This window comes from Agrobacterium sp. CMT1 (assembly GCF_037203725.1).
Classification (GTDB): domain Bacteria; phylum Pseudomonadota; class Alphaproteobacteria; order Rhizobiales; family Rhizobiaceae; genus Agrobacterium; species Agrobacterium pusense.
Genome location: NZ_JBBCAR010000007.1, coordinates 915770 through 1021426, shown reverse-complemented (window position 1 = coordinate 1021426; position 105657 = coordinate 915770). Strand labels below are relative to the sequence as shown.

At 58.5% G+C, this 105657-nt stretch carries 92 protein-coding genes and 3 pseudogenes; 39 read left to right on the top strand and 56 right to left on the bottom strand.

Annotation, left to right across the window (positions count from 1 at the left end; all coding sequences use genetic code 11):
• Positions 1–1653: 1653 nt before the first annotated feature.
• Complete coding sequence (locus WA845_RS13270) at positions 1654–2109, top strand: pyridoxamine 5'-phosphate oxidase family protein (protein ID WP_337322370.1); 456 nt, start codon at positions 1654–1656, stop codon at positions 2107–2109.
• A 287-nt stretch (positions 2110–2396) separates the two neighbouring features.
• On the opposite strand, the gene WA845_RS13265 is transcribed toward WA845_RS13270, so the two are convergent.
• The 4 genes from WA845_RS13265 to WA845_RS13250 all read right to left on the bottom strand — a co-directional run bounded on the left by WA845_RS13265 (position 2397) and on the right by WA845_RS13250 (position 6331).
• On the bottom strand, positions 2397–3248 hold the full coding sequence (locus WA845_RS13265) for an MFS transporter (RefSeq protein WP_337322369.1): 852 nt from the start codon (positions 3246–3248) through the stop codon (positions 2397–2399).
• Positions 3249–3251: 3 nt separating this feature from the next.
• Positions 3252–3455: a hypothetical protein gene (locus tag WA845_RS13260; RefSeq protein ID WP_337322368.1), complete on the bottom strand. Its 204-nt coding sequence runs from the start codon at positions 3453–3455 to the stop codon at positions 3252–3254.
• 35 nt (positions 3456–3490) lie between these two features.
• On the bottom strand, positions 3491–5374 hold the full coding sequence (locus WA845_RS13255) for an ATP-binding cassette domain-containing protein (RefSeq protein ID WP_112554314.1): 1884 nt from the start codon (positions 5372–5374) through the stop codon (positions 3491–3493).
• 363 nt (positions 5375–5737) lie between these two features.
• The gene (locus WA845_RS13250; protein ID WP_112554312.1) at positions 5738–6331 is read right to left on the bottom strand and encodes a nitroreductase family protein; all 594 of its coding nucleotides are present in this window, start codon (positions 6329–6331) and stop codon (positions 5738–5740) included.
• Between the two features lie 402 nt (positions 6332–6733).
• Between WA845_RS13250 and WA845_RS13245 the strand changes: the two genes are divergently transcribed.
• On the top strand, positions 6734–7633 hold the full coding sequence (locus WA845_RS13245; protein ID WP_112554310.1) for a LysR substrate-binding domain-containing protein: 900 nt from the start codon (positions 6734–6736) through the stop codon (positions 7631–7633).
• Positions 7634–7831: 198 nt separating this feature from the next.
• Here WA845_RS13245 and WA845_RS13240 read toward each other — a convergent pair whose 3' ends face one another.
• The 5 genes from WA845_RS13240 to WA845_RS13220 form a co-directional block, all read right to left on the bottom strand.
• The gene (locus WA845_RS13240) at positions 7832–8392 is read right to left on the bottom strand and encodes a hypothetical protein (RefSeq protein WP_337322367.1); all 561 of its coding nucleotides are present in this window, start codon (positions 8390–8392) and stop codon (positions 7832–7834) included.
• Positions 8393–8594: 202 nt separating this feature from the next.
• Complete coding sequence (locus tag WA845_RS13235) at positions 8595–10049, bottom strand: aldehyde dehydrogenase family protein (RefSeq protein ID WP_112554306.1); 1455 nt, start codon at positions 10047–10049, stop codon at positions 8595–8597.
• Positions 10050–10174: 125 nt separating this feature from the next.
• Complete coding sequence (locus WA845_RS13230; RefSeq protein WP_337322366.1) at positions 10175–11254, bottom strand: MBL fold metallo-hydrolase; 1080 nt, start codon at positions 11252–11254, stop codon at positions 10175–10177.
• Positions 11255–11297: 43 nt separating this feature from the next.
• Positions 11298–12416 carry an alcohol dehydrogenase catalytic domain-containing protein gene (locus WA845_RS13225; protein ID WP_112554302.1) on the bottom strand — a complete coding sequence of 373 codons (1119 nt, stop codon included), beginning with the start codon at positions 12414–12416 and terminating at the stop codon, positions 11298–11300.
• A 261-nt stretch (positions 12417–12677) separates the two neighbouring features.
• Positions 12678–13403, bottom strand: a complete 726-nt coding sequence (locus tag WA845_RS13220) for a pirin family protein (protein ID WP_337322365.1) — start codon at positions 13401–13403, stop codon at positions 12678–12680.
• A 334-nt stretch (positions 13404–13737) separates the two neighbouring features.
• On the opposite strand from WA845_RS13220, the gene WA845_RS13215 reads away from it, so the two are divergent.
• The 4 genes from WA845_RS13215 (at position 13738) to WA845_RS13200 (ending at position 18793) form a co-directional block, all read left to right on the top strand.
• Complete coding sequence (locus WA845_RS13215; RefSeq protein WP_162719164.1) at positions 13738–15417, top strand: MFS transporter; 1680 nt, start codon at positions 13738–13740, stop codon at positions 15415–15417.
• A gap of 123 nt (positions 15418–15540) precedes the next feature.
• Positions 15541–16641 carry a Gfo/Idh/MocA family protein gene (locus WA845_RS13210; protein WP_337322364.1) on the top strand — a complete coding sequence of 367 codons (1101 nt, stop codon included), beginning with the start codon at positions 15541–15543 and terminating at the stop codon, positions 16639–16641.
• 127 nt (positions 16642–16768) lie between these two features.
• On the top strand, positions 16769–17785 hold the full coding sequence (locus WA845_RS13205; protein ID WP_112554369.1) for an aldo/keto reductase: 1017 nt from the start codon (positions 16769–16771) through the stop codon (positions 17783–17785).
• Positions 17786–17815: 30 nt separating this feature from the next.
• Positions 17816–18793, top strand: a complete 978-nt coding sequence (locus tag WA845_RS13200; protein WP_112554296.1) for a LysR substrate-binding domain-containing protein — start codon at positions 17816–17818, stop codon at positions 18791–18793.
• A 50-nt stretch (positions 18794–18843) separates the two neighbouring features.
• On the opposite strand, the gene WA845_RS13195 is transcribed toward WA845_RS13200, so the two are convergent.
• The 8 genes from WA845_RS13195 to WA845_RS13160 form a co-directional block, all read right to left on the bottom strand.
• A complete protein-coding gene (locus WA845_RS13195; RefSeq protein ID WP_376784464.1) occupies positions 18844–19563 on the bottom strand; it encodes a L,D-transpeptidase in 720 nt (239 codons plus the stop codon).
• 127 nt (positions 19564–19690) lie between these two features.
• The gene (locus WA845_RS13190) at positions 19691–20608 is read right to left on the bottom strand and encodes a LysR family transcriptional regulator (RefSeq protein WP_337322363.1); all 918 of its coding nucleotides are present in this window, start codon (positions 20606–20608) and stop codon (positions 19691–19693) included.
• A gap of 161 nt (positions 20609–20769) precedes the next feature.
• On the bottom strand, positions 20770–21519 hold the full coding sequence (locus WA845_RS13185) for a MerR family DNA-binding transcriptional regulator (protein WP_112416860.1): 750 nt from the start codon (positions 21517–21519) through the stop codon (positions 20770–20772).
• A gap of 12 nt (positions 21520–21531) precedes the next feature.
• A complete protein-coding gene (locus tag WA845_RS13180) occupies positions 21532–23430 on the bottom strand; it encodes a S9 family peptidase (protein WP_112554367.1) in 1899 nt (632 codons plus the stop codon).
• A gap of 889 nt (positions 23431–24319) precedes the next feature.
• Positions 24320–25432, bottom strand: coding sequence for a Gfo/Idh/MocA family oxidoreductase (locus WA845_RS13175; protein WP_112554290.1), 1113 nt, complete (start codon positions 25430–25432; stop codon positions 24320–24322).
• A gap of 98 nt (positions 25433–25530) precedes the next feature.
• Complete coding sequence (locus tag WA845_RS13170; RefSeq protein ID WP_112554288.1) at positions 25531–26253, bottom strand: alpha/beta fold hydrolase; 723 nt, start codon at positions 26251–26253, stop codon at positions 25531–25533.
• A gap of 114 nt (positions 26254–26367) precedes the next feature.
• Positions 26368–26700 (bottom strand): antibiotic biosynthesis monooxygenase family protein, encoded by a 333-nt coding sequence (locus WA845_RS13165; protein ID WP_112554286.1) that lies wholly within the window; start codon positions 26698–26700, stop codon positions 26368–26370.
• Positions 26697–27683: a zinc-dependent alcohol dehydrogenase family protein gene (locus WA845_RS13160; RefSeq protein ID WP_269842506.1), complete on the bottom strand. Its 987-nt coding sequence runs from the start codon at positions 27681–27683 to the stop codon at positions 26697–26699. The genes WA845_RS13165 and WA845_RS13160 overlap by 4 nt, the downstream gene beginning before the upstream one ends.
• A gap of 196 nt (positions 27684–27879) precedes the next feature.
• Between WA845_RS13160 and WA845_RS13155 the strand changes: the two genes are divergently transcribed.
• Complete coding sequence (locus tag WA845_RS13155; protein WP_107327358.1) at positions 27880–28806, top strand: LysR family transcriptional regulator; 927 nt, start codon at positions 27880–27882, stop codon at positions 28804–28806.
• Positions 28807–29073: 267 nt separating this feature from the next.
• Here the strand turns inward: WA845_RS13155 and WA845_RS13150 are convergent, their stop codons facing one another.
• Together WA845_RS13150 and WA845_RS13145 are read right to left on the bottom strand one after the other, a co-directional pair.
• The gene (locus WA845_RS13150) at positions 29074–29838 is read right to left on the bottom strand and encodes an SDR family oxidoreductase (RefSeq protein WP_112554282.1); all 765 of its coding nucleotides are present in this window, start codon (positions 29836–29838) and stop codon (positions 29074–29076) included.
• 166 nt (positions 29839–30004) lie between these two features.
• A complete protein-coding gene (locus WA845_RS13145; RefSeq protein ID WP_112554280.1) occupies positions 30005–30934 on the bottom strand; it encodes a LysR substrate-binding domain-containing protein in 930 nt (309 codons plus the stop codon).
• 182 nt (positions 30935–31116) lie between these two features.
• Between WA845_RS13145 and WA845_RS13140 the strand changes: the two are divergent.
• The 3 genes and pseudogenes from WA845_RS13140 to WA845_RS13130 all read left to right on the top strand — a co-directional run.
• Positions 31117–31722: pseudogene (locus WA845_RS13140) on the top strand (NADPH-dependent F420 reductase); the annotation flags it as partial.
• Between the two features lie 65 nt (positions 31723–31787).
• The gene (locus WA845_RS13135; RefSeq protein WP_162719162.1) at positions 31788–32741 is read left to right on the top strand and encodes a zinc-binding dehydrogenase; all 954 of its coding nucleotides are present in this window, start codon (positions 31788–31790) and stop codon (positions 32739–32741) included.
• A 97-nt stretch (positions 32742–32838) separates the two neighbouring features.
• Positions 32839–33576, top strand: coding sequence for a glucose 1-dehydrogenase (locus WA845_RS13130; protein WP_112554278.1), 738 nt, complete (start codon positions 32839–32841; stop codon positions 33574–33576).
• Positions 33577–33831: 255 nt separating this feature from the next.
• Here WA845_RS13130 and WA845_RS13125 read toward each other — a convergent pair whose 3' ends face one another.
• The 12 genes from WA845_RS13125 to WA845_RS13070 all read right to left on the bottom strand — a co-directional run bounded on the left by WA845_RS13125 (position 33832) and on the right by WA845_RS13070 (position 49823).
• Complete coding sequence (locus tag WA845_RS13125; protein ID WP_112554276.1) at positions 33832–35781, bottom strand: MacB family efflux pump subunit; 1950 nt, start codon at positions 35779–35781, stop codon at positions 33832–33834.
• Between the two features lie 8 nt (positions 35782–35789).
• On the bottom strand, positions 35790–36983 hold the full coding sequence (locus WA845_RS13120) for an efflux RND transporter periplasmic adaptor subunit (protein WP_112554275.1): 1194 nt from the start codon (positions 36981–36983) through the stop codon (positions 35790–35792).
• Positions 36984–37230: 247 nt separating this feature from the next.
• The gene (locus WA845_RS13115; RefSeq protein ID WP_112554273.1) at positions 37231–38580 is read right to left on the bottom strand and encodes an ATP-binding protein; all 1350 of its coding nucleotides are present in this window, start codon (positions 38578–38580) and stop codon (positions 37231–37233) included.
• Between the two features lies 1 nt (position 38581).
• The gene (locus WA845_RS13110; protein ID WP_044459318.1) at positions 38582–39256 is read right to left on the bottom strand and encodes a response regulator; all 675 of its coding nucleotides are present in this window, start codon (positions 39254–39256) and stop codon (positions 38582–38584) included.
• A 206-nt stretch (positions 39257–39462) separates the two neighbouring features.
• Positions 39463–39747: a YMGG-like glycine zipper-containing protein gene (locus WA845_RS13105; RefSeq protein WP_112416896.1), complete on the bottom strand. Its 285-nt coding sequence runs from the start codon at positions 39745–39747 to the stop codon at positions 39463–39465.
• Positions 39748–40097: 350 nt separating this feature from the next.
• Entirely contained in the window at positions 40098–40949 is an 852-nt protein-coding gene (locus WA845_RS13100; protein WP_112416870.1) for a 2-hydroxy-3-oxopropionate reductase, read from the bottom strand.
• A 3-nt stretch (positions 40950–40952) separates the two neighbouring features.
• Positions 40953–41738 (bottom strand): 2-oxo-tetronate isomerase, encoded by a 786-nt coding sequence (gene otnI / locus WA845_RS13095; RefSeq protein ID WP_064263905.1) that lies wholly within the window; start codon positions 41736–41738, stop codon positions 40953–40955.
• Positions 41739–41749: 11 nt separating this feature from the next.
• Positions 41750–43462 carry a dipeptide ABC transporter ATP-binding protein gene (locus WA845_RS13090; RefSeq protein ID WP_112554271.1) on the bottom strand — a complete coding sequence of 571 codons (1713 nt, stop codon included), beginning with the start codon at positions 43460–43462 and terminating at the stop codon, positions 41750–41752.
• Positions 43463–43473: 11 nt separating this feature from the next.
• Positions 43474–44649, bottom strand: a complete 1176-nt coding sequence (locus tag WA845_RS13085) for an ABC transporter permease subunit (RefSeq protein ID WP_112554269.1) — start codon at positions 44647–44649, stop codon at positions 43474–43476.
• Positions 44650–44660: 11 nt separating this feature from the next.
• Positions 44661–45647 carry an ABC transporter permease subunit gene (locus WA845_RS13080; protein ID WP_112554267.1) on the bottom strand — a complete coding sequence of 329 codons (987 nt, stop codon included), beginning with the start codon at positions 45645–45647 and terminating at the stop codon, positions 44661–44663.
• Between the two features lie 28 nt (positions 45648–45675).
• Complete coding sequence (locus tag WA845_RS13075; protein WP_107341146.1) at positions 45676–47790, bottom strand: family 10 glycosylhydrolase; 2115 nt, start codon at positions 47788–47790, stop codon at positions 45676–45678.
• Positions 47791–47894: 104 nt separating this feature from the next.
• On the bottom strand, positions 47895–49823 hold the full coding sequence (locus WA845_RS13070) for an ABC transporter substrate-binding protein (RefSeq protein ID WP_112554265.1): 1929 nt from the start codon (positions 49821–49823) through the stop codon (positions 47895–47897).
• 195 nt (positions 49824–50018) lie between these two features.
• Between WA845_RS13070 and WA845_RS13065 the strand changes: the two genes are divergently transcribed.
• Positions 50019–51032: a LacI family DNA-binding transcriptional regulator gene (locus WA845_RS13065; RefSeq protein ID WP_107341144.1), complete on the top strand. Its 1014-nt coding sequence runs from the start codon at positions 50019–50021 to the stop codon at positions 51030–51032.
• Between the two features lie 94 nt (positions 51033–51126).
• Here the strand turns inward: WA845_RS13065 and WA845_RS13060 are convergent, their stop codons facing one another.
• From WA845_RS13060 to WA845_RS13035, 6 genes are read right to left on the bottom strand one after another with little or no spacing between them, the layout of a single operon-like run.
• Positions 51127–51801: a flavin reductase family protein gene (locus WA845_RS13060; RefSeq protein ID WP_162702270.1), complete on the bottom strand. Its 675-nt coding sequence runs from the start codon at positions 51799–51801 to the stop codon at positions 51127–51129.
• A gap of 1 nt (position 51802) precedes the next feature.
• Positions 51803–53227 carry a Xaa-Pro peptidase family protein gene (locus tag WA845_RS13055; protein WP_112554263.1) on the bottom strand — a complete coding sequence of 475 codons (1425 nt, stop codon included), beginning with the start codon at positions 53225–53227 and terminating at the stop codon, positions 51803–51805.
• A 31-nt stretch (positions 53228–53258) separates the two neighbouring features.
• Positions 53259–54080 carry an ABC transporter permease gene (locus WA845_RS13050; protein WP_337322362.1) on the bottom strand — a complete coding sequence of 274 codons (822 nt, stop codon included), beginning with the start codon at positions 54078–54080 and terminating at the stop codon, positions 53259–53261.
• Positions 54073–54900 (bottom strand): ABC transporter permease subunit, encoded by an 828-nt coding sequence (locus WA845_RS13045; RefSeq protein ID WP_112554261.1) that lies wholly within the window; start codon positions 54898–54900, stop codon positions 54073–54075. The genes WA845_RS13050 and WA845_RS13045 overlap by 8 nt, the downstream gene beginning before the upstream one ends.
• Positions 54901–54909: 9 nt before the next feature.
• A complete protein-coding gene (locus WA845_RS13040) occupies positions 54910–55950 on the bottom strand; it encodes an extracellular solute-binding protein (protein ID WP_112554363.1) in 1041 nt (346 codons plus the stop codon).
• Positions 55951–55969: 19 nt separating this feature from the next.
• The gene (locus WA845_RS13035) at positions 55970–57085 is read right to left on the bottom strand and encodes an ABC transporter ATP-binding protein (protein WP_376784461.1); all 1116 of its coding nucleotides are present in this window, start codon (positions 57083–57085) and stop codon (positions 55970–55972) included.
• 632 nt (positions 57086–57717) lie between these two features.
• Between WA845_RS13035 and WA845_RS13030 the strand changes: the two genes are divergently transcribed.
• The 4 genes from WA845_RS13030 (at position 57718) to WA845_RS13015 (ending at position 61648) form a co-directional block, all read left to right on the top strand.
• Positions 57718–58653 (top strand): ABC transporter substrate-binding protein, encoded by a 936-nt coding sequence (locus WA845_RS13030; RefSeq protein ID WP_107341139.1) that lies wholly within the window; start codon positions 57718–57720, stop codon positions 58651–58653.
• Between the two features lie 3 nt (positions 58654–58656).
• Positions 58657–59511, top strand: coding sequence for an ABC transporter permease subunit (locus WA845_RS13025; RefSeq protein ID WP_112554257.1), 855 nt, complete (start codon positions 58657–58659; stop codon positions 59509–59511).
• 102 nt (positions 59512–59613) lie between these two features.
• Positions 59614–60744 carry a sugar phosphate isomerase/epimerase family protein gene (locus tag WA845_RS13020; RefSeq protein ID WP_112554255.1) on the top strand — a complete coding sequence of 377 codons (1131 nt, stop codon included), beginning with the start codon at positions 59614–59616 and terminating at the stop codon, positions 60742–60744.
• 154 nt (positions 60745–60898) lie between these two features.
• Entirely contained in the window at positions 60899–61648 is a 750-nt protein-coding gene (locus tag WA845_RS13015) for a GntR family transcriptional regulator (protein WP_112416898.1), read from the top strand.
• 71 nt (positions 61649–61719) lie between these two features.
• Here WA845_RS13015 and WA845_RS13010 read toward each other — a convergent pair.
• A pseudogene (locus WA845_RS13010) lies at positions 61720–62027 on the bottom strand (DUF4172 domain-containing protein); the annotation flags it as partial.
• Positions 62028–62174: 147 nt separating this feature from the next.
• Complete coding sequence (locus WA845_RS13005; protein WP_112554253.1) at positions 62175–63284, bottom strand: histidinol-phosphate transaminase; 1110 nt, start codon at positions 63282–63284, stop codon at positions 62175–62177.
• Positions 63285–63409: 125 nt separating this feature from the next.
• Here WA845_RS13005 and WA845_RS13000 point away from each other — a divergent pair, with 125 nt between their 5' ends.
• From WA845_RS13000 to WA845_RS12955, 10 genes are all read left to right on the top strand, one after another.
• On the top strand, positions 63410–64177 hold the full coding sequence (locus tag WA845_RS13000; protein ID WP_112554251.1) for a glucose 1-dehydrogenase: 768 nt from the start codon (positions 63410–63412) through the stop codon (positions 64175–64177).
• 282 nt (positions 64178–64459) lie between these two features.
• On the top strand, positions 64460–65590 hold the full coding sequence (locus WA845_RS12995; protein WP_112554249.1) for an ATP-binding cassette domain-containing protein: 1131 nt from the start codon (positions 64460–64462) through the stop codon (positions 65588–65590).
• Positions 65591–65623: 33 nt separating this feature from the next.
• Positions 65624–66739 (top strand): ABC transporter substrate-binding protein, encoded by a 1116-nt coding sequence (locus WA845_RS12990; protein WP_063947077.1) that lies wholly within the window; start codon positions 65624–65626, stop codon positions 66737–66739.
• A 125-nt stretch (positions 66740–66864) separates the two neighbouring features.
• Entirely contained in the window at positions 66865–67809 is a 945-nt protein-coding gene (locus WA845_RS12985; RefSeq protein ID WP_112554247.1) for an ABC transporter permease, read from the top strand.
• Positions 67806–68606, top strand: a complete 801-nt coding sequence (locus WA845_RS12980) for an ABC transporter permease (RefSeq protein ID WP_100911121.1) — start codon at positions 67806–67808, stop codon at positions 68604–68606. The genes WA845_RS12985 and WA845_RS12980 overlap by 4 nt, the downstream gene beginning before the upstream one ends.
• A 37-nt stretch (positions 68607–68643) precedes the next feature.
• Positions 68644–69972: a histidinol dehydrogenase gene (gene hisD, locus WA845_RS12975; RefSeq protein WP_107327328.1), complete on the top strand. Its 1329-nt coding sequence runs from the start codon at positions 68644–68646 to the stop codon at positions 69970–69972.
• Between the two features lie 3 nt (positions 69973–69975).
• The gene (locus WA845_RS12970) at positions 69976–70989 is read left to right on the top strand and encodes an alcohol dehydrogenase catalytic domain-containing protein (protein ID WP_112554245.1); all 1014 of its coding nucleotides are present in this window, start codon (positions 69976–69978) and stop codon (positions 70987–70989) included.
• Positions 70990–71047: 58 nt separating this feature from the next.
• Positions 71048–71779: a histidine utilization repressor gene (gene hutC / locus WA845_RS12965; RefSeq protein ID WP_112554243.1), complete on the top strand. Its 732-nt coding sequence runs from the start codon at positions 71048–71050 to the stop codon at positions 71777–71779.
• Between the two features lie 22 nt (positions 71780–71801).
• Positions 71802–73094, top strand: a complete 1293-nt coding sequence (locus tag WA845_RS12960) for a hypothetical protein (protein ID WP_112554241.1) — start codon at positions 71802–71804, stop codon at positions 73092–73094.
• Position 73095: 1 nt separating this feature from the next.
• On the top strand, positions 73096–74262 hold the full coding sequence (locus tag WA845_RS12955) for an alpha-hydroxy-acid oxidizing protein (RefSeq protein WP_112554239.1): 1167 nt from the start codon (positions 73096–73098) through the stop codon (positions 74260–74262).
• 181 nt (positions 74263–74443) lie between these two features.
• Here the strand turns inward: WA845_RS12955 and WA845_RS12950 are convergent, their stop codons facing one another.
• Positions 74444–75400: a LysR family transcriptional regulator gene (locus WA845_RS12950; RefSeq protein WP_198647594.1), complete on the bottom strand. Its 957-nt coding sequence runs from the start codon at positions 75398–75400 to the stop codon at positions 74444–74446.
• A gap of 159 nt (positions 75401–75559) precedes the next feature.
• On the opposite strand from WA845_RS12950, the gene WA845_RS12945 reads away from it, so the two are divergent.
• Together WA845_RS12945 and WA845_RS12940 are read left to right on the top strand one after the other, a co-directional pair.
• Positions 75560–76417: an SDR family oxidoreductase gene (locus WA845_RS12945; protein WP_112554238.1), complete on the top strand. Its 858-nt coding sequence runs from the start codon at positions 75560–75562 to the stop codon at positions 76415–76417.
• Between the two features lie 110 nt (positions 76418–76527).
• Entirely contained in the window at positions 76528–76899 is a 372-nt protein-coding gene (locus WA845_RS12940) for a DUF1330 domain-containing protein (RefSeq protein WP_100911129.1), read from the top strand.
• A 216-nt stretch (positions 76900–77115) separates the two neighbouring features.
• Here the strand turns inward: WA845_RS12940 and WA845_RS12935 are convergent.
• The 6 genes and pseudogenes from WA845_RS12935 to WA845_RS12910 form a co-directional block, all read right to left on the bottom strand.
• Positions 77116–77670 (bottom strand): annotated as a pseudogene (locus tag WA845_RS12935) (ATP-binding protein); the annotation flags it as partial.
• A 24-nt stretch (positions 77671–77694) separates the two neighbouring features.
• Positions 77695–78609 carry an SMP-30/gluconolactonase/LRE family protein gene (locus WA845_RS12930; RefSeq protein ID WP_112554236.1) on the bottom strand — a complete coding sequence of 305 codons (915 nt, stop codon included), beginning with the start codon at positions 78607–78609 and terminating at the stop codon, positions 77695–77697.
• 56 nt (positions 78610–78665) lie between these two features.
• On the bottom strand, positions 78666–79700 hold the full coding sequence (locus tag WA845_RS12925) for an ABC transporter substrate-binding protein (protein WP_112554234.1): 1035 nt from the start codon (positions 79698–79700) through the stop codon (positions 78666–78668).
• Positions 79701–79725: 25 nt separating this feature from the next.
• Positions 79726–80568 (bottom strand): ABC transporter permease subunit, encoded by an 843-nt coding sequence (locus tag WA845_RS12920; protein WP_100911132.1) that lies wholly within the window; start codon positions 80566–80568, stop codon positions 79726–79728.
• Positions 80555–81343, bottom strand: a complete 789-nt coding sequence (locus WA845_RS12915; RefSeq protein ID WP_107339681.1) for an ABC transporter ATP-binding protein — start codon at positions 81341–81343, stop codon at positions 80555–80557. The genes WA845_RS12920 and WA845_RS12915 overlap by 14 nt, the downstream gene beginning before the upstream one ends.
• A 117-nt stretch (positions 81344–81460) precedes the next feature.
• Positions 81461–82705 carry a CaiB/BaiF CoA transferase family protein gene (locus tag WA845_RS12910; RefSeq protein WP_337322360.1) on the bottom strand — a complete coding sequence of 415 codons (1245 nt, stop codon included), beginning with the start codon at positions 82703–82705 and terminating at the stop codon, positions 81461–81463.
• 327 nt (positions 82706–83032) lie between these two features.
• Between WA845_RS12910 and WA845_RS12905 the strand changes: the two genes are divergently transcribed.
• The 4 genes from WA845_RS12905 to WA845_RS12890 all read left to right on the top strand — a co-directional run bounded on the left by WA845_RS12905 (position 83033) and on the right by WA845_RS12890 (position 86609).
• The gene (locus WA845_RS12905) at positions 83033–83965 is read left to right on the top strand and encodes a hydroxymethylglutaryl-CoA lyase (RefSeq protein WP_100911134.1); all 933 of its coding nucleotides are present in this window, start codon (positions 83033–83035) and stop codon (positions 83963–83965) included.
• Positions 83966–84061: 96 nt separating this feature from the next.
• Positions 84062–85366, top strand: coding sequence for a citrate:proton symporter (locus WA845_RS12900; RefSeq protein ID WP_112554230.1), 1305 nt, complete (start codon positions 84062–84064; stop codon positions 85364–85366).
• Positions 85363–85767, top strand: a complete 405-nt coding sequence (locus WA845_RS12895) for a hotdog domain-containing protein (RefSeq protein ID WP_112554228.1) — start codon at positions 85363–85365, stop codon at positions 85765–85767. The genes WA845_RS12900 and WA845_RS12895 overlap by 4 nt, the downstream gene beginning before the upstream one ends.
• A 122-nt stretch (positions 85768–85889) precedes the next feature.
• On the top strand, positions 85890–86609 hold the full coding sequence (locus WA845_RS12890) for an IclR family transcriptional regulator (protein WP_162719159.1): 720 nt from the start codon (positions 85890–85892) through the stop codon (positions 86607–86609).
• A 361-nt stretch (positions 86610–86970) separates the two neighbouring features.
• Here WA845_RS12890 and WA845_RS12885 read toward each other — a convergent pair whose 3' ends face one another.
• The 3 genes from WA845_RS12885 to WA845_RS12875 form a co-directional block, all read right to left on the bottom strand.
• The gene (locus WA845_RS12885; RefSeq protein WP_112554226.1) at positions 86971–87429 is read right to left on the bottom strand and encodes a LysR substrate-binding domain-containing protein; all 459 of its coding nucleotides are present in this window, start codon (positions 87427–87429) and stop codon (positions 86971–86973) included.
• Between the two features lie 432 nt (positions 87430–87861).
• The gene (locus WA845_RS12880) at positions 87862–88779 is read right to left on the bottom strand and encodes an SRPBCC domain-containing protein (protein ID WP_112554224.1); all 918 of its coding nucleotides are present in this window, start codon (positions 88777–88779) and stop codon (positions 87862–87864) included.
• Positions 88776–89117, bottom strand: coding sequence for a metalloregulator ArsR/SmtB family transcription factor (locus WA845_RS12875; protein WP_162719158.1), 342 nt, complete (start codon positions 89115–89117; stop codon positions 88776–88778). Before WA845_RS12875 ends, WA845_RS12880 begins: the two co-directional genes overlap by 4 nt.
• A gap of 186 nt (positions 89118–89303) precedes the next feature.
• On the opposite strand from WA845_RS12875, the gene WA845_RS12870 reads away from it, so the two are divergent.
• The 7 genes from WA845_RS12870 (at position 89304) to WA845_RS12840 (ending at position 94529) form a co-directional block, all read left to right on the top strand.
• On the top strand, positions 89304–89522 hold the full coding sequence (locus WA845_RS12870; protein WP_004444840.1) for a hypothetical protein: 219 nt from the start codon (positions 89304–89306) through the stop codon (positions 89520–89522).
• Between the two features lie 46 nt (positions 89523–89568).
• Positions 89569–89973, top strand: a complete 405-nt coding sequence (locus WA845_RS12865; protein ID WP_004444843.1) for a hypothetical protein — start codon at positions 89569–89571, stop codon at positions 89971–89973.
• A gap of 224 nt (positions 89974–90197) precedes the next feature.
• Positions 90198–92201 carry a hypothetical protein gene (locus WA845_RS12860; RefSeq protein WP_077987614.1) on the top strand — a complete coding sequence of 668 codons (2004 nt, stop codon included), beginning with the start codon at positions 90198–90200 and terminating at the stop codon, positions 92199–92201.
• Positions 92202–92381: 180 nt separating this feature from the next.
• Complete coding sequence (locus tag WA845_RS12855) at positions 92382–92870, top strand: cupin (protein ID WP_112554218.1); 489 nt, start codon at positions 92382–92384, stop codon at positions 92868–92870.
• A gap of 180 nt (positions 92871–93050) precedes the next feature.
• Positions 93051–93488, top strand: coding sequence for a curlin (locus WA845_RS12850; protein WP_006700628.1), 438 nt, complete (start codon positions 93051–93053; stop codon positions 93486–93488).
• A 60-nt stretch (positions 93489–93548) separates the two neighbouring features.
• Complete coding sequence (csgH, locus tag WA845_RS12845; protein WP_112554216.1) at positions 93549–93947, top strand: curli-like amyloid fiber formation chaperone CsgH; 399 nt, start codon at positions 93549–93551, stop codon at positions 93945–93947.
• Between the two features lie 168 nt (positions 93948–94115).
• Positions 94116–94529, top strand: coding sequence for a curlin (locus tag WA845_RS12840; protein ID WP_337322359.1), 414 nt, complete (start codon positions 94116–94118; stop codon positions 94527–94529).
• Positions 94530–94575: 46 nt separating this feature from the next.
• Here WA845_RS12840 and WA845_RS12835 read toward each other — a convergent pair whose 3' ends face one another.
• On the bottom strand, positions 94576–95562 hold the full coding sequence (locus WA845_RS12835; RefSeq protein WP_112554212.1) for a hypothetical protein: 987 nt from the start codon (positions 95560–95562) through the stop codon (positions 94576–94578).
• 245 nt (positions 95563–95807) lie between these two features.
• Between WA845_RS12835 and WA845_RS12830 the strand changes: the two genes are divergently transcribed.
• Positions 95808–96140, top strand: a complete 333-nt coding sequence (locus WA845_RS12830; RefSeq protein WP_037092676.1) for a tetratricopeptide repeat protein — start codon at positions 95808–95810, stop codon at positions 96138–96140.
• A 172-nt stretch (positions 96141–96312) separates the two neighbouring features.
• On the opposite strand, the gene catB is transcribed toward WA845_RS12830, so the two are convergent.
• The 6 genes from catB to ampC all read right to left on the bottom strand — a co-directional run bounded on the left by catB (position 96313) and on the right by ampC (position 105602).
• Positions 96313–96948 (bottom strand): type B chloramphenicol O-acetyltransferase, encoded by a 636-nt coding sequence (gene catB / locus WA845_RS12825; protein WP_037092615.1) that lies wholly within the window; start codon positions 96946–96948, stop codon positions 96313–96315.
• A 202-nt stretch (positions 96949–97150) separates the two neighbouring features.
• Entirely contained in the window at positions 97151–97333 is a 183-nt protein-coding gene (locus tag WA845_RS12820) for a hypothetical protein (RefSeq protein WP_112554211.1), read from the bottom strand.
• Between the two features lie 201 nt (positions 97334–97534).
• Entirely contained in the window at positions 97535–99478 is a 1944-nt protein-coding gene (locus WA845_RS12815; protein WP_112554210.1) for a methyl-accepting chemotaxis protein, read from the bottom strand.
• Between the two features lie 408 nt (positions 99479–99886).
• Positions 99887–102676: a bifunctional aconitate hydratase 2/2-methylisocitrate dehydratase gene (locus tag WA845_RS12810; RefSeq protein ID WP_112554208.1), complete on the bottom strand. Its 2790-nt coding sequence runs from the start codon at positions 102674–102676 to the stop codon at positions 99887–99889.
• Between the two features lie 201 nt (positions 102677–102877).
• Positions 102878–104200 carry a solute carrier family 23 protein gene (locus WA845_RS12805; protein WP_337322358.1) on the bottom strand — a complete coding sequence of 441 codons (1323 nt, stop codon included), beginning with the start codon at positions 104198–104200 and terminating at the stop codon, positions 102878–102880.
• 244 nt (positions 104201–104444) lie between these two features.
• Entirely contained in the window at positions 104445–105602 is a 1158-nt protein-coding gene (gene ampC, locus WA845_RS12800) for a class C beta-lactamase (RefSeq protein WP_112554205.1), read from the bottom strand.
• Positions 105603–105657: the final 55 nt, after the last annotated feature.

The window sequence follows — 105657 nt, the reverse complement described above, 5'->3', positions numbered from 1 at the left end:
TCTCCTTTCATATCAGCAAATTCAACATAAAATTCATATATTTGCGCGTAATTGGCCCGCAATCCGCAAATCGCAGGTCCATAAAATCAGTTCTGCTCGCAGATTCTCATCCGCTTTCAGTCAAAAATATACAATCCACCAGCGCATATTTTTTATATGTTTTGCGTTGGTTATTATGTAAATATATGTTTATGAAAGTCGCCCAGATCGCAACTGGCCTGCCCTCTTGCTGTCGGCCATCGACTCAAAGCTTCCCTTCTGGTTGCGTAAATATTGCTTCTTGAGCTTCCGATTTCGAAGCTTTGCCCTGGCATAAAGAGATCGTGCCAGCCTCCTCCTCATCAGGGCAGTATCTGCACGAGTTGCAAGGACGTACATTTCATAGAGAACCATTTGAACACACCTTTCCTATCACGCGACGCAGCTGCGACCGTGTTGTGAACTTCATCTCTTTTCCATCAGCCTTTCAGCTCGATGGGCATTGCAATGGGGCACTGAAAATTGCCGCCTGTGGAAAATAAAGACACTTATCAGTGCCCCGCTTCAGCGGTTTATGCCTGCCAGAGCTTATCCTTCAGCCAATGCGTTTCGGAGAAATAGAAAGGCCCACCACAAACCAAATTCCATCTCTCCTCCGGTCACTGCCAGACGGTAATCTCTGTCAGCACCCGAAATATGAGAGTGACGCCTTTCTCTCACAACCGGCGCTGGCTCCGTTTCAAAACCGGAACGTCTTCCGGCTCTTCACACAACAAGGGCAGTATAAGTGAGGCACACGGGGCGGGGATGAACGGGAACAAAAAATCGTTGGTGTGAGGTATTTTCCCGTTCCGAATGAGATATCCTTCAATGAAGAACTCTTAGGAAATTACTCAAAAATCGCCAATAATCGGTCTATAAATGAAATTATCCCCCTGCTACGGCTTGATGGAAACCAGAGAGAAAATCGCCAACAAAAATGATGCGTTATCCCTCTACGCGGCTACTCGCTCGGACTCCCGCTTTATGAGGGGGCAGCCAGAATTATGGTCGGGACTTCCTCGTTAAAGCACGAGGCGCGTCATTCTAGGTCGGACAATAATTGAGACGATACGTTCTGGTCCTTATCCGTTCGCAGAATATAACTTGCAAGATGACTGGGTTCGCACCTGTTCGAGTATCGAGTGTTTTATGGCAAGGGCTATAGGCGTATTGTCGGTTTCGACACGAACGGCCCTCGCTGAGGCCTTTGACAGGGCAACCAGCGCCATGCGCTCAGGTGATCCCTCAGAGCCCGTGGCAGTCTTCACCTTCTCTTCGCCTGCACAGTTTCTCCATCATCACCCACAAACGTGATCATCACGGCTGCCTCCCCCACGGGTCACCCGCTATATGACAAGACTTTCCTTTTAACAGGCGTCTGTCTGGCGCTCATTATATAAACCTGCCGCTAACGATCGCCTTCGCGCTTCAAAAATTATCAGCCTGGCCGAAATTTTCGCCAGTGAACAATGCTTCGCTCACGGTCGAGATATGGAAGCCTTGGCTTCCCGAAGGCGAGCAGTGCCTCGCGAACAGCCCGTATTTCTCACGTATCACGGTCATGCGCTGCGACCGGCGGAACCTCAGACCTCAAAAATGGTTGAATTCGTGATGTAAGAAAAGGATTGACCAATGAAGATAAGCGAGCTCTCCAGAAAACTCAGCAAGATCGACTTCTGCATGTTCAACACACACGATCCCGCCGGGCAGATCAATAGTCGACCAATGAGCAACAACGGCGATGTGGAATATGATGGTGACTCATGGTTCTTCTCCTATGAAGACACGAAGAAAGTCCAGGAGATAGTCAAAGACTCGTCGGTTACACTGACTTTCACTGCTCCACCCGGTATTCTTGGCAAACCGGGAATATTTGTTTCTGTCAACGGTCAGGCGAGCCTGATCAGAGAGAGGCCCGAGTTCGACGCCCATTGGACTAGTGGACTGGACAGGTGGTTTCCGCAGGGCGCCGACACACCACGTATAGTTCTGATCAAGGTGTCGGCACGCACGATCGAGTTCTGGGATGGCGAGGAGAATGGAAAAATCGAACTGGCAAGCGATGCCGCCATGAAAGGTGCGGTATGAGTGACGCAGCTTGTCGAGCTCGACCCGGGATCTGGCAACTGAACGTCCTCAGTTGGGTTAGAGCCTGTCTACGACTAATCTAACCTGTCTCCCAACTTTCTGGGCATCCAGATCCGGGATCGAGGAGCTTTCCCGACCCTGCCGGGTCCACGCGCCGTGATGCATCGGCGTCACATCCTGGTGCCAACTTTGTGGCCAAAAGCCCACCTTCAGGGTCTTCCATTGACGCCCGTCAGCCGACCCGGCAACCTCACACAATGACCGCGACGAACAGTTTCATTGCCGAACTAGTCCGCGCCGCCAACAGGCTCGATCACCTCGACAGCTGGCAGAAGCGTCGTATGCTCAAACGGGCCGTCACGACAATACGCGACATGCGCGAAACAATCGGTATTCCATCCGGCCCCGGCCGCGACAGTCTCCTCAACATCCACACCGTCGCCCTTTCTGTCAAACTCGGATGGCGCAGCGATGAGGAAGTGCGAAACGCCCTGCTGCAGGCAGCCGGCATGATCAGGGACCTGCATGTCGTCCTCGACAGCAAAACCGAAATCAGCCTTGTCAAACCTGCCGGTTGAAAGCGTTGCAGCTCCCCTGACCGGCGGCACCAGAGCCGAAACCGCCCCTGAAACCGGTGAGGACTCACAAATGCCGAGACTGGCGCATCCAACCACACCGTCGAGGAAGGCAGTGATGGGCCAGAAGACGCTACCCGCCAGACCCGTTACCAGCATCAGTGTAGCGATAAGGCTCCGCGCCCTATCCCCTGCGTAATCCGCGATATAGGCATAGGCTGACGTCGTCATAAACATCGCGCCTGCAATCCCAATCAACACCCAAGCGGCCCAAAATACCCAAAGGTCCGGAGACAGCGCCAGCAGACAAAGCCCCGCCGCGATCATCCCGGCTCCGGTAGCCATAACAGAACGCGGAACAAGTCTGCGAAACGCACGGCCTGTCCAAGGGGCCGTGAACCCCATAGCGACGAACATCACGGAGGTTCCGACAAAAATCATCGGCAGCGAGGTTCGGAATTCTCCCGCGACCGTCGTCGCGATCACCGGCAAAACGCTCACCACGCCCCAGCCGGTGATCTGGGTCAGCGCCAGGAGGAATAACACAAAGAGGTGACGTTGCATCATTCACTGGTAGCGTATGATCTGGTAACGGAGCTTCTCCGGGTATGTCCACGCGGTCACCAGAAAATCATGGACGCTGACCTTTTGTCCGCCGATATCGATCATGGCCTCCCGGTCAGTCTCGGCATACTGCAGCGCCTCAATACATTCGCAGGCGTCGATTGCTGCATTCAGCATGCCTCTGACCGACTTCCAATCGGTTTTCATCGTAACCTCTTTACAAATAACGAAGCTCTCCGCTCTCAGCTTCGGTCCACCACCGCCTCCGACGTCACCCCCTCATCTTCGGGAATGAAGCCACCAATCTGGCGTTTCCAGAGCCGCGCAAACACTCCATCCTGCTCGACCAGTTCCTCGGGCCTTCCCTCTTCGACAATCCGGCCGTGATCCAGCACTATGATGCGATCCATCCGGGCAATGGTCGACAGGCGATGGGCGATGGCAATGACCGTTTTGCCCTCCATCACAAGATTGAGCTTGTCCTGAATGGCGGCCTCGGACTCGCTATCAAGGGCGGAGGTGGCTTCATCGAGGATCAGGATCGGCGCGTTTTTCAACAACACGCGCGCAATGGCGACCCGCTGGCGCTGCCCGCCGGAAAGCTTGATGCCTCGGTCTCCAACGAAGGCCTGATACCCTTTTCGTCCTTCGCTGTCGGCAAGATCGCCAATGAAGCCCTCCGCCTTCGCCACTTTAGCCACCTTCTCCACCTCCGCCTGCGTTGCCTCTGGGCGCCCGTAGCGGATGTTGTCGCCTACCGACCGGTGCAGCAGGGCCACGTCCTGGGCAATCACCCCGATATTGCGGCGCAGGCTCATCTGCGTGACCTCGCGAATATCCTGCCCGTCGATGCGAATGGCGCCCTCCTGAATGTCATAGAAACGCAGGAGCAGATTGACCAGCGTCGTTTTTCCCGCACCTGATAGCCCCACAAGGCCGACTTTCTCCCCGGCGCGCACGGTCAGCGACAGATCATCTATCACCGGTCTGCCTGACTTGTAAGCAAAGCGGATATGGTCGAACTCGATGTTCCCATGCGAAACGCTCAGTTCCGCCGCGTCGGATCTGTCCGTAATCGTCGGCGGCGTCGTCATGACAGGCATGGCATCCTTGATCGTACCGATCGCCTGGAATATCTGCTGGCCCATCTGCAGGAAGGTGAATGTGTGCCCGGACAACCGCTGCAATATATAAACCGCGCCGACGAATTCTCCGACCGTGATGAAGCCTTTCACCAGACCGGAAAGCCCCACCGACAGGATCGCCAGCCACAACGCCATGTTGAGCGCAACCACCGCCAGCTCGGATGCGCGATAGACACGCTGTTCCCGATGCTGCGTCTGCACGGCTTTCATCAGTATGCGGCGGATTGCGCCTGCCTCGCTGTCCTCGGCGGCAAATTGCTTGATCATCTGCATATTGCTGTAGAGATCGGTGATCGCCCCCGAGACAAGGCTCTTTTGTTTCGCCGAGCGCCGTGACCGTTCTGAGAAGACCGGGGCAAGTTCGACGGCGAGAACTACATTGAGCACGATCCAGATGAACACCGGCAGCGCCAGCTGCCAGGACAAGGCGGCAAGGAGCGCAAGAGAGCCGATCATTTGCAACAGGAAACGCGGTCCGATCTGAAACGCGTTGATAATCTGCTGCTGAACGGCTGACGAGACCTGCGAAAGACGCGAGGCGACCTGCCCCGCATAAAGCTCATGGAAAAATGCCAGATCCTGCTGCTCCACGGCCTTGTGGCCCTGCCACTGGATGGCCGCAGGCATCGCAATGCCAAGCGTGTGTGAGGTGAGTGTGTTAAGAAGAAACGACGCTATGGGCATCGCGGGGAAAATCAACAGCCCAAGCAAGGTCAACAGCGGCCATTCCTTGCGCAGAAAAGCTTCTGCTCCCTGCGCCGTCACACCATCGACGATGACGGACAGCCCCCAGATGATCGAAAGATTGATGGCTTCCACCGCCATGGAACACAGGGCGAGAGCAATCAGGACGCCACGAAACATCTCAATGAAATGCAACAGCACCGCGACGGCGCCTTTCGACGGCAGCGGTCGGAAGGGAATGTCGAGCGGCCGTATCAGCGTCTCGAAGGGGCGGAAAATCGTATCTGAAATCGACATGGGCCTCTCGGATCGCGGTTTGGCATCGACGGGGAGGAATCAGCTACGCGTCCGGCATGGAACCATGCATGGCGTTCAATCTCAATTAGCGGCTTTGTTTTTTAGGATTGGAGCTCGTGGTTTGGGCTCGGTGTAATAACTGTTGGCCCAGTGAAAAAACTTTGTACAGCCGCGTTTCGTGACAACGCGCGGACCGGATGTCACGCTGGCAAATGCATCCGATGCCCGACAGTCCGATGGACCATGAGACACACCTCCGCCGATCCCTAGCTCTTGATGGCATTTGAACCTTGAAACTGCGGTCCAATTTGTCTAAGCATCTAAATACATCAAATAATCAGGCATCGCCCTTCTTCGGCAGGTCTAGCGAAAGAAGCTTCGAAAGCGGTCACCATCGGCGATAGTCGTCTTTGCTGGAAAAGGTGCCTCGTTGGAGCCGAACGGCATTTGCGCGCGTAACCGCCATGTCTCCGGTATGTCCCAATGCCTTTTGATCTTTGCGTCAACCAGCGGGTTATAATGCTGAAGACTGGCTCCAATTCCCACGCCGGCAAGCGCGATCCAGACCGAAAGTTGCGCCATCCCGGAGGCTTGCTCGGACCAATCTGGAAAGTGATCAGCGTACAAAGGCCACTGATCCTGTAATATCCTGACCACATTTCGGTCCTCGAAGAAAAGAACTGCGCCTGCTCCAGCAGCGAAGCTGTCGATTTTTCTGAAGGCGTGCATCCTAGGCTCTCCTTCAACGATATGACTCAACTCCGATTTCACGATGTTCCAGAGTTTCTGATTTTCATCGCGGTGCAGGATCACAACGCGCGAACTTTGCGAATTAAAGGCTGAGGGTGACAGGCGAACCGCCTCGCGAATAATTGCATCAATCTCTTTGTCAGAGAACGCGATGTTTTTGCCCAGAAAATACTGTGTCCGACGTTTTGCAAGAAGTTGCACCGTCATACTGCGGCTATCGGGATTATGCGTTGGGAGGTTCAATTTTCTCTCCTGGCTTTTCTATCAATTCAATCATGCGACCCCGATCGTGGGAAAAATAGGCTGCCAAAGCGAAACCCATTGTTGCGGAAAAAAGAACGATGCCAGCACCCTATGCAGCGTTATGCGATCCGCCAAGGTGAGGTCGATGCGGCAACGCTCCAATGAGCCGCTGCAGCCATACTGCTCGGTTTCCAGGGCGACGGCGGACGCCGAATTTTACCAAGTACAAACTTGCCCGTTTCGTTTATTCAGCTCGACCTGCAGGGGTCGCTGTAGGACGTCAGTGTGAGCACCGAACGTGGAGACTTGACAATTTCGCGCACCCGATGTTGCAGTAGCCGCACTTACCTGAGGGGGGAGTTGCTAATGTCGGAACCTGAGTCTGTCGAGATCTTGGACTTGATCTCCTTCATTCGGGTGGTCGAAACTGGGAGTATCGCTGGTGCGGCTAGCCGTTTGGGTATCGCTAAATCGATCGTCAGCCGCCGGGTCAGTCGGTTGGAGAATTTTCTAGGCGCAACGCTCCTCACACGTTCCCAAAAGGGAACAACCCTTACAGACGTCGGCCGCGAGTACCATGTAAGAGCAGCATCTGGGTTGGCCGAACTGGAATCAGCGCAGGAGATGGTCGTAAGGTCGACGACCGAAGCATCTGGTCAGGTTAGAGTTTCGGTTCCCGTCGCTTTCGGAGAGTTCTGTCTCGCTCCGCTGCTGGCAGAGTTTGCCCTCCTCCACCCAAGGATCCATTTCGATGTCCGCTTTGAAGACCGTCAGCCGGATCTTGTCGCAGAGGCGTATGATTTGGCCGTACGGATCGGAAGCATACCCGATTCCGCGCTGATCACGAGAAAACTTGCAAAGGTACGTTGGGCTGTCGTCGCCAGTCCTTCCTATCTGGAAGCCAGAGGGCGCCCCTCAAAGCCCGCTGAACTGGCTGCGCACAACGCCATACTCTACTCCTTCGATACGGTCAGCTGGCGTTTTCAAGGTCCGGATGGATGGGAACAAGTCCGCGTGAACTCACAATTCCGCACAGACAACGGTCAAATGATGCTTGCCGCGGCGCGCGGCGGACTTGGTATCGTGGTACTGCCCCTCTTCATGGTTCAAGAGTCGCTTGCCAGAGGTGAGCTCGAAGTCGTCGTCCCAGGCTATAGTCACGCGGGAGCAGATTTGCATATATTGATGCCACCAGCGCGCGCAGGCATCGCTCGAGTGCGCGCGCTGGTGAACTTCATGTATGAGAAATTCGAACGTGAGGTGTAATGACTGCCGCTCGTCGAGCTCAATAACCGCCGCCGGGAGTTCAAGACACGGCACCTTTAAGACCGGCTACTCTAAGTCTCAGAAACCCAAGGTGCCGTAATCCTAACGTCCATTGAAGATCACGACCGGCAAGGAGAACCGCAGGACCAGGCGCTCTTGACCGGATAGCGGGCGGTGGCTCCGTATTGCCGATGGCTTTCAAGTGGCCGTGCCAATAAGGCGGGCGAGCGAAACCTTAGCCAAATCGCGGAATTCCTGCCCGACTTGCGAAAGTGGATCGGTGACGCTGACACGCGGCTTGACGGAGGCCGCTATACGATCGCGCAGATCGGGGTCGGAAATGCTGGCATGTTCGACCAGTGCGCGGATAACAGTGTCGGTTGCGAACTTCTGAGCGCTTAGCGCAAGGGCAGATTTCTCGCGTCTCTCTATTTCGAGCTCCGCATGGCTCTCTGGCTTTCGGCGTCTCGACCGAATTCCGCGTTCTTTTTCCCAATAGCGGGCCGTGCCGCGCCCCAAATAGAGTATTTCCCAGGCGTGGTCGGGATCACCACCCTTGGCCGTGTCCGCATTCGCACCACACACGTGCAAAAACAGCTGACGCATGGCGGCATCCGCGAAGTAGGCTTGGGCGGTGGTTGGTGGTCCAAGTGGCTGAAATGCAGCCTCCGATTCCTTTGCCGCCTGGATGATGGCTGCATGTATCGCATCCATCATAGTTCTTTCCGCCTGCATCAAAGTGTCGACCTTGTCTTGCAAATCATTATCCTCTCGGAAGTTGCTGTATTCAATCAGAGGAGATGCCGACCAATTTTGTCAGATGTCTGCATCGGTCAGCCAAACTGGATTGGTAACATTAAGTGGAGATTACGCCGGAAGACCGAATGCGAATTTCAATTGAAGCTCCAGCAATCGATGCGCTGGCTTAAAGGAAACACACCTTCTGACCAACTGGCTCCTTTTATCGCAACAAACCCGGCTTAAGAGCGATGTGCTTGTACTCGATAAAGTCCTCGATTGCGGCAACGCCGTTCAGCCTCCCGAGACCGGATTGCTTGAAGCCACCCTCCTCCGTCCCGTCATACACCTTGGCCCAGTCGTTGACGAACACGGTTCCGGCTTCGAGCGCCTGTGCGACCCGTAACGAGCGGTCAAGGTCCCGTGTCCAGACCGAGGCGGACAGGCCAAAGTCGTTATCGTTTGCAAGCACGACGGCTTCCCGCTCATCTGAGAACCGCTGGATGGTTATCACAGGACCGAATGTTTCCTGCTGTACGACCGGCAGGCCGTTGTCGGAAACCTCCAGCATCGAAGGGCGAAAAAAAGCACCTTTCGCCAAAGGGCCTTGTGTCACGGGACCTCCTCGAACGACCGCAGTTGCACCCGCTGACAGTGCATTTTTCACCACGTTATCGACGCGGGCGACGTTCTGCTTATCGATTAGCGGCCCCATATCGCTTGCCGGATCGGATGCCGGCCCGACTTTGACGGCACGCAGCCGTTCGGCGAGGCCGTCGCGGACCCGTTCGTAGATCGAATTCTGTACGAGCAGCCGCGAGCCCGTCATACAGAACTGGCCGGCAAAGATGGTCAGTGCCTTTTCGAGAACCGGTAGCGTGGCGTCGATATCAGCGTCGTCAAATACGATCATCGGAGCCTTGCCACCGAGTTCCAACCCGAACCGCTTCATTCTCTTCGCACCGACGGCACCGATGGTACGGCCGGTTTGCGTGCTTCCCGTGAAGCTGATTGTCGGCACATCGGGGCTTTCAACCAGACGCGCTGCGCCCTCCGAGCCGCTTTCGATGAACATGTTCAAGATACCGCCCGGCAGGTCGTTCGCTTCCGCGAGGATCTCGGCAAGGACGCTGGCGATCTGCGCTGCCTGGCCGGGCATCTTAACGACGACCGCGCAGCCGGCAGCAAGTGCTGGAGCGAAGGAGCGGACCGCAAGAATGACAGGAGAATTCCAGGGAACGATAATCCCCGCTACTCCCATCGGCTGGCGCAGAATCACGGAGAGGCTGCCGGGCTTGGGCAATGTCGCTCGCCCTGCCTCCGTACGAGCCATAGCAGCCCAGTATCGAAGCTTGCTCGGACTACCATCGATCTCCAGCGCCGCCTCGCCGAGCAGTTTGCCGTTTTCAAGCGAGAGGATGTCGATCAGGCGCTCGCGATTTCGCTCGACTGCCGATGCCATCTGATCGAGCACCCTTGCACGAAGCTCAGCATCGTCGCGCCAGGCGGTTTCGCGGAATGCGCGTTTTGCGGCTTCGATGGCAGAGTGCGCGGCCGCTCCGCCATCGTCCGGATAATCTCCGATCGTCTCATATGTCGCTGGATCGATGGAGCGGCCGCGTTTGGAAGACGAGACAAAGGTGCCGTCGATCCAGTTATTTGCGGAAATCGTGGTCATTGACTTGTCTTTCTGACGTTGCAAGGGTGCGCGAGATCTGGCCCGCCCTTTGAGTGGCGACCTCCGCATATATCGGGGCAGGCCTTGCCCGCCCGATTCCGGGTTGGGGTGGCGGACGAACCCGGTCAGGTCAGGAACGGTGGCGGATTTTCGCCCCGCAAACGGTAATTCGGCCGGGGCCTTTCCAAGCGGATAGATTCCAGCACGGTATAGGCGTGGTACTTCGTCTGGGTCGTCACGCCGGCAAGCCGCTCGGACCAGAGCTGGCCATTGCTGCTCTTCTTTTCCAGGACGTATTTCGTGGCGAAATTGGCCATAGAATTGATCCAGTTCTCGGTGCCGGAAAACACCTGGTCGCAGCCGGCGCCCTCCAGGATGCTCACGAGCGCATCCGACCGGCTGAATCGATCCACGGCCGCCTGCGCTCCGTCGAGGACGTCCTGGAAATATTCGATTGAAGCCGCGACCGTTTCCGGCGTCCCGTATTTCATGTGATGGCCGGCGACGAGGAAATCGAAGTCATATTCCATCAGTTGCTTCTGGGCTTCGTACCAGCCAGTGATATTTTGCGATGCGTCGCAATGCATGAAGGTGGCGCTGCCGGGACTGACGATGTCGATGACGGTCAGCACCTTTTGCGCTGGCGCATAGATGAAGATATTGCCGGGGCAGTGGTTCTCGCCCTTGTAGGAGAGTTCCAACGTCACCCCGCCGACGACAAGCAGATGATCCTTGTGGAATGTCAGGGTTGGCACCGGTCGGTTTGGATCGGGGAACCGCTCCAGCAATTCCCTGGTGATGTCGTGCGCGACGATCTCGACATCCGGCCCGAAAACCGAAGCGGCACCGATGTGATCGGTGTGCCAATGGCTGTAGATCACGTGCGTTACCGGCTTGTCCGTAACGTCTTCGATCGCGGCCAGCATGTTTTCACCGATCGTCGGCGGTGCGTCGATAGCGACGACACCATCGCTGGTCACGACGAAGGCCGCGTCATAGCCGCCGCTGGTGACCCAATAGAAACCGCCACGAAGCTCCTCGACATGGTAGCCGAGCCTCTGGAAGCGGTCGGAGGAGAAATACTCAGGATAATATCCCGGCGGATCAGCCGGGTGCTCCCCGGCCTCCGGAAAGCCGTAATGGTCGATCCCGAAAAAGTTGGGCTCGTCGGTTGCTCTGATCAGCTTCTGGTGTCGGTCGCACATTTACTCAATCCTCAATGTTCGCAATATCGAAAGAAGTGGGTGGTTAAGCGGCTTGCGGGGGAAAGCGCAGGACAGCCTTGATCACGCGCCCCGCCGCGACATCGTCAAACGCCCCGTTGATGTCGGCGAAGTCGTAGAAAGTGAGCAGCCTGTCGAAGGGGAAACGGCCGCTTCGATAAAGACCGACCAGTTCCGGAATCATCAGGCCGGAAATTGCATCGCCCTGGATAATCCCGATGAGGCTTTGCCCTACCGTGAGCCGGGAGGCATCGACGACCGCGCCCGAATGGTCATTGAAGGCGACGAAACCGAACTGCCCCATCGGAGCAAGAGCGCCTATGCCGGCATCGAGGTTCTCCTTCCGACCGCTCGTGTCGAGAACGTATTCGACGCCGCGAGAGGTGATATCCCTGATCGCTGCGGCAACATCGGTTTGTTCACGCGGGTTGACGCAATGCGTCGCGCCGAGGTCGGAAGCGAGTTTCAGCCGTTCGGTACTGACATCGACGGCGATAACGACAGCCGCATCGGCAATCTTTGCAGCCATGACCGCCGCCAGGCCGACTGCCCCTACACCGAAGATGGCGATAGATGCGCCTACCGGCACGTTGAGCGCCTTCAAGACAGAGCCGGCGCCGGTCTGAAAGCCGCAACCGAGCGGGCCAAGCAGTTCAAGCGGCACGTCGTCCGGGACCTTGACGGTATTGCGCTGGTGAGCGAGCGCATATGTGGAGAATGAGGACTGACCGAAGAAGTGCGCATTGAGCCTGTTCCCGTCGGACGCTGCAACGCCGATCGTTCCATCGAGCCTGGCGCCGGCGAAATTCGTTTCCCAGACGTGGTCGCAGTAGGCCGCATGGGAAGACATGCAGGGCTTGCAGTGGCCGCAGGAGTGATAGGAAAGAACGACATGATCGCCGGGCTTGAGATGCGATACGGTCGATCCGACGCGTTCAACGATGCCGGCGCCTTCGTGGCCGAGGATCGCGGGGAGCGGCGTCGGCATGAGCTGTTGCCTGACATGCGCATCGGTTGCACAGATGCCCGTAGCAACCATGCGGATGAGCACTTCGTCGGGGCGCGGCGCCTCAAGCTTCACTTCACGGAGGATGAAGGGGCCGTTTTTTTCTTCCAGTACGGCTGCGGTGGCGGATTGGGTCATCTGTTCCTCCATGGGCTGATTGTGGATGCCGGGGCGAGTGATCCCGCTCACGGACCAGGGGCGATCCATGTTCGGAAGGCTTGATGAAATCCGCTTGAGTTTCGAACGAGTGGTGGTGAAGCGGCTTGTGTTCTCAGCCCGTTTGCGGGTCTGCTGTTCGCAAACATATCCGTGCTGTCGAACGGCTAAAGACAGCAATGGCGGAACGTCGGGTTGCTGATAACGAAACCCCTTGTGGTTTCGTGGCGGCTGGAAGCGAGATCAGGCAGGTCGCATCGTGCCGGCATTCGGGAATTTGCCTTGGCGGTATGCGGCATAGTAGCCGGCAAGCTCCTCTTCGGAGCCTGCGATAAATGGGCCTTGTGCTGCGACATGGATTTTTTGCGGTTGGCCTGCATACAAAAGCACGCGCGCGCCATCTTCACCCGCTTTCAGCCTTATGGCGCTTTCACCGTCAGTTGCCACCGGATTGGTCCAACCGACCTTATCCGTCGTTAGCGTCGTCGCTCCGGTGCCTGCTTCGATTTCGCCCGCGATGACCACCACAAAGCCATTATAGGATGACGGCAAAACCTGCTCAAACTCGGCTCCCGCCTCAAGCCGAATGTCGACCAGGGTTACGGGCACGGCATTCTTCGTCGACGCGACGATCCCTGCCGAGCGGCCGCTGTAAACGGTCGCCACGAAGCCATCGCCGCGGTGTCCCGGCATTTTATCGCGCCTCAGGATCTGCACCCTTGGCGCCATATTGCGGTCCTGCTCGGGAAGAACCAGCCATAGCTGAAACAGACGCATTCCTGTCGAGACCTGGGCATCTTCCGAATGGACGATGCCGCTTCCGGCGGTCATCCACTCCACATCGCCCTCAATTAGACGCCCACCGGTATCTGCCATCGTGCCGTCAAGCATGAACGTAACAGTCTCCAGGCCGGCATGTGGGTGGGCCTCGCCGAATTGCCCCTCCCCGGTCACATGGTCGTCCGCCATCAAGAAGAACGGATCAGTTGCGGAAAAATCTCCTGGCGCGACGACGAGGGCCGCCTTGTGCCGCTCGCCTGCGAAACCGGGCCCGAGAGGCGGTGTCGTCGTAATCCTGCTGATGGACCTGTGAAGCATCTTTGCCTCCTGAAGTTAAGGGCGCCCATCCGCTCTATTGCGAATGAAGGGCGCCTCGAATGATGTCGCTGATTTTGAGCGAATGACTGCTCGCAGCAAGTCGCGATAGTTCGAACCTTATGTTGCCAAACCAGCAACGCCGCAGGCCATCGAAGTTGGGTTAGACTGCGGGGGATTGATGCGGTCAATCGAACAAGAGAGCACGATGATGAGACTGACGCGACGAGTTGGCAGCTTTTTCCGTGAGGAAACATGGGACTTTCCCGAGCATGAAAGACCAGTCGTCGCTGGGTCGCCGGCGACGCCTGAGCATGCCCTGACGCTGCGGACCGCCTATGCCCTCGTTGCAATTCTGGTCGGCCTGACAGGCGGGCTTGGCAACGCGCTGGTCATGGTCAACATCACGGAACTACAGGCAGGCTTGGCGTTGAGCTCCGTTCAAGCGGCCTGGCTGCCAATGGCCTATGCCATGACCAATATTTCCGCCAATATGCTGCTGATCAAGCTCCGGCAGCAATATGGCCTGCGTGTATTCACGCAGCTTGCCCTTGGCCTGTATGCCCTCCTCTCCCTTACCCATCTGTTGACCGCAGATCACTGGCTCACACTTGCCATCCGGGCTGCAAGCGGCTTTGTTGCGGCGGCGTTAACGCCGTTGTCCTTGTTCTACGTGATGCAGGCCCTTCCAGACCGTTGGCGCATCCGGGGCCTCATACTTGGCCTTGGTATCTCGCAATGCGCGTTCCCGCTCGCAAGCGTCGTCTCGCCATGGCTGTCTGTCAGCGCGCATTGGCAGTCGATATTTCTGTTCGAAGCCGGGCTTGCATTTCTCTCCTTCGCCGCCGTCGGTGCATTTCGGCTGCCACCCGCCGAGCGAGAGCGAGCATTCGAACCTTTGGATTTCCTCACCTTTCTGCTCTTGGGTGGTAGCCTCGCTATGATTGCAGCAGTGTTGGGGCTCGGACGACTGGAAGGATGGTTCGAGGCGCCTTGGATAATCTGGTTTCTGTCGCTTGCGCTTCCAGTGATCATCACCGCGCTAATACTCGAGAACGACCGGACCACACCTCTCCTCAACCTGCGTTGGCTTGGGAGCGGTGATATTGTCCGCTTTGGTTTTGCAATTCTCATGGCCAGGATCGTCCTTGCCGAACAGAATGTTGCAACCGGATTTTTAACGGCGCTGGGAGGCAGCGACGAACACCTCAGAGCACTTTCGATCGTCACCTTTGTCGGCGCTGTTGCGGGCGTGATCGTGAGCGCAATAACGGCAAATGTCGAAAAACTGGCGATCCCCATGACGCTGGCGGTCACCGCGATAGCTGCTGCGACACTTGCCGACAGCTCCGCCACGAGCCTTGACCATCTGCCCTGGTTTTACCTGTCCCAAGCGGTGATCTCATTCGCCGCCATGTTTTTTCTTGGGCCCGCGCTGGTGTTAGGCATCACGAGCGCGCTGCAGAAAGGCAGCCGAGAACTCTTGAGTTTCACCGTCCTTTTTGGGGCAGTCAATTCGATGGGCGCTCTCACCGGCCAGGCCCTGTTCGGCGCCTGTATCGACGGCATCGCGATTGCTTCGCAAAATTGGGTCCTTGCCCAACAAAACGCCTTGCGCCTGGCGGCGGTGTTGGCTTTCTTAACCGCGGCCTATCTGGCTGTGCTCCTCGCAATTCGCATTCGCCATAAGCTGGCGGAAATTCGCCGTGATAAACACATGTCCACTAACGGTGCTGCCCATATCGATCCGGTTGGTCCGACCAAGCGGCAGTCAGGAATGCCTTGGCACCCGCCGACGCTTTCGTTTCAGGCGCGAGTGGTCTTGAGCGCTATTGCGACAACCGGGGCAACACTTCTTTTGGTCGCAGTGTGGCCGCAGGAGCGGTAGGCGATATCCACCGCGTGGATGTTCGCTCATACTATTTATCGATTTCATCGCAGTGCCGAGGGTCGATTACATCTTGCCCAGGACGCCGGGGAGCGTTCGGTAACGTGACCTGGAGCATTACAGATGTCGGATAAGAAATTTCGTGTGGGTATTATTGGAGCAGACACTCACGCAAGTTGGGCGGGCGCATCGCATGTGCCAGCCCTGGCGTCACAACCTCACCTGACGCTGGCGGCAGTCGCGACCCGACGCGAGGAAAGCGCCAAGGCGGCGGCCGAAGCATTCGGAGCAGAACTCTGGTTTGCCGATCCCTATGCGATGATAAGAGATGAGAGCATTGAGGTCATCACGGTCGCCGTGAAAGTGCCGGCACACAAGGAGCTCGTGATGGCCGCCCTGCAGGCGGGCAAATCGGTCTATTGCGAAGCGCCTCTGGGCGCAACGCTGTCGGAAACAAACGAGATGGCTGCGGCAGTGGGGTCTTTGCATACCGCGATCGGCCTGCAAGGCCGGCATAATCCTGCCGTCCGGCGTGCGGCCGAACTGGTCGCTTCAGGAAAGCTCGGGCGCTTGATGTCCGCGCGTGTCGGCGCGACCACATTCGGCTACGGTCCGCAATCTCCAAGCATGTATGACTATTTCAACAAGGCCGCTTCCGGCGCCAGCTTCATGACGATTACGGCAGGCCACGTGCTGGACGTCATCGAGGCAGTGCTCGGGAACATCACCGAGGTTGATGCGCGCACGGAGTTGCTCTGGCCGGAGATCGAGATCGTCGATACAGGTGATACTTCGAAGCGAGAGGTTCCGGATCATCTCGATCTGATCGCAAAGACGGCAAGTGGTGCGCCTGTATCCGTGCAGATTCTGGCCGGCGTCCATGCAGAAAACGCGAGTTTCGTTTTTGAGATCCGTGGCTCGCAGGGCTCGCTTATGCTCACCGGCAATCACCTGGCAGGCGTACAGGTCGGAGACATTTCAATTTCGTCAAGCCTGGAATTTGCTGCGCCCGACAGGCCGGTCTCCAATGGTGTCGGCCCAACAGCCGCCGATTTCTGGGCAGGAGCCGCTATCAATGTCGGGGAGGTTTATGCGTCCCTGGGGCGGGATCTGACGAATGGTACATACACCACTCCAGGTTTCGACCATGCGCGCCATAACAGCCGTTTGATCGCAGCCGTCGAGCTTGCGGCAAGAACTGGCGAACGGCAACACCTTGTTTGACGTGTCGCAGAATGGCTCGGCGTTCGCACAGGATGTCGAGCCGGCCGTTAGCGCGTCAATTGGGAATACGCTCAACAAAAGCCATCGCCGCCGCCCAATCTCGGAAATCAAAAAGAAGGACGACATCATGCAAATGCGCAAGCTGGGTGAAAGCGGGTTGTTCGTGTCGGAGTTGTGCTTCGGCGCCATGACATTCGGGGGAACCGACGGGCTATGGGGAAAAGTGGGGAGACTCGACCAGGAGGATGCCGATGCACTGGTCAAGGCCGCTCTCGTCGCCGGCATAAACCTGTTCGATACAGCAAATGTCTATGCGCGCGGACGTAGCGAAGAAATACTGGGACGCTCGCTGAGGAACCTTGGCGTGTCGCGCAGAGATGTCGTGATCGCCACCAAAGTCGCCTCCGCCATGGGTGAGGGACCGAACCATCGCGGCGCTTCGCGTGGTCATATAATCTCCGAATGCCAGGCAAGCCTCGGCCGGCTGGGTGTGGACTACATTGATCTATACCAGATTCACGCCTTCGATTCCGCGACGCCGATAGAGGAAACGCTGGAGGCGCTCGACACGCTCGTCCGGGCCGGCGATGTTCGCTACATCGGCCTTTCGAACTGGGCCGCGTGGCAGGTCATGAAGGCGATCGGGATAACACGCGCCAGAGCTCTCGCGCCCGTTACATCAATGCAGGCATATTATACGCTTGTCGGGCGCGATCTGGAACGGGAGATTGGCCCGCTGCTCTCATCTGAACGTGTTGGCCTCATGGTGTGGAGTCCACTTGCCGGCGGCTATCTCACCGGAAAGTACTCCGCCGGTGGTAACGCAGCAGGCGGCCGACAGACGGAATTGGATTTTCCACCCATCGATCGCATCCGGGGGGAGCCCCTGATCGCGATCCTTAAAGCCGTCGCGGAGAAACACGGCGCTAGCCCGGCTCAGATCGCGATCGCCTGGTTGCTGAAGCAAAGCATCGTCTCGACCGTCATCGTCGGTGCCAAGCGCGTCGAGCAATTGCAGGAAAACATTCGGTCCGCATCGATTGCGCTGGACGATACCGACTTGGCGAAGCTCGATGAGGTCAGTCGTCTGCCTGTCGAGTATCCGGGTTGGTTGCTGAATGACGGAAACGGACATTCGCGCTGACGCGGAAAAGATGCTTGAGATCGATGAAGGATGAGTTTAATTATCCATTCCATGAATTTACACGGTATCGATCTCAATCTTCTCGTTGCCTTTGATGCCCTCAATTCCGAGCGCAATGTGACACGCGCCGGAAGCCGTATTGGCCGGACCCAGCCGGCCATGAGCGCGGCTTTGTCGAGATTGCGGTTTCTGCTGCGGGACGAATTATTCGTTCGCGGGCCGAACGGACTTCAACCTACACCGCGAGCGGTAGAACTTGCCGAACCGATCTCACTTGCTCTGCGGGACATCCAGCGGACATTGCAATTCACGCAGGGTTTTGATCCCGGCAAATCGACCGTATCTTTTTCCATTGCCGTTTCGGCACATGCAGGTTCAGTCATATTGCCGCGCCTCCTGTCGCTGCTTGAGGAAAAAGCCCCCGGAATTGATATCAAGGTCAGGGATTATAGCAGCCGTGATGACGCGGTTTCCCTGCTCGACAGCGGCGGCGTTGATCTGACGGTCGGCATTCCCCCCACGCCCACGAGCCGGATCCTCAGTGCCCGGCTTTTCCAGGAGCGGTTCGTTTGTATCCTTAGGAAGGATCATCCAATCCTCGGCCGCCCTTTCGATCGCGAGACTTTTCTATCTCTGAGGCATATTCTGGTGGCACCCGATAATGAGGGACTGGATGTCGCCGATGCCGCACTGGCTTCGAAGAATTTCAGGAGGCGGGCGGCCGTGACTATTCCCCATATGCACGCCGCGCCGGCATTGGTTGCATCGTCGGATATGGTCGCGACCGTCATCGAAAGCGTGGTTGCTCATTCAGGCTTTGCGGAGCGTCTTGCAGTCTTCGATTTCCCGCTCCCCCTAAACCCTGTCCCATTCGTGCTGTCCTGGCATCGTCGCAATGACGGGCACCCGGCCCAGCAATGGCTGAGAAACGGTATGCTCGCGGCGTTTCCCCACGTGTGGCTCTCTTCAGAAAATATCTGCAGCGATCTTGCCCCGCAGTATTACTAGGCGGCCATCGTATCGCGGCAAGCAGCGAACGCGTCACGCTCAGTTTGCTATCACACGGCCATCGGCGTCTGATGCACGACGATTGGCGCGTGGAACGGAACGCGGTCGTAAAGGTCAACGATGTCCTGGTTCATAAGGCGGACGCAGCCGGATGAAACAGCTTTGCCGATGGATTGCCATTCGGGATTGCCGTGGAGACGATACAGCGTATCTTTTCCGTTCTGGAAAATATAAAGAGCGCGAGCGCCGAGCGGGTTATGCAGTCCAGGATCCATCCCTCCGTTTGCTACAGAGTATTTTTCCAGTTCGGGTTGCCTCGCAATCATCTCGCTTGGCGGCTTCCATCTTGGCCAATGCTGACGCCAGTGGATATATCCGTTCCCTTCCCATGAAAATCCGTCGCGCCCGATGCCAACGCCATATCGTAACGCAGTTCCGCCGTTTTCCACCAGATAGAGAAATCGCCTTGGCGTATCGACGACAACAGTTCCCGGCGCCTCCCCGGTCGGGTCAGCAACGCGCTGCCTGAGATATTCCGGGTTCATTCGCTCAAAAGGAACTGCAGGAACGACATGTCCCCCGTCCTCAAATGCAGCGTAACGGGAAGCGAGATCCGGGTCGACCGGTGAAGGCTGCGGAGTGGCAATGGGCTGGGGCGAGCCCGACGCCGATCTTTCTTGGACTGTTGTGCATCCGCCGAGTATGACCGGCGCGGCTAAAGAGCCGACTATGAACGTACGACGGGATATGAAACTGTTTCGGTTCTGCATCATGGAAGGCGACTTTCGGGTTGCGGCTGGCACACGTGCTTGCATCGTACGGTATCCTCCAACAGAGGGAATATTCCATATCTGCATGAGTGATAGCCGTCATAACCGTTGGCTATGCCATGCGCCGCTACCGCTGCACCGGGGAGATCCCGTCAATGTTCCTGAGCCGCGGCATAACAAAGTCCGTAAATGCCCGGACGACCGGTCGCATGAACTTTGTGGACGGATAGGCGAGAAATGCTTCGGTAGATCGCAGCCAATATTCGGGAAGCACCCTTACAAGCTCGCCGCTGGCCAACAAGTGCAATACGAGGTTCTTCTGCACAAGTCCCACACCCCGTCCTCGTAAAAGTGCTGCAATCATGACATGCGCATTGTTCGTTATGAGCAATGGCCTGACGGTGACGTCTTCGGCGCGCGCATCAGGTCCCAACAGGGAAATAGCATTGCGCTGGGCAAGCATCTTCGGAGTGCCAATAACCTCAAGCTCTGAAAGTCGTCCCGTGTCGTCAATCTGCCCCACCTGTTGCAGGTAGAGAGGGGAAGCGACGAGAAATCGCTCCACCCATCCGATGCGGCGTGCGATGACGTCCTGATCCTCGATTTTCCCGTAGTGAACTGACAAATCGAAATTATCATAGACCAAGTCGACTGTGCGCTCGTCGAGAGCCAGTTCGACGGAAATCCCGCAATACTTTTCCTGAAATTCCCCGACTATCCGTTCGAGATGACCAACACCAATGCAGGATGGGGCGTGAATTTTTAGATTGCCTTCGATTTCACCTGTGTTGATGCGAACGCCCTCCAGCGCCGCGTCGATCGATGCGATCGCAACACGGCTGGCCTCGTATAATTCGAGCCCATGCGCCGTCGGGCGAACGATTTTCGACGAGCGCTCCAGAAGCCTGGCTTGAACGTGCCGTTCGAGGTTCGAAATATGCTTCGTGACCGCCGGCTGCGTTACCCCCAGGTCCCGTGCCGCAGCAGTAATCGACCCCTTCTCGACGGTGCGGATGAAGGCTTTTAAAGCAACGTTGATATCCATGATATTGCTCTTGATTATGATTGACCCCAGCCATAACCAGATGTTTGGAATATGGCTTGATGATGTCTGGACGCGGGACAGGGGCGCATTTCAACGTCATGGATCCGGTTGCCGCCCGCGACCGGTCAATCATCTCACGACTATCAGCGCAAACCGCGCAATCACCGCTTGGATTTCAGCCCGCTGTTGATTTCCCTCAGTAATTGTTTCTGCTGATCGTTCGTATTCTCCAGGGCATGAAGCCAAAGCAGCGTTGCCGCCTGGCGCTTCCTGCCGCCGCTCAGCGCGTTGTCGAAGTCTCTCATCCATGATCCAAGATGGGCGATGTAATCTTCGGCAAGAGCTGAAATCTCGACGTCGTCACTATCTGGCCCCAACGCGTCGAAACGATCCCCCAGCTCTCGCACGGTAGCACCATATTCGAGATCCGCGAGTTGATCATAGAGCCGGGCCAGTTCTGCGCGCTGCCCTTCATCCAAAAGGTGTGACAGGAGTACGGATTGTTCCCGACCAGCCCGCACCGCTTTAGGGTCTCGCCCGACCTCCAGCGGCATCAGAGAGGCAGCAAATTCCGGCGCCATGTCGGGCGGTCCTTTGCCGTCACGCAGGGCTGTGACAGTCCGGCGTTGACGCTCCAGAAGTTCGATCTGCCGCGTGAGCCCCTCAAGAAGGGCGTCCAAACTGTCCTCGCTCATTTCGGCACGACCGTCGAGAAAGGCTGGGATTTGCGAGAGCGAGAAACCGAGCGCTGTCAATTGACCGATACGCAGCAGTCGGATCAAATGCGGCACGCTGTAAGCGCGATACCCATTGTTCTGTCTTGGCGGCTCCGGCAAAAGTCCGATCTGGTGGTAGTGCCGCAGCGTGCGGATGCTTACACCCGCCAGTCCTGCAATCTCCTTACTGCGCATGCGCCGCCCTCATTACTCGCCCCTCAAATGCCGTGCAAGAAAGCGCTCGATCCTCCGATAAAGCTCAATATTGCTATCCTCGTTGATGAACCAGTGTCCTTCGCGCTCATTGAGAAGATAGTCGACCTCCACACCATTCGCACGCACCCTTTCCACCACCAGATCCGCCTGTGCCTTTGCAACGCGCACGTCGTTCGCGCCGTGAACCACCAAAAGCGGTTTGGAAATGCAATCAAGCCGGCTGACCGGCGAGCGTGCAAGCATGTCCCGGTTCTGCGTCTCAATATCAGGATCGCCCATGTAAGAAAGGTAGGTGTTGATCAGCGCAGGTCGTACGAACGGGACGGCCCCATCCACCAGCATCCGGAGATCGGACATGCCGGAGTAGGAAATGGTTGCGGCGAAGCGCTCCGGCGTGAAGCTGGCGCCCACCAGCGCGGCGTAACCGCCATAGGAGCACCCGTAGATCGCTACCCGTGCCGGGTCGGCAATACCCTGCCCGATTAGCCAGTCGAGCCCGTCGATCAGGTCGTCATGCATGCGCCCGGAGAACTCCCCTATAGCTGCTTGCATGAACGCCTTGCCATAGCCGGTCGAGCCGCGAAAATTCACCTGCAGCACGGCATAGCCGCGGTTGGCGAGGAACTGCACTTCCGGATCATAGATGCAGGCGTCGCGATACCAGGGCCCGCCATGGACCAGAAGTACGGTCGGCAGCGCACGCGGCTCATCCTTGGCAGCGAACCAGACGGGCAGCGTGACATGGCACGGCAACGTCAATCCGTCGCGCGACAGCACATCGACGGGTCGCACGCTCGCCAGCCGCTCGGCGTTGAGCGCTGAGAATCGCTCGCCAAGCACATACGCTTCACCGCTCTCATGTTCGTAAAACCATGTCGTGCCGGGATGCCGGTCATTCCAAAATTCCGCCACCCATTGTCGCCCATCGGCATCGCAGGAAATGTACCCTATTTCCCCCTCTGACAGCCGCTGTAGGCTGTCTAGCACGGCGGCAAAATGCGCGTTCAGAGGCCGTATCAGCTGTCTTTTGCCAAGATAACGCAGTCCCAGCAGCTCGCCTGTCACAGGATTGGTTATCAGGCACGAGGGAAAGCGCGGATCGGCCTCTGGCCGCGGCGTATCGAGGCTGAAATCGGGCTGGCTGTCGACGACCCTGTGCGTGCCCGTCGCAAGGTCAATGGCAGCAAGATAGGTGTGGTCGCTGCCCGCGTTGCAGCCAACCAAGATGCTCTTTCCATCCGCCGCCACCATCAGCGGCATCGGGCCGATTGGCTGGTCGCGTCCGCTCAGCTTCGCCAACGTGGTGAAAGCACCGTTCTCGTACCGAGCCAGTTCGTGGTCACCCCCGTCGTTGATGATGAAGGCATGCAGTGCGTTCGGCGTGATGATCCAGCGTACGAACCGACCGGGACTAATGGCAGCGACCCTGGTTTCAGCGCTTTCGATATCGACCTCGTACAGGTCGATCAAACCCGGACTTCTGAGGTTCATCTGCACGAAAGCCTTGCCTGGAAACGCGGCGGACAAGTCCAGTCCCATTACCCGCACACCGGAATAGGGCGTCAAGTTGACAGTCCTAGCCTTCCCGCCCACCGTCTCTGCCCCGTCCACCTCCACACGATGAAGGTGCCAGTTCTCGTCGCCCTGGGTGTCTTGGACGAAGAGGATGTAGCGAGCATCACGCGTCCAACTGAAGCCGTCGATATTGCGCATGTCATCGCTAGTCAGTCGCCGCCCCGCGCCTTGTCCGACTGGCCGCACCCAGATATTCAACCGCCCATGCCAGGGCGCCAGATAGGCCACCAGCCGGCCATCGGGCGAAATCTGAGCCCGCGAAAATTCTGGCATTCCAAAAAGCGTTTCAATCGGGATGAGATCAGGTGCAGTCATGTCGAACCTCGCATCGCCGACGGCGCCATCGCGGGCCGCCAGACCCAAACAATATCGACACACTGCCTGAACTATGACGTCGCGTCGGGGTCAACCGTGAAAGCCAGCTTGGTGCGGAATCACGTAATTTCTGCGTAACTGTGAGATTCCATATGGGTCTGGCGGGATCGCGCTTCGCTCTCGCAATTGACTGACTTGCCTAAAAAAAAAGGTACACCAAATGAGCAAAGCCTCCCAAGATCACATCGTCATTCGACGCCTGTCTGCCGGAACAATGTTCGCAGGCCTCCTTATCCTGACCGGTTGCCAGACACCGGAACAGGAACGCTACGCCGATCTCGACACCTGCTCTGGAATGGGCGCACGATACGGATCATCGTCACATACCGCATGCATGCTCCAGCAACAGCAGCGTCGCGACGACGCGCAACTGCGGGCCCTTGAGTCGGCAAGGCTAAGCCAAATCATGGCAGAAGATGCACGCCGGCAGCATGAGCGCATGAGAAGAGAGCGACGACGGGACTAGTTCCGAGTTCGGTGTGAGGCTCGAGCGGAGACGTTTGCGCCCAGCCTCTCACCAATGATGCGCCCCTTTACGCAAACCGGATCTCGTCAAAGCCACTATATCGGAAAACGGTGGCTCAACTGGTTCTGATCTTCGTATTCGATAAAGGTCCGCGACGTGTTGAAGCCGCTTTCCAACACCGGACACACGCTGGGACCCGACCACACCACTGTACCGAAGTCGGACTTCGTTTGCATTGCCGGGCGCCCACCCGCCGACCTGGAGCGTGATACGAAAGCACGCCGGTGCTTACGCGGTTGCTCGGCTTTTGGGTTGCACGCGCAAAGATGAGCCACAGCACATGCTGGAACCCTTCCTGGGTTTTTAGGGGTTGAGATGCTGGCGATGACCCGTCAGATTGGCCTGTGTGATCGCCTCAAGCACCCGGTGACGATCGAGCGCGACCGCGAAGTCTGGCGCATCTGCGGTTCCGTCGCGAAGGTCGGCGGCGAGCTGGGCATAGAGCCGCGCGACACCCGCCGCAGGCGCTTCGAGTTGCAGGTCGGGAGCCGCATATCGTGTTGGAATCTGTAGCTGCTGGGCAGGCTCGCTGCCGCGGCGCAAAGTGATGGTCATATCACCGAAGTGGATGTAGCCCGATGCCGTCTCCACGCGCAGACTGCCTTCCGTGCCCTGGATCTCCCACACCAAGCAGGCGGACTGTCCGGCGCTGTAGTGTAGAGAAGTGACGATCCCACCTTCGAGAGCGCCGGCGACGATGATCTCGTCCGGCGCATCCTTCGGGAGGGACGAGCCATCCGAAAGGCGGACGCCGTCGCCGCGCTGATTGGCAACGATGGCGGACAGGCTCTTGAATCCGCCGAGCACGTGGGCCAATGGTTGGAGCGCGTGGCCGAGCATGATGCTTTGAAGCGTCGCGCCATTTGCTGCGCGAGCCATGTACTCGAATGGCGGGTCGTATCGGCCGACCCACATGTCATCGTTCAGATGCGCTCGGATGCTCGTGCTGAGCGGCATGCCGATCACGCCCTGACGGACGAGGTCATGAAGGTAGCGGATCGGCGGGTGCAGGCCGCCCTGCAGGCCAATAACCGTACGCAGCCGCCGTTTGCGGGCAAGCCCCTCTATCGCTCCGGCTTCCGATAGATTTCGCGCGAGCGGCCATTCGCAATAGACCATCTTGCCCGCGGCGAGCGCGTCGGAAACGATCTGCTGGTGATCCGAAACCTTGACCGCAACTACCACCAGGTCGACCTCGGGCCGAACGACCAGTGCCTGATGTGTGTCAAAGGCGAGATCGGCGCCCAGTCGGCTAGCGGTCGCGTTCGCACTCTCCATACGCGTCGTGCTGACGGCGCGAATCTGGAATGCATCGAGCGCCCGCAGTGCCGGGACGTGCGCAACTCCGCCCCAGCCTCGATCGGCACTGGCGCCGACGATGCCGACGCCGATCCGGGTGTTTGGTGAATTGGTCATGTAGGCGTGCTCCTGTCTGGTGCAGCCCGGGCAATGCTAGCCTTGCTGCGTCACATGGTTTCGTTTCCCGACAAATGATTGGGCGCAAGCGTGAGGAGTTAAGCGTGTCTCCAATGGGCCTCGAGTTCGCGCGCGACATCGGCCGGACGCTCTATCATCGGCCAATGCGAGGCGCGCAGCTTAACGACGGCGCGTGCGTGCGCGGCGTTGCCGAGCTCGTCGGCGAAGCGGTGCGGCAGAAACGGATCGTCCATGCCCCAGATCACGAGTGCTGGCGCCGTTATCCTGCGTAGATCCGGCTTCCACTCCTCCCCGACCTCGATTGCGGAACGGTAAAGTGCGAGAATGCTTGCCCGCATGGTGGTATCGAGATGCCGAACCGATTCATCCGCCGCATCTTTCGGCATCTGCGCCTCGACGAGTTTCGCCGCAAATTCCTCGAGGTCGAGATCCTTCATCCATTGCTCGCCTTCACCTGGCGTCTGCCAGATCTTGGCGAGATAGTGCCACGGATATTCCGGATCGATCGGCCCACTGATGCCGGTCCAAGTCCGCACCAGATCCGGCCGGATCGACGTCAGACGGCCTGTCAGCAGGCAGCCCCAGTCATGACCGACCAGATCTACGGGTTCGCCGAACTCATCGATCCGGTTGGTAAGCCAGTCGAGATATTCTTCCTTTGTTGACCTGAAATCCGACGGCAACGGATGACCGAAGCCGGGAAGATCGATCGTGACGATGTCACTGCGTTCAAGATGAGAGCGAACGGTGTCCCAGATCCGGTGGGTGTCGGGTACGCCGTGGACGAGAACTGCAGGCATGTCGCGATCTCCTTGCTGGTTGTTGCCAGGAGAATAGGGACATGGTGGCATCGCGGAAGTCGGCGTCAGAGAAACCCGGCGTTGCTATTGGCGCAACCCTTGCCGTTGTGCGCTCTAAGCCGCGCCGCTTTTCCCAGGAAGATAGTCACGCGAGCCGCTGTTGTCGTCCTCGAGATGATAGACCGTCGGTTCCCCCGAGAAGTATTCCTGTATGGCTCCCATGAACTGCTCATGGTCTTCGCTCGCGTCGAAACCCGGAGTATGATCGTCAAGCGACCGCCATCGCACGATCAGATTGAATACCTCCGGCGTTTCGATCCCCTGGGCGAGGACATGACCGCGGTAACCCCGCGCACGTGTGAGCAAAGGAACAACACCTCCGAACGCTTGCCTGAACTCGCTGATCTTGTCCTTTTGGACAGGCAGCACAGCGATCTCGTAAATCATGATTGCACCTTTGTGTCGGCTTGCGGATCAATGGCAATCGCGATCTTGCCGCGCAAACCGTTGTTTGGTTTCTCGAGCAGCGCATGGGCAAGCGGAAGGTCGGCGAGCGAATAGACGGCGCCAACATGCGGCCTCAGCTGACCGCGTTCCACCAGAGTGCTCAGCTCGTTGAGCTTGCCTTGGTTCTGCCTCGTGAAGACGAAGTGGTAGCTCGCGTTCCTGCCCCATGCCTCAATGAGATTTTGAGGCTGTGCGATGTCCACGATCGAGACGACGCGGCCGAGTTGTGCAAGCGCCTTCGGGCTGTGGGACAATGTTTCGCCGCCGAGGGTGTCAAACACGACGTCTACTCCGCGGCCTTCGGTCTCCCGCATGATGGCGGCGACATAATCCTCTTTCCTGTAATCAATGACGACGTCCGCTCCCACATTTCGCGCAAACTCGAAGTTTTCTTCGCGAACGGTCGTAAAGACCTTTGCTCCGATGGCTTTCGCAACCTGGATAGCGACGTGCCCAACCCCTCCAGCGCCGCCATGGATCAATATGCTTTCACCCACCCTCAGGGCAGCACGCGAGACAAGCGCTTCCCAGGCGGTTCCGCCAACCAGGCTAAGGCTCGCAGCCTCAAGATGGGTCAGCGAGCTGGGTTTGCGCCCGATGATGTTTTCGTTCACAACGTGGTATTCGGCATAACTGCCTGGCCCGTCGAAGATCTGCGGCGTGTACCAGACCTCGTCCCCTGCAGCGAACATTGTTACGCCCGGACCGGTCGCTTCGATAACGCCCGATACGTCATGACCGGTAATTGCAGGCAACGGCACCAGGTCGCGATAGTCGCCTCGCCGAACCTGGTAGTCGAGGGGATTGATCGATGTGGCATGGACCCGCACCAAAACCTGCCCCGCCTTAGGAACTGGCTTTGGAATTTCGACGAGCTCAAAGGCTTCTGGACCGCCGAAGGATTTGAGTGACATCGCTTTCATTTCAGGCTCCTCTTCTATCGAAGGTAATGATTCTTGTCGCCGGCGTCGGCATGGGACGGAAAACCTGCTCCGCCGTCGCAGCATTGCGGCCTCGAAGCGTCGACGCCGTTTCGATGTTCTATGTGATTTATCGCGATTGCTTTCGGTAGTGGCCCAGATTAAGGATCACCTTCAAGAAAATTTTGAAAGTCGGCGAATGGACGTGGACGAATTAAATCTCTTCGTGCGGATTGCTCAACTTCGCAGCATCAGTGCCGCAGCTCGCGACTTGGGTCTGACGCCCGCTGGCGCTAGCGCCAAACTGTTGGTTCTCGAGCGAAAACTTAATGCAAGGCTCGTCCATCGCACTACACGGCAAGCAACTTTGACTGAAGACGGTCTGGCGTTCCTGCCGCATGCGGAACATATTGTCGTCGCTGCGGAGGCCGCCCGAGCGGCACTTGGGCGAGAGCAAGCAGCGCCTCGCGGCACATTGCGAATAGCGGCCCCTGCCTCGTTCGCGCGAATGCATATTGTGCCGGGCCTGGCTGAATTTTGCAGGCAATATCCCGGTTTGGCACTTGATTTGCGCATTTCGGACAGCATCGTTGATCTGGTCGAAGGTGCTTTCGATGTGGCGGTTCGTTATACCGAGCTCAGCGACTCATCCTTTGTCGCGCGGCGGCTTGCTCCCGACAATCGGGTGCTGGTCGCGTCACCCGAATATCTCGAAAAACGCGGCCGGCCGAGCACGCCCGACGACCTCGCGGAACATACCTGCCTCGTCGTCGGCACGCTCGATCTCTGGACATTTCGGGGGAACGGTTCGATGGTGATCGAACGACGTGTTACTCCGGGTCTCCGCATCAATGACGGCACTGCAGTGCGCGATGCCGCTTCTGCCGGGCTGGGCATCGCGCTGATGGCCACGTGGTGCGCGTCGGAAGAGCTACAGTCCGGCGCGCTGGTTCCGGTCCTTCCGGAGTACCCGCTGGTCTCAACCCAGACGCTTTGGGCCTTGTATCCAAGCTCTCGCGAACTGGCACCGAAAGTGAGAGTGTTCATCGACTGGCTTGTAAATCGCTTCGGCAATCAACCCTACTGGGATAAAGGACTGGAAAACATCCTCGATCACCGTCGATGATGCGTGTTTATTGTCCGGCTCCGATACGCGCGAACACGGGTTCATATGAAACGGTTCGGTTTTGCGCTTGAACGGCGGCTGGGCGCGCATTCCAGATCGAGATCGCAACGGTGAAACCACCAAAGGCGACCCTTGTTTTTGATCGTGCCAAGCCGCTGCGGCGTCTTGCAACCGCGTCGTTCAAGCCGGCCTTGAGCCGTTGATTATTGGTGAGGCGTCGAATTCGCTGCGCTTGGCGCAGCAATTTTGCATTTCGCCCCGGCATTTTCAGGACGTGAAGCCACCATCGGCCCGGATGTCGGCACCTGTTACAAACGAGGCTTCCGGACTTGCAAGAAATGCGACCACGTCCGCAATTTCCTTGGGCTTTCCATAGCGGCCCACCGCGATACGCGAGATCTGCATAGCGGCAAACTCGCCATCAACAGGGTTCATGTCAGTGTCGGTTGGGCCTGGATGCACCGTGTTGACTGTGATGCCGCGTGGCCCGAGGTCATGAGCCAAACTCCGGTTGAAACCGGCGACGGCCCCTTTTGTGAGGCCGTATGCTGACAGCCCGGGCACCCCGGCATATTTCGTGATCGAACTGCCGATCTGTATGATCCGGCCGCCATCCTTCATATGGCGCACGGCCTCCTGCGTGGCAACGAAAACGCCGGTTACGTTGACAGCGAGCATTGCCTGATAGTCATCGAAGGCGATGTCGTCGATGGGACCGGCAAGGGCAATACCGGCATTGTTCACCAAAATGTCGAGGCCGCCGAACTTATCGACCGTCGCGGCAACGGCGGCGCGTATCGCGTCCGGATCAGCGGCATCAGCGGCAATAGCCAGCGCGCGCGCGCCCGTTTTTTCTATGGCGACAGCAACTTCCTCAGCCTTCGCAGGTGATCCACGATAGGTGAAGGCAACCTGAGCGCCATCCGCTGCGAGACGCTGTGCGATCGATGCGCCGATAGATCGCGATCCACCGGTGACAAGTGCGATCTTCCCGTTCAGTGGAAGATATCGAGACGAGGCTAATTCAGTCATTTTTTCACTCCTTTTGCGTGTCCGTGGAGTGATATATTTGCCCATCCCTGTCCTAGAATATTAGCATCATATCGGTTGTATCATCTTCAAGCATGTGTTGAATATGGGATATTCGACGCAGTCAAACGACCACGGCTTCAAAGGAAGCTAACAAGGCGTTTGGACATCAGCCTAGACTGCCTGCAAGCCGGGCACTGAGGCGCTCACGACGGAAATACTCAGTATAGAAGTCGATGAAAGCGCGTGTTTTTAGCGGTTGGAGCGCGCGGCCGGAGTAGTAGAGCGAGATAGATCCGGCATCGGCATACCACTTCGGAAGGACACGTTCGAGCGCGCCACTTTCCATATGTGGCAGCACGTCGGGTACAGCCAACAATGCAATGCCCAGCCCCGCGATCGCCGCCTGCACCATGGGAGCGGCGTCGCTCATCACAATCGTCTCGTTGAGGAGCGCGCGCTCTTCGCGTCCTTGAGCGTCCCGCATCATCCATTGCCTGATCCGGCCCGAATTCGAGGACCGCATCAAGATTCCGGCATGATCGGCCAGATCGGCGGGGCTGGCCGGCCGGCGACGTGCAGCAAAATAGCTGGGCGATGCCACCGCGATAACGTGCACGGGTGCGAGCGTCGTGGAAACGATGCCAGGATTGAGTTCGAAACCACCGCCGATCGCGGCGTCGAAACCCTCAGCGATAAGATCGACCTTACGGCTGTCGAAATGCCAGTCAGGTCGGACGCCCGGATAACGGGCCAGAAAGTCGGGCAATGCGGGGAGAACGTATCCCATCGCGAATGACAAACTCATGCTGAGCTTCAAAACACCGACGGGCTCGCCTTTCGTTTGTGATGCCCCGTCGATTGCCCCCTGAAGGTGGTTCAGGCTGTCGCCGATGCTTGTCAGAAACGACTCCCCCGCCTCGGTCAGGGTCAACTTCCGCGTTGAGCGATGAAAGAGCCGTATACCGAGGTTGCGTTCCAGCATTGCAACATTCCGGCTGACTGCCGCCGGCGTGATCGAGAGACGCCGTGCAGCCTCAGAAAAGCTGCTCGCTTCTGCGCTTCGAACGAACGCTTCGAGGTTTGCCAGTGTCTCCATTAAACGTAACCTTCAAGCATTGATTGAAACTAAAACAATCCATCTATGACTTATGCTGGGTGTATTTGCCAGCCATATTCCAATCAACAGCAAAAGCGAATTTCTGCAACGCCACCGGCATCAGGCCCAGGATGTAGCGGGAAAACCGACCGTCGCAGACAGAATTCTCACGAACCGTAAAGGAGTGGGTGATGACCATTGGAATTATCGGAGCCGGAAATATCGGGAGCGCATTTGCCACTGCGCTCGGCAGGGCAGGAATCGAAGCCGTGATCGCAAACAGCCGAGGACCGGAAAGCCTCACGGCGCTTGTTTCAAAACTTGGAAGCACGATCCGGGCTGGAAGCGCCCAAGAGGCCGCGGCGCAAGCCATCGTTCTCGTGGCAGTCCCCTGGTCAAAGATACCTGGCGCGCTCGCCGGTTTGAACTTTGACGACAGGATCGTAATCGACGCCAACAACTCCATCGAAGCGCCGCTTTACAGGCCTGCGGACCTTGGCGGCCGCACCTCTACGGATATTTTCACCGCCCTTGTGCCAGGCGCGCTCGTCGTCAAGGCGTTCAACCATCTGACGCCAACCCAACTGACGGGCGACCCCCACTCGGAAGGAGGCAGGCGCGTCCTGTTTTACTCGGGCGACGATATGAGGGCGAAGGCTGAGGTCTCTGCCATCATTGATCGCATCGGCTTTTTCGGGATCGATCTCGGCGGGCTTGCAGTCGGCAGCCAGCTGCTTCAGTTCCCAGGTGGTCCCCTGCCCGCTCTCAATCTCGTCAAGTTCGATTGAATCGCTACGCTCGTTCCTTCTGCAATCGGAACGCCGCGCGCCATCTGGAATACGGAGACAAGATCATGACAGAATTCATTCAAATACAGTCGGCCGGCGGACCGTCGGTCTTGCAAGTCATCGAGAAAGAACTGCGCGCGCCTCGTGCCGGCGAGGTCAGACTCATTCAAGATGCGATCGGCCTCAACTTCGTTGATACGATGGTACGAAAAGGTCAGTATCCGATGGCGTTGCCAGCGGTCCCCGGTTTTGAAGCGGCCGGGACGATCACCGAGGTCGGATCCGGCGTTGAGGGGCTGTCGGTCGGCGATCGGGTCGCTTACTTCTTTTTGGAAGGCGCGTATGCCACCGAGAGGATCATTCCGGCACGGCCGCTCATTCGCCTGCCCGCCGATATCTCGAACGAGAACGCGGCGACCTTTTTGGCAAAGGGCGCGACGGCATGGATGGGGATGCGTGGTCTCCACAATCTCAAATCCACCGACACAGTGCTGGTACTTGGGGCATCGGGGAGCGTGGGTGCTATCCTGTCTCGCTGGGCGAAGTCGCTGGGTGCTACAGTGATTGGCGTCGCAGGATCGCCGGATAAGCTCGACAAGGTCGCGGCCGGTGCTACTCATGCCTTCCACGCTGGCGAGCCAGATATCGCCGCCAAGATCCGTGCGATCGCACCTGACGGTGTCGACGTCGTTTATGATTTTGTCGGCCGGGCGACCTTTGCTCTGGGCGCGTCGAGTGTACGTGACGGTGGCGTGATTGCCGCGATTGGAGCCGCGACGGGTCAGCCAGCGCCGGCCCCAGATCTTGTGCGTCGGGGGGTAGCTGTCCGCAGTGGTGGGACCCCTCAATATGTCCGGGGACGAGCAGTTGAGACCGCAACTTCCGAGCTATGGGATGCGCTGCGCTCAGGCATTTTCGATGATCTCGAAACCATCCGCTATCCGTTTGACGAGATAGCCCGCGCGCATGACGACATGGACAACCGGCGCTTGAGCGGTCTGCCGGTCCTGATCGCGTAATCCCAAAAATAATTGTGCGGTGGCAGGCCGCACGGACGCCCGCCGCAAGGCGGCCGGGCGAGACATTTCCTCTGTCGATAACGAAAGGAATAAATCGATGAGTGAACTAGCAGGTAAACGTGCGCTTGTGACTGGTGCGTCCCGCGGCATTGGAGCCGCGATCGCAATCGCACTGGCCGAAAAAGGTGCTGATGTAGCGATCACATACGAACGCGCCACTGATCGGGCAGCGCAAGTTGTGGCAACGATCGAAGGCAAAGGGCGCAAGGCGTTGGCTATCCAGGCTGACAGCATGGACCCAGAGGCGGTTAAGCGGTCGGTCGATCAAGCGGCGCAAGCCTTGGGCGGCCTCGACATCTTGGTGAACAATGCGGCTATCGCGATCTACAAGGATGTGGCGGATTTCACCGTTGCCGAGATCGATGCTCTTTTCGCTGTCAACGCTCGCTCCCCGATCCTGGCATCGCAAGCCGCGATGCCTTATCTTGGCAAAGGTGGCCGGATCGTCACAATCGGCTCCGCAGGCGCGGAACGCATTGTCGGACCATCGACGGTTTATTCAATGACCAAATCGGCACTTCAATCGTTTACCCGCGGTCTGGCGCGAGAACTTGGTCCACGTGACATCACTGTCAACCTCATTCAGCCGGGATCAACCAACACGGACATGAACCCGGCCGAGGGCGAGTTCGGAGATTTTCAGCGCGCCCTGATACCGCTCGGCCGGTACGGCGAGCCGGAAGATGTCGCGGCTGCCGTAGCGTTCCTCGCATCTGGCGCGGCCCGACAAATCACCGGAACCATCCTGACCGTTGATGGCGGCACGTTGACCTGAACACACTCCCGCGGGTCCACGATTTAAACATGAAGAGAGTGGGAGCTAACTGGATACTCCCACCTAGTAGCTCTCCTTTCTCATTTCACTTTGCAGCAGCATAGCGTGGTCGAACGGAGTGCAGATCGCATGTCTTCAAGCGCGGATTGGCACTTCGCGCTGAGGATCGAGTCAGAGCGGCGGACCCAATTGGAATTCCAAACGGCAATGGCCACTGCTATTCGTCACGGCGCCATCACGCATGCTTTCCAGCCATCATTCGCGTGCCAAGGCTTCTATTGGGTCCAGCTTTGCCGCGTTGCGGGCGGGAAGGAAGCCGAAGACAATTCCGATCAGGGTGGAGCAGGCGAAGGCCACAAGGATGGAGCCAGAAGAGAAGATCATTTTGAAGTCGGGGCTCAGCAAATTAAAAAGAGCGCTGATCCCAAGGGCGAGCATCACTCCCATGAAGCCGCCGACAAGGCAGACCATGACGGCCTCGATCAGAAACTGGGAGAGGATATCGCTGCGGCGCGCGCCAACGGCCACGCGAACGCCGATCTCCTTGGTGCGTTCGGTCACGGACACCAGCATGATATTCATCACGCCGATGCCGCCGACAATCAGCGAGATCACGGCGACTGACGAAATCAGCAATGTCAGGGTTTGCGTGGTGGTCTCGATAGTCTCGCGAATGGTCGCTGAGTTGGTAAGGAAGAAGTCTTTCGTGCCATGCCGACGCTCGATAAGGCGCGAAACTGCGGCCTCGACATTGCCCGGGTCGACATCGTCTCTGATACGGACCGTTATGCCGTCGACGTTCGGCCGACCCAGCATGCGACCCATAACGGTTGTGTAAGGCGCATAAACGGTCAACGTATCAACCGCCGGGCCGAAGGAGTTTTCCCGTTTCGTCACGCCTATGACCCTCGCCGGCATTGTGCCCAGAAGGATGACTTGCCCCACCGGGTTTACCCCGTCTGGAAACAGGTCTCGCGCGGCGTTTGCATCGATCACCACATTCTGGCTGTAGGCGATAACATCCTGGGCGTCGAACAGTTGTCCATGCGACACCTCAAGACCCCGTACACGAAAGAAGTCCGCGCCAACTCCGGTGACTGACGCATTGACGGCCACGGCGGCGCGCTTGACAGTTACGCTTGTCGTGACGGTTGGTGTCACGCTGTCGACGTAGGGCTGGTTCATCAGCGCTTCTGCATCGGCGGGAACCAGGGTCCGTATCCTGCCCGCTTCCAGGTCGCCGAAGCCTTTACCGGCCCGCACCTCGATCGTGTTGGTGCCAAGCGAACTGATACTACTCAGGATTTGTTGCTGCGAACCGGCTCCCAGAGCCGAGATTGCCGCTACCGAGGCGATACCGATGATGATACCGAGCATGGTCAGAAGCGAGCGCATTTTGTGCGCCCATATTGCCGCGCCCGCCATACGAAAGGCCTCAGTCATCCGGTCAATTGCGCCGCGCCAGCCAGCGCCCGGCGCGTGCTCGCGGATGGGACGGGCCATCGCCGCGGATTTGGGTATATTGCGCTCGTCGGAAATGATGACGCCGTCGCTGATCTCTACAACCCGATCCGCATGTTCGGCGATCTTCTTGTCGTGAGTGACGAGAATGATGGTGTGCCCCTCGGCGTGAAGCTCGCGCAGGATCTTCATGACTTCGGCGCCACTGTTCGTATCCAGCGCTCCGGTCGGTTCGTCGGCCAGAATTATCTCGCCGCCATTCATCAGCGCGCGGGCGATCGACACCCGCTGCTGCTGGCCGCCCGAAAGCTTGCCCGGAATATTGCCCGTCCGCTCGGCGAGCCCCAGCCGGGTCAACAAGGAGATCGCTCGCTTGTGCCGGTCGGATCGGCTGCGTCCGGCATAGATGGCCGGCACCTCGACGTTGCTGGCCGCGCTGAGATCGCCAAGCAGATGATAGCGCTGGAAGATGAAACCAAAACGCTCACGGCGTAGCGCGGCCAGTTCGTCCACCGACATCTTCGAGGTCTCGCGCCCTTCGATCCAGTAGCTGCCGTCCGTCGGACGATCGAGGCAGCCAAGGATGTTCATCAGCGTCGACTTGCCGGAGCCAGAAGCACCGATGATGGCCATCATCTCGCCGGCCTCGATGTCGAGGTCAACGTCTTTCAGCACCCGCACCATCTCGTCGCCTGCGGGGAAAGCGCGGGATACCCCACGTACGCGGATCAGTGGTTCCGTCATAGCGCGCCCTACCGCTTCGCTGCGGCCAGTTGCGCCTGGCCATCCGTGCGTTCGTCCGTGGATGCTCCCAGGACAATGGTCTCGCCTGCCTGAAGACCGCCAAGAATCTGGATGTCCGCACCGTTATCGATGCCGACCTGGACCTGCCGGATCTGGACCTCGCCCATCGCGTCCAGTATCCGCACGCGCGCCGTATCACCTGCCCGGGGTGCCCCTTCCACTGCGCTGAGCGGAACCAGCACGGCGCCGCTGACGCGGCTCAAGACGATGGACACCTGCGCCGTCATGGACGGCCGCAGGACCCCGTCCGCATTCGCCACATCGATCAGCCCGGTGTAATAGACCGCGCCATTGGTTGAGTTAATCCGGCTAGCAGCGGCGTTGCTCTCGTTGGCGATGGAAGCCGGGGCCGGTTCCACCTGTCGCAACTCCCCATCGAACCGGCGCTTCGGATCGCCAAGAATGCTGAACCAGACCGGCAGGCCTCGTCGCACACGCACGACGTCAGCCTCGGAAATGTCCGCGCGGACCGTCATTGTGTCCAATCGCGCGATCATGACGATGGTGGGCGCAGTCTGCAGGGCATTCACGGTTTGACCCTCGTCAGTGACGATCGCGACCACAGTGCCCGCGATTGGAGCAGTGATACGCGTATAGTCCAGCTCTATACCCGCAGACTCCAGCGCGACCTGCGCTTGGGCGACCTGAGCGTCCAGCGATTGAACCTCAGCCCGCGCGCTGTCTCGCGTCGCAACCGCGGCGTCATACTGGGCGCGCGGCGTGGAACCACCTGCCAGCAGGTCACGCTCACGCTCGAAATCCTTCTCGGCTTTCACCAGACCGGCGCGGCGCGCGGCGTGAACGGCGCGGATGTTGGCCAAAGCGGCCTCGCGGTCCCGCAAGGTGTTGCGCCGGGTCTGGGAATCGATCTCGGCAACCAATTGGCCCGCCTCGACGATGTCACCGATCTTGACAGCAAGATGCTCAATGCGTCCCGACGCCTGGGCGCCGACACGCACCAGCTCGAGCGGTTCGAGAACCCCGGTCGCCAGCACCACCTCTTCAATGTCACCCGTTCGCGCCTGCGCCGTTACCAGTTCAGGCTTCGCCGGCGAACGCAGAAACAGAAGCCAGACGCCCAGCAAACCGACAAGGGTTACCGCCGACAGGATGAGACGCTTGCGGGTGATGTTTCGTGTCATTTAGTCGTGGCCCGTGCTATGAAATTTGCGGGCTTTCTCTGTCACGAGAGTTACCTGAAAATTACGGGGAGCCGTCGTCGCGGCTGCTCCGTTTGGCATGCGCCGTAAAATCAACCGATCGGCAAAGCATGTTTGCAGTGTGGGTGGCGAGCCAGAGATTGCCCGCCACATATCAGGCGATCGCGGCCGTGCCCAGCCAACGCCGACGGATACGGATGCCCTGACCCCTTAGCGCAGGCACCGGCCGCTACCGACGCTGGAAAATGCGCTTCTCGCGCCAGCGCACGGCAAATGTGCTGCCCTTGCCTGGAGCGGACGAAAGCTCAACGTAACCGCCGTGACGGGTCACGATCTCATTGACCATGCTGAGACCGAGGCCCGCGCCTGAGCCGTGAGGGCTGACCCGGTAAAACGGTTCGAATATGCGCGATTGCTTATCGCTGGAAATTCCGCAACCCTGATCGGCGACCATCACGCTACCGTCAGCCTCAATGCTCACTGATATCTGTCCTCTGCCGCCTCCGTACTGGACTGCATTACGGACCAGATTGACGAATGCACGCTCCAAAGCTTCGGCATCACCCGGAACGAACAGATCTTCCGCATCGCTGTCGAACGAAATCTCGTAGCCTTCAGAGATCGCCAGGGGAGCAAGATCGGCAACCACCTTCGACACAACGCTGTTGAGATCGACAGGTGCGTTCTGCTGGGGCTTCTGTCGGTACTTCTCGGTGTCGAGAAGCTGGTTCGCGATCGCTGTCAGTCGCTTGATGGCCGTCTGCAGGTGGGTCTTGTCAGAACTTGGTGAAAGCGTATCAATCCTCACCTGCAGGACAGCGATCGGCGTTCGAAGTTCATGCGCCGCGTTGACGAAGAAGCGCTCCGTCGCCTCGAAGCCGCTATCGAGACGACGCAGCGCCCTGTTGATGTCGCGCACCAGGCGAAGCACTTCATTGGGCAGACCCCGCTCTTCCACCAGGGCGCCACGTGTGTCGAGATCGATCCTGTCGAGACGCGTGGTCAGGTCGCTGAAGGATCGCAAAGCCCAGCGTGTGACAAACGGAGCGCCAATGAGCGAAATGGCGACGAGGATCAGCGCCGGAATACCGATGGCAAGGTTCCCCAGCAGCACGGTCACACCATATTGAGACATCGGGACACCGCCAGCAAAGATCGTCGCCTCACCGGCCTGGGTGTCGAAACGCTCCATGCGGCCCACACTCAACGGATCATCTAGATCGCCATGAAGTTCGACACTTCTGAACGTCCGCAAGAATGGCATGTTATCGGCAATTTTCCCGGGAGGCACGCCATGTGCCAGAACGATATCTTTGCCCAGGTCTGCCACGAACCAAAGGTTAGGCGAGTCTTCCATAATCTCTTTAAGTTCAGCCGTTGGCATCAGACTTGCTCGGCCATTCGGCTCGAGACGGACTGAATCTGCGATTTCCTGAGACAGCCAGATGGACGTAATTGCCACATCGGGCTTGAGGCCGGAAAGGAGATAGAAAACCAAGCTGAGCGAGGCGATGACCGCACAGAGCTGCAGGACAATAAAACCGAAAGTGAAACGCCAGCGAAGGGAGGTGCTGGTCATCCTATTGCTGCTCATGAAGATAATAGCCTATGCCTCGAATGTTTTTGATAACGATGTTGGCCTCCGCTTCGCCAAGCTTTCTGCGCAGCCGCGACATGTTGGATTCCAGTGAGTTCGACTGGATCTCATCATCAAAGGAATAGACCTGCCCCTCAAGGGACGAGCGCAACACGGTCCGACCACGGTTTCTCAGAAGCGTCTCGATGATCAGCAGTTCCCTGCGGGTGAGCGCAAGGCGGACGCCATTGACATGTACATCGCATGACACACGATTGTAGGTAACGTTTCCGGCAGCCAGGAGGGACGATCCCGTTGTCGGAGCCCTCCTCAGCACAGCGCTCATTCTCGCGACCAGTTCAGCGATTTCGAAGGGCTTTGGTAAATAATCATCAGCGCCGTCATTCAGCCCGGATATACGCTCGTCGGTGGACCTCAGAGCGGAGATGATGATCGATCGCGTGTTTGAACCTGCGCCACGCAAATCCGCAAGAAAGGTACTGCCATCACCATCAGGCAGTTGCCGGTCGATAAGGACGATATCGTAGTCCGCCATGGCGATTGCTTCCCGCGCCGTTGCCAGATCGCCAACGGCATCAAGAACAATGCCATGCTGCGAGAGGGCCACCCTCAAGGCATCCGTCATTTCTGGATCGTCTTCGATAAGTAGAAGTTTCATAGTCGCCTACTCATTCAAGTCGCACTGTCGTTTCCGATAATCCTTACAGCAAAACGACCGCCCGTGATCGAGATAAGCTCAACGTTCGTGACGTCCTGACCGTCAGATTTCCCGATGTCATAGAAGTGGTGTGGCTGCGGAGGGTGAAGAGCCGGAGTTTTTCGATATCACTCTCGCCTTTGACGTGCGGCAGCCGGCTGCAATCTCTAGCGGCAGCGACCGTAATAATCCCGGTATCTGCAGCTATAGTCGCGGTGATCCCGTCGTTCCCAACGGTCCCGGCGGTTCCTGTCGTTCCGTTCGCTGATGTTGCCTATCACAGCGCCACCTGCGCCGCCTGCGGCGGCTCCCACTGCGGCGCCTTCCCAAGTACCGCTTGCCAACCCACCGATGATAGCACCGCTCGCCGCACCGATGCCGGCGCCCTTCTCCGTCTGGCTGCAGGCGGTCAGTGCCACGCAAACAAGTACGCCCGAAATGATCTTTTTCATGCCTGTCCTTTCGTTCATCGCCACGGCGGCCGTCCATCGACCGCTAAGGCAGAGACGTATGGCCGCCGAAAATTACGGGGAAGTTACGCAAGACCGGCGCCAACGACACCTGTCGAAAGAGCAAATTCCTGTAGGACGCGCGTCTTGGCGATCACCCATTCTCAAGTGACCGCCGCCCATTCATAGGCCCCGGACTATCCGTGTTCTTCACTGCGTTTCAGGACGGAGAGCCGAAATGACCACAGGCAGTCCCTCGCCAACGTTCTTGCGGCCTGACCTAGGGGCTAATCTACTGATTTTGCGCGCTTTACCCTGGATTGCCGACCGTCAATCAGGAGGTCTCGTTTGAACTACAAGGCTTTGATCAACGCCGAATGGTCTTTGTCGCCCAGACCTCTTTCCAGCGCGCCATTCATCAACTGATGAACAATCGCAGTGTTGGGCAGCATAAGCTCGAGCAGACGCGCCGACTCAAGCGCGAGCGATATGTCCTTGTGATGCAAACGTATGCGAAAGCCGGGCTCGAATGTTTCGTTGATCATCCTTTCGCCGTGAACCTCCAGCACGCGGGACGCGGCAAAGCCACCCATCAAGGCCTTGCGCACGATCGAGGGGTCCGCTCCGGCTTTTTTCGAAAAGCGAAGGGCTTCCGAAACGGCCTGAATATTCAGGGCGACAACAATCTGATTGGCGACCTTAGCAACCTGACCGTTTCCAACGTCACCGATCAGGGTGATGTTCTTGCCCATCTTTTCAAACAGGGGTCTTGCGCGCTCGAAAATATCCGGTTTTCCGCCGACCATGATGGTCAGCGACGCCGCTTTGGCGCCAACTTCACCGCCCGACACCGGCGCGTCGAGATAATCGCATCCCAGCGCCTCAATACGGGCGGCAAAATCCTTCGTCGCAATCGGTGAAATCGAACTCATGTCGATGACGAGCTTTCCCGCATCGAGGCCGTGCGCGACGCCATCGTCACCGAACAAAACCGCTTCCACATCGGGCGTGTCCGGCAGCATCAAAATCACGATCTCGGCGCTGCGCGCCACTTCTGCACCTGAACCGCATGCCCTCGCACCACTTTTCAGGAGGGAGTTCGACACGGGTTTGACCCTGTGAAGATAAAGCTCATGTCCGGCATCGATCAGATGCTGCGCCATCGGGCGGCCCATGACCCCCAGTCCGATAAATCCTATTTTCATGGCTCAATCCTCCCGTTGATATGCTTTCAACCAGTCAAGACCTGCGCTGGTGGTCGACGCCGGTCGATATTCGCAGCCGACCCATCCGTCGTAGCCAAGTTCATCCAGACGCCTAAAGATGAAATCGTGGTTGATCTCGCCCGTCCCCGGCTCATGACGTCCGGGATTATCAGCGATCTGAACGTGGCCGATTTTGTCCTGCAGGCGCTCGAAGGTCGCGACGAGATCGCCCTGCATGATTTGCATGTGGTAGAAATCATATTGGATCAGCAGGTTGGAATGCCCGACACGGTCCATGATCCGCTCGGCCTGATCGGTGTTGGTGAGGAAATATCCGGGTATGTCGCGAGTGTTGATGGGCTCGAAGACAAGGGCAATTCCGGAATCCGCCAGACGTTGCGCAGCGTGACCGAGATTGCCGACAAGCGTGTCTTCCAGAACTTGCGGATCGACACCGGGCGGTTGAATACCGGCCAGACAATTGATCTTTCGGCATCCCAGAACTTTTGCATAGCGGATCGCCGTTTCAACGGACGTCTCAAATTCGGAGACCCTGTCCGGCAGGCTGGCGATGCCGCGCTCCCCTGCGGCCCAGTTGCCGGGCGGCAGGTTGAACAGAGCCTGTGTGAGATTGCACCTCCTGAGCTCCGCTGCAATCGTCTCTGCCGCCTCCTCGTAGGGGCTGACATATTCGACTGCCGCAAAACCATCGGCAGCGGCAGCGGCGAACCGTTCCATGAACGGATGTTCGGTATAAAGCATGGACAGATTGGCAGCGAATTTCGGCATCGGCAATGACCTCAAACTTGGTCTGCGCGCAGGCGGTGCAGCATGCGCTTGTTGCGGGGGTCGGGGTTGGGAACAGAAGAGATCAGTCGCTTGGTATAGGGGTGCGAGGGCGTTCTGCAGATTGTTTCCGCATCTCCGATCTCGACAATCTTGCCTTTGTGCATGACGGCAACGCGATCGCAGAAATAGCGCACGACCGAGATATCGTGCGAAATGAAGATAAAGCTGAGATTGAGCTGCTTTTGAATATCGAGCAACAGGTCGAGGATCTGGCTTCGTATCGAGACGTCGAGAGCCGAAGTCGCCTCATCGGCGACGATGACCTTCGGGTTGACGGCGATCGCCCTTGCAATCCCGATCCGCTGGCGTTGGCCACCGGAAAAGGCATGTGGGTATCTTTCCATCGCCAAGGGATCGAGCCCGACCTTCTGCAAAAGTTCGCCAACGCGGGTCTCCACCGCTTTGCCGGACATGCCACCGGCGATGACCAGAGGATCTCCGATGATCTGCTTCACCGTCATACGGGGGTTGAGCGACGCAAATGGGTCCTGAAAGATAAGACGCACATCCTGGTGATAGCGGCGCAAATCCACTTTGTTTAGCGTGGTGACGTCCATCGGAGCCGCATCCGGGCATCCGCGATACGCAATTCTGCCGGAACTCGGCTCAACGATCCGCAGTATCATTCGTCCTAGTGTGGTTTTGCCTGATCCGCTTTCGCCGACAATGCCGAGATTTTCTCCGGCAAATAGGTCAAGACTAGCATCGTCCACCGCCACCAGCCCGCGCCCACCGCCATACGAAAACAGTCCGGACGGCGCGCCGTAGACTTTGGAAAGATTGCGCACTGACAGGATCGGAGCGACGTTGGCCGTCAGCGACGCCGGCAGCGTGCGCGTGGCTGCGCCGCTCTCGAGCTTGACCGTCGCTTCCAGAAGTTGCCGTGTGTAGGGATGCTGACTGGCGTGGAAAATCTCGTCCACCGGCCCTTTTTCGACGATCTTGCCAAAGCGCATGACGGCGACCTCGTCCGCTACTTCGGCAACGATGCCCATGTCGTGGGTGATGAGGAGCATCGCCATGCCGCGCTCCACCTGCAGCCGCTTGATGAGATCGAGGATTTCGGCCTGCGTCGTCACATCCAGCGCCGTCGTCGGCTCATCGGCGATCAGAACTTCCGGGTCGCAGGCCAGCGCCATGGCAATCATCGCTCGCTGGCGCATTCCGCCGGAAAACTCGAAGGTGTATCTGTCGGCCATCACTTCCGGCTGCGGTATCTCCACCTGGCGCAGCAGTTCGATACATCGCTCCCGAGCCTGTCTCTTCGACACGCGGCGATGCAAACGCACGGCTTCGATGATCTGTGAGCCGATGGTGTGGACCGGCGACAGCGAACTCATTGGTTCCTGAAAAATCAGGCCGATCCGTCCACCGCGAATGGCCAGAACCTCGCGACTGCTTGCGGCAAATTTCGCGATATCGACTGGTCCCTTGGGTCCATCGAGAACGATCTGGCCGCCTGTCATCTGTCCGGGCTTGTCGATGATCCGCATCAGGGCGCGGGCGGTCACTGATTTGCCTGAACCGCTTTCCCCTACCAGCGCAAGCGTCTTTCCGCGTTCAAGGTTGAAACTGACATTGCGAACGGCATGGAGCACATGGGTTCTGAGATGGAAATCGATGGACAGGTCTTTGACCGCCAGCAAGGTTTCGTGCTTCGTCATCTCACTTCCTTTCAGCTATCGTAAGGGTCGGCTGCATCGCGCAGGCCATCGCCAAAGAAATTGAAAGACAGAACCGCCAGGACCACCGCAAGGCTCGGCCAGATCAGCAACCATGGCGCCGTGGCAACTGTCCGCACGTTCTGGGCATCCTGCAACAGCACGCCCCAGCTGACGACCGGTGGTTTCAGACCGACCCCGAGAAACGACAGCGAGGTTTCAGCGACGATCATGGTCGGAATGGCAAGTGTCACCACCGCCAGAATGTGGCTGGTAAGTGATGGAAGGATGTGGCGGAATATGATCCGCCTTTCCCCTGCACCGTCCAGCCGGGCAGCCGTCACGAAGTCATCGCCGCGCAGCGCGAAGAATCGTCCCCGCACCTCGCGTGCCAAACCCGTCCAGCTCAGAAGGGAAACAATCAGGGTTACGACAAAATAAACCGAAAGCGGTGACCAGCTTAGGGGAATGGCAGCGGCCAGCCCCAACCAGAGCGGAATGGTCGGCATGGCGCTCACAATCTCGATGATACGCTGGATGAGGGTATCGACCCAGCCGCCGTAGTAACCAGAAACCGCACCCATCACGACGCCGAGCGTCAGCGAAATGGCAACGCCGACAAGGCCGATGGACATGGAGACGCGGGTTCCATAGATGAGGCGGCTCATGAGGTCTCGTCCGAGCCGGTCCGAACCCAACAGATACATCGGATCGCGGGCGTCAAGCGGCCCAACCAGATGTGTTTCCATCGGGATGATGCCCCACAGCTTGTAAGGCGCCCCTTTGACGAAGAATCCGATAGGAATGATTTTCGTGTCGTCAACTACGAAGCTGCGGCGGAGAGCTTTCGGCTCGATCTCGATCTTGTAGCCCTTCACGTGTGGCAGAAAGCGGGAACCGCCATCGGCAGCCGGCGCAACTAAAGCGATGCTTTGCGGCGGCGCAAAGGTGTATTGCGGGCGCGACGTGTTCGGCAGGCCCGGTGCCAGGAACTCGGCAAAGGCACCGATGAAATAGAGCAAAAGAATGATGCCCGCAGCAAATGCTGCGACCTTGTGGCGGAAGAAGCGCTGGCGAATGAGCGTCCATTGCCCTGCCGCCTCGAGGCTAACTGCCTTGCGCCCGGACTTCAGAGGGCTGATGGCGGGGCCGGTTTCCAGCGCGATGGTGGGGTTCTGGTTGATCGACATGGCCACCCCTCTCAATTGAACCGGATGCGGGGGTCGAGCACCGCCAGCAATATGTCTGAAATCAGCATGCCCACCAGTGTCAGCACGCCCATTAAGAGAATGAAACTTCCGGCCAGATACATGTCCTGACCGACCAGCGCTCGCAGCAGAAGCGGTCCCGCCGTTGGAAGGTTCAGCACGATGGCGGTGATGGTGACGCCGGAAACAAGATCCGGCAGCACCCAGCCGATCGAGCTGACGAACGGGTTGAGCGCAATGCGGACGGGATACTTAACAATGACCTTGCGCTCCGGCAAACCCTTGGCACGCGCCGTGATGACATAAGGCTTGCTCAATTCATCCGACAGATTTGCCCGCAGAATTCTGATCATGGCGGCAGTGCCTGACATGGCGATGACGATCACAGGTATCCACATATGGCTGAGCATGTCGTTGAATTTTGCGATGCTCCACGGCGCATCGACGAAAGCGGGAGAAAATATGCCGCCAACGCTTTGTCCCAAAAACCGGTAGCTCGCATACATCAAGGTCAGCGCCATGATGAAATTCGGAACGGCCAGCCCGATAAAGCCAAGAAGCGTAAAGGCGTGGTCGCCGAAGGAATGGCGTCTGACCGCGGAATAGATCCCAATCGGGAGGGATATTGCCCAAACCAGTAAAAGACTCGCCAGCGAGATCAACAGCGTCGATCCCATCCGGTCCCAGATCAGGGTCGAGACCGGCTGGTTCCACTCGAAGGAGTATCCGAAATCGCCCCGGGTCAATATTCCGCTGATCCACACGAAATACTGGACATAGACAGGTTGATCGAGACCGTATTGCGCGCGCAGGCGCGCAATCGTCGCCTCGTCCAGATTTTGCCCGCCATCGGCCATGGTGGAGAGAAGCGAGGTCAGATAATCGCCTGGTGGCAATTGAATGATCATGAATGCGATCAAGGACATGCCGAACAGGGTCGGTATCATGTAAAGAACGCGCTTTACCACATATGTCAGCATGGGTTCCTCCCGCTACACGCTATCCGGCTTATGAATGCCAGGTCAGATGAACCGTCTCGAGGTCCCGGATGGAGGGCACGGTGATTTCTGCACGGTTGCCAACGATCTTGCAGGACGCGGCCTCGCTTTTCACAAGCAGTTTCACCGTGGCAGACGAGCGACCTTTTGGCAGCTCGATCGATAATGTCTGCTCACCGATAGGGTAGACCTCCCGCAAAGGACCTTTCATCATCATCGGGTTGGTAAGGTTGACGAGGAAGATTGCCATCGAGGCCTCGTTTTCGTAAACGGCGATGTCTATGATACCCTTCCCTTCGACCGTCACACGATGGTCTTGGCCAAGAGCCCAGTTCACGGCGTTCGAGATCAGCCTACCATGATCGGGTGCAAGCACTTTCCAGAAGACCTCGCCAATGTTCCATGGGATGTAGACCACACGACCTCCATGGCCGGTCTCACGCGCAATCACCGCAGCGCCGTTCGGGGCTTCGCGTGGGTAGACTTCCTCCATGGGCAGATCCGGAAAATCAGGGACGTAGAGGAAAGGCGTTTCAACGTCCGGATTGGCATCGACGGCAATCAGGTGTGTACCGCCGATAATGCGAGCGGCGCCCTCGTAGCCCTCGTTCACAGGGTGCGGATCGGACAGTGCAACATAGGTGTTCTTGACCGGGCCACGTGGCGTCGATTCCAGCGAGGCACCGAAGACATTTGATAGTCCGAAATTACCGCGCCGCTCGCCGACTTCATTACAGAGCGAGGTTTCATGCGCGGCAACGATCGACCCACCGCGCCGTACATACTGTTCGATGGCCGCGCATTGTCCGTCCGACAGATAGGTGGCATTGGCCAGAATAATGAGCTTGAAGCGATCAAGCGCATCCGGGGTCATGACCTGATCGGATAAAAATTCAAACGGAATGCGCGCTTCCACCAGCGCATGATAAAAGCCGAGATCATTATGTTCGGCGATATGACGTTGCTCCGGTGCCCAGTGCCGCAACGTCGTGGATGGATCAATGATCGCGATTTCGGCAGTTGGCTGCATGCCCTCCAGATATGGCTCAATGTCCGCATGAAGATTAAAGGCTTCTGCAACGGGCTGCACCCAGCGATTGTCAGGAACGCAGGCATTGAATTTGGTGAACCATGGGAAAAGGCCCTGCGCAATGCCGTCGTGAATCCAGAGCTTGATTTCCTCACCGCTCTGGACGGAATCCTTCCATCGGTACTCTTCCTCTGGTCCGATGGAGGTGATGAGGCCAACGGGTCTGTCCCGGAACGTTCCACGAATGCGTTTGCCGTTCCGTCCAGCAGACCAGCCAACCTCCACACCTTGTCGCGCCTGGTGGTCCACGAACAGGATCGGGCAATGTTTCTGTATGAGCGAAAGGTCGAATTCCATCAGTGACGAACCGCTCATATTTGGAATGAAGCTGGCATGGGGACGGATGGATTTGACCGTCTCGTCCCAATAGACCACGAGCTCGGTAAGTATGCGTCTGCGCCACGCCGCCCACGCCTGCCATGCCGGATCCGTCGCATCCGGTCTCATCGGCAAATCAAAACCAGTTTCCTGCCTGAATCGTATGCGATTGTCGTCGCTGTAGGACACGCCATGGCCCTGCCAGCGGTTGGCGAACACGGCATCGACGTCATATTTGGTTACGACTTCGCGAATGACGTCGGTTGTGAAGTCGCGGTTATAACTTCCCAGCGCATCGGTGACGTAGATACCGGGAAATGCCCAGTGCTCACGCGGACTTCCGTCCTGATTGATGGCCACCCATTCGGGATGGGCCAGTGCTGCATCCTCGTGGATCGCATGTGGGTCGACGCGCGCCATGACGTGCATTCCCAACTTGCGCGCGCCTTCCACGATCGTGCCAAACGGATCGGTATCGCCAATGAAGCTGGACACGTAATGCAGGGGGATTTCGCTTGGGTAATAGGCGATATAGCCGCCAGCAGAAAGGCAGACTGCATTCGACTTGGTGCGCTTGAAGACGTCGATCCAGAACTCGGGATCATATTTCGCCGGATCGTCTTCTGCAAAGGTCAATTGGGTCCAGCGAGTGGCGGATTTAAACCAATCCGGAGAACGAACGGCAGCTCCGGAAATAGCGTTTGGTCGATGCAACATGTGTTCTCCAATGACAATATTATGCCGTCACGCCTTTTGCGGGCGACTGAAAAGGTTCGATGTTTCCATCCGGGGTCAGTTGATGCCGGAATGGAACGTTGGGATCAGGCCTTGAAAAAGGTTTCGGGGTTGGCGGGCCCGGGTGTGGGATATCCCCACGAATTCGGCATGGATTTGGGAACGTTCTGCATGTTGTTCTTCACCACGCCGTAACTGTCGCTGGGCAGGCAAACGCCGAAGACGTAAAACTGGTCGGCCGCGATCTCCAGTATTTCGGCCATCAGCTTGCGCTGCACATCCGGGTCCGGCGAGCCCAGCACTCGGTCATAGCGTGACAATGCGTCCTTGACCGGCTGAGGCGGCTCGACCGCACCCTTGGAAGCAGGATCGCGGTACCACAATTGCCAGCCCTTGGCGTAGAGCGCCTCGGTCGTGTTGGGAATGAAATAGCGCGGATCGAGAATAGCCGCGATGCCGCCATTGCCGCCGAAGCGGTGTGCAGTGGCGTCATACTCGATGCCCTGACGCACGCGCACCTCCCAAAGCGAACGGTCCATGCTTCGCATCTGCACGTCCACACCCACCGCGTGAAACATCGGCAGCGCCAGCTGGAAAATGTCAAGGAATGTGGTTCGAGCCTGGTCGATCTCGAATATGACCGTCACACGCTTGCCGTTTTCATCCTGCCGGAAACCCTCACCATCCTTGGTAGGAAGGATCTTGTCGAGCAGCGCGTTGGCGGCGTCGGGGTCGTATTGGGTGAATTGCGTAGCCAGACGTTCGTTATAAAGAGGATCCTCCGCCCGCACGGCCGGTTGGGAGATCGTTCCCTGTCCGATGAAAACTGTATCGATAATCGCCTGCCGGTCCAGCGCCATCGACAGCGCAGCCCTGAAATCCCTGTTACCGTAAAGCTTGCGTTTGGCTTCGTCAGGATGATTGAGATTAAGCTGGAAAACCATCTCGTTGGTTTCGGTCGACGTCAGCGTATATAAGCCAAATTGGCCCTGGTCCTGGGAGTCGTAAAGCACTGCCCGGTTTGCCGGCGTCGCGATATACTGGTCCATCAGATCGATTTCGCCCTGCATCGCCTTCAACAACAACACCTGTGCGTCTGCGACCATCTGGTAGACGATGCGATCAATGTAGGGCAGTTGATTTCCCTCGGTATCGACCTTCCAGTAAAACGGGTTGCGCTCGGCGATCGCACGGTCGGTGCTCTGTCCTGGCGCAACCGCCATCTTCCAGGCGTGGATTACGGGACGTTGGGAGTTCTGGAAGAACTCGTTGTCCACGACGAGGCCCGCTTCGCGCTGAAACAATTGAATCCAGCCAGACGCGCCCTTGGCCTTGGCTTCCTGTTCAGCATTTGGGTTGTACTTGATGTGGAATTGCTTGAGGTAGTGTTTCGGCGCACGGGTGGTCTGATCGTCGTTCGCCCATGCCAGCCGCAGAGGGAAAAGACCGTTGGGCGCGGCGAAAATCACCTTGAACGTTACATCGTCCAACGCCTCGAAGCGGGCCTTTTTTCCGCCCGCACGCAGATGGTTCTGGCCGATGTCGTTAAGGCCCTCGTAATTGAAGATGTCTTCGTACCAGAACATGATGTCCTCGGTAGTGAACGGCTGACCGTCAGACCACTTCATGCCCTTGCGCAATCTGAAGGTGAACTCCGTGGCGTCGGCATTGCTTTCGTAGTGCTCTGCGACATTCGGCACCACACCCGACCAGTCGGGCTTATATCGCAACAGCGGCTCGTAAGCCTGATATCGAAACAACATCGACAGGGACCCACCACCGACGATCGCGCTGTTCCAGTCACCACCATGGGTTCCGACGCGGTCAAGCGGCGTGATGACAAGCGGATTGAGCGGCAGGCGGTCCACAACGGCGGGCAGCTTACCCTCCCCGACCAAGGCGTCCAGCATGGCGGGGTCTTTAACGGTCGTGGTCTGCGCGAACGCTGGCAAAGCGGGTAGTATGACGGCAGCGGTGCTCGCAGCGAGAAACGCGCGGCGATTTAATCCTTGCATTTGTTTTCCTCCTCCAGTCACGCATCGCGGAATTATCTCTCCTCCTCAGGATCGATCCCGCGATTTTTCGGACGGCTGCGGTGCAAAAAAATAGCTTGCATCCCCGAATTTGTTTAGCTTGTATTATGTAATTTGTTAGGTAAAGCGTTATGTTTAATTTATTTCGGCACGAACTCCACGGCGGGAGGATGCGTTATGCGCAAAGTGACATTGCAGGACATCGCCAATCACACCGGCCTGTCAAAATTTGCGGTCTCATGTTCACTTTCAGGAAAAGCAGGAGTCAGTGAGGCGACGCGCAAGCGCGTCGAGGACGCTGCCGCGATGATGGGCTACCAGCGCCCGAAGCCCGCCGACGAGCAACGCGAGATTACTCTGATCTTTCACGATCAGGTCGATAGCGTGAGCTACGAGTTGCGGACGATGCTGCAGGACGGCATGCAGAAGGAGGCGCATCGACTAGGTCAAGCCGTACGGTTGCAGTGGACGCATGACGCCGACAGGGTCGAGGCGATGGTGAAAGATAGCGCAGGTATCATTCTTGTTGGGCCGCACGAAAAAAAGACGCTGGACATTGTCAAAGCGTCGGGCTTGCCTTCGGTTCGACTGGGGTGGGTGCTTCCACTTGAACAGGCCGATCATGTCGGCGGCACGGACCACGAAGCAGGGATAGCGGTCGGCGATTATTTGTTTGGACTCGGGCATCGCGACATCGCTTTCGTGCAGGGGCAGGAAGGCTATCGCGGTCGTATGGAGCGATATCACGGTCTGCGCGAAAGTTTAGAGCAACATGCCGATGCGCGACTGCATGTCCTGCGCTTTGACGAAGATGGAGGCTTTATCCCTGCACTGCAAACTCTTCAAACTGCCGGAATTGCACCAACAGCCCTGTTCTGCGCTCACGATGGGTTGGCGCTCACCGCTGTTTCCGAACTTTTAGCACGTGGCTACCGCATACCAGACGACATGTCCGTTGTCGGATTTGGTGATTTTTCCGCTGCGACCCAAATATCTCCTCCCCTGACGACCATCAGAGTACAAGGCGGGGAGATGGGCGCTACAGCGATGCGGCTATTGTTGGAACGCATTGAGACAAGAGGCCAGCCGGTCGTCGCAAAACGCATTCTTATCGCCTCGACCTTTATCGAGCGACGCTCATCGGGGCCTGCCCCTAGACATTCGAAATGGTTGACTCCCTTCGAGCGATGAAAACAACCCGCTCTTAATTGGAATCGAACCGACGACGGATCAGGCTCTGAGCGATGCAGCTACCAACCGAAAAAGGCGCTGATGATCGAAGATTTTACTCAGCCGCGTCAGTTCCAGAGAGCCTTCGACTCTCCCATTCCTGGGGCGTCAACGTCTTGACGTCGAACTGGTCGCGGGTGCGGGTATAGGTGTGGCCACCCATGCGGCCAACGGCGTCCATCATCTGCTGGTCGATATGCAAGTTGGATGCGTTGACGGCATCGCTGCGCACGAAGACGCCGACGACCTCGCCGAGGATGATCTCGCGGGCAGGCCCCACTTGCAACGTCGTGTGACGACGGCACTCAAGTGCTGCGGGTGCCGCGAGAATGCGTGGGCTAGACACCATCTCACCCGGTACGGTTTCGAGCCCCGCCTCCTCCATCTCGTTGATGCCTGGACCGAATTTGATGGCGCAGATCTCCATCTGGTCCACGAGTGCGTTGTCACAGATATGCACCGTAAATTCACCCGTTTCGCGAATGTTGCGGGCAGTGTCCTTGAAGCGCATGTCTGCGTAATTTTCGACGCCGATCGCAACGATTGCCGGATCATGGGTCAGAACATTGAAGAAGCTGAACGGCCCGGCATTGTGGCGACCGTCTCTGTCTGCGGTTGTTACAAGTGCGATCGGGCGGGGAATGACCGTGCCGATCAGGATCTTGTAGCGTTCGCGCTCTGTGAGCTTGGCGAAATCGAAATGGCTGTGAGCAACGGTCGTATCGGTCATCTCAGGCCTCGGCAGCAATGCGGTGGGTTTCAAGCGGAGTGTGGCGCGACAGGTTTTCAAACCCGTCTTTGGTCACGACATACATGTCACCGACATTGCAGCCGGCGGATAGCGGTTCGAGCCACTGGGTGTGGAGCACAAAGACCATGCCCTCTTCCATCCGATCGTAATTATGGGAGGAGATGTTGAAACTGTTCTGCCCGCCGGCCATGCCGACTGAATGACCGAGGTTGGGGTTATGCGGGCCGTGTGTCGCTGGATAGACATGCATGAGTGAGCGGCCTTGCGCCTCCCAGTCGATATTCTTGACATATTGGCGCGGAATGAGCCTTGCGCCGCCATCATCCATTGGCGCCCAGTTGTAGGGCATGGTGCGGGCTTCCGGCGACGCCAGCATGCCGCGCTCGATCATGGGCTCGAAGGCCGCATTGTTGACATCGCGCATCAAGGCACCCGGCCGGATCAGCATTTCCGCGCGCTTGACACCTTCGGTACAGGCGGCGAGCACCTCTTCCTGGCGCCTGGTGATCTCGCCGATTGCGATCATCCTTGCAGTCTGCGCAGTGTAGCCTCGGTAGGTCACGTTGGAGACATAGAGATTGATCAGGTCTCCCGATCGTACGACGTGCCCGTAAGGCTTGCCGCAATGGGTGCCAAACTCGTTGATGCCGATCTGGTAACCGTCACCGGTTTCGCCACCGAAGGAGAGTTGTGCCTGGGTGAAGGCAGCATAGATCTCGTGGTCGGTCACGCCGGGTTTTGCCACGTGATAGGCCGCCTGCGTGGCGATGCTGACCAGTTGGGCGGCGGCCCGAAACATCTCGATTTCGCGCGGCGAGCGGACCTTTTGCATGCGGTCGAGAATGGCATTGTCGGCAACGAACTTCACGCCTGGCATCAATGCGTCGAGACCTGCCCAGAAAATCAGCGAGGTGCGGTCGCCAATACGGCCGATCTGCGCTTTCGACAGTCCCATTCCTGCCAGCAGTTCGGCACATTTTTCTGCGGTCTTGATGACGCTGTCGCCCGGACGATCTGAATATTCCCGCCCGATGGGGCCAATCTGCCAGATATCCTCGACCAGCACCGGCTCGCCTCCCGGCGGCAGGAGCACGGACTGGGTAAAGAAGGACAAAAGCACCATTGGCTTGTCGACATCCGTCGGAATGATTAGCACGCCTTCCCGCATCCAGTCGCAGATATAGCGCAGATAGTGGTTCGACGTGTGAAACCAGCCCACACCGCCAGTATGAACAATCAGGGCGTCATGTCCGGCCTCCACTGCCTGGCGGCGGATACGCCGCAGACGATCCTCGAATTCCTCGACCGGGAGGGGCAAGGGCGCTGCGAAATCGAAATCCGGCTGAAAGTCGGCGAGCAGCGAGCCGATGCGATAGGCTCCTGTTCTGGTGGCGGTCATGTTCATGGGCTATTCCTTCCAATATTGTTCTTGTTCGTCAGGCCTGTCGCGTAGGCGCCAGCACCCGCCTTGCCACCAGCATCACCACCAGCGTCAGGCTGATCAGCAGGCCCGACATGGCGGCAACGCGCACATCGAGCGATTCCTCAATCAGTGCAAACATCCTGAGCGGCAGCACTGTCGTCTGCGCGTCGGCCAGGAAGAGCGAGACGGAAACATTGTCGAGCGACTGGATGAAGACGAGGAATGCGCCAGCGAGAATGCCGGGTGTCAGCAAGGGCAGGATCACGCGCCTCAGTGTGGTGAACCACGTAGCCCCCATTACCGTCGAAGCTTCTGCCAGCGAAGGATTGATACCCTGCGCGACGACCGAAGCGGCGCGGTACATCAAAGGCCCAAAGACCACCACATGGCCGGCGACAGTCAGCCAGAGCGAAGGCTGCAAGCCAACGAAATTGGCGACGATCAGCGCAGCCAGACCATAAACGAGGCTCGGCAAGACCAGCGGGGCGAGGAGCAACGGCTCGATTGTGTTGACCGACCGACGGTGCAGCCGGGCCATGCCGATCGTGGCGGGCACCGCAAAGAGCAGCGAGCCAAGAACGGCAAGGCCTGCGATCTTCAGCGAGTTGCCGGCGGCAATATGTTCGGTCCCGGAGCGGATAGGATCGAGCAACGCCTCATACCAGCGCAGCGAAAAACCCTCCGGTGGGTATTTGAGCGTCTGTCCTGAAGTAAACGACATGGTGATCGCGATGACGATCGGGGCCACGAGATAGATCAGGCTCAGGCCGCCGAAGCCGAAGACGAATACCTTGTAGAGGATGGCGGGGACCGGGTTTTCGGATTTTCTACGCATGGCCGACGAGCCTCCGGTGACGGGAAATCATGGTCATGGCGACGAGCAGGATGCCGGTTGACATGAGGAGCACGACGGCGATCGCAGACGCCATCGGCCAGTCGAACAGCGTGCCGACCTCGCGGTAGATCAATTGCGGCACATAGACGTTGCGCGCGCCGCCGATCACCGCCTGGGTGACGAAGGAAGCACTGGTGCTGGCAAAGACGAGAATCCAACCGGCCAGAAGTCCAGGCAGCATCATCGGCAACAGGACCGTGACAAGAATGCGCCATGGCCCGGCGCCCGAAACCTGCGCAGCTTCGGTATAGGTGACGGGAATGCTTGACAAAATCGCCACCAGCGGAAGGATGATCAGCGGCAGGTCGATCTGGCACATGGCCATCACAAGCCCAAGTTCCGTCGACATCAGCGTGAAGGGACGGTCAGTCAGCCCAAGCGCCACGAATGGTTCGCTGATCGGGCCCTGCCGTCCGAGAATCACGATCCAGGCAAAGGTGCGAACCACGTTGCTGGTCAACATAGGGATCAGCGTCAGGAAAATGATAATCTGACGCGTGGTCTTGCCGCTGTGCCAGTAGAACAGCGCGATCGGCACACCGAGCAGCGTCGTGGTGACGATGGTCTGCACCCCGAGCTTGGCGGTGTTGACGAGTACGCGATAATTGAACGCATCGCCGAGAAAGCGCGCATAATTGTGCAGGGACAGGCCGTCGGGTCCAATAAAGCTGAACCCGACAAGGACGGCGAGCGGCGTCGCGAAGAACGCCAGCGACAGCAGAAGCATCGGGATAACGTAGGGGAAGCCGCTCGCTTTCATGGTGCTACCTCAACCAGCCACGAGGGCGTCGAACTGGCGGATCCATTCCGGCCGGTTCTTGTTGATGGCAGCCCAGTCCGGATAGACGAGAGAGGCAAGCTGTTCGCGCTTCACATAAGCCTCGATGCCAGGTGTCAGTTCCACTTCCTTGTTCGTCGGGAACATTTCCTGTGGCGGCATCTTCAGCTTGTCTTGGGCGGCCTTCGAAATCGCTGCGTCCATATACGCGTAGGCAGCGTCGACGTTTTTGGCGCCCTTGGTCAGATGAATGTTGACAGGGGCTGCAGGCGAGCCCGTCTCCGGCTGGACGAATTCGGCCTTCAGCCCCATAGCCTTCAGCTTGGCGACGTTGCCGGTCGAGCACATGAAGACTGCAATCTCGCCCTGCTGGAACAGCGTCATCTGGTGGTTCGTGCTGGCCACCACGCCCTTGATCTGTTCCGGGTGTTCCTTGAACAGCTTGAAGACAGCATCCATGTCGGCGGGGCCTGAACCAAAAATCTTGGCGATCTCGGTATAGGCCATGACGCCTGTATTGGAGGCAAAGCCTGTCCACGAGACCAGGCCCTTATAGACCGGGTTTTCAAAAAGATCGCGGTAGCCCTTCGGCGCGGGTACGAGATCGGGATTATAGGCAATGCCGTTGACCTCTACCGTGACGGTCGGGCCATATTCGCCCTGGAAGGCCGGATCGAGCATTCCCCAGTTTTTCAGCTTCGAAGGGTCGATCTTCTCGATGAGGTCGTTCTCGATCGCGATGGCCATCTGACCCGGCGACATGAGAAGCGTGTCGTAGGGCGGGTTGCCGGGGCTTGCCATCACCTTGGCCAGCTGGTCCTGCGCCATTGCCGGGGCGACGGTCAGATCGAAGCCGGCCTCCTTCACGAGGGGCGTCAGCACGGTGCGATAGCCATCCTCCCAATTGCCTGGAAAGGTCGCGGCAACGGCCGTGCCGCCAGCCGCACGGGCGGCGACCGGAAGGGTTCCTGCCACAGCCGCACCGGCGGCAAGCAGTCCGAAACGGCGTCTTGTGATGTTGAAGTCTTGCATCTGTTCACCTCTGTTGTTGTCATTCACGGAATGCTTCCGGTTCGCTCGGAAAGGCGTGACACCTCATGGTGTCTATCTCGGCAAAGAGCTGTGCTCCCGGCTCGGGAATGAAGGTCGAAGGTCCGCGGACCTCCGAGGAACGAAGGTTTGTCCCGTCTTCGAGAAGGAGATCATGGACAAGGGTGGGCCCAAGCGGGACGGATACCGTCAGTCGCGCCGGCAGGGCCGATGCGCTCGAGGTCGCAGACAGACGTACGTCTTCGGGACGGAAAGTGACCGTCACCTTCGAGCCTGTGGTGAAATTCAGGCGGCGGGGGAGAACGAGAGCCTTGCCATTGGCAAGCGTGACCAGGGTTGCCTCGGCATCCAGGCGATCCACCGTTCCATACAGTACATTGGCCTGGCCGATAAACGTATTGACGAACAGCGTTTTCGGCCGGTCATAAACGGCCATCGGGGTGTCGATCTGCTCGACATTGCCCTTGTTCATCAGCACGAGACGACCTGCCAGACTTTGCGCCTCCTCCTGGTCATGCGTGACGATCAGTGTGGTGATGCCCAGCGTCTTCTGCAGATGGAGAAGCTCGACCTGCAGGTCGAAACGGAGCGCCCGGTCCAAGGCACCGAAGGGTTCGTCGAGAAGCAGAAGCGAAGGTCGTCCGGCAATGGCACGGGCCACCGCCACGCGTTGCTGCTGACCACCGGAGAGCTCACGCGGTAGCCGATGACCAAACCCTTTCAACCGTACGAGCGAAAGCATCTCCTCGACCCGTTCACGCCGCTCGGAGCGCCCAACCTTCTGGCATGCCAACGGATAGGCAATGTTCTCGGCGACCGTCAGGTGTGGAAACAGCGCATAGTTCTGGAAAACCATGCCTATACCGCGCGCACGGGCCGAAACATTGGCAAGGTCTTCTCCACCGAGCTGGATCACGCCGCTTTTCGGCTGGATCAGCCCCGCGATGGCCCGCAACACCGTGGATTTGCCGCAGCCGCTCGGTCCGAGGAGTGCGACAATCTCACCAGCGTTCATCTCGAAAGAGATGTCGCTGATCGCGTTCTGTCCACCGTAGCTGTGGGTCAGGCCACGAACGCTGAGCTGCCTGCCTTCTGATGCATTCGAGGCCTGCGACATGAATGTCCCCTTGGTTTGCGCCTGAACAGACGAGGACGTGGCTCTCGTATTCATCAGGCGGAGATGTGGTTGATCGGCAATTTTGAGCTCGCGCTGGTCCATGGGAAAGGAATTGCAAGCTGCGTGCCAACTACGCTTCCAACACCGAACGGAGGGCAGCAATCACATGAATATATGTACTTATTTTTGTTTTAAGTTATTTCGCAACTTCATAATCATGAAAAATCGTAAAATATCTGGAACTCATTAATTGTGCAGCCTTGATAGATGACGGTGATTTGTTGGGCAGAGCTTTGGCTCATGAGCTCTTGAATCGTATCAGTATCGGAGCTTTTTCGACGACCAAGGCACCGTATCCGTTCTTAAAAATCTTAAGATTATAAATATTTTTCAATAGGTTAAATGTTGTTACTGTAAACGAATGATCCGACAACGCCATGCGGGCTATTTTTTCATCACATACTTTCGAATATTCATGCGCAACTTAGTTCGTAGATTAAGTTGATTCTACGGCGTACAAAATAAATCAATAAAAACATATATATAAAAACCATCACCCCGAACTGGCATGCTGATTGCATCACCCAATCTTGAAAATTCACGACAATAGAAATGTGAAGAAGGGGTTCCGCATGCATAGTTTCAAGAAGACCGTCACAGCCGCCCTGGCAGGCATCGCCTTTGCTCTCCTCTCCTCAACCACGCAGGCCGCAGAAGGCACGCCCGTGAAGATGGTGCCTGAGGAGGATGTGGGGAAGCTTCCGGGCATCGCCTTTAATCAGCAACTGTCAGACCGTCTGCCTTCTGAGATCAAGGAAAAGAAGGTGCTGAAGGTTGCGACGGATCTGACGCCGCCAATCAGCTTCCAGGACGAGGCTGGCAAGCTGATTGGTATCGATGCCGATCTAGCGGCGGCGCTAGGCGTCATTCTCGGCATTGATGTGCAGATGACCAATGTCGGCGCGGGCGCAGCCATCGTTCCCGCCGTGCTCTCCAAGCGGTTCGACATCACGCTTTCCGGTATCAACGACGATGTGGAACTGGAAAAGCAGGTCGATGTCATCGACTACATGTATGACGCAACAACCATCATGACGGTCAGGGGCAATCCGCTCGGCATCAAGAACATGGAAGACCTCTGCGGCAAGAAGGTCGCCGTGCCGGTCGGGACCTTCCAGAACAGGCTGGTCGTTGCCGCCTCGGCAAAATGCAAGACCGCGCCCATCGAGATCATGTCCATCCCGAAAATGCCTGACGTCCTGCAGGCCGTGCGAACGGGCCGCGCCGATGCGACCGTCAACGGTTACGCAACGAGCGTCTACACCACCGAGAAGCAGACCGGCAAAGGCGTCGGCCTGCAAGCCTTGCCCGATGTCCGCCTCGCCGTCGGTTATCTTGGCATGCTGGTCTCGAAGGACAATCCACAGCTCCGGGATGCCGTGATCGCCTCGCTCCAACACATGGTCGACAGCGGCGCCTATCGGGCCATCATGGAGAAATGGAGTCTTGGCCCGCTTGCCGTGAAGACCGTCAAGTTCAACGATGCTGCCTCCATGCCGGTGGAATGAGCCATGGCACTCTTTGCTCAACCGATCAGCATGACCATCGTGCCTCCAGTCCGCAGGCCGATACTCTGGAGGCAGGTCGCAACCGGTAGCATTGCGATCCTTGTGCTGGCCCTCATGGTCCTGGCTATCGGGCGCAATCAAAGCGTCCAGTGGAGCGAGATCCCGCGCTACATGATTGACCCCGTCATTCTTGGCGGCGTCGTCCTGACGCTCGAACTGACAGCCGGCGCCATGGTCGCCGGCATCGTCATCGGTTGCCTCGTTGCCATCATGGCGACGAGCCAGAACATCGTTCTCAAGGCGATCGCCGTCGCCTTTGTCTGGTGGTTCCGCGGCGTACCGCTGATCGTCCAGATCTTCTTCTGGTTCAACATCGCGCTCTTCGTCCCCGAGATCGGATTCGGGTCCTGGTCGGTTTCGGTAAACGACATCGTCACACCCGCCTTGGCCGGCTTCCTGGCGCTTGGTCTGCACGAGGCGGCAAACATGAGCGAGATCATTCGGAGTGGCCTGAATGCCGTGGATCGTGGACAGCGCGAAGCCGCATCGTCTCTGGGCCTCAGACCATTGCAGACTCTGCGAACGGTGGTCCTCCCTCAGGCAATGAGGCTGATCATGCCGCCGACCGGAAACCAGGCGATCGGCATGCTGAAGGCAAGTGCCATCGTTTCCGTCATCGGCATGCAGGATTTGTTGACACAGGCGCAGGCCATCTACGCCCGCAACTTCCTCGTCATCGAACTCCTGTGCGTTGCCTCGCTTTGGTATCTCGGGATCACCACGATCGCCTCCATCGGCCAGCACTATCTGGAACGGAAGCTTGCACCAAAAGGCCGCTCGAACAGCGGCAAAAATTGAGCTTCGGGGCGCCAGCGCGCAGTCAATGACGCCAGAAAATCAACCAACCAAGGGATCGCCACTGCAGCGCATCCCATCAGGAAACATCAAGGAGAGACCATTATGAGACTGGGTATCGATAGCCAGAAGCTTCCCGAGTTCGTGAAACGCGGATCGCTCGCAAGCCTTGACCTTGTCAAGGAGCTTGGCCTTGCGGGCCTGTTCTTCCCGACAGTTCTCGACATGAGCCCGACGCTCGACAAGGGAGTCCTTCGCGACATCCGCGAGAAAGCCGATGAACTGGGGCTCTACCTCGAAAGTGGCGTCGGCAAGATCAATCCCTATTGCAGTGCCGAGGCTCCGGAGTTCCGTGCGATCGGCGATGGCGACGTCATTCTGGGCTTTACCCGCATGATCGAGGCAAGCGCCTCCATCGGCTGCCGCGAACTATGGATCTCGCCGGGCAATTTCAAATCGGAGTATCGTGGCAGGCTGGCAAACGACCGCTTTCGCACCGACGTCACCTGGAACGAGCAGTTGCTGGCCATCGAGAAGGTCCTGCTGAAACTTGCTCCCGTAGCGCGCGCCAATGGTGTCCATCTCAATATGGAAACCCATGACGAGATTACGTCCTTCGAAATCCTCAGGCTGATCGAAAAGGTCGGTGAGGATTGCATGGGCGTTGTCTTCGACACGGCCAACGGCCTGCAGCGCGGGGAACATCCGGTTTACGCCACAAGACGCGTCGCGCCATACGTTCGCCAGACCCATATCAAAGACGCCTATGTGGGCCGCGCTCCGGGCGGCCTCGATTTCCAGACCCGTCCCGTCGGTCACGGGATCGTGGATTTTGCCGCGATCGTTCCAATCCTGGCCGCGGCGAACCCGGATCTTAATCTCTCATTGGAAGTTGCCGCCACGGTCGAAGACAAGCCGCGCAAGGCCAATCCACGTCAGTGCATCGAGATTGACGACCCTGCGTGGCGCGCTGCGCACCCGGACCTCGATGCCGAAGAGCTCGACGCCTATCTCTCGCTCATCAGCGCTTTTGAAAAGCGTGTTGCTGCTGGCGAGATCCCGGATTGGGAGACCTATGAGGCGATCAACTACGGCTACCCGTCCTATGCAAAGCAGGCCTATGGCTTCGACGCGGCCATCGTCTTCATTCGCAATTCGGCCAGGCATATCGAGACCATCTGCGCCGATAATGGCATCGATCTTTCCCCATCCGTGGCAAAACGGCAGGCAGCCTGATTTCGAACCACGCGATGACGGTAGAGATCTCTGCCGTCATCGTGCAAGACCCAAGATCAAGTGGATTTCCAGCGCGTATCAATGTACGCAACAATATGTGTATGGATGTAATCAGATCGAGCGACCGACCGCTCGAATGCATGCGGAGCAGGACATGAAGAAGACCCGTCGGCAGACCCCGCGATCTGCCCCCAAGGCGCCGAGCACCGCCGAAGCGGCAGAAAATGCCAATGACGACGTCTCCGAGCGCATTCGCACGACGCTTGCCACTGCCATCGGCGAAGGCGCTCTGAAACCCGGCACAAAGATCCTCGAAGATGCCATTGCCGACCATTTCGGCGTCAGCCGCACCGTGGTTCGTGGCGCGCTCGGCGTGCTGGAAAGCGATCATCTGCTGGAACGCAAGCGCAACCGCGGCACTTTCGTCGCAGAACCGGGCATCGAAGAAGCCAAGGCTCTATTCGAGGCACGCCGCAAGATCGAACACGCGATCCTCGACCTTGTGATGGCCCGCGCCACCAGCGAACAACTCGATGCACTGGAAAAACTGACCGATGAGGAAGAGCATATTCACCATCACGGCGACGAAAAGTCGAAGACGGTGCTTTCCGGGAAATTCCATATCGTCCTGGCGGAGCTTGGCGGAAATGCCGTCATGACCGAAATGCTCTCCAAGATCGTCGCGCGCCTGTCCCTCGTCATGGCGCTCTATGAAGAAGACAAGAAGGACGACTGCGGTGCCGACCACCACCGCATGATCGTCACTGCGCTGAAGGCGAAAGACCTGGCGAAGGCACAGCAGTTGATGGACCATCACCTCGCCGATATCGAGGGGCGGGTAAGGCTGACCGAAGGCCAAGGCGATCGCCATACCTTCCTGGCGGTGCTGGAGAGCTTTTCCTGACCAGCTTTTGCTTTTTAGCGGAATCGAACAATCATTATCACATTGGTGGAGTTCATTAGACTAGCAGCAATTTATTTCTGCAATGACAGCCAGTACCGGGTATGTCGACGTTCACCCGTACGCGTCAGTGCACAGGTCTTAACGAGCTGCTGAAGGTCACGTGTTGCTGTAGCGCGGGATGTGTCTGTGATCGAAATGTAGTTTTCGGCACTTAGCCCCCCCCCTTGAAGCCTGCCGTACCTTCCTTGAAGATGCGGGCGACTACTTTTTCCTGTCGCTCGTTCAACTGACCTCGAAAACGATCATAGAACTTTGCTTTCTGAATGAAGAAATCTACCCGCTCAAGCGTCGCCCGCTGAGCGTCGAGGATCGTTTCTGAACAGGGCCTATTGCGCCCGCTAGGCGGATGTTGGCCTGGCGGCGCTAAGAACGGTCGAAAAGAGGTCACATGGTAGCAGCCGAAAGGCGTCGTCGAGAGGACTACTTGCTCAACAAACTAAGATCGACGGCCTACGAAGTACCAAGCTTAACCTACCATGATTTGGTTGAAGGCACGGAGGAAGTGATCATTCTCCTCGCGAGAGCCGATGCTGACACGAATGAAGGTGTCGAAGCCCATTTGTTTCCATGGTTTCACGATGACACCAAGGCGGAGCAGATTTTCCGCCGCATGCACAGCGCTGACCCCGACATCGATGAAGAGGAAATTGCATTTCGACGGCGCCATCCGGTAACCCAACGATTTGATTTCGCCTGCGATACGCGCACGCTCCACAAGAGCCAGTTCGACGGATTTCCGCAGATGCGCATCATCGTTGAGAGCGGCAACGGCCGAAGCCTGAGCAATGGCGTTGGTGTTGAAGGGCGTTCGGGCGCGGTTGAGAAAATTGCAGAGCTCGCCGCTACTGACGACGCCATAACCGATGCGTAGACCCGCAAGGCCGAAGGCTTTGGAGAACGTTCGTAGGACTACCCAGTTCACCTTGGCATCCCGCAGCATATCGGCGGCCGAGGGATAGTCCTCGCCCGCCGCATATTCTGCATAGGCCTCGTCAACGACGACCATTGTATCCTTGTCGAGCGCAGCGATTACCTTTTCGAGTTCAGCAGGCGTCAGCCATGAACCCACGGGGTTCATCGGGTTCGAGAAAATCAGCATGCGCGGCTTGCGCGCAATAGCCACCAGCAACGCATCGATATCGATCGTTAAATCTGACTTCACAGTCACACGTTCGATCACACCGCCCATCAGCGTGGTGTAGTCTTCATGCAGCGGGAAAGAAGGATAGAGCGTAGCAACCGTATCGCCCTGACGAACAACGGAGCGGCAGATAACGGCAATGAGGTCTTCCGAGCCATTGCCAAGGATTACCTGACTGTCATCCACGCCAAACCGGGCGGCAAGCTGGCTGCACAAGGCCCGCCCCTGCGGATCGGGATAGAGACGTGCCAGTTCGCCGATATCGGGAAAAAGGTGACGCAGCGCAGGTGATGGCCCGAGCGGGTTCTCGTTGGAGCCCAGCTTCGCGATGGCGGCAACGTCGTATTTTGCCCGCACTTCTTCAATCGTCAGACCTGCATTGTAAGGGGCAATCGCGCGGATTTCGTCGCGGATGGGGCTTGAAGGCTTTTCCATTTTGCAGTCTCCATGAGATGCGGATGGGCCAGTGATAAACCGGCAAATCTTATCCGTAAATATGTATAGACATTTTATGATGAAAATGATGTCATCGACAAGCTGAATAAATAAAGGGTGCCGCCATGACACAGCCGAATTTCGACCTCTCCGGCCGCCGCGCGCTCGTGACCGGCGCAAGTCGCGGCATCGGCCAGGCCATTGCGGTCGCCCTCGCGCAGGCGGGCGCCGATATTGCCATCACGGCGCGCACGATCGAGGCGCTCTCGGAAACGCATTCACGCATCGTTAATCTGGGCCGACGCTGCGTGGCGCTCACCCAGGACGTTCGCGACGTCGAGGCATGCGCTCGCGTGACGAAGGAAGCTGCCGACAAACTTGGTGGTCTCGACATCCTCATCAACAACGCTGGCTTCGAAAACGTCCGCGCTTCGTTCGATGTTGACGAAGCACTCTGGGAGTCGATCCTGTCGACAAACCTGAAGGGCGCATTCTTCTGCGCGCAGGCAGCCGGCCGCATCATGGCCGAAACAGGCGGGGGCGTGATCGTCAACCTCTGCTCGCTGACATCTTATGTCGGCATCCCAACGGCCGCCCCTTACGGCGCCTCGAAGTCCGGCCTGCTCGGCATAACCCATGCCCTTGCGAGTGAATGGGCGGCGCATGACATCCGGGTAAACGCCATTGCCCCGGGATATTTTCGCACAGCTATGACGGAGGTTTTCTATGAAAATGACGACTGGCAGTCGCGGATGCTGGAGAAGATCCCGCAACGGCGCTTCGGCAAGGAGAGTGACATTGGCGGCGTTGCCGTTTTCCTCTGCAGCGACGCGGCCGCCTATATTACAGGCCACTGCATTCCGGTGGACGGCGGCTATCTGGCCTCGATCTGACGTCGATAAACAAACGAATGCCAAATAGTACCGAATAGAGGTCTTCGACGCTTGTCATTCGACGCGATGAGAAACAAAGTCGCAGAGTTGACCGCTAAACATTTTCGCATCTGCACAAATATTGCGCAACAAAATTTCAGGCGAAAAATTACGCAAATTCGGTTGACGCTAGTTGTACGTATATGTATATACAAGTACATATAACTCGGCCACATACCGCTGAAGGCGCACAGGTAGCTTTGAGGGGATTTCCCACCATCAAAGCGCGACAGGAGAAATCTCATGGGGGCAGCAGAACTTCGTTCGGTCGATCCTTCCGCTGACCTCATCGCAGTGTCCGTCAGGGACGTGGGAATGTCCTTCGGCAATGTTCACGCCGTCAGGCAGGCCTCGTTTGATCTTCCCAAGGGCCGTTTCCTGACCATCCTCGGCCCTTCCGGTTCGGGCAAGACGACGCTGCTGCGGATGATTGCCGGCTTTGATCGCCCGACCAGCGGCGAAATATTCATCAACGGGCAGCCGGTCAGTGCCGTGCCACCACACCAGCGCGCGATCGGTATGGTGTTCCAGAAGCTCGCGCTTTTTCCGCACATGACCGCCGCCGAAAACGTCGCCTTTCCCCTGAAGATGCGCCGACATGATGCCCGCACCATTCCCGAGAAGGTCGAGCGTTATCTCGACCTCGTACGCCTCGGCGGTTACGGTGACCGCCGCATCAACGAACTCTCGGGCGGCCAGCAACAGCGTGTCGCCATTGCCCGGGCCCTGGTGTTCGAACCGGATCTGCTTTTGCTCGACGAGCCGCTCGCGGCACTTGACCGCAAGCTGCGCGAGGAAATGCAGTTGGAGTTCCGCCGTATTCAGAAGGAACTCGGCGTCACCACCATCAACGTTACTCACGACCAGCGCGAGGCATTGGTGGTGTCAGACGAGGTCATCGTGATGAACGGCGGCGAAATCCAGCAAAAGGCACGGCCGGTGGAAACCTATCGCGCGCCCTCGAATGCCTTCGTCGCAAACTTCATCGGCGTCACCAACTTCATCGAAGGCAAGGTTGCCGAAGTCACACCAACCAATGTCACGATCACGGCGGCGGGCATCAACCTTGTCGGCGTCGCTTCGGACGAAAATCTCGCCGTCGGCGCGGCTTGTGCCGGGGCCGTTCGGGCAGAGCAAATTCGCATCGCCTCGGCCAATGGCCGCCTCGAAGGCCTTTCGACCGTGGTCGAGGCCAAGGTCGAAGACTGCATTTTCGAAGGCGAGCGCGTGGTTTATGAAATTCGGGTCCAGGCTCTCGGAGGCGTCGTAATGCGCGTGTTCGATCACGATCCGGAATCACATCTGCAATTCGCTCCGGGCGACGACGTTCGACTGGGCTGGAATGCACGGGATATGCATATCTTTCAAAAATGACCCCCAGAAGGTCGGACCAGAGGAGAATGTTCAATGTCGCATGATAAATTTCTGACCGCCCAGCTCCGCCGTCGCACGTTGCTGGCGTCGTTCTCCGCAGCCGGCGCTTATGCCGGACTATCGACGCTCGGCGTCAGCCGCGCCTTTGCGCAGGAGCCGGAAAAACCAGCCGAAATCATCGTTCGCGCCTGGGGCGGCAGTTGGGTGGATGCGCTGAAGGCAGGTGTCTCCGACAGCTTCACCAAGGCAACCGGCATCGCGGTGCGCCACGACCTGACCGAGGATAACGAGATCCAGCCGAAGGTCTGGGCCGCCGTCGCCCAGAAGCGCGTTCCGCCGATCCATATCAACTGGGACACCACGACTAATGCCACGAAGTCGGCGCTGCGTGGCGTCACCGAAGACCTCTCGGACCTGCCCAATCTCAAGAACGCCACCGATCTTGCCAAGCCGGTCGGTCTCGATGGCTATCCGATCGTCAATACTTATGGCTACGTCTATGTGCTGGCCTACCGCCCTTCGGCGTTTCCGAACGGAGCTCCGAAGTCCTGGAAGGACCTTCTCGACCCGAAGCTGAAGGGCCGTATCGCGCTCTATAATGACGGCATTGGCTTCCATTTCCCGGCGCAGGTCGCAGGTGGCGGCAAGCTCGAAGACATTCCCGGTAACATGCAACCCGCCTGGGACTTCATTTCGAAGATCAAGGCGCAGCAGCCGCTGCTGGGCGAAGACCCAGATTTCACCACCTGGTTTCAGAAAGGCGAAATCGACGCTGCCTGCACCATTTCGACCAATGCCCGCGAAGCCAAGAAGAACGGCATCGAGATCGCATGGGTGGTTCCGGAAGAAGGTGCGAAATTCGATACCGACGGCCTGTGGATTCCGAAGGGCCTGCCGGAGAACGAACTCTACTGGGCGAAGCAGTACATCAACCACGCCCTGACCCAGGAAGCCCAGCAGGTCTGGCTTGATGGCCTCGGACTTCCCGGCGTCATTCCGGGCGTCAAACCGCCGGCCGACCTCGTGGGCGACCCGTCCTATCCTACGACCGAAGAAGAGTTCAAACACCTGATCCGGGTTTCGTCCAAGATCCAGGTCGAAAACGAGAGCCAGTGGTTCGCCAAGTTCAAGGAAATCATGCAGGGCTGAAGCCCTGTCCCGCCCGTCGCGTCGTTCAGGTGACGGCGGGCATTCCACTTGAGGTTAAGAGGTAACGCGGTCTCTTTGGCAAATGCGCCATAGCCTTTGCCGGGACCGCTCGAGGATCGGTATTCATGCGCGCTTCCCGTGTCGCATATCCCCTGACGTGGCGCGTCATGGATATGCTCGAACGATTTGCGGCCATTTTCTGGCCTTCCAGCTTCAAGAAGGGTTTGCCCTATCTGATGCTGCTGCCGGCCATCGTGCTGGTTGGCCTTCTGGTCCTCGGCCTCATACAGATCGGCGATACGAGTCTTCGGACATTGGACACGAATACGTTTCTGATGTCTGAGACCTATACGCTCGCCAATTACCAGCGGGCGCTCACGGAAAAGTTCTTTGCCACCGTCGCGGGCCGCAGCCTTATAGGCTCGCTCATCGTTACCGTCATCACGCTGATATTCGCCTTCCCTTACGCCTATCTCATGGTGCGCACGTCCTCCTCGGCGCTGCGCAAATTCCTGCTGGTTGCGCTGTTCCTGCCTTTCTTCATCGGTCAGGTAGTACGCGCCTATGGCTGGCTGATCATTCTCGGCAACCAGGGCATGGTCAACGAGGCTCTCGGCCTGGTCGGTGTCTCACCGATACGCCTTCTCTATAACTACCCGGCTGTTCTGTTCGGCCTTGTTCAATACATGCTGCCCTTCGCTGTTTTGATGCTGGCACCTGCCCTGACCGCCATTCCGGCGGAACTCGAGGCCGCCGCCGCCTCCCTCGGCGCCAGCTGGCTTCGCACCTTCCGTCATGTCGTCCTGCCGCTTTCGCGCCCCGGCCTCGTCGGAGCCGGTCTTGTCGTAGTCACGCTCTCCCTTACGGACTTTGCCATTCCCGCGATCCTTGGCGGGGGGACGCAGGATTTTATCGCTAACGCGATCTACGACCAGTTCTTCCGCACCTCCGACCAAGGCCTCGGCGCGACACTCTCGCTGCTGCTCGTCGCGGTTGGCTCCATTCTCGTCGGTGTCGTCTTCATGGTCTTCGGTGCAGGCACGCTTGCCATGGGGGGCGACCGCAAATGACCGGCAGCCGCAGCAAATCCATCGTCATCTGGGCCTTCGTCTCCACCGCGCTCCTCATGTTGTCGGCACCCACCATCGTGGTTCTCGGTGCCTCGTTTACTTCCGGAAACATCATCACCTTCCCGCCGGACGGGTTTTCATTGCAATGGTATAGCAAGATCGCCCACGCCACCGATCTGCGCCAGGCCTTCTTCCGCTCACTGATCGTCGCGGCGATCTGCACCCTGGTATCCATTCCCGTCGGCACGCTCGCCGGTATTGCGCTCGCCAAATATCGGGTACGGTTTGCCCGCTCCATCCAGATCTATCTGCTGCTTCCCTTCACGATTCCGCTGATCGGTTCCGGCATCGGCATGATGCTCGCCTTTGGACAGATGGGTGTGCTTGGCAAGCTATGGCCCGTCGGCATCGCCTGCTCGGTCATCAACCTGCCCTTCATGATCTGGGCGGTGACGGCAAGCGCCAGCAACCTGTCGCCGGATCTGGAACTTGCGGCCGCAAATTGCGGTGCGCCACCCTTGCAGCGTTTCCTATACATCACGCTTCCCGCCGTCCTGCCGGGCGTGATCACCGGCTCTCTATTGATGTTCATTCTGGCGTTGAATGAGTTCCTCGTAAGCCTGCTTCTGGTAGACGCGCGAAGCGTCACACTGCCGGTCCAGATCTACAACTCCATCCGCTCGATCATCACACCGGACCTTGCCGCCATTTCCGTGGTGTTCATCGCCTGCGCCGGGATCGCGATCGCGCTGCTCGACCGCCTCGTCGGCCTCGACATCTTCCTGAAATCGAAGTGACCAATCGGCCGTATGGCCAGCTATCAAGGACAAGACGATGACATCAGTGTCTTTCTACGACTATTCCAAGCTCGATGCCGATGAGAAGGCCGCCCTGCTGCGCCGTTCGGAAAGCGACATCTCGAGCTTCATCGAAAAGGTTGCCCCAATCCTCGAAGCCGTTCGCACCGAAGGCGACAGTGCACTGGCTCGCTTCGGTCGCGAACTCGACAAGGCCGACGTGACCGAAACCAATCTCAAAGTCACCGAAGCCGAATTCGACGCGGCCTTCAAGCTGGTTGATGCAAGCGTCATCGAATCCATCCAGTTCGGCATCGACAATATCCGCCATTTCCACGAGGAGCAGAAGCCGGAAGCCATGTGGCTGAAGGAAATTCGCCCCGGTGCCTTTGCGGGTGATCGCTTCACGCCGATCCAGTCCGTAGCGCTCTATGTTCCACGCGGCAAGGGATCCTTTCCGTCTGTCACCATGATGACCTCTGTGCCCGCGGTCGTTGCCGGCGTTCCGAACCTTGCCATCGTCACACCGCCGGCGCCCGATGGCTCGGTCGATGCGGCCACACTGGTTGCCGCGCGCCTCGCCGGCGTGGATACCGTCTACAAGGTAGGCGGCGCCCAGGCGGTGGCCGCCGTCGCTTACGGTACGCAGACCGTGAAGCCGGCGCTCAAGATCGTTGGTCCGGGAAGCCCATGGGTCGTCGCCGCCAAGCGTTCGCTGTCCGGCGTCATCGATACCGGCCTGCCGGCCGGTCCTTCGGAAGTCATGATCCTCGCTGACGATACGGTCCATGGCGGCCTCGCCGCGCTTGACCTGCTGATCGAAGCGGAACACGGCCCCGATTCCTCGGCCTATCTCGTCACCCATAGCCGGCGCGTCGTTGAAGAGGCGATCGCGGCCCTGCCCGAACACTGGGCCAAAATGTCGGAGCAGCGCGTCGCTTTCTCCAAGACCGTTCTCACCGGCAAGACCGGCGGTATCGTCCTGACGTCCTCGATTGAGGAGAGCTACGCGTTCGTCAATGCCTATGCGCCGGAACATCTTGAATTACTGTCGGAAGAACCGTTCATCCATCTCGGACATATCACCGAAGCCTCCGAAATTCTGATGGGCACCCACACGCCGGTCAGCATTGCCAATTTCTCGCTCGGCCCGAACGCCGTGCTACCGACCAGCCGCTGGGCACGTACCTTCGGGCCGCTTTCGGTGACCGACTTCGTCAAGCGCAGCTCGATCGGCTATGTCACGCCGCCAGCCTATCCGGAATTCGCCAGACATTCCCATAACCTCGCTCTTTACGAAGGCTTCTCCTCGCATGCGCTCGCGGTTTCTCCGGTGCGCGACGCCTATCTGAAAAAGGGTGCCTGATCCATGAAGGCGGTGCGGCTTCACGATGCGAACGACCTGCGTGTGGAAGAGATGGCCTCCCCATCTTCGCCGCCGGCAGGCTTCGTCAATCTGCAAGTCAGGGCAGCGGGGATTTGTGGTTCCGATCTGCACAATTACCGCACCGGACAATGGATTTCCCGTCGTCCGTCCACCGCCGGTCACGAATTCTGCGGGCGCATCACGGCGATCGGCGACGGTGTGACTGATTTTGCGATCGGCGATGTCGTTTCATCAGACTCGCGCATGTGGTGCGGCCTCTGCCCGGCCTGTTCGAGTGGCCGCACCAATGTGTGTGAAAACCTGGGCTTTGTCGGCGAAGTATGCGACGGCGGTTTTGCCGATGAGGTGCAGGTGCCGGCCAAGCTGCTGGTCGGCCACGATCCGCAACTCTCGCCACATATCGCTGCCATGGCAGAACCGCTCGCCGTGGCGCTGCACGCGGTACGCCGCCTTGCTGTTCCCAGGGGGGAGCCGGTGCTCGTCGTCGGCTGCGGCACGATCGGCGGGCTGAGCGCTCTCATCCTCTCCCGCCTGCACGACGGCCCGGTTCTGCTCGCCGACCTGAATGCGGAGCGAGCCCGACGCGTCAGTGACGTGACAGGTGGCAAGATCGTAACACTCGACAAGGCTGTGATAGACGCCGCGCTTTCGGGTGACCGCCTTCGTTATGCGCTTGACGCCACCGGCAGCATTCAGGCGATAGGCCGGGCCGTAGGCCTCCTTTCCGGCGGCGGCGGTCTGGCGCTTGTCGGCATCAGCCACGGCAAGCTTGATTTCGATCCCAATATTCTTGTCGAGCGCGAAATTTCACTGATCGGTTGCCACGCCTTTTGCAACGAACTGCCGGAGGCAACGGCGCTGCTGACAGAGCTCGCGCCGGCTCTCCACCGCTTTATCGAGGTGCTGCCCTCACTCGATGATGTCCCCGCCGCCTATGACCGGTTGCTGCGGGGTGAAAGCAGCGCTTTGAAGACGATAATAGACGTGTCGAAATAGGTCTGACACGTCACTTCAACAATGCCGGCGCAGCGACGCGGAGGCGGAGACAGTGACCATGACTGCACTTTCAGATTCCGCCTCGCCACTCTACGAGAAGGTGAAGGACTTCGTTCTCGGCAACATTGGCAGCGGCAAATGGGCGCGCAACAGCCGGTTGCCTTCGGAGCACGAGCTGGTTTCGACGCTCGGCGTTTCGCGCATGACAGTCAACCGCGCACTTCGGGAGCTCACCTCGGAAGGGCATCTGCGCCGCATCCAGGGCGTGGGCACATTTGTCGCGCCGCCAAAACCGCAATCGACGCTGATCGAGATCAGCAACATCATGACCGAAATCAGGGCCCGTGGCGGTCGCCACCGCGCCGAGGTTGTCGTGCTGGAACGCATCGTCCGGCCGGAGCCTGAACTCCTGCTTGCCTTTGAGTTCGATATCAGCCGACCGGTGGACCATTCGGTCGTCATTCATTTTGAAAACGATCTGCCGGTGCAGCTCGAGGAACGCTACGTCAACCCCAGCCTCGTTTCAGGCTATGTCGAGCAGGACTTTACCACGGCGGCAACCTACGACTATCTCCAGAATGCAACGCCGCTCACCGAAGTCGAGCACCTGATCAGCGCTCTGCCGGCCAGCGAGGCCCATGCGCGCCTGTTGCAGATCCGCGTTGGCGACAGCTGTCTCGTCCTGCACCGCAAGACCTGGACGGGCCCGATCGTCGCGACCGTCAATACGCTTACCTATGTCGGCAGCCGCTACTCGCTTGGAAGCCGCTATCTGCACGGCAGCAAATAAGACAACATCCGGAACAATTGCCATGACCCAGCCCGCCAGCCGCACCGCGGAAATCCGAAAAATCGCCAAGGCCGCCGATGGCAGAGCGGAAAAAATGCTTGCCGACTTGCTGCGTGACCTTTTCAGCATCGAAGCAAGGAATGTGGCGATCAATCAGGATCAGTACAGTCTCAATTCCCTCAATGGCTTCTTCGAAACTGACGAGGGTCAGTTCTTCTTCAAGTTCCATCAGGAGGAGGGCGAAGAGGCAATGAGCGGAGAATATTACCGCGCCGATATTCTCGCCCGCGCAGGTCTGCCGGTCGACCAGCCGTTGCTCATGTCCGTGCTGCCGGGTGAACAGATCCTCGTCTATCGCCGCCGCAGCGACCCGCGTTTTTCCGACGTGTTGCGCGCGCTGGACCTCAAGGACGACCCGGCAGCCCGCGCAAAGGCGGTGGAGGCCGAGCGCAGGCTGAATGAGGCGGTTCTGAAAGTGTATCTGGAAACGCTGCACGTTGTCACGCCCACAGAAGTGTCAGCCGAGCCGGTTCATCGATTGTTCTATGAGCGCCTGATCGATCCCCTCACTGGCATCTATCCCGGTGGCAGACTGGCAAATTTCTATGTTGGCAAGACGTTCGAACTGCCGGGCATGACCCTGGATTGGCGAACCCTCTCCGGGCTTCGCTTCTGCGTTAACGGCATCGCGTATCGCGACGGTTTCGCAGCGCTTTTCGACGAGGCGCATGAACGGCTGAACCCAGCGAAACTCGCCGATGCCGGGGGGGTTACCGCCCATGGCGACGCCCATAACGCCAATGTCTGGTATGAGGACAACGGCAGCGACGCCCGCCTCTCCTTCTTCGACCCCGCTTTCGCCGGTGAGAATATCCCGACGCTCCTCGCGGAAGTGAAGACGACGTTTCACAACATCCTCGCCCATCCGCTCTGGCTATATGACCCGGCTCTTGCTGGAGAGCGCTATTCGGCAAGCGTCACGCTCGATGACGACATGCTTCGGATCACCACCAATTACGAGCCGAGTAAGGTCCGGCGCGAACTTCTTGCCGTAAAGGGCGAGGTCATGTGGAGGCCGCTTCTTGCCGAGCTGAAGGCGCGCGGCATGCTTCCCGCTGACTGGCGCCGGGTGGTCCGCCTCGGCCTCTTCCTGTGTCCAACACTGGTGATGAACCTTCGTGCGGGTGCGACGAGCCATAATCCGGCATCATCCCTGATTGGCCTGTCGAGTGCAGTCTTGGCTGGAAGCGAACCTGTTGAGGGCGAGGATGCCTTGTCTCGCTTCTTTGATGCGATTGATCCGGAGCGAGGCTGAGATGAAGCCGGTAAATGTCTCTGATTATCGCGAACTCGCACGCCGTCGATTGCCGAAGATCTTCTTCGACTACATTGACGGCGGATCGTTCGACGAAGTTACGATGCAAGCCAACCGCGCAGACTTCGGCGATTTTGAGCTCAAGCAGCATGTACTGGTGGAACCAAAGCAGCAGGACCTTTCAGCCTCCTATCTAGGCATGCGCCACCCTCTACCCTTCATGCTGGGCCCGGTCGGATTTCTTGGTCTTTATACGGGCAATGGCGAGATAAAAGCGGTTCGCGCCGCCCATGCCGCCAATATACCCTTCTGCCTCTCGACCTTCTCCATTGCGTCGCTTACCGACCTCCGGGCCCAGACCAAAGGACCGTTGCACTTCCAGCTCTATGTGCTCGAGGACCGCACGCTCTGCGAGGAGCTCCTCGTCGCTGCGGAACAGGCAGGCGTTGATACCCTGTTCGTCACTGTCGACACAGCGATTACCGGCATCCGTGAACGCGACGTGCGCAACGGCTTCCGTTCGCTGACGCGAATGACCCCGGGCCTCTTCGCCCGTCTGTCCCTTCGCCCGCGCTGGTTGGCGGAAATGGCACTCGGTGGGATGCCTTCGGTACGCGCGATTGACCATCGTCCGGAGTTCGGCCGCGGCGCACTGGAGCAGGCGACAAATCTGTCACGCGGCATCGATAAGACGCTCTCCTGGAAAGATCTCTCGTGGCTGCGCGAACGCTGGACGGGAAAGCTGGTCGTCAAGGGCGTACTTTCGGCCGACGATGCCGTGAAGGCGCGCGGCATCGGCTGCGACGGCGTCGTGATTTCAAACCACGGGGGGCGTCAGCTGGACGGTGCATCCAGCACGATCCGCTCCCTGACCGGCATTCGCGCATCCGTCGGTCCAGACTTCTGCCTGATGCTGGATGGCGGCATTCGCCGCGGTACAGACATCATCAAGGCGATCGGTCTCGGAGCCGATGGCGTAATGCTTGGCCGCGCCTATGCCTACGGGCTGTCCGCTGCGGGAGAGCACGGCGTCGCCAGCGTGATCGCCATCCTCGAAAAGGAAGTCTCCGTCAGCCTGGCGCTCATGGGGATTGCTTCTATCGATGAATTGAAGGCACGCGGCCATGACGTTGTTATTGCGCGAGGCAACTCTATGGCCCTCAATTAGCAGAATTCATCTGGCGCAGACTGGGTGATACTCAATATGGCTGTCATGGCTCGTATCACCCGATCGCAACGCTCGCCGCACCAACCGGCCGCCTGTCAAGAAATACTCGTCTCAGGCCAGCCATCATCTATCAATCCGGAGATCGAATGATACTCTCGTCCATGACTTGAATCTTGCCCGACTAGCGATTGACACCCAATTCAGAGAAAGCTTCGTGCGAGGCTCGCGTCAGTTCGACGATGAAATCCTGCACGATGTGTACACGTGAAGGCGTGTGACGTTTGTCGATCCTCACGGCGTAGAGCGGGACTTCACCGCTACGCCAATTGCCTAAAACCTCGGTCACAACACTTTGCTTCCAGTCCTCTATACCGACCCACGCTGGCGCATAGCCTATACCAACTCCAGAGCGGATCATGTCCCACGCAGCTTCTGGATCATCGAACACATGTCGCGCCTTAGGCTGGTGACGGATCGTTTTTCCGTCCACCGGGCTACGGAAACGCCAGCTTTCGACCTGCCCATTTACCCGATTGCGCAAACCAATAAGATCGTGGCTGGCTAGATCAGACGGAGTGACCGGCCGTCCATGAGCGCTGATGTAGTCGGGCGTCGCGCACACGATCCACGGAAACGTACAAAGTTGGCGAACGAAGTGACCGGGCAGTCCTGACACGTCTCCACCTCCGATAGCAATATCGATCCCGCGCACTGCCATGTTGAGGAAATCGGCGCTGAATTCGATCTCTACCGAAATACTTGGGTTCGCACGGAGAAACTCCGGCAGGCGAGGCAGAATGCATCTCTTGGCAAATGAAGGAGGTGCGCTGATACGGACACGCCCCACAGCTCCTTGATGGCCAACTTCACCGATGGCGTCACGGGCTTCTTCCAGATCGCTCAGGAGCTTGATGCCGATAGCCAGTAGACGGTCCCCTTCGGGCGTCGTCGATAGAGAGTGCGTCGTCCTGTTGAGAAGTCTTACCCCGTGCGCCTGTTCCAGCCGACTGACCGATTTGGACATCGCGGAGGTAGAGCTGTTCGACCGCCGCGCTGCTTCCGAAAACGACCCGGCTTCGACGATGCGAGTAAACCAGAGGAGTTGGAGTAGATCGGAAGACAAGGGCGGTATTGACATGCAGTCAACACTACCATGGCGGCATTCTGGGTTCAACCCGATCCCGATCGCGGCGATAAGTGACCATCGAAGGCAATCGGACGGCATCGATGTACACCGATCATCCTTCGCCCCTGCGTCAGCGGAGAGCTGCCAGGCCACCTTACCGGAGAAATTCAGATGGCTAAGACATGGTTTATTACTGGCACCTCTTCCGGCTTCGGCCGCGCTCTGGTTGAGCAGCTCCTCGCCCGGGGCGACCGGGTCGTCGGTACTGTACGCAAGGTCGCAGCGATGGATGACCTGAAGGCGCGCTACGGTGACCAGCTTTCGGTGGCAAGTCTGGACGTCACCGATATCAATGGGATCCGCAACGTTGTTCGTTCCGCATTCGAGGAGGTCGAACACATCGACGTGGTCGTAAACAATGCGGGATACGGCTTGTCGGGCGCTGCTGAGGAATTGACGGACGACCAGATTCGCCTCCAGATCGACACCAACCTGATCGGTTCCATCCAGGTCATTCGTGCTGTCATCCCTCATCTGCGTCATCAGGGTGGCGGTCGCATTCTCCAGCTCGCATCCATGGGTGGCCAAATCGCCATACCCAACCTCAGCGTCTACCATGCGACAAAGTGGGCGGTCGAAGGCTTCATGGAATCCGTTGCGCAGGAAGTCGCCCCTTTCGGCATCGAAGTCACCATCGTCGAACCAGGTCTGGCACGGACGAACTTCATGGGGGGCAGCATGGTGTCTGGACGGCCGATGGAAATTTACGACGGTACGCCGGTCGGAGACTTCCGTCGCGCCGTTGCAGAAGGTCTGGTCCCGAACAATGGCGATCCGGTCAAAATGGCGAACGCCATGATTGACTCCGTTTACGCGAACCCCGCGCCTCTCCGTCTGGCTCTCGGAAGCGATGCTTATTTCGCCATTCGCGGTGTACTTGTCAGTCGCCTCGCCTCGCTCGACGCTCAAAAGGCAATAGCCCTCTCCACCAACGTTGAAGAGGTGGGATCGTTGCAAAACGTCGCCTGAGCAGCAAGCACCGATAACATCGTCATCACTGCACGGTGATGATTCAGTACCGTGGGTCACAACGTCTCAAATGACTTGGCCTATCGGACACAAGACTAGAGGAAGATCGAATGGTTGCGTTTTCACCCACTGCGTTCGCTGAGTTCTTGAACGCCAAAGATGACAAAGCCGTCGTCATGTTGAACCTTCTAAGGTTCGATCCCGATGGTGGCCGCGAGAGGCATCTCGAATATCTGAAAATGGCTGAACCGATACTGGCGCGCTTCGGAGCAAAGATTTTGTTTCGTGGCAATGGTCTACCAGTACTCACGGACGGTGACACGCGCATGTGGGATGCGGTATTACTCGTTCAGTATCCGGGGAGAGCTGCGTTTAAGGCGATGGTTGACGATGAAGAGTATCAACGCGCGTTCCAGGTCGGCGCATCGTCACTTGCCGATATCGTCCTCCAGCCGCTGACGATAGCTGCCGAGCTTACTTGATGCCGCGCGCCTCCAAGGCGGCAATGCTTAGTCGGCGGGGAGGTTCCTTCCCGCCGCCCGAAACCGGATGGTTAGGGATGGGAGACGACCGCTTTGGTCCAAACGCAGACATTCTGAACCGCAAAGCTCTTGAAGGGAATCGAACCTAATTCCCATTTTTCCGCCGGACTTCCAGGACCGCTCGCGCGTCTGGAGCCTAGTGAGAATTCCCAGGCGCTAATGCCACAACGCCGAAATTGGAACCGCCGATAATCGTTCTCCAAATGGAATTACCTTGTGGTGGTCGTAAAGGACCATGCCTGATACGAAGCGCTCTCCGCATTCTTCGGCCAAAATTCGTAAGCCAGAGAAATCGGAATTTGTGACGGATGCTGCGGCTTTTATCCCGATGCCGACAATCCGCCCTCGCCTGTCTTCAACGACAATATCGACTTCATTCTGCTGCTTGTCTCGGAAATGCGAAAACTCAAATCGTGTATGTGCGGCACTGGCGAGTTTGAGTATCTCCCCAAAAATGAAAGTCTCAAGCAACGCTCCGAACTGCCCTCTGTCGTGCCGCATTCTCTCGAGAGACAGGTCACGAAGAGATGCGAGCAGACCAGAATCGAGGAAATGTATTTTAGGGGTTTTGGTCAAGCGCTTTAGTTTGTTCGAAAACCAAGGTTGAACGGTTCGGGCGAGGAAGAGGCTCTCGAATATACCGACGTATTTCTGGGTTGTGACGTGGTTCATCCCGATGGGGGCGCCGATTCCGGAGTAGTTCACGAGTTGTCCCGAATGCTCAGTGGGCTGGTCTCAACGAGGGAGCGCGATACCCTTGTGCTCGGTACCCGCGCGCAGGATAGAACCGGTTGCCGACTCGGTAATAAATAGTTCGCTGTTGCCGTACCCACCGAAAGCAATATTGGTACAGGTCTTGCCAGCGGAGCTTTCTATGACCTGGATGCATTCTCCGCTAGGTGCAAACATCAAGACGGCGCCAAGCGACGCATGAGCAACGAAGAGGCTGCCGTCCTCACTCATCGCAAGCCCGTCGGGACCACTGGTGCCAAACATCTGGCAGAAGCGCCCAACCTTCGACACCGATCCATCCCGCATCAAGGGTGCGCGCCAGACGGAATTGTCGCGGGTCATCGCGACGAACAGCACCTTCTCGTCGGGGCTGAGTACAAGGCCATTGGGACTTGGGAGATTATCCATTAAACAGTCGAGACGGCCGCAGGGAGACAATCGAAACACGCGTCCGGTGGGTGAATGCAGGCCGGATTGGCCCTGGTCGGTAAAATAAATATCGCCGTTGGAGGCGATCGCCAGATCATTCAGCCCCTTGAAAGCCTCAGAATTGCGATGCGCCAGAACTTCGGTGACCTTACCCGTTTCCGGATCGAAGTGAAGGAGGCCCCGGCGATAGTCCGCAACCAGGACCCGGCCGTCCTGATGAAACTTCAGGCCATTCGGCTGGCCGTCATATTCGGCAGCCAGCACCCACTCGCCCCTGGGCGAAATCCGAAAAATCCGGCCGTGCGGGATATCAACGATGTAGAGATTGCCATCGCTGTCGAAAGCAGGACCCTCAATGAAGCAGTCTACGGGGTGGCCTTGCTTGTTCGCATCTCCCCAGGCGGACCTGATCCCCGTCTTGCGAAATTCGCCCGGCATGGTCGTAAATATTTCGGATGCGATGGCAACCGGCGGATTGAAGAGAAACATCGTGATGCTCCGGAGAGGCGCCGCGGCGGGCCTACCCCGCCACGGTTTGGTGAAGTTTATTTCAACCGCTTGGCGGCTTCCTCGGCAAAGCGATTGGTGTAGGTCTGCGTCAGGTCGATATCGGCATTCTTCACGTCGTCGGTATAGGCACTGACGATGCCGTAATTGATCTTGACGCTATCGGGGATCGTCATCCCGTCGGTCGAGAACATCTGCTTCGACGCGTCCATGATCGCAATGTTCAGATCGCGCTGGTTCGGAAGTTTCCAGGTATCGGGAAGTGCGTCGACGATCTCGGCCGAGGGCTTGTCATGGATGAAACGCAAGGTGGAGACGAAGGCGTCGACCAGGCGCTGGATCGTCTCAGGGTTCTTGTCGATGAAGTCCTTGGTGGCATAGAGGCAGGCGAAGGGCGAGACCGAGCCACCGAACGCTTTCATATTGCCTTCCGGCGTGCGGGCATCGAACAGCACCTTGACCGCCTTCTTCTGCTCCAGGATTGTCGCAACCGGGTCCCAGTAAATAAGCGCATCGACATTGCCCTGCTCCAGCGCCACCATGCCAGGCGTGCCGCTGCCCACTGCTATGATCTGCGCATCCGTCGGTTTCAGACCATTGCGCTGCAGATAGTAGCGAATGGCCATGTCGGTGCTAGAACCGGGCGTCGTGATGCCGATCTTCAGACCTTTAAGGTCGGCCCCCGAATTGATCTTGTCGGCGAGCGCTGCGCGAACGGCGAGAGAATTGCCGGGAAGCGTATTGAACTGGACGACGCATTGGACGAACTTGCCCTTGGCCTGCATCTGGATCGTGTGGTCATAGGCGCCCACGACCACATCGACGGAACCGCCGATCAGGGCCTGCAGCGCCTTCGAGCCGCCAGCCTTGAAGTTTTCGACGGTGACGTTGAGCCCCTCCTTTTTGAAGGCACCTGTTGCATCGGCCAGACCAACCGGCATGTAGCTCATGATCACCGATCCGACTGCAAGGGAAATGTCTTTCTTTTCGGGTTCGGCGGCGCGCGCCTGCGCGAATAACAGCGACAGGGCGAGGCAGGCTGTTCCGGTGAGGGCTGCAATACGTGATTTCATTTTGGTTCTCCTCCTCAAGATGAAATTATGCTTCATGCTCAGGATGCGATGCCGGTCTCCAGACCAGCAGACGCTTCTCGAGACGGTCAACCAGGCCGTCGAGGATGACCACGAAGACTGACAGAATGACGAGACCTGCAAATACACCTGTCGCATCCATGACACCTTCGGCCTGGCCAATACGGTTGCCGAGACCGTAGGACGATCCGAGATACTCGGCGACGACCGCACCCAGAACGGCCATACCGACAGAAACGCGCAGGGAAGACAGGATGAAGCTGGTCGCCGAAGGCAGATAGACGTGGCGCAACAGGGCAAGCTTGCTTGCCTTCAGGAGCCTAGCATTGGCCAGCACGACCGGATTTACTTCACGCACGCCCTGATAGGTGTTGAAGAAGGCGATGAAGAGCACGATCATCACGCCGAGCGCCACTTTCGAGGCGAGCCCGATGCCGAACCAGATGACGAAGATCGGCGCAAGCAGCACGCGGGGAATGGCGTTGAAGACCTTTATGAAGGGCTGGAAAACATCCGAGGCAAATTTGGACAAGCCCAGCCAGACGCCGAGAACGGTGCCCGCGGTAATGCCGATCACAAAGGAAAGCACAGTCTCGAGCAGGGTAATGCCAAGGTCGGTCCACAATTCCCGCGTCTGGACCCATTCGAAGACGCGCAGCACGATCGCACTTGGCGCCGGAAAAAAGAACGGGTCGAGCAGCGCGCTGCGCACACCAGATTCCCAAAGCCCGAGGAAGCCGACAAGGATCGCGACCTGGGCGAAGTGGACCTTGGCCCTGTAAGGAAGGCGGACAGAAGCGCCCGCCGCGCGCTGCGTGTCGACGCTTGCAGTCGTATCACTGATTGACATAGCTTTTCTCCACTTCCTTGCCGAGCATGTCCCAGATCTGGCGGTACAGCCGCATGAATTCGTCCGTCGTCGCGAGCTGCGAGACATCGCGCGGGCGCGGCAAGTTGATTTCGACGTCGCCGACGATCCGGCTGCCGGGGCCGGCTGACATGACGACCACACGGTCCGCAAGCACGATGGCCTCTTCCAGGTCGTGGGTGATGAAAATCAGCGAGCGACGGTCGGCTTGCCACAGATCGAGAAGAATACGGTGCATCAGGCGCCGCGTATGGACATCGAGTGCCGAAAACGGCTCGTCCATCAGGACTATCTTCGGCTCCATGATCAGCGTCTGCGCCATGGCGATACGCTTGCGTTGTCCGCCTGACAATTGGTGCGGATAGCGTTTCTCGAAACCCTTGAGCCCGACCTTTGCCATCCATTCACGGGCCCGCGCACGGGCCTCGTCTTTGGCAACGCCCTGAAAGACCAGGCCGAGCCCGACATTATCTTCGGCAGTTTTCCAAGGCAGAATTGCCTCCTGCTGCAGCATGTATCCGCTACGGGAGTTCAACCCCTTCAACCGTTCGCCGAAAATCTCGACATCGCCATTGGCGGCCTTCAACAAGCCGGTGACGACGTTGAGGATGGTGGATTTTCCGCAGCCGGTCGGCCCGACGACCGCGACGAACTCGGCATCCTTGACAGTCAGGTTCATTTCCGCGACCGCGGTAAAGGCGCCGAACTTAACGGCGACGTTTCTCAGTTCCACAGCCGAGGCTGATTGCATTGTCATGGGCTCCTCCCAGTGGCGTGCCGCAGTCATCTGCGGCCAATCTTCGATCGGGTCTCCAATCCCAATCATCTCCTCCCTACGCGGGATGCGCGCCGCGCAGAACGCGACGTTTGAAAGTCATGCAAGCTTGCGCAGTGGTGCCGGCTCGCCGCGATTGCCGTCGCAACCGACGCTGCCCTCGACGACCATGCGGTCGATATCGGCCTTGGCGTAGCCAAGCTCGCGCAGGACCTCGACGCTGTGTTCACCACAACGCGGAATATCGAAGCGCAGACCAAGCCGCTCGCCGTTGAAATCGATCGGCAAGGTCGGAACTCGGGTCGGTGTGCCATTGGGCAGAACAACATCGACCGTCCCGCCCGGCTGGCTGACATGCGGATCGTCGAACAGGTCCTGCGGCTTGGCGATCGGCGCAAACGGCAGTCCGATCTCCTCGCAACGCGCCAGCGCATCCTTCAGGGTCATCGCTGCAAAGATCGCCTTGATGTCGGGCATGAAGTCGGCACGATGCAGGACGCGATCGGCGTTCGTCTGCAGATCGGGATTGTCGAGGAACTTCTCCAAGCCAAGGGCCGTACAAAATGCCACCCATTGGGTATCGCTGACGACACCGACGAAGATCTGCTCGCCGTCGGCGGTGTCGAAGAGATCGTAGACGGCCCAGGCCGAGATACGTTCCGGCAGAGGTGCAGCGGGCTTTCCGGTGACTGCCATCTGCAGCATGTGCTGGGCAACGAGAAATACGTTGTTCTCGAAGAGTGCGCTGCGCACAAGCTGCCCCCTCCCCGTCATCGATCGTTCCTGCAAGGCGGCAAGGATGGCGATCGCTGCAAACATGCCCCCCATGACATCATTGACGGAAGCGCCAGCGCGCAACGGGCGCCCCGTGGGGCCGGTCATGTAGGCAAGCCCGCCCATCATCTGAACGACTTCATCGAGCGCTGCGCGGTGTTCGTAGGGGCCGGAAAGAAAGCCCTTCAGCGAGCAATAGATCAGCCTGGGATTGCTGGCGCTCTGGGCATCATAGCCGAAGCCGAGCTTGTCGAGCGCACCGGGGCGGAAATTCTCGATCAAAACATCCGCCTGATCGATGAGCTTCTGGGCGGCGTCCTTGCCATCCTTCGACTTCAGATCAAGCACGAGGCTGCGTTTGTTACGATTGAACGTAGGAAAGAAGCCTGCTCCAGAACCATTCAGCCGGCGCGTATTGTCGCCGTTGGGATAAGGCTCGATTTTGACCACGTTGGCGCCAAGGTCAGCGAGGATCATGCCGCAGCTCGGCCCCATAATCATGTGCGAAAACTCGACGACCTTGATGCCCGCAAGCGGAAGGCTGCTGTTGTCACGGAACGGTTGGCTCAAGGCGCCCTCCTCCATTTCTGCTAGATAGAAATAATTTCTGTTATACCTAGGAATTGGACGAATCTCCGGTATTGTCAAGAAAATTAGATGTTGCACTGCAACTCTGCGCCAGCCGTCTGCTAGCACTTGCAGCATCTCGCCTAAAATGGAGACGACAGCCGCAGATGATATTTTGTCGAAAAACCAATAAGTTCCGGAAATTCGCGGCGTTTTAGTAAGCGGCCTTTATGCTTGAACCGATCATAATCGTCCTGCAAAAGGTTTGACGATGTTAGTATTTCCGTCTAGTAGAAACACATTCTGTTTTTGGAGTTGGAGGAGATTCCGATGGGACCGGAGAACCGTGACGTCATCGTCAGCGAAGTCGGACCGCGCGATGGGTTGCAAAGCATCAAGCGCATCATGCCGACGCAAACCAAGATCGCATGGATCAAGGCGCTCGCCGCATCCGGTCTGTCCGAGATCGAGGTCGGATCTTTCGTCTCGCCGAAGCTTCTTCCCCAGATGGCCGACTGTGCCGATCTTGTCCAGGCGGCGATCGAAATCCCGGACCTGACGGTCCTGGCCCTCGTCCCCAATCTTCGCGGGGCTGAAGCAGCCTTCGCGGCGCGCACCCGAAAGATCACCATGCCGGTTTCGGCCTCGCAGGCGCATAGCAAGGCCAATATCAACCGCACTGTCGAGGAAGCGGTCGAGGATGTTGCGCGCGTCAATCGCCTGCGTCACGAGCAACCGGATGACTACAGGCCGGGTATCGAGGTCGGAATTTCGACGGCCTTCGGGTGCACGATGGAAGGCGCGATTTCGGAAGACTGGGTCATCAGGCTCGCCGGCATGCTTGCCGACGCTGGCGCAGACACGATCGGCCTGTCCGACACGACGGGATACGGCAATCCGGCGCAGGTGAAGCGGCTGTTCAAGCGGCTGAAGAGCGAAGTTGGCGAAAAGGCCGGTGGCGCGCATTTCCACAACACCCGTGGCCAGGGTCTCGGCAATGTCGTAGCGGCGCTCGACGTCGGCGTGACTACTTTCGATTCCTCCCAGGCAGGCCTGGGCGGATGTCCCTATGCACCGGGCGCCACCGGCAATATCGTGACGGAAGATCTCGTGTTCATGCTCGAGGCCATGGGCCTCAAGACCGGAATCGACATCGACAAGTTGATTGCGGCGCGCCCAATCATCCTGTCCGGTCTGCCTGGCGAGGCACTCTATGGCCATGTCCAGGATGCGGGGCTGCCAAAGGGCTTCCACTACGCCTGATTGGTGCCTGCACTACTGATTTGACAAAATTTCGATCCGACCGCGCGCTCATCATGCCTTGGGAGGCAGGCTTGCACGTGGTCGAAGGGAGACGACATGCTGATATTCCTCGGTTACGCAATGGTCGCGAGCTTCATGATCCTGATCATGACGAAACGCATGACCGCGCTTGTTGCTTTGATGATCGTGCCGATCGTATTCGGCCTGATCGCCGGGGCTGGTGCCGATATGGGCAAAATGATGCTCGATGGCATTGTCAAACTGGCGCCGACCGCCGCCATGTTGTTCTTCGGCATCATCTACTTCTGTATCATGACAGATGCCGGCTTGTTCGATCCGTTGATCCGCCTCATCGTGAAACTCGCCAAGGGCGACCCTCTGAAGATCATCGTCGGCACGGCGGTGATGGGCACGACGGTGGCGCTCGACGGTGACGGTGCCACCACTTACGTGATCTGCACCGCCGCGCTCTTGCCGATTTACCGGCGTCTCGGCATCCGCCTGCAATATATGGCGACCTTGCTTTTGATGTCGATCGGAGTGATGAACATCCTCCCCTGGGGCGGCCCGACGGCACGCGCAGCAAGCGCCATGCATCTCGACGTCAGCGAGGTATTTGTGCCTTTGATCCCAGCCATGCTGGTAGGAATCGCGTATATTATGTTTGTCGCGATCATTTTCGGTATCCGGGAGCGTCGCCGGATCGGAACCGTGCGGGCCAGCGATGTCGCCGCAATCGAGGAAGGTCTCGGGGAGGTGCCGGAGTTCCGCCGGCCGCGCATGCTGCCGTTCAACCTCATCCTCACCGTGATCCTGATCATCGCACTGGTCGAGGGTTTCCTGCCCCTGCCGATCCTTTTCATGATCGCAACCGCCGTGGCGCTCTTGTTGAATTACCCCGACGTCAACAGCCAGAAGGAACGCCTGAGCGCGCACGCCTTCAATGTTCTGGCCGTCGTCTCGCTGATCTTTGCCGCCGGCATCTTCACCGGAATTCTAAATGGTACGGGTATGCTCGACGCCATGTCGAACAGCCTTCTTTACATCACACCGGACAGTTTCGGGCCGTATCTCGCGCCATTCACAGCCCTCCTCAGCGGACCGGCGACATATGCGGTTACCAACGATGCCTTTTATTACGGTGTCCTGCCGATCCTTGCGCAGACGGCGGCCGCCTACGGGATTTCCTCGGCGGAAATGGCGCGGGCATCGCTGATTGGCCAGCCATTGCATCTGTTGAGCCCGCTTGTCGCTTCGACCTATCTCCTCGTCGCTCTTCTCGACATCAACTACGGTGAGAACCAGAAGGCTGCGATCGGATGGGTGATCGGTTTGATGTTCGCGATGCTTGGCGGCGCGCTTGTCTTTGGCACTATTCCGCTGCGGGGAATAGGTGGATGAGCACCAAGATCGACTGGGTCGAAGAGGACGATGATGGCTTCATCAAACTTGTTGGCCCGATCTTCCATCGAACGACGTCCAATGAAAGCGGAAGGTTCCGCTTTCATGCGGAAGCCAAGCACAAGAACCGCGCCGGCTATGTCCAGGGTGGGATGCTGATGACGCTCGCCGATCGGGCGATGGGCAAGACGGCCCGACAGGGCGATCCGACCCGTGCACAAGCCACCGTGCAGTTCGACATGCAGTTTCTTGAACCGGTCAAGATCGGCGAAACTGTCGAAATCAGTTGCACAATTGTGCGAGAAACCCGGCAGCTCGTCTTCATGCGGGGGGAATTGTTCGTCGAGGATCGACAGGTCGCGAGCGCCCACGGGGTGTGGAAAATCATCGCTCGCCGCTGATATGGGCTCCACGAGCGTCTCTCCTAATGCCATCCCATATCGAAATGCTCTATATGGATTCGCAGAGCTGCATTGGAAAAAGCTCCGATGCGAGAGAAGCTTACAAACGGGCGAGGCGTTTCATGGCCGGACAAAAAGAACAGCGTGTGGAGGCCGTCGAACGTGCACTATCCGTCCTCGACGCATTCGACGATGCAAACCCGAAACTGACGCTGAACGAGCTTGCTCAAAGAACCGGGCTTTATCCGAGCACTATCTTGCGGCTGTCCGCCTCGCTCGAACGGTTCGGCTACCTGTTTCGGGAAGCTGACGGCCGCTTTCGGCTGGGATCGTCGCTCTACCGTCTCGGCAATCAGTACCAGCGCGCCTTCAACCTTGCCGACTACGTGCGGCCGACGCTCAAGGAGCTTGTCGAGAGCACACAAGAAACTGCTGCCTTTTACATTAAGGATGGCGACCGACGCATCTGCCTTTACCGGCACCACGCCGAGCGGATCTTCCGGCACTACCTGGAAGAAGGGGCAGCCCTGTCGCTGGACAAAGGCGCCACCGCCCGGATCCTCGTGGCGTTTTCGGGCGAGCCCGGGCTGTTTTACGACGACATCAGGGAGAAGGGCTATTACATCTCACTCGGCGAACGAGACCCGGATACCGGAGCGATCGGCGTACCCGTCTTTGGGGTGGGTAATGTGCTGGTCGGGGCAATTGGCCTCACCGTCCAGATGCAAAGGTTCACGGCAGAGGCCCAATCCTCTCATCTGAGCGTCTTGACGCAAGCTGCCGCGGAGCTCTCCCGCAAGCTCGGCGCACATGAGCCGTTAGTTCGCGCAGCGCGCCGATGAATAACCTCGACTGTGGATAGTTCAGGCGCCCTTGATGGCAATCAAACTAGCGACTCGCGCTTTGGGTACGCTGAAACACTTAATGTCCTGTGACTTGGTAGCGGAAGGTTGCCACCGGCGCGGCCTCGCAAATGTTCGAAGCAACGATCAACTCGATGAGCTTAGGCGGTGCTGTCCAAGTGCCTCCGAAAGCAGCCAATGCAGACTCGGGGCAAAATCCATATGCGATGATCTGTGGTGAAAGTGCGACGGTTCGCTCTTCGATCACTCCAACCACGCCGATCATATCGTCGTCGCCAAGCCCAAAGCTTCGGCCTCAGCATGGATGTCGTAGCAGACGTCCAACTGTTGTCCCGAGTATCTACGTCGGTTCCTTAGACGCTATGGCAGCGATTGCCTCCCGAAGCCATCGATGCGCCGCATCCTTTTCGCAACGCCTGTGCCACGCCTGGACGAAGGGAAAGCTGTTGAGCTGGAACGGCAGTTCGCCGCATTGTAGACTTCCCTGGCCCAAAAGCTCGATGCTGCGTCTTGCTGCCGTCAGGATGAGATCGCTTCCCCTGACGAAGTCGGGCGCAACAGACCAGTGCGGAATCTGGATTGCAATACGGCGTTTGTGGCCAAGACGAGCGAGCGCATCGTCAACCTCGCTGTTGTCCTGCAGCGCAACACTTACTCGCACATGCGGACGCGAGAGATAGTCCTTGAGAGATAACGCTTCGCCTCCGCTCGTTTGGTCAAACAAGCAGGCAAATGTTTCTTCGAAAAGCACAGCGCTTTTCAGGTCTCTGTGGCCGGCCTCTGTTGCCGTCTTGATCATCCTGCCAGCACAACAAGTGACGGCAACAGCGGGTAGGCGCGGTTGCAGGGTTGTTTTCTACGGAAAACCTTACCGGGGCCACCGGTCCCAGTCAGCAATCTTGTTAGTCGCAGGCCGCGCATAATCCGGGTCAGGCTCCATATGGCACCCAGATGTTCTTCACCTGAATCGCCCTGCGCAAATAGTCACGGCCCTGCCCTTGTGTACGGTCAAGCCAATTCGGCTGACGCCCATTATTGACCCAAGTGGCCTTCAGGTTGCCCGCAGAAGCCCGCTCTACCATTACGCTTCCGTAGGCTGAGCCGAAATCACAGATTAGGCGGGACCTGCAAGACGATCACGCACGCGCAGAGCGCGCTTTGACGATTAATGCCGGTATGGAAAGGAGCCAGTATCGAGACCTCTACACATGAAGCTGACGGAACGGCGCATCTATAGCGCCTTGGCGAAGCGTTCCAGTTTACCCAGCGTTTGCTGCCCCAGCTCCACGGCGCCGAAACCCTTCGCTTGCTGGAACTCGGCTTCCGTGCTGAACACCATGCCCAGCACAACTTTCGTCGCGCCATCCTGATCTTCGAAGGAGGCCCAGGCATCGGCATGTTTCGGCCCGTTTTCGCCCCATAGCAGCGTATAGGCGAGCCTCTCTTCGGGGCGGACCTCGACATAACGATGATGGTTCGGGAAGACTGTGCCGTCAGGGCCGATCATGTCAAAGACCCATTCGCCGCCGGTCCGCAGGTCAATCCTCTTCGTGCGGCAGGAAAACCCTTCAGGGCCCCACCATTGCGGCAGCGTCTTTTCGTTCATCCAGGCTTTCCAGACAATGTTTCGCGGCACCTTTATCGTTCGCTCCAGCACCATGGTTCGCCCGGCCACGCTGGCCAGATTGTTGAGACCGGCGCTGAAACCCTGCTGATAGCCATCGCGCATATCCTCGGCCAGCGAGGAAAGCTGCACCGTTACGGTCAAGCGGCTACGCTCGTCCGCCGCCTGAAAATCGGCAGTCACCAGCGCTGCCGACTGGGTTATGCCGCTGGATGAGACCACCTCGTAATTCACGCTGCGGCGGCTTGGCTGAAGCTCCAGCCAGCCGCATTCACAGCGAATATCCGGCTGGCCGGAGACCTTGCAGAGCGACACTTCGCGACCGCCCAGCCTGCTGTCCGCCTCCAGGAATTCCACTGTCACCGAGGGTGAGGGAGAGGCCCACACCGCCCGGGCGGCGGGTGAGAGCCAGACCTGCCAGAGAGCCGATAGCGGAACGGCAATTTCCCGTTCGAAGCTGAGCGTTGCAAAACGGTCTTGTGGCGGTTCAGCGTGTGCGCTTTGTTGACCCGGTTTCGTTGTCATTGTTCCTCCTCCTTCATGGCGTGAACTGCAAATGCGTCCAGCCGGTCAAGCCGGCTCTCCCACACGGCCCGTTGCTCATCGAGCCAAGTTCTCACCGGCTCCAGCGCTTCAGGTACTATTGCGCAGGTGCGCACGCGTCCATCCTTGGATGTGGCGATGAGCCCCGCCTCCTCAAGCACGGCGAGGTGGCGCATGACCGTGGGCAAGCGCAGACCCGTGGGAGCGGACAATGCGGTAACCTGCGCCGGCCCGCTGCCGAGGCGAGCGAGAATTGCCCGCCGTGTGGGATCGGCAAGGGCCTGGAAGATGAGTGAAAGCTCTGGATGATGCTTAGCCATATCGCTAACTATCATGTTCCATCATCGCGACACAAGTAAAAACCTAGCCGATTAGCTAAGTTTATCATCCGGCAAATCCGGATCGGGAACTGAAACAAGCCATCGAGAGTTGCAAAAAAGCAATTGACTCCCGCCGCCCGGTGGGTGAGCTTCAGCGGGAAAAAGACGGGGAAAAATCAAATCATCATGTCGCCAGAACGCTTTAACCAATGCCTGCGGGTCATTCGCTGGACGCCGATCAACATCGCCTCCGCGCTGCAATGCGAACTCTCCTGGATCGAGGCGCTTGAGGCGGGCAATGAAGAGGTTCCCGAAGGGCTGGCCACATGGCTCGAAACGCTTGCGCAGGCCCATGAGGCTCTGCCGCCGCCTTCCACCTACAGAGGCAAACGGTCAACCTTCTGACGCGGCCGATTGTCGTCAGCCTTCACCAACGATTGGATTGTTCGAAATGAAATACCTCATAGCGGCTCTTGGCCTGATCACCTTTTCGAGCCCCGTTTTCGCGGCCTCCTGCGAGAAGAACTTCACCGTCTCCGGCGTGCCGATGGTGACGGCTGTTTCCTACAAGTCCTGGCAGGAGCTGCCGAAGGCGAAGGCGCCAGCCGTGCTTCAGAAGCTCGCCCAGGCCGTGGCGGCGGAAGGTTTTTCGGGCATCCAGATCAACAAGGCGCTGTCGTCCATCGATGCGCATCAGGAGACCAGCGGCAGCGGCAGAATTCAGACGCTGCGGGTGGTGGCCCGGCAAAAGGGTGCGGCTGTGCGGATCGACGCCGTCTTCAACATTCAGGCAGGACAGATCGCGGACAAGAACGTGATCCGCGAGGGTATCTGCAATATCATCAATGGCGCGTGACGCGGCGGATTCCAGGCCCTGCCCACCCAAAGCTTATTGCCGGTCAGGCCGCGTCTGCCCCTTCGCCCGACGCTTGCGCTGGCGCCGCACCTGTGGTGGCCGGCATGGCGTTGACGGTCTGGATGTAGCGCGGCCTTCACGGGCGTCGATCACCTCTTGCTAAGCAACTTTTGCGTGCTTAAAAGGCGCGCAATATGATCAGTATGTGAGAGAGGACCAACGTCGTGGAACAGGAAAACAGCCATACCGGCAAGGGTCGGCGCAGGGCGCTATGGGCGGCGGTGGCAATTATCGCCGTTGCGGCCGCAGGTGTCATCGGCGGCAAGACCTTCTACGAGGCGAAGGTGAAGGAACTGGTTGCGCGCACCGGCGCGACTGCCGGCTCCGTGGAAGTCGATTTCCTCGGGAAAATTCATGTTCGCGATCTGACGCTGCCGCTCGAAGATGGCAAGAATCTTCGTATTGCCGCCATTGACGGTCGTCCGAAGCTGCCCTTTCTGGACGGCGCGCTGGACATGAGCGACATCGATGTGGATGTACCCACCGGCAAGCTTTCAATGGCGCATGCCCGCATCGAGAATGCGGCGTTCGAGAAGTCCGCACAGGCGGAAGGAAACGGCGGCTCCCTGCCCCGCCGCATCGAGCGCTTCGCAGCGACGCGCATCTCCACGCCCGAGCTGACGTTGAGCCAGTCGGTCGCGACCACCGAGCAGAAGACGGTTTACAGCAACCTGGTCCTCTCCGAGATCGCCGGTGGCCGTATCGCCCGGTATTCGATCGACAAGGGCAGCTACGACATCAAGATGCGGCTTCCCGACAGTGACGGCGCGATTGAGGACAAGCATGTGGCGGTGTCGACCGGCGTGATCGCTGGTCAGGACATCGACGTCGCTTATCTCGCCCGGCTCTATACGGAAAAGGCCGGCCCTGACGACAAGGTGGCAAAACCTCTCTATGGGCCGCTTTCCGTCAAGACGGTTTCATTTTCCGATGGCGATGGCCGTTTCAGCTACGACGAGATCCGCAGCGATGGCTTTACCGCCCGCATGCCATCCGAACCGCTGCTGGACACACTGAAGGCACTGACGGTCACCAAGGATCCCGACCAGCTTCCGCCGGAGGAACGCCAGGCGCTTTTTGCCAAGGTCGTGTCCATCCTCGACATGATCGGCAGGAGCAACATGCAGCTCATCGGCTTCAAGGCCGACGCACCGGATGAAAAAGAGGGAGCGGCCGGCAAAAGGGTCAAGGCCGCCATCGACCGCATCGACATGCAGATGGACAGCCGCAAGCTCGACTTCGGCCTGAACGGTCTGTCGATCGGTGACGGCGACGGCAAGATCGAAGTGGCGGAAGCAAGCCTCAAGGGTTTCGACTGGAGTTCGACGATCGAGGGTATTTCCCAGATCATCGCGCTCGATGAAACCGAGATCGAGACCTTTCAGTTCAATCGCCTGATACCGGAACTTGGCCGGGTGCGCGTCGGCGGCATCAACGTCGATATTGCCGCGCCGAAAGAGCCGGAGGAAGAACCCACCGGCACGCCGGAACGCATCAGGTTCACGCTCAAGAATTTCGAGATGGGGCTGACCAAGCCCTTCAACGGCATTCCGACCGATATAGAGATCAGGCAGGATGACCTCACACTTCCGATCCCCGCAGACGCGACGGAGGACGTTTTCGTGGAGGCCCGCAAGCTGGGTCTCGAGACGCTGGCTTTCTCCTATGGCCTTTCCGCAGGCTGGGACGAGCCGAACAGCAATCTGGTGATCCGCGACATCTCGCTCAGCAGCAGGGATTTCGGCAGCGTCAATCTTGCCGGACTGGTCAGCGGCTTTACGGAGGAGTTCTTCTCCTTCGACGTCAATCGCGCGCAGGCGGCGCTTTTCGGGCTTGCCGGCCGTGAGGTGAAGCTCACCGTCAAGGACGAAGGCCTGATGGCCAAGGCGATCAAGCTCTACGCCCTGCAGAACGACATGACCGAGGATCAGGTGCGCGGCACGCTGACGCTGGTGGCGAGTGTGATGCTGCAGCAGGTGGCGGCGGAGCAGCCGAAGCTGCAAGGCGCGGTGGAGGCGCTGGTGCGCTTCATCAGCACGCCTGGAACCCTGACTGTCACAGTCAAATCCACGGGCGTCAATGGCCTCGGGGTCTTCGACCTGGTTGCGGCTTCCGACAATCCGATGGGTCTTCTCGACAAGGTCGATATTCAGGCGACAGCCGAGTAAGCCAGCCAGAAAACGTCTCAAGCCCGGTTCGCCGGGCTTGAGACCGCCGCAACCGCGTTTTCGTCAAGACATTGCGGAACTGCCCGCTCTCGGGAGTGATTATGACCTGGGCGGCTGAAATGCGCCGCCAGATTTCGGTCCGCATTGTTCGCGGTAGAAACGGTCATGAGGAGCATCGCCATGAAAACCGAGCAACTGACCTTCGGCCCCAGCGGACAGGTCCCCAATAACCAGACCTTTCCCGTGATCATTTACCGCAATATCGGCACGGACTTTCATTCCGCGGATTTCGAAGCGACATTTTCCCGCAACGGATGGAGCGGCATCTGGCGCAACGGCGTTTTCGACTACCACCATTACCACAGCGGGGCACACGAGGTTCTGGGTGTCGGACGTGGCGAAGCGACCTTGCAGATCGGCGGGCCTGAGGGGCAAGTTCTCGATGTTGGCCGCGGTGACTGCCTGATCCTGCCCGCCGGGACAGGCCACATGAAACTGGACTCCTCCCCGGATTTTCAAGTGGTGGGTGCTTATCCGCCCGGGCAGGAAGCCGATATCCAAACATCCTCCGCCAGCGCTGACATGCTTGAGCGGATCAGATCCCTGCCGAAGCCGGAGACCGATCCTGTGCACGGAGCTTCGGGCGGCCTGACAGATATATGGCGCTGAAGAGGCGATTCCGGTTCCGTCAGGATACCGCAGGAACGTGGAGGCTGGCTTCAGCGATGTCGGCGCCTATTGGCTTCGGCCAATGAACCACGACTGAATGACGCCTTCAGCCTCCGTTCCGGTGGAACGTTCTAAAACAGGGACGTTCAACCGCGGTCCATCCGCCTGAGGAGACACGTCATGATCCGGAAGTCTTTCATTGCAAGTGCACTCGTCGCTCTCGTCGGCCTCGCTGCCGCGGCACCCGCCATGGCCAATGATGTGCGCATCGAACAATATGGCTGGTCCAATTCTGCCGGCGGTGCACAGGAGGGTTACGGCAACCGGATCCGCACGTACCAGAACGGCGGCTACAACCGGATTGTCGGTCATCAATATGGCCGGCATAACCTCTCGGCTGTCGGCCAGGAGGGGCACGACAATTACGGCTCCACCTATCAGAACGGCAGCCGCAACGTGGCCGGCATCGGCCAGTTCGGTTCCAATCACACCACCATCCTCACGCAGGACGGCAACGGCAACATCGCGGCCGGTGTCCAGGTGGGCCGCGGATGCAGCGCCAATGTGAGCCAGGGCGGCAACGACAATGTCGCCGCCTTCGTACAAGCCTGCCCTTGACCGGCCGCACGACGTGTAACCGGTCAGGCTCGAAACATCAGATCATCCGGGAGACCAGCCATGCCCCACAGCATCAGTCATAAGCGCCGTCTGGCGGCGATCCTTGCGCTGGCACTGCTTCCCGCCGGCACCGTTGGGGCCATATCGACCGCACGGGAGTCGACGGCTGGAAACGTCTGCGAGATCAGGGCAACGTCGCAGGCGGACATGGTGAAGCTGGAGGCCTTTGCCGGAGCCGATGTCACTGCCGGCGGGACCTACGGGTTTCACGTCGAAAAATCGGGAAGCGGCGGACATTCGGTGATCAATCAGGGCGGCGACTTTGATGCCGCAGCCGGACGTCCGCAATTGCTCAGCGCGGTAACGCTCGATGCGAAGGGAGCCCGCTATAAGGCGGTGCTCGATATGGCTATCGATGGCCGGAGCTTCAGCTGCACAAAGCAGGTTGATGGCGACTAAGCCAAGACATGCCCGTAAATTATACCCGTGAAGGGCGCCGCTTCAGGCGCCCTTTTCTTTCGATCCTGCCAAGCGACTGAACGACGTGTGAACGGGCAGTTCCGATCAGGTTCAGTTGCGAAATGCGATTTTCGATCATCGGCAAGGCGCTGACGGATGGAGATCAGAATGACGCGCAACATATTGAAACTCATGACTGTTACCCTGCTCGTCGGGGGCCTCGCACCTCTTGGTTCTCCGGCACCGGCCCACGCCGGCGGTCGCATCTCCTTCGATCTCGCACCCGGCAATGCCGCCGATGGCGACCTGCTTTCGACGGGCCTCCGCGCCTATTCGATCTACCGCGGCCTGAAGGATGCCGACATCCGCCAGCTCGGCCGCGGCAACGCCGCCGGCATTGCCCAGAACGGCGGCGGCAATCTCGGCTTTATCCGGCAACGGGGCGTAGGCCACTCCGCGACGTTGCAGCAGAACGGCAACAACAATGCCTATGGCATTTTTCAGTACGGCCGCAACACGGATACCAACGTCTTGCAGGACGGCAATAACGGCAGCGGCCTGACCTACAGCTACGGCTGGTAGGGCAAGGCGGGACAGTCAGTCGTCCCTGCAGGTCTTCGCCACAGACTCAATTCGCAAGAACCTCGCCATCCCTGCTCTGAACGATATCCGGCGATGGAACCGGCGGAGCACCGGTATCGGGCAGAGGCGGAATTATCAGCCATGCGTCTGGGTAGTCATTGCGAAGATGGCGGGGATTATAACGAATATTGGTTCCAGCGGCATGGTGAAGCGTTCCAAGAACGCCATCTTTTGACAGGGTGCCTCTGCTGATTTCGTGGAGCTTTCGCTCGCCGTTCAAGGCAAGCGTTACCTCTGAGAGATCGAAGTCATCGATGTGAATGGTCTGCCCAGTCGGTATATCGAGAACCCATCTGTCGGAATCGACAAAGCCATCGGTGTAAACATTGCCGGTGGAGGCCCGCAGGGAGGTGCCTTTCGGCAGGCTGATACCGTCAACGAGATTGCCATCGGCGAGAATGCATTTGCTGAAGGTAGAGATGCTGCCATCAGCCATGAGATCGAACTCCACGGGCTGCGTTGCATCACAACGCCAGTCGCTCTGAGTGGTCACGCCAATACCGGTTATCCGCATGTCGCCTGGGGTGAAACCGATCGTTTCGTAATTTTCATTGGTTTTTATCGCGATATAACGGGCGATCTCAACGGCGTCGATATCCGCGATCCGCACCGGATGCGGAAACACGGCCCTATCGAAGGCCTCCTTGTTGTCGGCAATGGCCAGTTCGAGCTTCGTACCCTTGGGCATATCTATCCCGCCCAGACGTGCGGGTTCCAGAAGTTCCGGCTGATAACGTATTGCTCTCTCCCTGTCGTAAGCGCTCATCTCCAGATAAAATTCACCGAACCGAAAAAGCGTGAAAAGCGCAACCGCGGTCACCAGCCCGTAAGGCAGGATCATCGGGCGCTTCCAGCGCCCGCCCATGCATCGAACCAACAGCCATAGTGACCAGACGCCCCACACAAGGGTCGTGATGAGAAAGAAGGCAAGGAGAAGCAACGCTTCGACGGAGGGCAATGCGACGGGGATCATGCAAACCCATAATTCTGGGGGAATCGTGTCCATCCTAAGGGACATCCGTGCTTTAACCCACAGGCTGTGGTCATTTCAACTCGGCGAGGGCGAGAGATGCGACGTAGCCTGACGGAGGCGCGCGTCGTCATCGGACGCGTTCGCATGACGACCCATGCAGGAAGAGCGCGCCAAATACCGCTTGACCTCAACTGCGCTTGAGATCGTACCGATACATGGTGTTTCACCATTGCTCCGGGACAACGATGATAACAAAACTCATGAAGATGCTGGAAGACGGGAGGGACAGTCCCCTTCTGCGCTTTTCAATCGCGAAGGCTCTGGCGGCAGCGGGGCAGTTCGAAAATGCAGCGCATCACCTGCAGGAGGCTATCCGGCAGGATCCCGACTATTCGGCGGTATGGGCAGAACTCGGCGAATGCCGTGCACGGTTGGGAGACAATGACGGCGCCGTTACGGCGTGGGTGGAAGGAATGTCGGTCGCCGTCAGACGAGGCGACATTCAGGCCAGGAGACAGATGGACGTCCGGCTCCGGCGTCTGCGATCACGCACCGCGCGACCTCATTCGGCGGCTTGATCACTATGAAACCCGGCGTGATGTCTCAACAGGATGGCTTTGCAGGATGATACGGAGCTGTCTTGGCGTTCATGCCGGTCTGACTACACCGCTTACTGACGGCGACGCTGACCCACATGTCCGGCCCTCGGAAAGGCTCGGCCCGCCTTGATGAGACGGGCCGGCCGTTTGTTTACGGCTGGGCGCTATCCGACCGCCAGAACCGGTAAAGCTCCGCAACATTGCCGCTGGTCATGAGCGGCATCGCGGCTTTCAGCCGGTCCCCCGGCCAATCCCACCACTTCATCTCCAGAAGCAGCTCGATCGAGTCGTCGTCGAACCGCTTGCGGATCATTTTCGCGGGATTGCCACCGACGATAGCGTAGGGTTCGACATCTTTCGTCACCAGCGCACGCGTTCCGATCACGGCGCCGTCGCCTATGGTAATACCGGGCATGATGACAGCTTCCGAGCCTATCCAGACATCATTGCCGATGACTGTATCGCCGGACGGCAGATAGCCGTTTGCGGCATTCTCGAATTCCGGCACTTCGGGCATGAAGAAGAAGGGAAAGGTGCTGATCCACTCATTGCGATGGCCCTGATTGCCCGCCATGATGAAGGCTGCGCCCGAACCTATCGAGCAGAAGCTCCCCACCACCAGCCTGTCCGCGCCCTCATCCGGCAACAGATAACGGGCACAATCTTCAAAGCTGTGGCCGTGATAATAGCCGGAATAATAGCTGTATTTTCCGACCACGAGGTTTGGGTTCTTTACCTGCTTGTCGAGCGTGATGCCCCGGAACGGGCTTTCGAAATAGTTTTCCATTGAGTAATCTCACTGCATGTCTTCGCTTCGCTTGCCTTGCGGCAAGCCGACACCAGGCGAAAAGCCGGCTGGCTTCTCGTCCGATGCTCCTCGCGCTGCGGCGGGAGCTAGATGCAGGTGGTACTCGATGCTTTGATCATGGCTCCCTGTTACCGCAAAACGAGCCAAAGGCAAAGTGCCGCCACACGACAACCTTCAAGGATCAGGAAGCAATGGCCAGAATGAGCGCGATCATAAGCAGCATGGGGCCCATCCACTTGAAGTGACGCGCCACCGGCGGCCGGTGGGCAGGATTTCCCGACAGGGACAGATATCCGAACCCCTCCAGCGTCATCCAGAGGCCGACGCAGAACATGATGAATTCATCAATATAGGCTGCGATCATGTCTTCCCCTCCCAGGCACCGCCCCAATGGCGGCAAACCTTACCAGCATGACGACGAATGGCAACGAATAGCCACGGCGCAGTGGCAGGCTGATCCGTCCCGAAAAGCAGAACACCGGGCTCAGGCTAGAAACCCGACCCCGGTGCCCCTGTCTGGAATAGTGCTTTCAGCGCCATGGAGAGCGTGAAGGCAGAGTGGGTATCAGAACTCCTCCCAATTATCCGTTGTCGTATTCAGTGCCGCGTTGCCGGAGAACGCCGCCCTGATCCGGCCGCCAAGGGCGCGGGCCGGTGAGGTCGCCGGTCTGTCGGCCGACGAAGCGGTTCGCACGGGCGCGGAAGCCTCGCTGTAACCGGCTTCAGACAGCTTGAACTGGGCGATCAGCCGGTTGAGCGACGACGCCTCGCGTGCGAGCCCGTGGCTCGCCGCGGTGCTCTCCTCCACCATTGCGGCGTTCTTCTGGGTGTCCTGGTCCATCTGGTTCACGGCCGTATTGATCTGCTGGAGACCGGAGGACTGTTCCTGTGCCGATTCCGCAATCGCCGCCACGTGGCGGTTGATCTCCTGCACTTCCGTGACGATCAGTTCCAATGCCTTGCCGGTCTCTCCGACGAGCTGCACGCCTTGCTGGACCTGACCGTTCGAGGTCGTGATCAGGTTCTTGATCTCCTTGGCGGCGCCTGCGGAACGCTGCGCCAGTTCGCGAACCTCCTGCGCGACAACGGCGAAGCCCTTGCCCGCCTCGCCCGCACGGGCAGCCTCCACCCCGGCATTCAGTGCCAGAAGGTTGGTCTGGAAGGCAATCTCATCGATAACGCCGATAATATTGGAAATCTCATTCGCGGATGTCGCGATCTGTTCCATCGCGGCAACGGCCTTCTGCACCACGTCTCCGGATCTTTCGGCGCCGATCTTCGCGCGGCTGACGAGATGTCCCGCTTCCTGCGCCCGTTTGGTCGAATCCTTCACCGTCGTGGTGATCTCTTCCAGCGCCGCAGCGGTTTCCTCTACCGCCGCAGCCTGCTGCTCCGTCCGTTTCGCCAGATCGTCGGCCGCTGCGCGGATTTCGTTTGCGCCGGAATCGATGCCACGGGCATTCTGCGCCACCTGGTTGAGCGTCGACTGCAGCTGTTCCGCGGCCCTGTTGAAGTCGCCGCGAATACCGTCCAGGCTCGGCACAAACGGCTGCGCTATGCGGTAAGTGACATCGCCTTCGGCGATCTTCGAAAGCGCGGTGGCAAGATTGGTGACCGCGAACTGAACGTCGGCGGCTTCCTGCGCCTTCTGTTTCTCCCGCTCGATCCGATCCTTTTCGGACATGGACCGGTTCGCGTCCGTTTCAGCCTCGAGCCGCAGGCGCTCCACTGCGCTTTCGCGGAACGCTTGAACGGTGGCGGCCATCTGACCAACTTCATCCTTGCGATCCATGCCGACGATTTCGCTTGCAGTATCCCCCGCCGCCAGCGCTTCCATGCGGGCGCGAAGGCGCGCAATCGGCGTGGTAATGCCGCGGGACGAGATGAGCAGGCCAAGCGCGATCACGGCCAGAGACATGAGTGCGAGTGTGACAACACCCGTCCAGATCGTCGTATTCGTGCTTGCGGTAAGGCGCTCCCGGCCCTCATTCATGACCTGGATGAGCTGTTCGTTACCCGCACTGATTTTCGGCGAAACCTCGGTGATTTTCCGTAGGACGTTAAGCGCCATCTGCTGGGCTTCGGCCCGCTGTCCTGCCTGCATGAGGGAAATGACCTGATTGCCGATTTCCTCGACTTCGACAACACCCTTGAGGATGTCCCGCGCGGCGTCCGTGCGGGCCGGCACGAGTTCGATGATCTTGTTCTGGCGTTCCTCGAGCTGCTTGCGATCTGCCCTGAAGGTCTTTACGGCCGCTTCGAAATCGCTGCTGGCCGGATCGTTGAGGCTGGCGCGAAGCATCTGCATGCCGAGCGCATTGAGATTTCCGCTTGTTCTGGCGTTCAGCACCGCAGCAAGGGCCTCGTGGCCGATGAAATCACTATAGACATTATCGGTGTTTTTATATTGCAGGCTGACATAGCTTATGCCGGAAAGCGACATCAGGCTCATCAGCGAGATGACAAAAACGACCTTCGTTTTTATCTTGGTATTCTTCAGGAATGACATGAACGGCCTCAAGGCAAGCGCTCCTCCTGCCGCCGCACGGGTGGGCCGGGGGAACCATATGATGAAACATCGCGGGTAGCTGTTGCCCCTCCTCATAGGGCGACAAGCGGGTGCCTTTTTCGAACCGCAGGGCAGGTCGTGACGGGTCCGCTTGTTCTACCGGCTCCACCGATAAAACCTTGGAACCTGCGTATTTTAGATTTCACAAAACAACTAAACGAAGTGTTACCCTTGCCATGCAAGTGCTGACAATTCGGCATGCCGCAAACGGCTATTGTCTTGACAAAGCTCAAGGCCCGGCGGGCCAGCGACAAGGGCCAATACAAAAAGGGCAGCGGGAATATCTCCCCGCCGCCCCTCTTTCATTCACCGCACCCTCCCGCATCCAGATGCAGGCGGTATTGCGGATTAATAATGCACCGACTGGGAATCGATCGGCGTCGTCTTCGGCGGAGCGAACTTCGTCAGATCGATGCCCTCGACGGCGGAACGATACTCCTCGATGCTCGGCGTACGGCCGAGAATGGCGGACAGCACCACGACCGGTGTCGAGGCCAGAAGCGATTCACCCTTCTTTTCGGCACTGTCTTCAACGACACGGCCCTGGAAGAGACGCGTCGAAGTTGCCAGAACCGTGTCACCCTTGGCTGCCTTTTCCTGGTTGCCCATGCACAGGTTGCAGCCCGGGCGTTCCAGATAGAGGATGTTTTCGTATTCGGTCCGGTTCGTTGTCTTCGGGTTGATGTCATCGAATTCGAAGCCGGAATATTTCTGGAGGATTTCCCAATCCCCTTCCGCCTTCAGCTCATCGATGATGTTGTAGGTCGGCGCGGCAACGACGAGCGGAGCCTTGAATTCGACCTTGCCTTCGGTCTTTTCGATGTTGCGCAGCATCTGCGCGACGATCTTCACGTCGCCCTTATGCACCATGCACGAGCCGACGAAGCCGAGATCGACCTTCTTGGTAGCGCCATAATAGGAAACCGGACGGATCGTATCGTGCGTGTAGCGTCTCGAAACGTCGTTGTTGTTGACGTCCGGGTCGGCGATCATCGGTTCGTTGATGACATCGAGATCGACGACGACTTCAGCGAAATATTTCGCATTCGCGTCAGGCTTCAATGCTGGAACTTCACCGGAACGGATTTCCGCAATGCGCTGATCCGCCTTCGCAATCAGGCCTTTAAGCGTCTGTGCGGCGTTGTCCATGCCCTTGTCGATCATGATCTGGATGCGCGACTTGGCGATCTCCAGCGACTCGATCAGCGTTTCGTCTTCGGAAATGCAGATCGACGCCTTGGCCTTCATCTCGGCCGTCCAGTCGGTGAAGGTGAAAGCCTGGTCGGCAAGCAGTGTTCCGAGATGGACTTCGATGATACGGCCCTGGAACACGTTGTCGCCGTGCTGCTGCAGCATCTGCGCCTGCGTCGCGTGCACCACGTCGCGGAAGTCCATGTAGGGCTGCATCGTTCCCTTGAAAGTGACCTTGACCGATTGCGGGATCGGCATGGTCGCCTCGCCCGTGGCGAGCGCCAGCGCGACGGTGCCGGAGTCCGCACCGAAGGCGACGCCCTTGGACATGCGGGTGTGGCTGTCGCCGCCGATGATGATTGCCCGGTCATCAACGGTGATGTCGTTCAGCACCTTGTGGATCACGTCCGTCATGGAGTGATAGACGCCCTTCGGATCACGGCCGGTGATGACGCCGAAATTGTGCATGAAGGCCATGAGCTTCGGCGTGTTGGCCTGAGCCTTTTTGTCCCAGACGGACGCCGTGTGGCAGCCGGACTGATAGGCGCCGTCCACCAGCGGCGAAATGACGGTGGCCGCCATCGCTTCCAGTTCCTGCGCGGTCATCAGGCCGGTCGTATCCTGCGAACCGACGATGTTGACCTTGACGCGAACGTCGGAGCCGGCGTGCAGCACCTTGCCAGGCGTCACGCCAACGGCGTTGCGGTTGAAGATCTTCTCGACGGCGGTAAGGCCCTGGCCTTCGATCGAAATTTCCTTGTTCGGTGCAAAGACAGGGGTCGCCTCGACACCGAGCGTTTCAGCGGCAAAAGTCTGGAGCTTCTTGCCGAAGACGATGGCATAGGAGCTCCCAGCCTTCATGAATTCCATCTTCTGGGGCGTGAAGGACGAAGCGAGATCGACTAGCTCGGTGCCGTTTTCGTCCCGCAGCTTGCGATTCTTGGCGTCGATCTTGAGGACCGTGCCGGTCTCGACCGAATATTTCTGCTCAAGGATGGGGTTGCCGTCATTGTTGAGGATCGGCTTGCCGTCTTCGCCGAGCTTCTTCACCCAGTTCTTCAGATTGATGCCAATGCCACCCGTCACGTCGACGGTGGTGGCGAAAATCGGCGAAATGCCGTTGGTGCCCGCAACGATGGGGGCATAGTTGACGAAGGGCACGTAGGGGCTGGCCTGCTTGCCGGTCCACAGCGCCACGTTATTGACGCCCGACATGCGCGAGGAGCCAACGCCCATCGTGCCCTTTTCGGCGATCATCATCACCCGCTTGTCGGGGTGCTGCTTTTGCAACGCGACGATTTGCGCCTGCGCTTCCGGCGAGATCATACACTGGCCGTGCAGCTGGCGGTCGGAGCGCGAATGCGCCTGATTGCCCGGCGACAGGAGGTCGGTCGAAATATCGCCTTCGGCAGCGATGAAGGTGACGACCTTGATCTCGTCCTCGACGTCGGGAAGCTTGGTGAAGAACTCGGCCCTGGCGTAGCTTTCAAGCACGTCCCGCGCAATCGCGTTGCCGGCCTTGTAGGCATCCCGCAGGCGGAACATGTCGGCATCGTAAAGGAAGACCTGGGTCTTCAGCACTTCACCCGCCTTGGTGGCGATTGCGGCATCGTTGCCGAGCGCGATGTCGAGCAGCACCTTGATCGACGGGCCGCCCTTCATGTGCGACAGCAGTTCCAGCGCGAAGGTCGGGGTAATCTCGGGGACGATGACGTCGCCGAGGATGATCTGCTTCAGAAACGCAGCCTTCACACCGGCGGCGCTCGTGGTTCCCGGCAATGTGTTATAAATGAAAAACTTCAGGGCATCGGCGCGGTGTTCGCTGCCTGCATCCTTGATCAGTTCGATGATTTCGGCGGTCAAGGCACCGTCATCGATCGGCTTGGGCGCAAGTCCCTGTGGTTCTCTGCTTTTGATTTCAGCCAGGTAATCCAAGTAAAGGTTCATCGCAATCCCAACGTCATGATGTCTATGGAGCCGAACACAGCGCCACCAAACGGTAGTGCTGGTCGCCCCCGGGTTTCTGTCGGTTTCGACTACGCCAACCGGGGGCCGCTGACAAGATGTCGCATGCCTGTAAGCGCGGGGATGCGCGATATTTCGCCCATCCCACATCTTCGCCGCCAGGCCGCGCCGGCACTCCCCGCCTTATCGTCCCTGCGCCGGCTTGCCGAGGCCGAGCAGATGATAAAAGGCGATGGCGCCGATTGTGGCCGTGCCGATGCCATCAAGCGTGAATCCGCCCACATTCAGCTTGAAATTTCCTGCCCCCAGAACAAGGGCGATACCCACCGTGATGAGGTTGCGTGGCTCGGAAAAGTCGACCTTGTTTTCCACCCAAATGCGCCCGGCGGTTGCCGCGATGAGGCCGAAGACGACGACGGACAGGCCGCCGATGACCGGCCCGGGTATCGTCTGTATCAGCGCTCCAAACTTCGGCGAAAAGCCGAGGAGGATGGCCACCAAAGCCGCGACAATGAAAACGAGCGTCGAGAAGATGCGGGTTATCGCCATGACGCCCATGTTCTCTGCATAGGTGGTCATGCCGGTTCCGCCGAAGGCGCCGGAGAAGATGGTCGCGATGCCGTCGCCGATAAAGGCCCGACCGAGGTAGGGATCGAGGTTCCTGCCGGTCATCGCGCCGATAGCCTTGATGTGCCCGAGATTTTCCGCCACGAGGATGACGACGACCGGAGCTATCAGTGCGATTGCCGATGCGGAAAAGACCGGCGTGGTGAAGGATGGCAATCCGAACCAGGCTGCGGCGGCGACGCCTGAAAAATCAACCGGTTTGCCGAGGCTGAGACCGTTCGCCACCACGAGATAGGCGAGATAGGCGATCGCGCCGCCGATGAGGATCGGCAAGCGCCGCGCCATTCCGGGCGCATAGACGGCAATCGCACCGACCGAGGTGACCGTCAGAATGGCAATCCATCGCGACAGCTGGTCGCCATCGGGATTGCCAGGGCCGGAGCCGGAGGCGCTGGCTATCGCGATGGGCGCGAGCACGAGGCCGATGGCGGCGACGATGGCCCCCGTCAGGACCGGCGGCATCAGCCGCTCGATCCAGTTATGACCGGCAATCATGACAATCACGCCAATCAGTGCATAAAGCACGCCCGCAGCGATGATGCCGCCGAGCGCAAGCGCGATATTCGGGCTTGCCGCGCCCGCCGCCGCCCCGGTCGCCACCAGAACGGGGCCGATGAAGGCGAAGGATGAACCAAGATAGCTCGGCACGCGACCGCCAACAGCAATGAAGAAGATCAGCGTGGAAATACCGGAAAACAGGATCGATACATTCGGATCGAAGCCCATGATCAGCGGCGCGAGAACCGTGGAGCCGAACATGGCCACGACGTGCTGCAAACCGAGCACCGCGGTCTGCCCGGCGGGCAATCGCTCATCCGGCATGATGCGCCCTTCGGTTTTCAATCGCCAGCGAGGAAAATAACCACCCGTGTCGCTCATCGTCGTCCCCCACGAACCGCCCGGCGCGAGACTGACGGCTTTTCCGTCGCAGATCGCAGCCGCGCAAAAAGAGTTGCCTTTTGATGATAAGCGCGGTCGGCCGAGATCGAATCGGTGGCCGGCGTATCTTTTCTCCGGTAGCGCGATTGGTTCTCGCTGTCATCCGGGCGGCGGGATCGAAATGCGTTTGGCGCCGGCGGGAGTGCGCCCCGCGCCGGCACGGCAAGGAAGCATCGAGCGGATATCAGTCCACCTTGTCGACAGCCGTCAAAATCTCAACGGCCGCCGTGACACGATCCTCATTGGGATAGTTTTTGTTGGCCAGTATGACGATGCCGAGTTTCCGTTGAGGGATGAAGGCGACATAGGCGCCAAAACCATTGGTGGAACCCGTCTTGTTGATGAAGACATCCTGTCCGGGCTTCAGGGGCGGCGCGATTTCCTGCACCGGAACGGTCTTGAGAAGAGCGCCGGAATTGGACTGGACAAGCGTCTTCAAGGCGACAGGCCGGGCATATTGCTCCCAGACGAGATCCTGCGTCATGGCGCCGACCGTGAAATAACCGGTATGGGTGCTTGCGATCGCCTGCCGGATCTTGCCGTCCAGCTTTTCAAGCCCCAGATTCGCGTTGACGAAGCGGATCATGTCTGTCGCCGTCGATCTGACGCCATAGGCTTCCGAAGAGAGAATGCCCGGCGTCAGGCGGGCCGGCTCGTCGTTTCGCGTGTAGCCCTGTGCATAATTGGCCAACTTCGCCTGGGGAACGACCGTGAACGTGTCCTTCAGGCCGAGCGCGGGAAAGAGCGTGTCCTGCATGGCGGCGGCGTAGCCCTGCCCCATCGCCTTTGCCGTGATGTAGCCGAGCATGCCGATGCTGGGATTGGCGTAGGTCCTGTGCGTTCCGGCACCGTAAGAAGGCTTCCAGCTCTTGAGATAAGCCAGCAGCTGCGTTTCCGTTTTGACATTGTCAGGCACCTGTAGCGGAAAGCCGCCTGCGGTGTGGGTGCCGAGATGCGTCAATGTAACGTCACCGAAAGCGGTGCCCTTCATGCCCGGAAGATAATCCTTGACCCTGCCGGACAGCGACAAATGCCCGTTCGCCTCGGCGTAGGTCGCAAGGGTAGCCGTGAATGTCTTGCTGATGGAGCCAAGTTCGAACAGCGTTTCAGCCGTCACCGGCTGGCCGGTGCTTTTTGACATCGCGCCGTAAGTGAAGATGTAACTCTCTCCATCGACGCTGATGCCGACCGCAAGCCCGGGTATGCCATTCTTTTCCATGATTGGCTTGATCGCCGCATCCGTTATCGCCTTCAGCCTCGCCTCGTCGTCGGCCACAGCCGGCGTGAGGAGGATCGCCGAAAGCATGGCCGTCCATACGATATGTCTGCGGTGAAAATTCATCTGTCGCGTCTCCAAAACCTCAGGTGGATATCAGGCGTTTCCCCAGCCAGCGCGA

Excerpts from the sequence above, each read along its gene's own strand:
- WA845_RS13270 (WP_337322370.1), top strand. The coding sequence starts at position 1,654 with ATGAAGATAAGCGAGCTCTCCAGAAAACTCAGCAAGATCGACTTCTGC.
- WA845_RS13265 (WP_337322369.1), bottom strand. The coding sequence starts at position 3,248 with ATGCAACGTCACCTCTTTGTGTTATTCCTCCTGGCGCTGACCCAGATC.
- WA845_RS13260 (WP_337322368.1), bottom strand. The coding sequence starts at position 3,455 with ATGAAAACCGATTGGAAGTCGGTCAGAGGCATGCTGAATGCAGCAATC.
- WA845_RS13255 (WP_112554314.1), bottom strand. The coding sequence starts at position 5,374 with ATGTCGATTTCAGATACGATTTTCCGCCCCTTCGAGACGCTGATACGG.
- WA845_RS13250 (WP_112554312.1), bottom strand. The coding sequence starts at position 6,331 with ATGACGGTGCAACTTCTTGCAAAACGTCGGACACAGTATTTTCTGGGC.
- WA845_RS13245 (WP_112554310.1), top strand. The coding sequence starts at position 6,734 with ATGTCGGAACCTGAGTCTGTCGAGATCTTGGACTTGATCTCCTTCATT.
- WA845_RS13235 (WP_112554306.1), bottom strand. The coding sequence starts at position 10,049 with ATGACCACGATTTCCGCAAATAACTGGATCGACGGCACCTTTGTCTCG.
- WA845_RS13230 (WP_337322366.1), bottom strand. The coding sequence starts at position 11,254 with ATGTGCGACCGACACCAGAAGCTGATCAGAGCAACCGACGAGCCCAAC.
- WA845_RS13225 (WP_112554302.1), bottom strand. The coding sequence starts at position 12,416 with ATGACCCAATCCGCCACCGCAGCCGTACTGGAAGAAAAAAACGGCCCC.
- WA845_RS13220 (WP_337322365.1), bottom strand. The coding sequence starts at position 13,403 with ATGGCGGACGACCATGTGACCGGGGAGGGGCAATTCGGCGAGGCCCAC.
- WA845_RS13215 (WP_162719164.1), top strand. The coding sequence starts at position 13,738 with ATGATGAGACTGACGCGACGAGTTGGCAGCTTTTTCCGTGAGGAAACA.
- WA845_RS13210 (WP_337322364.1), top strand. The coding sequence starts at position 15,541 with ATGTCGGATAAGAAATTTCGTGTGGGTATTATTGGAGCAGACACTCAC.
- WA845_RS13205 (WP_112554369.1), top strand. The coding sequence starts at position 16,769 with ATGCAAATGCGCAAGCTGGGTGAAAGCGGGTTGTTCGTGTCGGAGTTG.
- WA845_RS13200 (WP_112554296.1), top strand. The coding sequence starts at position 17,816 with ATGAGTTTAATTATCCATTCCATGAATTTACACGGTATCGATCTCAAT.
- WA845_RS13195 (WP_376784464.1), bottom strand. The coding sequence starts at position 19,563 with ATGCAGAACCGAAACAGTTTCATATCCCGTCGTACGTTCATAGTCGGC.
- WA845_RS13190 (WP_337322363.1), bottom strand. The coding sequence starts at position 20,608 with ATGGATATCAACGTTGCTTTAAAAGCCTTCATCCGCACCGTCGAGAAG.
- WA845_RS13185 (WP_112416860.1), bottom strand. The coding sequence starts at position 21,519 with ATGCGCAGTAAGGAGATTGCAGGACTGGCGGGTGTAAGCATCCGCACG.
- WA845_RS13180 (WP_112554367.1), bottom strand. The coding sequence starts at position 23,430 with ATGACTGCACCTGATCTCATCCCGATTGAAACGCTTTTTGGAATGCCA.
- WA845_RS13175 (WP_112554290.1), bottom strand. The coding sequence starts at position 25,432 with ATGACCAATTCACCAAACACCCGGATCGGCGTCGGCATCGTCGGCGCC.
- WA845_RS13170 (WP_112554288.1), bottom strand. The coding sequence starts at position 26,253 with ATGCCTGCAGTTCTCGTCCACGGCGTACCCGACACCCACCGGATCTGG.
- WA845_RS13165 (WP_112554286.1), bottom strand. The coding sequence starts at position 26,700 with ATGATTTACGAGATCGCTGTGCTGCCTGTCCAAAAGGACAAGATCAGC.
- WA845_RS13160 (WP_269842506.1), bottom strand. The coding sequence starts at position 27,683 with ATGAAAGCGATGTCACTCAAATCCTTCGGCGGTCCAGAAGCCTTTGAG.
- WA845_RS13155 (WP_107327358.1), top strand. The coding sequence starts at position 27,880 with ATGGACGTGGACGAATTAAATCTCTTCGTGCGGATTGCTCAACTTCGC.
- WA845_RS13150 (WP_112554282.1), bottom strand. The coding sequence starts at position 29,838 with ATGACTGAATTAGCCTCGTCTCGATATCTTCCACTGAACGGGAAGATC.
- WA845_RS13145 (WP_112554280.1), bottom strand. The coding sequence starts at position 30,934 with ATGGAGACACTGGCAAACCTCGAAGCGTTCGTTCGAAGCGCAGAAGCG.
- WA845_RS13135 (WP_162719162.1), top strand. The coding sequence starts at position 31,788 with ATGACAGAATTCATTCAAATACAGTCGGCCGGCGGACCGTCGGTCTTG.
- WA845_RS13130 (WP_112554278.1), top strand. The coding sequence starts at position 32,839 with ATGAGTGAACTAGCAGGTAAACGTGCGCTTGTGACTGGTGCGTCCCGC.
- WA845_RS13125 (WP_112554276.1), bottom strand. The coding sequence starts at position 35,781 with ATGACGGAACCACTGATCCGCGTACGTGGGGTATCCCGCGCTTTCCCC.
- WA845_RS13120 (WP_112554275.1), bottom strand. The coding sequence starts at position 36,983 with ATGACACGAAACATCACCCGCAAGCGTCTCATCCTGTCGGCGGTAACC.
- WA845_RS13115 (WP_112554273.1), bottom strand. The coding sequence starts at position 38,580 with ATGACCAGCACCTCCCTTCGCTGGCGTTTCACTTTCGGTTTTATTGTC.
- WA845_RS13110 (WP_044459318.1), bottom strand. The coding sequence starts at position 39,256 with ATGAAACTTCTACTTATCGAAGACGATCCAGAAATGACGGATGCCTTG.
- WA845_RS13105 (WP_112416896.1), bottom strand. The coding sequence starts at position 39,747 with ATGAAAAAGATCATTTCGGGCGTACTTGTTTGCGTGGCACTGACCGCC.
- WA845_RS13100 (WP_112416870.1), bottom strand. The coding sequence starts at position 40,949 with ATGAAAATAGGATTTATCGGACTGGGGGTCATGGGCCGCCCGATGGCG.
- otnI (WP_064263905.1), bottom strand. The coding sequence starts at position 41,738 with ATGCCGAAATTCGCTGCCAATCTGTCCATGCTTTATACCGAACATCCG.
- WA845_RS13090 (WP_112554271.1), bottom strand. The coding sequence starts at position 43,462 with ATGACGAAGCACGAAACCTTGCTGGCGGTCAAAGACCTGTCCATCGAT.
- WA845_RS13085 (WP_112554269.1), bottom strand. The coding sequence starts at position 44,649 with ATGTCGATCAACCAGAACCCCACCATCGCGCTGGAAACCGGCCCCGCC.
- WA845_RS13080 (WP_112554267.1), bottom strand. The coding sequence starts at position 45,647 with ATGCTGACATATGTGGTAAAGCGCGTTCTTTACATGATACCGACCCTG.
- WA845_RS13075 (WP_107341146.1), bottom strand. The coding sequence starts at position 47,790 with ATGTTGCATCGACCAAACGCTATTTCCGGAGCTGCCGTTCGTTCTCCG.
- WA845_RS13070 (WP_112554265.1), bottom strand. The coding sequence starts at position 49,823 with ATGCAAGGATTAAATCGCCGCGCGTTTCTCGCTGCGAGCACCGCTGCC.
- WA845_RS13065 (WP_107341144.1), top strand. The coding sequence starts at position 50,019 with ATGCGCAAAGTGACATTGCAGGACATCGCCAATCACACCGGCCTGTCA.
- WA845_RS13060 (WP_162702270.1), bottom strand. The coding sequence starts at position 51,801 with ATGACCGATACGACCGTTGCTCACAGCCATTTCGATTTCGCCAAGCTC.
- WA845_RS13055 (WP_112554263.1), bottom strand. The coding sequence starts at position 53,227 with ATGAACATGACCGCCACCAGAACAGGAGCCTATCGCATCGGCTCGCTG.
- WA845_RS13050 (WP_337322362.1), bottom strand. The coding sequence starts at position 54,080 with ATGCGTAGAAAATCCGAAAACCCGGTCCCCGCCATCCTCTACAAGGTA.
- WA845_RS13045 (WP_112554261.1), bottom strand. The coding sequence starts at position 54,900 with ATGAAAGCGAGCGGCTTCCCCTACGTTATCCCGATGCTTCTGCTGTCG.
- WA845_RS13040 (WP_112554363.1), bottom strand. The coding sequence starts at position 55,950 with ATGCAAGACTTCAACATCACAAGACGCCGTTTCGGACTGCTTGCCGCC.
- WA845_RS13035 (WP_376784461.1), bottom strand. The coding sequence starts at position 57,085 with ATGTCGCAGGCCTCGAATGCATCAGAAGGCAGGCAGCTCAGCGTTCGT.
- WA845_RS13030 (WP_107341139.1), top strand. The coding sequence starts at position 57,718 with ATGCATAGTTTCAAGAAGACCGTCACAGCCGCCCTGGCAGGCATCGCC.
- WA845_RS13025 (WP_112554257.1), top strand. The coding sequence starts at position 58,657 with ATGGCACTCTTTGCTCAACCGATCAGCATGACCATCGTGCCTCCAGTC.
- WA845_RS13020 (WP_112554255.1), top strand. The coding sequence starts at position 59,614 with ATGAGACTGGGTATCGATAGCCAGAAGCTTCCCGAGTTCGTGAAACGC.
- WA845_RS13015 (WP_112416898.1), top strand. The coding sequence starts at position 60,899 with ATGAAGAAGACCCGTCGGCAGACCCCGCGATCTGCCCCCAAGGCGCCG.
- WA845_RS13005 (WP_112554253.1), bottom strand. The coding sequence starts at position 63,284 with ATGGAAAAGCCTTCAAGCCCCATCCGCGACGAAATCCGCGCGATTGCC.
- WA845_RS13000 (WP_112554251.1), top strand. The coding sequence starts at position 63,410 with ATGACACAGCCGAATTTCGACCTCTCCGGCCGCCGCGCGCTCGTGACC.
- WA845_RS12995 (WP_112554249.1), top strand. The coding sequence starts at position 64,460 with ATGGGGGCAGCAGAACTTCGTTCGGTCGATCCTTCCGCTGACCTCATC.
- WA845_RS12990 (WP_063947077.1), top strand. The coding sequence starts at position 65,624 with ATGTCGCATGATAAATTTCTGACCGCCCAGCTCCGCCGTCGCACGTTG.
- WA845_RS12985 (WP_112554247.1), top strand. The coding sequence starts at position 66,865 with ATGCGCGCTTCCCGTGTCGCATATCCCCTGACGTGGCGCGTCATGGAT.
- WA845_RS12980 (WP_100911121.1), top strand. The coding sequence starts at position 67,806 with ATGACCGGCAGCCGCAGCAAATCCATCGTCATCTGGGCCTTCGTCTCC.
- hisD (WP_107327328.1), top strand. The coding sequence starts at position 68,644 with ATGACATCAGTGTCTTTCTACGACTATTCCAAGCTCGATGCCGATGAG.
- WA845_RS12970 (WP_112554245.1), top strand. The coding sequence starts at position 69,976 with ATGAAGGCGGTGCGGCTTCACGATGCGAACGACCTGCGTGTGGAAGAG.
- hutC (WP_112554243.1), top strand. The coding sequence starts at position 71,048 with ATGACTGCACTTTCAGATTCCGCCTCGCCACTCTACGAGAAGGTGAAG.
- WA845_RS12960 (WP_112554241.1), top strand. The coding sequence starts at position 71,802 with ATGACCCAGCCCGCCAGCCGCACCGCGGAAATCCGAAAAATCGCCAAG.
- WA845_RS12955 (WP_112554239.1), top strand. The coding sequence starts at position 73,096 with ATGAAGCCGGTAAATGTCTCTGATTATCGCGAACTCGCACGCCGTCGA.
- WA845_RS12950 (WP_198647594.1), bottom strand. The coding sequence starts at position 75,400 with ATGTCAATACCGCCCTTGTCTTCCGATCTACTCCAACTCCTCTGGTTT.
- WA845_RS12945 (WP_112554238.1), top strand. The coding sequence starts at position 75,560 with ATGGCTAAGACATGGTTTATTACTGGCACCTCTTCCGGCTTCGGCCGC.
- WA845_RS12940 (WP_100911129.1), top strand. The coding sequence starts at position 76,528 with ATGGTTGCGTTTTCACCCACTGCGTTCGCTGAGTTCTTGAACGCCAAA.
- WA845_RS12930 (WP_112554236.1), bottom strand. The coding sequence starts at position 78,609 with ATGTTTCTCTTCAATCCGCCGGTTGCCATCGCATCCGAAATATTTACG.
- WA845_RS12925 (WP_112554234.1), bottom strand. The coding sequence starts at position 79,700 with ATGAAATCACGTATTGCAGCCCTCACCGGAACAGCCTGCCTCGCCCTG.
- WA845_RS12920 (WP_100911132.1), bottom strand. The coding sequence starts at position 80,568 with ATGTCAATCAGTGATACGACTGCAAGCGTCGACACGCAGCGCGCGGCG.
- WA845_RS12915 (WP_107339681.1), bottom strand. The coding sequence starts at position 81,343 with ATGACAATGCAATCAGCCTCGGCTGTGGAACTGAGAAACGTCGCCGTT.
- WA845_RS12905 (WP_100911134.1), top strand. The coding sequence starts at position 83,033 with ATGGGACCGGAGAACCGTGACGTCATCGTCAGCGAAGTCGGACCGCGC.
- WA845_RS12900 (WP_112554230.1), top strand. The coding sequence starts at position 84,062 with ATGCTGATATTCCTCGGTTACGCAATGGTCGCGAGCTTCATGATCCTG.
- WA845_RS12895 (WP_112554228.1), top strand. The coding sequence starts at position 85,363 with ATGAGCACCAAGATCGACTGGGTCGAAGAGGACGATGATGGCTTCATC.
- WA845_RS12890 (WP_162719159.1), top strand. The coding sequence starts at position 85,890 with ATGGCCGGACAAAAAGAACAGCGTGTGGAGGCCGTCGAACGTGCACTA.
- WA845_RS12885 (WP_112554226.1), bottom strand. The coding sequence starts at position 87,429 with ATGATCAAGACGGCAACAGAGGCCGGCCACAGAGACCTGAAAAGCGCT.
- WA845_RS12880 (WP_112554224.1), bottom strand. The coding sequence starts at position 88,779 with ATGACAACGAAACCGGGTCAACAAAGCGCACACGCTGAACCGCCACAA.
- WA845_RS12875 (WP_162719158.1), bottom strand. The coding sequence starts at position 89,117 with ATGGCTAAGCATCATCCAGAGCTTTCACTCATCTTCCAGGCCCTTGCC.
- WA845_RS12870 (WP_004444840.1), top strand. The coding sequence starts at position 89,304 with ATGTCGCCAGAACGCTTTAACCAATGCCTGCGGGTCATTCGCTGGACG.
- WA845_RS12865 (WP_004444843.1), top strand. The coding sequence starts at position 89,569 with ATGAAATACCTCATAGCGGCTCTTGGCCTGATCACCTTTTCGAGCCCC.
- WA845_RS12855 (WP_112554218.1), top strand. The coding sequence starts at position 92,382 with ATGAAAACCGAGCAACTGACCTTCGGCCCCAGCGGACAGGTCCCCAAT.
- WA845_RS12850 (WP_006700628.1), top strand. The coding sequence starts at position 93,051 with ATGATCCGGAAGTCTTTCATTGCAAGTGCACTCGTCGCTCTCGTCGGC.
- csgH (WP_112554216.1), top strand. The coding sequence starts at position 93,549 with ATGCCCCACAGCATCAGTCATAAGCGCCGTCTGGCGGCGATCCTTGCG.
- WA845_RS12840 (WP_337322359.1), top strand. The coding sequence starts at position 94,116 with ATGACGCGCAACATATTGAAACTCATGACTGTTACCCTGCTCGTCGGG.
- WA845_RS12835 (WP_112554212.1), bottom strand. The coding sequence starts at position 95,562 with ATGATCCCCGTCGCATTGCCCTCCGTCGAAGCGTTGCTTCTCCTTGCC.
- WA845_RS12830 (WP_037092676.1), top strand. The coding sequence starts at position 95,808 with ATGATAACAAAACTCATGAAGATGCTGGAAGACGGGAGGGACAGTCCC.
- catB (WP_037092615.1), bottom strand. The coding sequence starts at position 96,948 with ATGGAAAACTATTTCGAAAGCCCGTTCCGGGGCATCACGCTCGACAAG.
- WA845_RS12820 (WP_112554211.1), bottom strand. The coding sequence starts at position 97,333 with ATGATCGCAGCCTATATTGATGAATTCATCATGTTCTGCGTCGGCCTC.
- WA845_RS12815 (WP_112554210.1), bottom strand. The coding sequence starts at position 99,478 with ATGTCATTCCTGAAGAATACCAAGATAAAAACGAAGGTCGTTTTTGTC.
- WA845_RS12810 (WP_112554208.1), bottom strand. The coding sequence starts at position 102,676 with ATGAACCTTTACTTGGATTACCTGGCTGAAATCAAAAGCAGAGAACCA.
- WA845_RS12805 (WP_337322358.1), bottom strand. The coding sequence starts at position 104,200 with ATGAGCGACACGGGTGGTTATTTTCCTCGCTGGCGATTGAAAACCGAA.
- ampC (WP_112554205.1), bottom strand. The coding sequence starts at position 105,602 with ATGAATTTTCACCGCAGACATATCGTATGGACGGCCATGCTTTCGGCG.